This window comes from bacterium (assembly GCA_014360495.1).
Classification (GTDB): domain Bacteria; phylum Armatimonadota; class JACIXR01; order JACIXR01; family JACIXR01; genus JACIXR01.
The window spans coordinates 1-115,343 of record JACIXR010000008.1 but is presented as its reverse complement, the minus strand read 5'-3'; the positions used below and the strand labels follow the sequence as shown (position 1 = coordinate 115,343).

General features: G+C 45.7%; 111 protein-coding genes, 1 other RNA gene and 1 pseudogene (1 of these 113 running past the window's edge). 60 read left to right on the top strand and 53 right to left on the bottom strand.

Going from position 1 to position 115,343, the window contains the following annotated elements; all coding sequences use genetic code 11:
• On the top strand, nt 1-692 hold the 3' portion of the coding sequence (locus tag H5T88_08180; protein MBC7330317.1) for a SagB/ThcOx family dehydrogenase. The gene continues 4 nt to the left of window position 1, outside the view; only the last 692 of its 696 coding nucleotides appear in the window; the start codon falls outside the window, past its left edge; its stop codon occupies nt 690-692.
• A 203-nt stretch (nt 693-895) separates the two neighbouring features.
• Entirely contained in the window at nt 896-3,766 is a 2,871-nt protein-coding gene (locus H5T88_08175) for a hypothetical protein (protein MBC7330316.1), read from the top strand.
• Here the strand turns inward: H5T88_08175 and H5T88_08170 are convergent.
• From H5T88_08170 to H5T88_08160, 3 genes are read right to left on the bottom strand one after another with little or no spacing between them, the layout of a single operon-like run.
• Nucleotides 3,763-4,497 carry an ABC transporter permease gene (locus H5T88_08170; GenBank protein ID MBC7330315.1) on the bottom strand — a complete coding sequence of 245 codons (735 nt, stop codon included), beginning with the start codon at nt 4,495-4,497 and terminating at the stop codon, nt 3,763-3,765. The genes H5T88_08175 and H5T88_08170 overlap by 4 nt on opposite strands.
• Nucleotides 4,490-5,332: an ABC transporter ATP-binding protein gene (locus H5T88_08165; GenBank protein MBC7330314.1), complete on the bottom strand. Its 843-nt coding sequence runs from the start codon at nt 5,330-5,332 to the stop codon at nt 4,490-4,492. The genes H5T88_08170 and H5T88_08165 overlap by 8 nt, the downstream gene beginning before the upstream one ends.
• Entirely contained in the window at nt 5,311-5,679 is a 369-nt protein-coding gene (locus tag H5T88_08160) for a transposase (GenBank protein MBC7330313.1), read from the bottom strand. Before H5T88_08160 ends, H5T88_08165 begins: the two co-directional genes overlap by 22 nt.
• Before the next feature lie 480 nt (nt 5,680-6,159).
• Between H5T88_08160 and ssrA the strand changes: the two genes are divergently transcribed.
• Nucleotides 6,160-6,509: a transfer-messenger RNA gene (ssrA, locus tag H5T88_08155) on the top strand.
• Between the two features lie 64 nt (nt 6,510-6,573).
• Here the strand turns inward: ssrA and H5T88_08150 are convergent.
• The 4 genes from H5T88_08150 to H5T88_08135 form a co-directional block, all read right to left on the bottom strand.
• Nucleotides 6,574-6,894 (bottom strand): hypothetical protein, encoded by a 321-nt coding sequence (locus H5T88_08150; protein ID MBC7330312.1) that lies wholly within the window; start codon nt 6,892-6,894, stop codon nt 6,574-6,576.
• Between the two features lie 95 nt (nt 6,895-6,989).
• A complete protein-coding gene (locus H5T88_08145) occupies nt 6,990-7,208 on the bottom strand; it encodes a hypothetical protein (protein ID MBC7330311.1) in 219 nt (72 codons plus the stop codon).
• Between the two features lie 20 nt (nt 7,209-7,228).
• Nucleotides 7,229-9,283, bottom strand: coding sequence for a hypothetical protein (locus H5T88_08140; protein ID MBC7330310.1), 2,055 nt, complete (start codon nt 9,281-9,283; stop codon nt 7,229-7,231).
• On the bottom strand, nt 9,284-9,928 hold the full coding sequence (locus H5T88_08135; protein MBC7330309.1) for a hypothetical protein: 645 nt from the start codon (nt 9,926-9,928) through the stop codon (nt 9,284-9,286). It lies immediately after the preceding gene.
• A gap of 78 nt (nt 9,929-10,006) precedes the next feature.
• On the opposite strand from H5T88_08135, the pseudogene wecB reads away from it, so the two are divergent.
• Nucleotides 10,007-11,095: pseudogene (gene wecB / locus H5T88_08130) on the top strand (UDP-N-acetylglucosamine 2-epimerase (non-hydrolyzing)).
• A 62-nt stretch (nt 11,096-11,157) separates the two neighbouring features.
• Entirely contained in the window at nt 11,158-12,156 is a 999-nt protein-coding gene (locus H5T88_08125; GenBank protein ID MBC7330308.1) for a Gfo/Idh/MocA family oxidoreductase, read from the top strand.
• Between the two features lie 38 nt (nt 12,157-12,194).
• Here H5T88_08125 and H5T88_08120 read toward each other — a convergent pair whose 3' ends face one another.
• From H5T88_08120 to H5T88_08090, 7 genes are read right to left on the bottom strand one after another with little or no spacing between them, the layout of a single operon-like run.
• On the bottom strand, nt 12,195-14,954 hold the full coding sequence (locus H5T88_08120; protein ID MBC7330307.1) for a DUF4910 domain-containing protein: 2,760 nt from the start codon (nt 14,952-14,954) through the stop codon (nt 12,195-12,197).
• Nucleotides 14,955-14,964: 10 nt separating this feature from the next.
• Complete coding sequence (locus H5T88_08115; GenBank protein MBC7330306.1) at nt 14,965-15,780, bottom strand: MBL fold metallo-hydrolase; 816 nt, start codon at nt 15,778-15,780, stop codon at nt 14,965-14,967.
• Nucleotides 15,771-16,220 (bottom strand): NUDIX domain-containing protein, encoded by a 450-nt coding sequence (locus tag H5T88_08110; protein MBC7330305.1) that lies wholly within the window; start codon nt 16,218-16,220, stop codon nt 15,771-15,773. Before H5T88_08110 ends, H5T88_08115 begins: the two co-directional genes overlap by 10 nt.
• Nucleotides 16,217-16,738: a ferredoxin gene (locus H5T88_08105; protein MBC7330304.1), complete on the bottom strand. Its 522-nt coding sequence runs from the start codon at nt 16,736-16,738 to the stop codon at nt 16,217-16,219. The genes H5T88_08110 and H5T88_08105 overlap by 4 nt, the downstream gene beginning before the upstream one ends.
• A gap of 17 nt (nt 16,739-16,755) precedes the next feature.
• Nucleotides 16,756-17,025 (bottom strand): YtxH domain-containing protein, encoded by a 270-nt coding sequence (locus H5T88_08100; protein MBC7330303.1) that lies wholly within the window; start codon nt 17,023-17,025, stop codon nt 16,756-16,758.
• A complete protein-coding gene (locus H5T88_08095; GenBank protein MBC7330302.1) occupies nt 17,006-17,398 on the bottom strand; it encodes a hypothetical protein in 393 nt (130 codons plus the stop codon). Before H5T88_08095 ends, H5T88_08100 begins: the two co-directional genes overlap by 20 nt.
• Nucleotides 17,399-17,410: 12 nt before the next feature.
• On the bottom strand, nt 17,411-17,860 hold the full coding sequence (locus H5T88_08090) for a hypothetical protein (GenBank protein MBC7330301.1): 450 nt from the start codon (nt 17,858-17,860) through the stop codon (nt 17,411-17,413).
• Nucleotides 17,861-18,055: 195 nt separating this feature from the next.
• On the opposite strand from H5T88_08090, the gene radC reads away from it, so the two are divergent.
• Both radC and H5T88_08080 read left to right on the top strand, forming a co-directional pair.
• Nucleotides 18,056-18,913 (top strand): DNA repair protein RadC, encoded by an 858-nt coding sequence (gene radC, locus H5T88_08085; GenBank protein MBC7330300.1) that lies wholly within the window; start codon nt 18,056-18,058, stop codon nt 18,911-18,913.
• On the top strand, nt 18,910-20,805 hold the full coding sequence (locus tag H5T88_08080; GenBank protein ID MBC7330299.1) for a beta galactosidase jelly roll domain-containing protein: 1,896 nt from the start codon (nt 18,910-18,912) through the stop codon (nt 20,803-20,805). The genes radC and H5T88_08080 overlap by 4 nt, the downstream gene beginning before the upstream one ends.
• Before the next feature lie 107 nt (nt 20,806-20,912).
• Here H5T88_08080 and H5T88_08075 read toward each other — a convergent pair whose 3' ends face one another.
• Nucleotides 20,913-22,862: a hypothetical protein gene (locus tag H5T88_08075; protein MBC7330298.1), complete on the bottom strand. Its 1,950-nt coding sequence runs from the start codon at nt 22,860-22,862 to the stop codon at nt 20,913-20,915.
• A 93-nt stretch (nt 22,863-22,955) separates the two neighbouring features.
• On the opposite strand from H5T88_08075, the gene H5T88_08070 reads away from it, so the two are divergent.
• The 19 genes from H5T88_08070 (at nt 22,956) to H5T88_07980 (ending at nt 43,014) form a co-directional block, all read left to right on the top strand.
• The gene (locus H5T88_08070; protein MBC7330297.1) at nt 22,956-24,245 is read left to right on the top strand and encodes an HD domain-containing protein; all 1,290 of its coding nucleotides are present in this window, start codon (nt 22,956-22,958) and stop codon (nt 24,243-24,245) included.
• 245 nt (nt 24,246-24,490) lie between these two features.
• A complete protein-coding gene (locus tag H5T88_08065; protein MBC7330296.1) occupies nt 24,491-24,886 on the top strand; it encodes a hypothetical protein in 396 nt (131 codons plus the stop codon).
• Complete coding sequence (locus H5T88_08060) at nt 24,864-25,553, top strand: HD domain-containing protein (protein ID MBC7330295.1); 690 nt, start codon at nt 24,864-24,866, stop codon at nt 25,551-25,553. The genes H5T88_08065 and H5T88_08060 overlap by 23 nt, the downstream gene beginning before the upstream one ends.
• A gap of 201 nt (nt 25,554-25,754) precedes the next feature.
• Nucleotides 25,755-27,500 (top strand): hypothetical protein, encoded by a 1,746-nt coding sequence (locus tag H5T88_08055; GenBank protein ID MBC7330294.1) that lies wholly within the window; start codon nt 25,755-25,757, stop codon nt 27,498-27,500.
• 92 nt (nt 27,501-27,592) lie between these two features.
• Nucleotides 27,593-28,354: an imidazole glycerol phosphate synthase subunit HisF gene (hisF, locus tag H5T88_08050; protein MBC7330293.1), complete on the top strand. Its 762-nt coding sequence runs from the start codon at nt 27,593-27,595 to the stop codon at nt 28,352-28,354.
• Nucleotides 28,355-28,361: 7 nt separating this feature from the next.
• Entirely contained in the window at nt 28,362-28,754 is a 393-nt protein-coding gene (gene hisI, locus H5T88_08045; protein ID MBC7330292.1) for a phosphoribosyl-AMP cyclohydrolase, read from the top strand.
• Nucleotides 28,751-31,315 carry a tetratricopeptide repeat protein gene (locus tag H5T88_08040; protein ID MBC7330291.1) on the top strand — a complete coding sequence of 855 codons (2,565 nt, stop codon included), beginning with the start codon at nt 28,751-28,753 and terminating at the stop codon, nt 31,313-31,315. The genes hisI and H5T88_08040 overlap by 4 nt, the downstream gene beginning before the upstream one ends.
• Before the next feature lie 25 nt (nt 31,316-31,340).
• Nucleotides 31,341-32,447, top strand: a complete 1,107-nt coding sequence (locus H5T88_08035) for a PTS transporter subunit EIIC (GenBank protein MBC7330290.1) — start codon at nt 31,341-31,343, stop codon at nt 32,445-32,447.
• 167 nt (nt 32,448-32,614) lie between these two features.
• The gene (locus H5T88_08030; protein MBC7330289.1) at nt 32,615-33,211 is read left to right on the top strand and encodes an OmpH family outer membrane protein; all 597 of its coding nucleotides are present in this window, start codon (nt 32,615-32,617) and stop codon (nt 33,209-33,211) included.
• Nucleotides 33,162-33,851: a hypothetical protein gene (locus H5T88_08025; GenBank protein ID MBC7330288.1), complete on the top strand. Its 690-nt coding sequence runs from the start codon at nt 33,162-33,164 to the stop codon at nt 33,849-33,851. The genes H5T88_08030 and H5T88_08025 overlap by 50 nt, the downstream gene beginning before the upstream one ends.
• Entirely contained in the window at nt 33,836-34,867 is a 1,032-nt protein-coding gene (gene lpxD / locus H5T88_08020; GenBank protein MBC7330287.1) for a UDP-3-O-(3-hydroxymyristoyl)glucosamine N-acyltransferase, read from the top strand. Before H5T88_08025 ends, lpxD begins: the two co-directional genes overlap by 16 nt.
• Nucleotides 34,864-35,496: a hypothetical protein gene (locus H5T88_08015; GenBank protein MBC7330286.1), complete on the top strand. Its 633-nt coding sequence runs from the start codon at nt 34,864-34,866 to the stop codon at nt 35,494-35,496. The genes lpxD and H5T88_08015 overlap by 4 nt, the downstream gene beginning before the upstream one ends.
• A gap of 6 nt (nt 35,497-35,502) precedes the next feature.
• Nucleotides 35,503-36,348 (top strand): UDP-3-O-[3-hydroxymyristoyl] N-acetylglucosamine deacetylase, encoded by an 846-nt coding sequence (gene lpxC / locus H5T88_08010; GenBank protein MBC7330285.1) that lies wholly within the window; start codon nt 35,503-35,505, stop codon nt 36,346-36,348.
• Nucleotides 36,345-36,818, top strand: coding sequence for a 3-hydroxyacyl-ACP dehydratase FabZ (gene fabZ, locus H5T88_08005; protein ID MBC7330284.1), 474 nt, complete (start codon nt 36,345-36,347; stop codon nt 36,816-36,818). The genes lpxC and fabZ overlap by 4 nt, the downstream gene beginning before the upstream one ends.
• A 10-nt stretch (nt 36,819-36,828) precedes the next feature.
• On the top strand, nt 36,829-37,644 hold the full coding sequence (gene lpxA / locus H5T88_08000) for an acyl-ACP--UDP-N-acetylglucosamine O-acyltransferase (GenBank protein ID MBC7330283.1): 816 nt from the start codon (nt 36,829-36,831) through the stop codon (nt 37,642-37,644).
• Complete coding sequence (lpxB, locus tag H5T88_07995) at nt 37,616-38,803, top strand: lipid-A-disaccharide synthase (protein MBC7330282.1); 1,188 nt, start codon at nt 37,616-37,618, stop codon at nt 38,801-38,803. The genes lpxA and lpxB overlap by 29 nt, the downstream gene beginning before the upstream one ends.
• Nucleotides 38,800-39,345 carry an isoprenylcysteine carboxylmethyltransferase family protein gene (locus H5T88_07990; GenBank protein ID MBC7330281.1) on the top strand — a complete coding sequence of 182 codons (546 nt, stop codon included), beginning with the start codon at nt 38,800-38,802 and terminating at the stop codon, nt 39,343-39,345. Before lpxB ends, H5T88_07990 begins: the two co-directional genes overlap by 4 nt.
• A 10-nt stretch (nt 39,346-39,355) precedes the next feature.
• A complete protein-coding gene (locus tag H5T88_07985; protein ID MBC7330280.1) occupies nt 39,356-39,997 on the top strand; it encodes a class I SAM-dependent methyltransferase in 642 nt (213 codons plus the stop codon).
• Nucleotides 39,994-43,014 carry a hypothetical protein gene (locus H5T88_07980; protein MBC7330279.1) on the top strand — a complete coding sequence of 1,007 codons (3,021 nt, stop codon included), beginning with the start codon at nt 39,994-39,996 and terminating at the stop codon, nt 43,012-43,014. Before H5T88_07985 ends, H5T88_07980 begins: the two co-directional genes overlap by 4 nt.
• A 12-nt stretch (nt 43,015-43,026) precedes the next feature.
• On the opposite strand, the gene H5T88_07975 is transcribed toward H5T88_07980, so the two are convergent.
• The 5 genes from H5T88_07975 to H5T88_07955 all read right to left on the bottom strand — a co-directional run bounded on the left by H5T88_07975 (nt 43,027) and on the right by H5T88_07955 (nt 48,142).
• Nucleotides 43,027-44,007 (bottom strand): NDP-sugar synthase, encoded by a 981-nt coding sequence (locus H5T88_07975; protein MBC7330278.1) that lies wholly within the window; start codon nt 44,005-44,007, stop codon nt 43,027-43,029.
• Between the two features lies 1 nt (nt 44,008).
• The gene (locus tag H5T88_07970; protein MBC7330277.1) at nt 44,009-44,878 is read right to left on the bottom strand and encodes a homocysteine S-methyltransferase family protein; all 870 of its coding nucleotides are present in this window, start codon (nt 44,876-44,878) and stop codon (nt 44,009-44,011) included.
• A gap of 567 nt (nt 44,879-45,445) precedes the next feature.
• Nucleotides 45,446-46,228 (bottom strand): hypothetical protein, encoded by a 783-nt coding sequence (locus H5T88_07965; GenBank protein ID MBC7330276.1) that lies wholly within the window; start codon nt 46,226-46,228, stop codon nt 45,446-45,448.
• On the bottom strand, nt 46,194-48,011 hold the full coding sequence (locus H5T88_07960) for an N-6 DNA methylase (protein ID MBC7330275.1): 1,818 nt from the start codon (nt 48,009-48,011) through the stop codon (nt 46,194-46,196). Before H5T88_07960 ends, H5T88_07965 begins: the two co-directional genes overlap by 35 nt.
• Nucleotides 48,008-48,142, bottom strand: a complete 135-nt coding sequence (locus H5T88_07955) for a helix-turn-helix domain-containing protein (GenBank protein MBC7330274.1) — start codon at nt 48,140-48,142, stop codon at nt 48,008-48,010. The genes H5T88_07960 and H5T88_07955 overlap by 4 nt, the downstream gene beginning before the upstream one ends.
• 298 nt (nt 48,143-48,440) lie before the next feature.
• Here H5T88_07955 and H5T88_07950 point away from each other — a divergent pair, with 298 nt between their 5' ends.
• From H5T88_07950 to H5T88_07935, 4 genes are read left to right on the top strand one after another with little or no spacing between them, the layout of a single operon-like run.
• Nucleotides 48,441-49,697: a histidine--tRNA ligase gene (locus H5T88_07950; protein MBC7330273.1), complete on the top strand. Its 1,257-nt coding sequence runs from the start codon at nt 48,441-48,443 to the stop codon at nt 49,695-49,697.
• Entirely contained in the window at nt 49,684-51,465 is a 1,782-nt protein-coding gene (gene aspS, locus H5T88_07945) for an aspartate--tRNA ligase (protein ID MBC7330272.1), read from the top strand. The genes H5T88_07950 and aspS overlap by 14 nt, the downstream gene beginning before the upstream one ends.
• A 2-nt stretch (nt 51,466-51,467) precedes the next feature.
• Nucleotides 51,468-52,271: a M55 family metallopeptidase gene (locus tag H5T88_07940; GenBank protein ID MBC7330271.1), complete on the top strand. Its 804-nt coding sequence runs from the start codon at nt 51,468-51,470 to the stop codon at nt 52,269-52,271.
• 3 nt (nt 52,272-52,274) lie between these two features.
• Nucleotides 52,275-54,191, top strand: a complete 1,917-nt coding sequence (locus H5T88_07935) for a hypothetical protein (protein MBC7330270.1) — start codon at nt 52,275-52,277, stop codon at nt 54,189-54,191.
• On the opposite strand, the gene H5T88_07930 is transcribed toward H5T88_07935, so the two are convergent.
• The 12 genes from H5T88_07930 to H5T88_07875 all read right to left on the bottom strand — a co-directional run bounded on the left by H5T88_07930 (nt 54,188) and on the right by H5T88_07875 (nt 61,225).
• On the bottom strand, nt 54,188-55,465 hold the full coding sequence (locus H5T88_07930; GenBank protein ID MBC7330269.1) for a hypothetical protein: 1,278 nt from the start codon (nt 55,463-55,465) through the stop codon (nt 54,188-54,190). The two genes, H5T88_07935 and H5T88_07930, sit on opposite strands and share 4 nt — an antisense overlap.
• A 127-nt stretch (nt 55,466-55,592) precedes the next feature.
• Nucleotides 55,593-55,952: a hypothetical protein gene (locus tag H5T88_07925; GenBank protein MBC7330268.1), complete on the bottom strand. Its 360-nt coding sequence runs from the start codon at nt 55,950-55,952 to the stop codon at nt 55,593-55,595.
• Nucleotides 55,949-56,212 carry a hypothetical protein gene (locus tag H5T88_07920; GenBank protein ID MBC7330267.1) on the bottom strand — a complete coding sequence of 88 codons (264 nt, stop codon included), beginning with the start codon at nt 56,210-56,212 and terminating at the stop codon, nt 55,949-55,951. Before H5T88_07920 ends, H5T88_07925 begins: the two co-directional genes overlap by 4 nt.
• A 1-nt stretch (nt 56,213) precedes the next feature.
• Nucleotides 56,214-56,429, bottom strand: a complete 216-nt coding sequence (locus tag H5T88_07915; GenBank protein ID MBC7330266.1) for a hypothetical protein — start codon at nt 56,427-56,429, stop codon at nt 56,214-56,216.
• Nucleotides 56,430-56,443: 14 nt separating this feature from the next.
• A complete protein-coding gene (locus H5T88_07910; protein MBC7330265.1) occupies nt 56,444-56,830 on the bottom strand; it encodes a hypothetical protein in 387 nt (128 codons plus the stop codon).
• 4 nt (nt 56,831-56,834) lie between these two features.
• Nucleotides 56,835-57,386, bottom strand: coding sequence for an N-acetylmuramoyl-L-alanine amidase (locus tag H5T88_07905; protein MBC7330264.1), 552 nt, complete (start codon nt 57,384-57,386; stop codon nt 56,835-56,837).
• A gap of 7 nt (nt 57,387-57,393) precedes the next feature.
• Nucleotides 57,394-58,959, bottom strand: a complete 1,566-nt coding sequence (locus tag H5T88_07900; protein MBC7330263.1) for a fibronectin type III domain-containing protein — start codon at nt 58,957-58,959, stop codon at nt 57,394-57,396.
• Entirely contained in the window at nt 58,959-59,444 is a 486-nt protein-coding gene (locus H5T88_07895) for a hypothetical protein (GenBank protein ID MBC7330262.1), read from the bottom strand. The genes H5T88_07900 and H5T88_07895 overlap by 1 nt, the downstream gene beginning before the upstream one ends.
• 126 nt (nt 59,445-59,570) lie before the next feature.
• Nucleotides 59,571-59,954 (bottom strand): hypothetical protein, encoded by a 384-nt coding sequence (locus tag H5T88_07890; GenBank protein MBC7330261.1) that lies wholly within the window; start codon nt 59,952-59,954, stop codon nt 59,571-59,573.
• A gap of 13 nt (nt 59,955-59,967) precedes the next feature.
• Nucleotides 59,968-60,366 carry a hypothetical protein gene (locus H5T88_07885; protein ID MBC7330260.1) on the bottom strand — a complete coding sequence of 133 codons (399 nt, stop codon included), beginning with the start codon at nt 60,364-60,366 and terminating at the stop codon, nt 59,968-59,970.
• A 13-nt stretch (nt 60,367-60,379) separates the two neighbouring features.
• Entirely contained in the window at nt 60,380-60,790 is a 411-nt protein-coding gene (locus H5T88_07880; protein MBC7330259.1) for a hypothetical protein, read from the bottom strand.
• A gap of 60 nt (nt 60,791-60,850) precedes the next feature.
• Nucleotides 60,851-61,225, bottom strand: a complete 375-nt coding sequence (locus H5T88_07875) for a sigma-70 family RNA polymerase sigma factor (protein ID MBC7330258.1) — start codon at nt 61,223-61,225, stop codon at nt 60,851-60,853.
• Between the two features lie 105 nt (nt 61,226-61,330).
• On the opposite strand from H5T88_07875, the gene H5T88_07870 reads away from it, so the two are divergent.
• From H5T88_07870 to hypE, 16 genes are all read left to right on the top strand, one after another.
• Complete coding sequence (locus H5T88_07870; GenBank protein ID MBC7330257.1) at nt 61,331-61,636, top strand: nucleotidyltransferase domain-containing protein; 306 nt, start codon at nt 61,331-61,333, stop codon at nt 61,634-61,636.
• Complete coding sequence (locus tag H5T88_07865; protein MBC7330256.1) at nt 61,623-62,030, top strand: HEPN domain-containing protein; 408 nt, start codon at nt 61,623-61,625, stop codon at nt 62,028-62,030. Before H5T88_07870 ends, H5T88_07865 begins: the two co-directional genes overlap by 14 nt.
• Nucleotides 62,031-62,269: 239 nt before the next feature.
• Entirely contained in the window at nt 62,270-63,286 is a 1,017-nt protein-coding gene (locus H5T88_07860; protein ID MBC7330255.1) for an N-acetyl-gamma-glutamyl-phosphate reductase, read from the top strand.
• Nucleotides 63,287-63,306: 20 nt separating this feature from the next.
• Nucleotides 63,307-63,657 carry a hypothetical protein gene (locus H5T88_07855; protein MBC7330254.1) on the top strand — a complete coding sequence of 117 codons (351 nt, stop codon included), beginning with the start codon at nt 63,307-63,309 and terminating at the stop codon, nt 63,655-63,657.
• Nucleotides 63,654-64,667 (top strand): Gfo/Idh/MocA family oxidoreductase, encoded by a 1,014-nt coding sequence (locus H5T88_07850; protein ID MBC7330253.1) that lies wholly within the window; start codon nt 63,654-63,656, stop codon nt 64,665-64,667. The genes H5T88_07855 and H5T88_07850 overlap by 4 nt, the downstream gene beginning before the upstream one ends.
• Nucleotides 64,668-64,812: 145 nt before the next feature.
• The gene (gene pyrR, locus H5T88_07845) at nt 64,813-65,355 is read left to right on the top strand and encodes a bifunctional pyr operon transcriptional regulator/uracil phosphoribosyltransferase PyrR (protein MBC7330252.1); all 543 of its coding nucleotides are present in this window, start codon (nt 64,813-64,815) and stop codon (nt 65,353-65,355) included.
• Nucleotides 65,352-66,272, top strand: coding sequence for an aspartate carbamoyltransferase catalytic subunit (locus H5T88_07840; GenBank protein ID MBC7330251.1), 921 nt, complete (start codon nt 65,352-65,354; stop codon nt 66,270-66,272). The genes pyrR and H5T88_07840 overlap by 4 nt, the downstream gene beginning before the upstream one ends.
• On the top strand, nt 66,272-67,549 hold the full coding sequence (locus H5T88_07835; GenBank protein MBC7330250.1) for a dihydroorotase: 1,278 nt from the start codon (nt 66,272-66,274) through the stop codon (nt 67,547-67,549). The genes H5T88_07840 and H5T88_07835 overlap by 1 nt, the downstream gene beginning before the upstream one ends.
• On the top strand, nt 67,546-69,987 hold the full coding sequence (locus tag H5T88_07830; GenBank protein MBC7330249.1) for a beta-galactosidase: 2,442 nt from the start codon (nt 67,546-67,548) through the stop codon (nt 69,985-69,987). Before H5T88_07835 ends, H5T88_07830 begins: the two co-directional genes overlap by 4 nt.
• A gap of 48 nt (nt 69,988-70,035) precedes the next feature.
• Nucleotides 70,036-70,938 (top strand): hypothetical protein, encoded by a 903-nt coding sequence (locus tag H5T88_07825; GenBank protein MBC7330248.1) that lies wholly within the window; start codon nt 70,036-70,038, stop codon nt 70,936-70,938.
• Entirely contained in the window at nt 70,923-71,342 is a 420-nt protein-coding gene (locus H5T88_07820) for a PqqD family protein (protein MBC7330247.1), read from the top strand. Before H5T88_07825 ends, H5T88_07820 begins: the two co-directional genes overlap by 16 nt.
• Nucleotides 71,308-71,946, top strand: a complete 639-nt coding sequence (locus H5T88_07815; GenBank protein ID MBC7330246.1) for an FtsX-like permease family protein — start codon at nt 71,308-71,310, stop codon at nt 71,944-71,946. Before H5T88_07820 ends, H5T88_07815 begins: the two co-directional genes overlap by 35 nt.
• Before the next feature lie 57 nt (nt 71,947-72,003).
• Nucleotides 72,004-72,747, top strand: coding sequence for an ABC transporter ATP-binding protein (locus tag H5T88_07810; GenBank protein ID MBC7330245.1), 744 nt, complete (start codon nt 72,004-72,006; stop codon nt 72,745-72,747).
• A gap of 19 nt (nt 72,748-72,766) precedes the next feature.
• Nucleotides 72,767-74,587 carry a TIGR03960 family B12-binding radical SAM protein gene (locus tag H5T88_07805; GenBank protein ID MBC7330244.1) on the top strand — a complete coding sequence of 607 codons (1,821 nt, stop codon included), beginning with the start codon at nt 72,767-72,769 and terminating at the stop codon, nt 74,585-74,587.
• A complete protein-coding gene (locus tag H5T88_07800; GenBank protein ID MBC7330243.1) occupies nt 74,584-75,234 on the top strand; it encodes a DUF2344 domain-containing protein in 651 nt (216 codons plus the stop codon). Before H5T88_07805 ends, H5T88_07800 begins: the two co-directional genes overlap by 4 nt.
• A complete protein-coding gene (hypE, locus tag H5T88_07795; protein MBC7330242.1) occupies nt 75,231-76,241 on the top strand; it encodes a hydrogenase expression/formation protein HypE in 1,011 nt (336 codons plus the stop codon). The genes H5T88_07800 and hypE overlap by 4 nt, the downstream gene beginning before the upstream one ends.
• 58 nt (nt 76,242-76,299) lie before the next feature.
• On the opposite strand, the gene H5T88_07790 is transcribed toward hypE, so the two are convergent.
• The 8 genes from H5T88_07790 to H5T88_07755 form a co-directional block, all read right to left on the bottom strand.
• Nucleotides 76,300-76,980, bottom strand: a complete 681-nt coding sequence (locus tag H5T88_07790) for a thioredoxin family protein (GenBank protein ID MBC7330241.1) — start codon at nt 76,978-76,980, stop codon at nt 76,300-76,302.
• A gap of 31 nt (nt 76,981-77,011) precedes the next feature.
• Complete coding sequence (locus H5T88_07785) at nt 77,012-77,524, bottom strand: thioredoxin family protein (GenBank protein MBC7330240.1); 513 nt, start codon at nt 77,522-77,524, stop codon at nt 77,012-77,014.
• 351 nt (nt 77,525-77,875) lie between these two features.
• Complete coding sequence (locus H5T88_07780) at nt 77,876-78,439, bottom strand: hypothetical protein (protein MBC7330239.1); 564 nt, start codon at nt 78,437-78,439, stop codon at nt 77,876-77,878.
• A complete protein-coding gene (locus H5T88_07775) occupies nt 78,436-79,338 on the bottom strand; it encodes a sugar phosphate isomerase/epimerase (protein MBC7330238.1) in 903 nt (300 codons plus the stop codon). Before H5T88_07775 ends, H5T88_07780 begins: the two co-directional genes overlap by 4 nt.
• Before the next feature lie 28 nt (nt 79,339-79,366).
• Nucleotides 79,367-80,422 carry a right-handed parallel beta-helix repeat-containing protein gene (locus H5T88_07770; GenBank protein MBC7330237.1) on the bottom strand — a complete coding sequence of 352 codons (1,056 nt, stop codon included), beginning with the start codon at nt 80,420-80,422 and terminating at the stop codon, nt 79,367-79,369.
• A gap of 26 nt (nt 80,423-80,448) precedes the next feature.
• On the bottom strand, nt 80,449-82,230 hold the full coding sequence (locus H5T88_07765) for a hypothetical protein (GenBank protein MBC7330236.1): 1,782 nt from the start codon (nt 82,228-82,230) through the stop codon (nt 80,449-80,451).
• 5 nt (nt 82,231-82,235) lie between these two features.
• Complete coding sequence (locus tag H5T88_07760; GenBank protein MBC7330235.1) at nt 82,236-83,201, bottom strand: Gfo/Idh/MocA family oxidoreductase; 966 nt, start codon at nt 83,199-83,201, stop codon at nt 82,236-82,238.
• Nucleotides 83,202-83,216: 15 nt separating this feature from the next.
• On the bottom strand, nt 83,217-84,002 hold the full coding sequence (locus tag H5T88_07755; protein ID MBC7330234.1) for a sugar phosphate isomerase/epimerase: 786 nt from the start codon (nt 84,000-84,002) through the stop codon (nt 83,217-83,219).
• A gap of 291 nt (nt 84,003-84,293) precedes the next feature.
• Between H5T88_07755 and H5T88_07750 the strand changes: the two genes are divergently transcribed.
• Genes H5T88_07750 through H5T88_07730 form a run of 5 tightly spaced genes read left to right on the top strand, consistent with a single transcriptional unit; the run spans nt 84,294 to nt 88,497 of the window.
• A complete protein-coding gene (locus tag H5T88_07750; GenBank protein MBC7330233.1) occupies nt 84,294-84,833 on the top strand; it encodes a 4Fe-4S dicluster domain-containing protein in 540 nt (179 codons plus the stop codon).
• A complete protein-coding gene (locus H5T88_07745) occupies nt 84,830-85,690 on the top strand; it encodes a CoB--CoM heterodisulfide reductase iron-sulfur subunit B family protein (protein MBC7330232.1) in 861 nt (286 codons plus the stop codon). Before H5T88_07750 ends, H5T88_07745 begins: the two co-directional genes overlap by 4 nt.
• Before the next feature lie 2 nt (nt 85,691-85,692).
• A complete protein-coding gene (locus tag H5T88_07740; GenBank protein ID MBC7330231.1) occupies nt 85,693-87,681 on the top strand; it encodes a CoB--CoM heterodisulfide reductase iron-sulfur subunit A family protein in 1,989 nt (662 codons plus the stop codon).
• A complete protein-coding gene (locus H5T88_07735) occupies nt 87,668-88,147 on the top strand; it encodes a hydrogenase iron-sulfur subunit (protein MBC7330230.1) in 480 nt (159 codons plus the stop codon). Before H5T88_07740 ends, H5T88_07735 begins: the two co-directional genes overlap by 14 nt.
• Nucleotides 88,120-88,497 (top strand): sulfite exporter TauE/SafE family protein, encoded by a 378-nt coding sequence (locus H5T88_07730; GenBank protein MBC7330229.1) that lies wholly within the window; start codon nt 88,120-88,122, stop codon nt 88,495-88,497. The genes H5T88_07735 and H5T88_07730 overlap by 28 nt, the downstream gene beginning before the upstream one ends.
• Here the strand turns inward: H5T88_07730 and H5T88_07725 are convergent.
• The gene (locus H5T88_07725) at nt 88,494-89,549 is read right to left on the bottom strand and encodes a DnaJ domain-containing protein (GenBank protein ID MBC7330228.1); all 1,056 of its coding nucleotides are present in this window, start codon (nt 89,547-89,549) and stop codon (nt 88,494-88,496) included. The genes H5T88_07730 and H5T88_07725 overlap by 4 nt on opposite strands.
• Before the next feature lie 264 nt (nt 89,550-89,813).
• Here H5T88_07725 and H5T88_07720 point away from each other — a divergent pair, with 264 nt between their 5' ends.
• Complete coding sequence (locus H5T88_07720) at nt 89,814-90,617, top strand: prepilin-type N-terminal cleavage/methylation domain-containing protein (GenBank protein MBC7330227.1); 804 nt, start codon at nt 89,814-89,816, stop codon at nt 90,615-90,617.
• Nucleotides 90,618-90,665: 48 nt separating this feature from the next.
• Here H5T88_07720 and H5T88_07715 read toward each other — a convergent pair whose 3' ends face one another.
• Nucleotides 90,666-92,342, bottom strand: a complete 1,677-nt coding sequence (locus H5T88_07715) for a hypothetical protein (protein MBC7330226.1) — start codon at nt 92,340-92,342, stop codon at nt 90,666-90,668.
• A 193-nt stretch (nt 92,343-92,535) separates the two neighbouring features.
• On the opposite strand from H5T88_07715, the gene H5T88_07710 reads away from it, so the two are divergent.
• Genes H5T88_07710 through H5T88_07695 form a run of 4 tightly spaced genes read left to right on the top strand, consistent with a single transcriptional unit; the run spans nt 92,536 to nt 95,994 of the window.
• A complete protein-coding gene (locus tag H5T88_07710; protein ID MBC7330225.1) occupies nt 92,536-93,024 on the top strand; it encodes a metallophosphoesterase family protein in 489 nt (162 codons plus the stop codon).
• 12 nt (nt 93,025-93,036) lie between these two features.
• Nucleotides 93,037-94,731, top strand: a complete 1,695-nt coding sequence (locus H5T88_07705) for an ABC transporter permease subunit (GenBank protein MBC7330224.1) — start codon at nt 93,037-93,039, stop codon at nt 94,729-94,731.
• Nucleotides 94,694-95,476 carry an ABC transporter ATP-binding protein gene (locus H5T88_07700; GenBank protein MBC7330223.1) on the top strand — a complete coding sequence of 261 codons (783 nt, stop codon included), beginning with the start codon at nt 94,694-94,696 and terminating at the stop codon, nt 95,474-95,476. The genes H5T88_07705 and H5T88_07700 overlap by 38 nt, the downstream gene beginning before the upstream one ends.
• A 20-nt stretch (nt 95,477-95,496) precedes the next feature.
• Complete coding sequence (locus tag H5T88_07695; GenBank protein MBC7330222.1) at nt 95,497-95,994, top strand: AAA-associated domain-containing protein; 498 nt, start codon at nt 95,497-95,499, stop codon at nt 95,992-95,994.
• Here H5T88_07695 and H5T88_07690 read toward each other — a convergent pair.
• From H5T88_07690 to H5T88_07655, 8 genes are all read right to left on the bottom strand, one after another.
• Complete coding sequence (locus tag H5T88_07690) at nt 95,986-97,968, bottom strand: DUF4965 domain-containing protein (GenBank protein MBC7330221.1); 1,983 nt, start codon at nt 97,966-97,968, stop codon at nt 95,986-95,988. The two genes, H5T88_07695 and H5T88_07690, sit on opposite strands and share 9 nt — an antisense overlap.
• Nucleotides 97,965-100,661, bottom strand: coding sequence for a hypothetical protein (locus H5T88_07685; protein MBC7330220.1), 2,697 nt, complete (start codon nt 100,659-100,661; stop codon nt 97,965-97,967). Before H5T88_07685 ends, H5T88_07690 begins: the two co-directional genes overlap by 4 nt.
• A gap of 10 nt (nt 100,662-100,671) precedes the next feature.
• Complete coding sequence (locus tag H5T88_07680; GenBank protein MBC7330219.1) at nt 100,672-101,625, bottom strand: ABC transporter permease; 954 nt, start codon at nt 101,623-101,625, stop codon at nt 100,672-100,674.
• Nucleotides 101,626-101,634: 9 nt separating this feature from the next.
• A complete protein-coding gene (locus H5T88_07675) occupies nt 101,635-102,606 on the bottom strand; it encodes a sugar-binding protein (protein MBC7330218.1) in 972 nt (323 codons plus the stop codon).
• A 7-nt stretch (nt 102,607-102,613) separates the two neighbouring features.
• On the bottom strand, nt 102,614-103,828 hold the full coding sequence (locus H5T88_07670; protein ID MBC7330217.1) for an aminopeptidase P family protein: 1,215 nt from the start codon (nt 103,826-103,828) through the stop codon (nt 102,614-102,616).
• A gap of 162 nt (nt 103,829-103,990) precedes the next feature.
• On the bottom strand, nt 103,991-104,710 hold the full coding sequence (locus H5T88_07665) for a DUF1559 domain-containing protein (protein ID MBC7330216.1): 720 nt from the start codon (nt 104,708-104,710) through the stop codon (nt 103,991-103,993).
• The gene (locus H5T88_07660) at nt 104,685-104,825 is read right to left on the bottom strand and encodes a hypothetical protein (GenBank protein MBC7330215.1); all 141 of its coding nucleotides are present in this window, start codon (nt 104,823-104,825) and stop codon (nt 104,685-104,687) included. Before H5T88_07660 ends, H5T88_07665 begins: the two co-directional genes overlap by 26 nt.
• A gap of 443 nt (nt 104,826-105,268) precedes the next feature.
• The gene (locus H5T88_07655; protein MBC7330214.1) at nt 105,269-106,732 is read right to left on the bottom strand and encodes a hypothetical protein; all 1,464 of its coding nucleotides are present in this window, start codon (nt 106,730-106,732) and stop codon (nt 105,269-105,271) included.
• Between the two features lie 407 nt (nt 106,733-107,139).
• Here H5T88_07655 and H5T88_07650 point away from each other — a divergent pair, with 407 nt between their 5' ends.
• Together H5T88_07650 and H5T88_07645 are read left to right on the top strand one after the other, a co-directional pair.
• Nucleotides 107,140-110,412 (top strand): hypothetical protein, encoded by a 3,273-nt coding sequence (locus H5T88_07650; protein ID MBC7330213.1) that lies wholly within the window; start codon nt 107,140-107,142, stop codon nt 110,410-110,412.
• A 7-nt stretch (nt 110,413-110,419) separates the two neighbouring features.
• Entirely contained in the window at nt 110,420-112,213 is a 1,794-nt protein-coding gene (locus H5T88_07645) for a PQQ-binding-like beta-propeller repeat protein (GenBank protein ID MBC7330212.1), read from the top strand.
• A 3-nt stretch (nt 112,214-112,216) separates the two neighbouring features.
• Here H5T88_07645 and H5T88_07640 read toward each other — a convergent pair whose 3' ends face one another.
• The 3 genes from H5T88_07640 to H5T88_07630 are packed head-to-tail and all read right to left on the bottom strand — an operon-like array spanning nt 112,217 to nt 114,799.
• Nucleotides 112,217-113,200, bottom strand: coding sequence for a DUF4380 domain-containing protein (locus H5T88_07640; protein ID MBC7330211.1), 984 nt, complete (start codon nt 113,198-113,200; stop codon nt 112,217-112,219).
• 16 nt (nt 113,201-113,216) lie between these two features.
• Complete coding sequence (locus H5T88_07635; protein ID MBC7330210.1) at nt 113,217-114,209, bottom strand: zf-HC2 domain-containing protein; 993 nt, start codon at nt 114,207-114,209, stop codon at nt 113,217-113,219.
• A 2-nt stretch (nt 114,210-114,211) separates the two neighbouring features.
• Nucleotides 114,212-114,799 carry a sigma-70 family RNA polymerase sigma factor gene (locus H5T88_07630; GenBank protein ID MBC7330209.1) on the bottom strand — a complete coding sequence of 196 codons (588 nt, stop codon included), beginning with the start codon at nt 114,797-114,799 and terminating at the stop codon, nt 114,212-114,214.
• 56 nt (nt 114,800-114,855) lie between these two features.
• Here H5T88_07630 and H5T88_07625 point away from each other — a divergent pair, with 56 nt between their 5' ends.
• Together H5T88_07625 and H5T88_07620 are read left to right on the top strand one after the other, a co-directional pair.
• Nucleotides 114,856-115,026, top strand: coding sequence for a hypothetical protein (locus H5T88_07625; protein MBC7330208.1), 171 nt, complete (start codon nt 114,856-114,858; stop codon nt 115,024-115,026).
• Between the two features lie 154 nt (nt 115,027-115,180).
• Nucleotides 115,181-115,343 (top strand): transposase family protein (locus H5T88_07620; protein MBC7330207.1); only part of this gene is annotated, 163 nt, incomplete at its 3' end.

The following is a 115,343-nucleotide window of genomic DNA, read 5'->3' as shown; positions in this document are numbered from 1 at the left end:
AAAAGGAAGCTTTGCTTCTTGGATTATTGCTGGTTTTAGGTTTTGTCATCTATTGTCTCGCCCAGAATCAGGACCAAAAGACAGGGAATACTACTCTTGCATCCCTCAAGGTAGGCGAGAGCGTAAATCTCCCGCCCCCTCGTTTGAAGGGAGATATGTCTCTTGAGGAAGCTATCTCAAAGAGAAGGTCCATAAGGTCATACTCCCCTACCCCTCTAACTTTGGAGGAGATTTCCCAGCTCCTCTGGGCAGCACAAGGAATAACGGAGCCACAAAGGGGGTTGAGAAGCGCTCCGTCGGCTGGCGCTACCTATCCCTATGAGGTCTATGTAGTAACCAACGAAGGCGTTTTCCATTACATACCGAGAGGACACAAGCTGGAGAAGATAAAAGAGGGAAATATAAGAGAAGATTTAACCGCCTCAGCAATGGGACAGGCTTCTGTTAGGGATGCGGGAGCGGTCTTCATCCTTTCCGCTATCTATGAGCGCACGGCAAGATATGGGGAAAGGGCTAAGTTATTCGTTCATTTGGAAGGAGGACACATCGCCCAAAATATCCACCTTCAAGCTGTTGCCTTGGAATTGGGTTCCGTGCCGATAGGCGCATTCAACCCCGAAAGAGTAAAGGAGATAACGGGAATACCTGAAGGCGAAGTTGTATATCTAATACCAGTTGGACATCCTCGCTGAGTATAAAGCCAGCGAAGCACCAAAATTCTCGGTAGCGTTTCAGATTTTGATAAACATATGCCCAAGGATGTGCCATATTGAGTCTGCCTGAATATTTCTTCCGACGACATTCTCTGCTACCACCTAAAAAGAAAAACGCATTGCACATTGATTTTTGGTCTTTTATATTTAATCATATCCGAACAATTTAGGAGGTGAATCCTTTGAAGAAATTAATATCCTTGATTTTTCTTCTTTGCCTCTCCCTTCCTCTTTTAGCCCAAGAGAAAAAGATCGCCATTTTCTATCAGCCTGGCTTCCCCTATTATATCGTATCCTGGTCCCTTAAACCCAATACCTTAGCCCAATTTATGAGAGATGCAGGCTTAGAGGTTGAGCTCTTAAGTGTTAAAGATTTGTCCAATCCTGAGAAATTCAACGCTCAAAAGTATGCCATCCTCATCCATATTTACGGAAATACATTCCCCCTCCAAGCGGTTGAAAACATAATAAGGTTTCATCGTGATGGCGGTTCAATAATCGCGACCGGCGTTCCATTCTGTCATCCCTGCCTTGCCTTCCCCGCTCATTGGCAAGCAAATGTCCCCATAGCTCAAGGTGATAGGAGGGTCAGCCTCTTAGAGGATGCGAGGACTGGCAGATGGGCAGTAAGGATAGAGAAAAAAGGCAAAGACTGGATTGGCATATGGTCCGAGAAAATTCCAGCTAAGGAAGGGGAAAAATTCACTGTTTCCGCTTGGGTCAAATCCAATAATCTCGCGGGAGGAGAAGACAGGCTCTTCATACGATTTTTCTCAAACGGGCGTTTCATCGGTCAAGATGGACCAGCAATTCCCCAAAGCGCAATGGATTGGACGAAGATAGAGAAGACCCTGACTGCGCCTTCCGGCACAACGGAAGTGGATGTCTCCCCTCAATTGAGGGAAGAAGGAAGCATCGTGATTTTAGACGATATTGAATTGACAAGGGAAGGGCATGGCGCAAATCTCCTTTCCAATCCCTCCTTTGAGGAACCCGGCAATGTCTTCGTGGATTTAGGACACGGCTTAGAGTACCTCACCCACGACTTTGTGGGCACAGGTAGCTTCTTTGAACCTCCCAGAAGCGGAAACTTCCAGCTGAAATATCTTCCCCAGAGCGGTCTTCAACTTGATTTTCTCCCTCTGAAAGAACGCTCTGGCTGGTACCAACTGCTTGATGAAAGAAGCCTTCCAAGCGAGGATGTAGTAAGGGGAGTTATAGCCCTTTATAGAGATGGGAAAATGGAGGGATATGTTTCCGCCTTTATATATCACAACTGCCCTCAATTCAAGGGAGCTATTGATATGTGGGCGGGAACCCAGCTGTTCTCCACCTTTGATATTATGAATGTTCAGCTCGCCCAATCTATAATAACCCAAGGCTCTGCCTACATTCTCAAGGAAAAAGGGCTTTTAGGGAAGGATAAATTCTTGAAGATTGCCGAATATACTCGCAAATCCTTCAATCCACCCTCCCCTATCCAAGGTCTCAAACCCATTTATCTATCCCAAAGGGAGAAAGAGTTCGTTCCAAAACCTAAAGAAGCTCCAGACGAAGTTTATGTTGCTGACATAACGAATCAGCGCTTATCTGAACAGTTTGCGTTTCTATCCCTTCAGGGCTTGGCTAATCGGAGGAAGCCTCGTCTCTATCTCATTATGAACGATAGGGATAGCTTCTGGTTGGATTGGTATCTGAAAAGAGGGTTGATAAAAAGGGCGATTAAATTGGCTGACCCTTGGCAAGCTTTCGCCATTTTTCAGAGCGATTATAAGGGATGCGTCATCTATGACGAGAATTTATATTCGGGCGTTCACATAGCGATGATGATTGCCTCACTCAAAAATTTAATCGCCGCTGACGAAAAAACCGCTAAGCGATTGAATCTAACCATCAAAGAAGACCTGCGAGGTCGTTGGAAGACAACTTATGAATCCTACGAATGGGCGGTGGCGAATCTCCTCCCCAAAATGGATAAAAGGGTTGTCGCTTTCGTATATCCTCTCGCGGGGATTGTCTGGGATTATGTAGTTGCTTTCAAGGTCTTCACCTTCTGGATTACGGGATGGGTTGATGGCGCTCGACCCGATTGCGACCCAGTTAGGGAGAAGTTGGCGATAGAAAAAGCCTATGCCCAACTTCCCGTTAACATTCCGGTCCTTGGATTCCCCTGGGCGGGAGAAGGAGTTGGCATTCAGGAAGGTCCGGGTGTTTCCCTTGGAAGCCAATTTGCTAAGTTCACGGTGGCGAGCACCTTCACAAATTTATCCTTCCACAGCGGTATAAAGGTTAAGGAATTTCCCAAGCCAAAGCCACCTCGTTCCCTAAAGCTCGACAAAAGCAAGAATTATGCCACATTTGTCATCTCGGATGGAGACAATATAACCTGCTGGTGGGGAGGTTTTCAACCGCCCGGCTGGGATAGAGAAGAGAGAGGAACGATGCCTTTGGGCTGGACCCTCGGTCCCACGGCTACAGAATTCATTCCCGGGATAGCCTTATATTATTTGGAGAGCGCCTCCCCTCTTGATTGCTTCCTATGCGCGGTATCCGGGATAGGCTATATGTATCCAGATGAATATGCATCGCGCTACGATAACCCTTCCGCCGTGCTCTCCGATTTCCTTAGCCTAACGAAAAAATATATTCAAAGATTGGGCTTGCAGGGATGCTGGACCATGGGAATGGCGAGGAGAGAACTGATAGAAAAATATGCGAGGACTCTTAAGGTCCCCATGTTTCCCGATTACAGCAGGCGAGGTGATATGACTTATGAGAAGGCTAATTATCTCATTGACGATGTCCCCGTTTTCCACGCTTTAACCAATTGGGGTCCAACGGGTAGGGAGGAGGCTATAAATTTCATAGTGAACCAAGTTTTGCAAACAGCTGAGGGAAAGGAATCGCCCTGCTTCGTAAATGTATTCATATGGAATTGGGGCTATGATTTGGGAATGCTAAAGGAGATAAAGGAGAGATTGGAGAGCCAGAACTTCATCTTCGTTCGCCCCGATGAGCTCGCCGACCTTTATCTTCAATACAAAAAGGATTAATCAACCGCTTTCCGCCCTAATAAATAGATAAAGAAGATTGACAAGAGGAGATAAAGAAGGGGAAAAAGGACGGGATTGAAAAACGGGAGTTGACTTCTTCCTCCCAACGCCCAATTTATCCCTTCCAGACCATAGGTAAGTGGGTTTATGAGTGCGAAAAAGCGAATGGCAGATGGAAGATTAGCAAATGGGAAGAATAAATGGGAGAGGAAAATGGATAGCAGAAGAACACCTGAGGCAATATAGAGAAAATCCAAAGAGCGAAACTTAAAGGGAAGGGAAAGAAGGAGAAATAAGGAAGTATAAAGGAGGGAAAAAAGGAAAGAAGAAAAGAGAAAAAGGACGAAACTGCCAAAGCCACCGATACCTGAGAAAAGACGAATGAGAAGGAAAAGCAAGATAGCCTGCAAAATAGCAACAAGCGAGGAGAAAAATAACTGTCCCAGAAAGACATATAGGGGAGGAGTGCCGCTGAGCCTGCTCAAATTCCAATAGCTCTTCCCTCGTTGAACAAATCCAAAAGAAATCAAGAATGAAGTGATGAGGAAGGTAAGAGCTATAGCGCTGGGCAGAAAGTAGATGGGAGAAGGAATTTGTTTTATTGCTCTGGCTGATAAAGAAACGAGATAGAAGAAAACGGGGATGGCTATATAGGAAAGATAGAGCTTGCTTCTGATTGCCCAGGCAAATTCCATCCAGAAAACGAGTAAACCAACCTCCAATTTAAGCATTTCTCTCACCTATGAGGACTTTATATACCTCTCTTAAGCTTATAGATTGTGGCGGAATTTCCCCCGGTTTATAAAGCTCACGGGAAATCAATCTCTTGAGATTAAGGGGTGTATCAAAGGCTATAATCTTCCCTTTTTTCATAATCGCCACCCTATCGGCGTTCTCAAACCATTCTCCCTTAGAGCTCGCCCAGAGAACCGCTGTTTGTTTTTCCTCTCGCAGGCGAGAGATTTGTTGAAGGATGAATCGCATTCCCTGGGAATCTAGCTCGCTTTCCGGCTCATCCAAAAGGAGAAGGGATGGATTATGAAATGTCGCTCTTATGGCGTTTACTATTCCCCTCTCCCGACGAGAGAGGGAATCAATCGTTCTATTCCGCATATCCCAAATCCCAGCTGATACAAGACATTTTGTGATGAGTCCCTTCCTTTGACGGAAAGGAAGGGAGAGGCAGGCTGAAACAAGCCAAAGATTTTTCCATATTGTGAGGTGGGGAATGAGGAGTTCGTCCTCCAGCCAAACGCCGATTTCCTGAAAAGGGAATTTCGCCCTGGGTTTTCTTTCGTGACCTAAGAGGGAGATTTTCCCACTATCTGGTTTCTCAAGCGCTGCGAGAATCCGAAGAAGCGTAGATTTTCCCGCTCCCGCGGAACCGAGCAACCCCACAAACTCCCCCATTTCAATAGAGAAATTTATGCTTTCCAATACCAAAGTTTCCCCTTTTCTCTTTGAGAGGTTTTCTACCTCAATTGCTTTCAACCCATAGATTTGAGGAATCATTTTATTCATATTAAGAGAAAAAGAGAGATAAATCAAGGAAATATATGATTCCATAACATTTGGGACTCCTTAGGAGATTTCCCATATTGCTTGACTATAAAATCCAAAGGAGAATCTCTATTAAGCCCGATATGGGGTTTTGAGGCATTATACCAGATAAGGAATAACATCATTTGCTTATTAAATTCGCATATATCCGTTGAGTCCAGCGGGTATACATCTATGAAATATTCTTGGATAGTTCTCTGGAATCGCTCCACATAGCCGCTCTCTTGCGGTCTCTTTGGATGGGTGTAGAAATGGATAATACCCTTATTCCTGAGAAAATCTTCAAATTCTCCCGCGAACTCGCTCCCGTTATCCGTTTGAACACACCCCCGGAGGGAGGGGGATAACCAAATCTTGAGACAACATCTATTCTATCACTCTTATATCCCAGTTTCTTTTTCTTGGATTTTTAGGTCTTCTTGAGAGAGGTCGGAGCGCTGCGGGGTTATAACCTGCGTCTTTGTATATCTTTAACTTAACTATATCTTCTCCTTTCAAATCTCTCCTCTTATCTATATATTCCAATATCTTTTTGAAATTATTCAGGAAATATATGATTCCAAAACTTTTGAGACCCTTTGGGACACTTACCATATTGCTTGACTATAAAATCCAAAGATTGTGATTCTTGAAACGCCAAAAACTTCCATTGAAAGGTGCTTATAATGGACTGGATGTTCAAAGGAAAATTTCAAAAACTCCTTTAGATTGCTTTTTTCGCCTCTCCCCTCACCATGAGAACCCTAATTCATTTATAGAAGCCCAACATCGGAAGACGGTTCTCAGATAATTTGACAAAACGAAAATTGTTATGTATTATTTAAATTGAAAGTGGGGGCGCGTGGTCTCGACGGGAAGTGGAGGTTGCAGGCTGCGAGCCGAGGTCGCCGCAGACCTCGTAAAAAATGCGGCGAAAAATAAGTGCCAACCACTCTTACGCGCTCGCTGCTTAATTGAAGTAGCGACGTCTCCTCATCCTTGCCGAGGGGGTGAGAGAGGCGCCATATACTCGGCTGCCCCATAGGCTCCGCCCTTGGGCTTATGGGAAAGCTCAAAGGGGCTATGCTTTAACCAATCCTGCCTTTGGGAGTGGTTAAAGTGAAAAGCAAAACAAAGGCTACGCTCGTAGACGCCTGAGGCTGAAGCTTTCCGGACACGGGTTCAACTCCCGTCGCCTCCACCAATTAATAAAAAAGTAGTTCAATTTAAATAGCGGTAGCAGAAGAACTTTATGAAGCGATGTGATTCTAAAATATAAAGTTGATTGCTTTCTCTTTGAATTCAAACGCATTCATATACTCCAAAAAGTCAGTGGATTTATCGCTTGTAAAAAATCTGTTCAGTACACTTATTGATAGCTGAGGCGGAGTTTTGGGTAGTTCAAAATAGCGCTGATGCTGTGGCAAGGGAAAACCTACCCCTATAATAGCGTCCTTTTCTGGAAAGGATTCCTTGATTCTCTCATATATTATTCCAGCGTAGGTGAGGTCTCCTTTCCCTTCGGGCATAAGGAACTGCATCTCGCATAATACTTCTTCAATACGGGGATTTTTATATTTCCTTTCCACTTTTCCTCCTTTCAGCTATTATGATTTTAACCGAATAAACCATAAGTTTCAAAACCTTTGGAGGTCCATTTAAACATTGACATTAAAGAATCCACCTACCACCACTTGTTTTCATCAAATTTCCCCACATCCCATCTCGCCACTTCTTCCGCTTCGCTCGGTTGTTCGGGAAAATAGCTTATCTCCTCAAAGGTTTTCTTTCCCGTGATGAGGCTGGCGAGCTCATCACCTTTCGCCTTCTGCCAACTGGTTATCTTTACCACTCTTAAAGTGAGTTTGCCACCCGTTTGGATTGCCCTTTTTAAAAATCGCATGAATTCCGCCTGCTTGGACATCATTCACCTCCCAAATCATAGATATCGGGGCTCCAATCGTTTCTGCGGAAAATAAAAAGCTTGAAAATCCCGCTTCCATCGCCCCGCATATCAGCCATCAGGGGGAGATAAACCGCCCCAGTTTGCTTTTCAATCGCAGGTAAGAGGTATTGGATGGGATAGCGCCCCAAATCCCGCTCCGCCACAACGCCTTCCCCTTTCCGCCAGACCAACATCTTGAGCTTGCCCCAAGTTATGGGTCGTGGGTCTTTGGGAGCGAGATAAAACTCCCACGGAACATATCCATTTAAAGGGGCGCCGATGGGATAATGGTCGAGAACGGTTAAAAGGTGGTTCCAATAGGTGCTCAGGATATAGGAGAAATTGGGGTCTTCGGGTTGGAACCAGAAGAGGATTGTTTCGGGCATTTCGGGGCGTTGCAGGAAGGAGAGGAATATGCTTTCACTTATCGGCTCCCCTAATTTTGCGTTCAGGACATCGGGAGGCGGGACATTGACATCCACCGCTCCCTCGGTGACCCACAGCCCTTGATAATCTCGGGAATACCAGCGATAATTCCCCTCCTCGTCCCATCCCGTTGTGATGGTTAAAAAGTTTCCCGTTGCGGTGTGCCAGTTATAAGTCGGACCGGGGGAGGCGCGTCCGATAGGGAAAGAGGGATATGGTGGTATAGCGGAAAAGCATTGGGTATATCGGCGGTGCTTCGTTGCCGGATTGTTAAGCCAATAATAGATTAAGCTCCAAACATTTTGAAAGTTAAGATAGTTAGGATAATCCCGTTGAGGGTAGAGGATAAGATTGTTGGGGTCGGGGACATTTTGGGTGTCGGAGGGGTCATAAACGAGCTTGCGTCCAGAGGCGAGATAGATGCCGGCGTATAGGTCGCATTTGTTATACCAATTCCTTGCGAGATAATCAATCTCATAGACATAAACTCCCAGCTCGCCCGATGTCTTGAGGAGGGGATAAAGGAACCAGATAAACGATGTCTCGCTTGATTTGGGTATGGTCGTCCTTTTTTGGAAGGAGACGCCGAGAGGATTGGCGAGATACCAGTCCGCCGTGTATTCCCATATCGGGTAGTTCTCAACTTGGTAAACCCACGGCTCACGGGTTGTTGTCTTCCTTTCTATCCGCTTTTTATCCTTGAGGCTTTTAGAGAGCGTCATAATCCACATTCCCTCGGGGCGCGGGATGGGGATGGCGAAGGGAAGGAAGATATCCCAAGCGCGGTAGGCGAGATTGAGCAGGATTGACTCGCTCCTTTTGTGTCCTAAATGCTCTATGGTAGTTCCCGGAGGATAATAGATATCCCATTCCTTTGAGGACACCACTTCAATGGAGATGAGCTCGGCGAGTTTATCGGAGGAAAATTCGGGGTCTGGGTAGTCAAAAAGATGGATATGGCCCCCTTCCTTATAGGGGAGGAGCGCGGTTAGAGTGGGCAAGGAAACTGTTATGGTATGCTCGTCTCGGCAATAGGCTTGCCGAGTAAGGAGTTGCGGGAAACCCATCCCGCCGATAGCTTTAGCCTTTTCCCATAGGTCGGTTATCTCCCTTTCCCCTTGATAGGAATATTCCCCTTCCTTGGGGTATTCCACCCAGACGAGTTCCCCTTGTTTATTTTTATACCAGCCACAAGCCATTTTACCGCCCGCGTTGATTCGCCAGAGTTCCCTGCCCCCCTTCCCTATAAAATCCACTAAAACGGAAAAGGTTCCATGGTCGCCAAATAAAAATGCCAATGACCCGGGAACCATGCTCATGGGGGTTCCTTCATAGGTGGAAGGGGTGCGTGTAAGCCAGTCGGTATAAAGGAAGTCCGTCTCAATGGGATTAGATTGGGGCTCGTTCGTTTCCGAAAATTCCCCTGTTGGCGAGGGGCAAAGATATCTTGCCACATCGGTTTGAGCCACGAGCCCAGAGAGGAAATGATTTATCCCCGTAGGGGAATATTGACTGCAAAAAGTGAAGTAGACGCAACTGAGTTTTCTGGGTTTAACATTCCAGGTAAAAGAGAAGAGGAAGTGAGGAGCGTATAAGAAGTAAATCATCTAAGGGAGAAAAATCTCCTCCAAATTGCTGACCTCCTTTTCCTCCTTACCCTTAAAATCCCCAAGCCATTTTGCGTATCTAAGCAATGTCAAAAGTAGCGATTTAAGGAGGTCAGCCTCTTTTGATGGAATCTCCGCCTTTTTCTCTATCGCTTCCTTAATTCTCTCCTCCAACTTCTCCAGAAGCTCGTTTGTGAAGGAGAAATGTGAGAGAACATTCTCAACAAAATCCGCACCTTCTCGCTCTCCAATCTTTTTCAAAACATCCTGAGAAGCCCTTGATATATCGACCTGGGGATTGAAGTGTTTTTGGAAGTGGATTTTGAAATCTTTTAGTGTAAGATGATGCTCATTTAAAGCGTAGGCGACAGAGAGAACCCATTCAAGGTCTTTATTGCAGGAGATGTAATAGCGTTCGTATTGGAAGCGATTTGGGGAGGAACAAACAGGGCAATTTGGGTCAGTTTTTAGAGGGGAAAAATCCCTAAAGTCTTTAATTGTTTCCGAGAGCCCCTCCTCAGAAAACTTCCTAATTTCAAATTTTCTGAGGATAGCTTCAATGACCAAGATAAATACAGAGGAAATCTCGGGACCATTGAGTTTCTTTCTGAGAAAGAGAGAAAATCTCGGATACCTCTCAGCCAACACTTCATTAGTTAGAGAAGAGAAGAAAGAAATTATGACTACCCAATCCTTTAAATCAAAGATATCATTTATAGATGCATGAAGATTGTTTCAATAGTAGGCGCAAGACCTCAGTTCATTAAAGCTACCATTGTTTCTCAGGCAATTGAGAAACACAACTCCACCTTCTCAGAAACAATTGAGGAAATACTCCTCCATACTGGTCAACATTACGACTACTGAATGTCGGAGATATTCTTCCAAGAGCTTAAATTGAAAAAGCCCCATTATAACTTGGAAGTGGGTAGCGACACACACGCAAAGCAAACCGCGAGGATGCTTGAGCGCATTGAAGATGTTCTCTTAAAGGAGAATCCTCACCTCGTCCTCGTCTACGGCGATACGAACTCCACCCTTGCGGGGGCTCTCGCTGCTTCCAAATTAAATATCCCAGTTGCCCATATTGAAGCAGGAATACGGGAACATAAAAGGGAAATGCCTGAGGAACAAAACCGCATCCTCACAGACCATCTCTCCTCTCTACTCTTCTGCCCAACACAAACCGCTGTAGAGAATCTAAAAAGAGAAGGAATAACAGAGGGAGTTTTCTTCACGGGCGATGTTATGTTTGATGCTCTCCTCGCTTCCCTTCCCATAGCGGAAAAATACAGCAAAATCCTTGATAACTTATCCCTTACACCTGGAAATTACTATTTGGCGACAACTCATAGAGCGGAAAATACGGACCACAGGGAAAAGCTTAAAAATCTCCTATCAGCCCTCAATCAATTGGAGCTTCCCGTTGTCTTTCCCATCCATCCTCGCACAAGGAAGGCTGTGGAAAGATTTAGTTTAAAGGAATTTCTTGAGAGATTGAGGGTCATTGAGCCAGTTGGCTATCTTGATATGCTTATTTTGGAGAAAAATGCGAGAAAGATATTGACCGATTCTGGTGGAGTGCAGAAGGAAGCTTATTTTCTCGGAGTTCCCTGCGTCACTTTAAGAGATGAAACAGGTTGGGTGGAAACGCTTGAGGGAGGCTGGAATGTCCTTGCGGGAACGGATATTGACAAAATTTTGGAGAACGTCAAAAAAGAGCCACTCTCCTTTCCCCGCCACGATTTCTTCGGGGATGGGAGGGCAGGAGAGAGAATAGTGGAAATTATATCTACACATACTCTTAAATAAAAAATTTTAGGGAACATTTGCCCTTCAAATTCGTCTAAAATATTAAAAAAGGAGGTCGTTTGATGGTTAAAGTTGCCCTTTTAGGTTATGGTTATTGGGGACCGAACCTCGCCAGGTGTTTAAACGAGAGCAAGTCCGCCGAGCTTTCTTATATAATAGACTTGAACGAGACAAATCGCGATAAAGCGAAGTCTCGTTTCCCCAATGCCATCGTGGGCGACGATTTGAGTCTCCCCTTAAACGACCCCGATTTGCAAGGAATTGTAATCGCAACCCCAGCGAAAACCCACTATGATTTAGCCAAAATGGCTCTCTCAGCTGGCAAGGATGTCTTGGTGGAAAAGCCTCTCGCTCTTTCCCTTGAGGAAGGGGAAGAATTGGTGGAACTTGCACAAAGGAACGGGAGAATCCTGATGGTAGGACATCTTATGCTCTACCATCCCGCAGTTGAGAGGATAAGGGAGATGGTCAAGTGTAGGGAAATAGGAGATTCGCATTATTTCTTCTCACAACGATTGAATTTGGGGAAAGTGCGTAGCGATGAAAATGTCCTCTGGTCCTTAGCACCACATGATGTATCAATGCTTCTCTATATTTTCGATGAGATGCCCTCCTCCGTTTGCGCCCACGGCGGCTGTTTCCTTCAGAAGGCAATAGAAGATATAGTCTTTATCCATTTAGATTTTCCCTCTGGCATAATGGCGGATATACAGGTTAGCTGGTTGTCTCCCCTCAAGATAAGGAGAGTTTTGATAGTGGGTGAGCAGAAGATGCTGATTTTTGATGATGTTGAGCCTCTTGAGAAATTGAAAGTTTACGAGCATTCTATAGATATTAAAGGTAATGCATTTATGAACACATTCACTCCCCGCTATGGGGATATTTACTCCCCCGTCCTTCCATCAACTGAACCACTAAGGGCTGAATGTGAGGAATTTATCCGCTGTATCCAAACGAGGGAAAAGCCCAAAACGGATGGAGAAGAAGGATTGAAGGTTCTAAAAGTGCTTGAGTCAGCTCAGAGGTCTTTGGACACAGGGGAAAGGGTCTTTATTAACTAATCGCTATGCCCCAGGATAAACCTCCTCAAAAAGGGAGACTATCGGGATTTGGATATTCTCTCCCTTATATGTCTACAGAAGGCGCATTCACAGCCTTCCACCGTGACCATCATAGGATTTGCCTTAATATTCTCAAGGGATATATCCACGACATCCCTCGCCCTCATCAAATAGACCTCCTTTTCCCCTAACTTCGTTGACTTAATAAGCCCTTTTTGGAAGAGGATTCTGTAATGGGGCTCAAAATTGACATGCCAAGGCGCCTTCCTTATTCTCACTACTTTCCTTTCCCCATTTTCAATGATATGTCCAAGGAAATCGGGCATGGGAACTCCTCCCCATTCCTCCGCCATATGCATAAGTGTGTTCGTATTTAAGGGAGCGAGCATCAATATGAAAGCATCAAGCTCGTAGAGCTTGCCGAAAGTTCCTTCCTTAGAGAAAACTGGCTTATCGGGAGAATGCTGGGAAACTATTAATTCAGCCTTTGGTCCAAAGGCACAAATTGAGTGAGTGGGATGGGAACTCCGCAAAACTCCCTTCCTTTTTCTAAACGCCTCGGTTATAGCGCCCACACGGGATGGAGTTCTCTCCTTTTCAAAAGGAGGATTGCCCACCCAGGAAAAGCTAAATGCGGGCATAACGAGAGTCCCCTCCTCCCCGATGCTCTCAAGAAGGGCATCAATCACTGTATCAGCTCCACCCTCAACATAGCCAAACCGACTAAGCGAAGAATGAACCATCACGATAGCCCCTTTCGGCAATCCCAGCTCAGCAAAAGCCCTCTTGAAATCCTCTTTCGTTAAATATGGTCTAAATCTCATTAACCCCTTCTCGCTTAATAACTTCATCAAATTAACGAGGACTTCAAACTTCACACATGCGCCTTCCTTTAACAAAATTTCATAGATTTCCCCAAGATTCCTCCTGCCATTTGAGAGGAAGAGGGCAATTTGAACCCACTCCGGGGCTCCCCAACCCGCTTTAAACCCACAAAGCTCCTCCAATCTGTCCTTTTCCTCTTCATCAAGAAACTCAAAGCTTACCGCTCCCTTAAACATCCTCAAAGGAACGATTCTCCTACCTTTCTCATCCTGCTCCCCTCTATTTTCTATTTCGCGTTTCCCCTCAGCCTCTTTTCTCCCCTTCACCCCTGATATATAAGCTAAATCCCTTTCGATTCCCCTTTTCTTTTCTTCTGCGAATTCACACAGCCTCTCGCTGAGCTCGGGGATATATCTTTTCAATTCCTCGTCTTTAAATAGATACGAGCCTGGCGCGAAGAAATCCTTGTTTCTCTTCAATTCCTCTGCAGTTGGGACGAAACCCCTACCCCTCACCAATCTCCTCAAAGATTGCAACCTCTGAACATTTCTCTCCACCGTCAAATCTATTTGCTTAACCGTTTCCTCTACTTTCCCATCAAAGATAGCTACCTGCGATATCCTGCTGATTTCCTCTTCCGCCTTCTCCTTTACAAACCTCGCAAGAAAAATAGCTTCCTCAAAACCACTATTAGCGAGGAAATAACAATATGAGCCAGCGATTTTACCAAATGCGGAGAGGTAAACTGGGGAAATTATATTGGGAGTATCAAGGGAATTGTGATAATATGCATCGGGCCAACTTCCCAGTAAGCAGAAGGGAGCGCCCACAAAAGGCTCCCCAAGAATATTGTCATCAATGACGAATTTTTGGATTTTATAGTTGAAAAGAGGATGTTCTTGGCGAAGCCTTTCCAATAGATGAAGGGCGAGGAAATCAGTATAGGAGGGGGTGAAATTGAAAGCTAAATTGCAAACCGACCTCGCATCGCTTGGGTCCGCCCCAACCATATCAAGATTTATCCCCGCAACAAAGCGACGCAGGTTGGGATAGGTATTCAGGAAGGCTTGAAGGCTTCTCACCTCAAATCCGAATAGCAGCCTTATCCCCCTTTGAAGAGGTTCAAGCTTTCCCTTCTCAATGCAGGATTTTATAGCCCTCACCACCTCCAATCCAACAGCACAACCAGAGGCATTGTCATTTGCCCCCGGCTCGCAGAGGTGAGCGGTAATCATTATCTCCTCATCGCTTTCCCCCTCTAAAAGTCCGCTCACTAAAGGAATGCTCCCATTATAATTGTTTGTCTTTACAACTGCTCTTACCTTAACCTTCCCCTTTTCCATTAATTGCCTTAACTTTCTACCCTCTGAGGGAGATAGGGAAAAGCCGAAGCCCTTTCTTTCCATCTTCCAGGGAGGGATTGTATAGTTATGAAGCTGAACTGCTTTTTCGTAATATTTGTCCTCTTTACCATAAGGCTTACCCAAAACGGCGATATAATCCGATATTATTCCCACCGCTCCCCTTTTGAACAATTCCAACGCTTTATCCACTCCGATGGAATTCGTCAGCACGATTTTTCCTTCCACATCCCAGTCCTCAAAGACGACCTGGCACTCAATCCCTTCCTCGGGGGTAGGTGAAGAATACATCATCAGGGAATAGGGGCATTTCTTATAAGAAGCAATAAGCGGCTTATCTACTTGGGGCTCAATTATCTCAAGAAAGGCATCCTCAACATCCCAAGCCTCGGGCATTATCCAACCACCATAATGGGTTATCCCATCGGCGGGATATTCAATAATCTCCCGAATCAATCCGTTTTCCCCCATAATTTCCCATATCTCCCACGCCGTTTTCCTTATCTCATCAAAGGAATTGAAACGAGAATTCTTCCAGATGCGATTTATATAAGCCTTGGCGTTCTCCCCTGAAAACTCCTCCCCAATCGCTTTCCATATCTTCTCAATCATAGAGTTCTCTTCAGATTTCTATTTGAAAGCCATCATAAGCGGGCATTATGCCGAAGGGCTCAAGCGTTCTCTCCAACTCCTCGTGCAGCAATCCACCGTTATGGGAAAAATGGGTTGAAATAAATATAGTTTTATCATCAGCGATTCCTTCTTTTAACATCCTTTCCTTTGTCTTGACGACCTCCGGTATCCCCATGTGATAGCTTGGCGTAGAATGGGGTCCGCTCGTCGTATCCAAAATCGCTACACCCAACCTCTCGCTCAAGAGGGCGTCCCATGTATCCTCGGGGAAGAAACCGCTATCCGTTCCCCAGAGAATCGTTTTCCCCTCGCTTTTTATCAGATATATCAAGCATTCTTCTCCTAATTGATGGTCTGCCCTCAAAGCCTTAACCCTATAGCCCTCTATCTCAACCTCATCAAAGGGATGGAGGATTTTGGTTTCAATCATCGTTTCCTTCCCCTCAAGCCTATATCTCTTGATTCTCTCCACGACCGTCTCATTGGCGAATATCCTCAACATCTTCTCACTCTCCAAGTGGGCGAAGGGAGGCTTCCGCATTGCCAAGTCCTCGGGATAGAAATGGTCCTGATGGGAATGGGTGATGAGGAGATATTTTACTTTGGAAAGGAAAAGCCCATTATTAAGCGCATGGGAAAATGTGTCGGGAGGGAAATCTATAAGAAGCTCATCGTTGATGAGGGCGGAGGTGCGAGTGCGGATGTTTCGCCCTCCCCTTTCCCTTGCCCTTTGGCAAGCTGAACACTCGCAAAAAACCGCTGGCCACCCCTCAGCTGCCGCCGTCCCCAAAAAAGTTATCCGCATATCCTCCCGATCAGCTCCTTCGCTTTCTCCAAAATCTCCCTCTCGCTTGGATACTCCATCACCTTTATCGCTTCATCTATGGGGAACCAGCAAGCCTCCTTTATCTCCCAATCGTGGTCCTCTGGCGAGCCATCAGTGTATTTAAATAAATAAAAATGAACCACCTTGTGATACCTAACTCCCTCTTCTTTATCCACATACCAATAGGAAACATCCCCCAGCTTATCTACGAGAGTTCCGTTGACACCGCTCTCCTCCCTCACTTCCCGCTGAGCCGTTTCATCCGGCTTCTCCCCTTTCTCAACTAATCCCTTGGGGAGAGCCCAAACGAGCTTCCCCTTCCTCTCAACTCCCACCAAAACAACATAAGTCTTATCCCCCTCTTTCTTGAAAACCACTCCTCCCGATGAGACCGCCCTTTTTACGGGAAGCCCTTTCATCTTCTATCAAAGAAGATGTTCTTTCCGGTGCAGGATAGAGGAATCCCAAAGGCAACCTTCACATCGGGAGGGAGAAGACCGAGCTTGAGAGCTGCGTAGCCGGCGGAGAACATTATGCGATTATCTATGTGATGCAAGCTAGCTATGCCTACGGCAGAGCCAACCGCTATCCCCAAGTCGTTTATGGAAAAGGCGCAGGCTCCTCCTTTCTCCTGCATCTCTTCGCAATTGGAGAAGCCGCAGTAGCCACAGGGAGAAAGGTTATGGGGGGTTATGCGGGTGCCGATGAGGACGACGAGAACGCTTTTCCTCACATTATCCGCATCCCTGATGAAGAAGGGAACATTAAACCCCCTCCCTATTTCCTCCATTTTATCCGCCAGCCTCTCCTTCTCCTCCCTTATTATCCTCGTCTCAATATCGTCCATTCCCCTCGCCTTGGGAGCGGTGCGTGCTGCCGCACACATCAAATTAGCTACTATTAGAACAGCCGATTCCTCTGCTTCCCTACTATTCATATATCCGCTTTAGATTTTTAACCTTGTGCCTCCTCGGGGGAAGGTCCTTCCTCCCCTTCCTCAGCGGCTTTCTTCGCCTTCTCGACCAGCTCCTCCACTTTCTTTTTTAGAGAGATGCCTACTTCCTTCAGCTTGCCCGTTAGGTCCTCAAGGCTTTCCTTCAATTCTCTCCTCATTTCCTCTCCCGATTTTGGGGTGAGAAGGACCGCTATTGTCGCCCCCACTACCGCTCCCGCCAGGGCGGCCGCTATGATAGCGAGGACATCGCTACCCTTGTTCTCTGCCACATTTATCAACCTCCTTTTTAGACTTCTTTTTAGTTTTTAAAAAAAGCCTCAAGCTCGTCCTCAAGCCAGCGAGGAAAGCTCCCGCTAGATAGGCGAACTTCTTGCTTGATAATAGAATAGCTTGAAGAAGTTGGGTTAAGTCGGAAATCTTACTTATATTCGCTAATAAAGAACGGGCTTCTTCGGCGGCTTCAGTTACTTTATCTGCGGTTTGAGGAATTTTCCCTTTCAAGGTATCAACAAAAGAGCGAAGTTCGTCGGTGAGGAGGGCAATTCGCCTCGCCAAAAGGATTATCGCCCCCATAGCGAAAATGATGAAGAAGAGAGCTATAGCGCTCAATATTTCTATTATTAAGCCTGTAGTTGTGCTCATCTATTATCTATTTTACTCCTCCTTTTCCTCCATGTCAAGACCTTCTTCTTTTTCTTCCAATTCCCCAATTTGAAAACCCCCCTTCTTCTCAATTTCCTCATAAACTCGCAGGGTTATTCCATAGATATGCTTCTCCAAGTATTGCTGGTCACCCCAATCCCCTTCAGAAAGGACTTGCTCAGCGAAGCTGGAGAAATCAGTTTCTCCGCTCTGACGAAAAGCTTCAAAGACGATGAAGAGGATGCGGAGGATGTGGTCTCCCAAAGAGCCAACCCACCAGGCAGGGGGCAGAAATGAGCCGTAGCTATGGAGATTATAGAGGAGTGAATCAACCGCTTGAGGAATGAAATCAAACCTCTCTTCCTCCATAAGCCCACAATTTGGACAGGGGACATCCTCATAAGGGATGTAATAAGCCCCACATTTCGGACATTGATGGTCATAAACAATGTGCAAAGTCATCCTGTTTCCTCCTTTTCTCGCCAAAAAGGCGTATTTTCTAATGATATCCTTTTTTGAAGATGTTGTCAAAAAATATTTGACAGCGAAAAGCGAAATTTTATCATATTAGAAAAGGAGGTTTCTTGTTACATGCCTTCAGAGAAATCGTTCTCTCAATCTGCTTTTGAATTCCTTGTGGAAAATGCAATTTATCCAATGTGGAGCAAAAACGGTGAGATTTACTTCCGGGCGAAAAAGGGGATTCTAACGCCCGAGAAAAAGAGAGAACTTCTTGAGGAGCTGAATTTGAAAACTAAAGAGGACTGTGATAGGTTGCGGGAGGAAGTGAAGAAGGAACTCGCTAAGCGCAGGGAAAATGTCCCCATCAAGGATTGGATTCCCGAGGAAAGACCAAGGGAGATGCTTATGAAATATGGAGCGGATAAGCTCCCTCTCTCAAAGCTATTGGCGATAATCTTGCGGACAGGGAGAGAGGGTGTGAGCGCCGAGGAATTGGCGAAGAGATTGCTCAATCATTTCAAGAGCCTCAGGGAATTGGATTCAGTGCCCATCCCCGAGCTCTGCAAGATTGAGGGGATTGGAATGGTGAAGGCAGTGCAAATAAAAGCGGCATTTGAGCTCGGGAAAAGGCTGTTTAGAGAATCCGCGGAGGAAAGAAAGAGGATAGGAAGCCCCGATGACGCAATTGAATATGTTTCCGAATACTACGGACCCTATCTCAAAGACGCGAAGAAGGAGTTCTTTCAGGTCATCCTTTTGGATATCAAGAATAAACCAATAGACAAGATTGAACTGAGCAAGGGAAGCATTGACGCGACGGTCGTTGACCCGAAGGAGATTGTAAAAGAGGCAACCTTGCGTTCAGCGAGCGCCGTTATCCTCGTCCACAACCATCCCTCAGGCGATACAACTCCCTCCTCAGATGACATCAGCTTGACAAGGAGAATCGTTGAAGCCTGCAATTTAGTGGGAGTGAAGGTCCTGGACCATATAATAATTGGAAAAACTAAGGAAAAATACTTCAGCTTCGCCAAAGAGGGATTGCTTAAATGAGGCGATTTAAAATGCTTATCTTGACAATCGCCTTCGTTTCCCTGCTTTGCTTCTCCTCTGACCTCGCCTCTCTCCCTCCCACATTTGTACTCAAAAATATAAATGGGGCAATCGTTCCATTTCAAAACAATATCCCCTACCCTTCCTTTGAGCCCCAGCCCTCCCATCCGCGCCTCTATCTAAAAGGCGTATGGCGCAAAGCCCGCCTCCCTAACGCAGACCACAATCTATCACTCTCAAAAAGAACCCCAGAAATCCTTGAAGAACTGCGCAAAGAACTCACGAATCTATCCCATTGGCAGGAAATCACTCCTCCCCTCATTGATAACAAGTATCCCGATAGATACGAGGGCGTCGTCTGGTATAGGAAGAGATTCAACCTCTCTTCATTTCCTCACAACAATGCCCTCCTCGTCTTCCTCAGCGCAAATTATATAACCGATGTATGGCTGAACGGTGATTACCTCGGCTATCACGAAGGAGGCTATACTCCCTTCGCTTTTGATGTGAGCAAGCACCTTAAAATCGGAGAGAATGTTCTTGAAGTGAGGGTTGATAATATTCCCTGGGGCACGAGAAACGATATCCTCCCCAAAGGCGTCTGCGATTGGTGGAATTACGGCGGAATCATAAACGATGTCTTTATTGAGTTTATCCCGCCCATCAGCATCATCAGATTAGATTTGAAGCCGATAGACGAGAAAGGGAAGTTCTTGGCAACGGCTCTACTATGGAATGGAGGAGAAAGGGAGAAATCAATATCGCTGAAAATCTCCTGCTTTGAGGCGAGAAAATCCTCCTTAGATAAGGACCCAAGCCCCAAAAGCATAGCGGATATGGATAAAGAGGTTAGAATAGAAGGGAAGGGTGAAAGGAAATTGAGGCTCAAGGCAGGGGAAATTAAGCCTATTTTCTTTGAATTGAGGATTCCCAATCCCAAGCTCTGGAGCCCGAAAGAGCCAAATCTCTATGTTGTTGAAGCAAAGATTCAAAAAGGAGACGAGTTTTGGAATCAGTTCGGCTTTCGTTTCATCTCCGTTGCTAATGGAAACCTCCTTTTAAATGGAAAAAGAGTCTTCCTTCCCGGCGTCAGCCGGCACGAGGATTCCCTTCAAGGAAGAACTATGGATTGGGAAACGATTCATCGGGATTTGGATATCATAAAGGATTTGGGGGCGAGCTTCGTGAGAGGCACTCATTATCCAAATCATCCCTATACCCTCATCTATGCGGATAGAATAGGGCTGACCTTCTGGGAGGAGATTCCCATCTATTGGATGGGCGATAGGGAGATTGAGAATGTGCTTGATAGAGGGATAGCTCAGCAGATGTTTTTGGAGATGCTTTATAAGGATTTCTCCCGTCCCTCTCTTTGCCTTCTCGGCGCCTGCAATGAATGCGGAGGGAATAGGAGGGCTGATTTATTGCGGGAATTGAAGAGGCTTTCTCAGAGGGTGGATGGAACGAGGTTGATGGGACAAGCCTCCGTTGGACGATACTTCCGAGACGAGACGCAGAGAGAAGCGGATGTTTTGGGATTCAATTTCTATTGGGAGGTCTTCTACGGAGGGGATGCTTATTCCTCAACTATTGAGGCGTTGGAGAAAATACATTCCGTATTTCCCGATAAGCCGATAATAGCGACTGAATGGGGATATTGGTCAACGCCAAATTGGGACACGATAGCCAAGCAATTGGAGATAGCAGACAAGACATTCAGGGCATTCACGAGCAAGCCATATATCGTTTCCGCTATCGCTTGGTTTTTAGCATTTGATTATCGCACATTCATCACAAACGAGGGCACCTTCGGCCTGCTGACGATAGATAGGAAGAGATATAAGCCGGTTTTCTATCTATTGAGGAAATATTATAGAAGTTATGAGGAGTGAAAAGTGGGGTTTGGGCACTGCGAGCCCGCCGAAGGCGGGCGTGGCAATCTCCTTCTCTGTCATTGTAGGAGCTCCCGAAGAGAAACCTCGCAATAACAAATGAGCCTCTATAACCTCGTCCCGAAATACCACGCCTTCAATTTAACTTTCCCATCCCATTCCACCTCTACCCTATCCACCCTAATTTTCCCCTCTATGCCCTCTATCTCCACCAAATCCCCTGGCTTGACCACTGGAGGGGCGGGCGCTTCCCATTCATAGGTCTTTTTTGTATGCATCTTTTTCTCCAAAACGGAAAGGCGCTGTTGGATTGCCGATTCGGTATTCAAGCTTGCGTCCACTTCCACATATTGCTTCCTAAACCCGAGATAATCGTCGCTATCAGGATTGTTTATGCTGTCCGCATTGATTAAAAAGCCACAGATTGGGTATCCCATATAATCCTGCCCGCAGACCCAAGCCTCGTTTATCTCAGGAGGTTCCGTTATCTCCTTGAACTGGAACATCTTGAGGTAAACAACGCCCTCGGGCGGGGTTTGGTTTGCTCCTTCCGTTGTTTTCCAAAACTTCGCCACGATACCGGTATTCGCTGGGTCGGGCTCGGGGCGGTAAATAAGTTTTGCGATAGGATAGCCGTTCTCGTCTGTTGAGAACGAAGCGATTAGTTGCCAGCCCGTGAATTCCAATATCCGCTCCAAGAGGTCAAGGGCGTTTGTCCCCTGTTCCACCTGCCAGAGGAAGCCTTGCTCTGGTGCCCCCTGCGGGAGTTTGAGGTTATTGGGGTCGGTTGCCGTCTCAACATCTATCCCTGCATAACCGCAGATATCCACATCCACTACTGCGTCGGTATGGAGAACGCCATCATAGGCGGTGCCAGCGGGAAGGATTGCATTGCGGAGTTTAAAGGCTATCCCCTGTGCGGTCAATTCCCATTCCCTTCCCCAGCGGACTTCCTTCGCCTGTGGCTCAAGCAGATAGCCCGAGAAGATGGCGGTATCGTCCCATTTTGCCCCAAATCGCAGGTGGCGTTGCGGGGAGAGAGAAAGGTCGGGGTCTTTAACTCTTATCCTTGCCTCCTCCTCTGAGAGATTAAGGGAGTAAGTGAGGGAGAGATAAAGGGTTTTATTGGATATATCCACTGGCGTGGGGGCTGTTTCCCCAGTCGTTGCGGGAAAGGAGACCTTGAACTTCCTTGCCCAGCCCCCTGTTCCCAGAAGGACTTTGACACGCATCTCCTCGCCAGCGGAAGGCGTCCATTCAGCCAAGTTGTATTTATCCATTAAAATGACGGTGGCGTTATAGCCATCAACGAAATACTGCTGGGTTTGGGTAGGAAGGTAGGGAGCGGTAAAAACAGGGGAAAGCGCATAGGAGACGCCATCGGGTTCCGTGAGCGAGGCGTATTTGAACAGCTGACGGGTGGGCGTCCAGAATGTCATCTTGGGATTCCAGTTTTGAGTGAGCCCTTCCTTAGGGACAATTAAGGATGGGCTTTCCTCAGAGAAAAATAGGAAAATATAACGGTCGTCAAGCTCAATTGTCCTGCACCAAAATGTGAACCAGCCCTGAATAGGCGTCTCTTCCCGCCTCAAAGTTAGCACCTTGATGTTTTGATATGAGCCATCGGAGAGAAGCTTTTGGACGAGGAGTTTGCCCTGATTGGATAAATTGAAGCGTAGCCCTATGGAATATTCCCAACTAATCCACCACGAGTGGATGGCATTGGGTTCGTTATAAGCCCAAGCGGAAAAAATGAAGGAGAGGGGAAGCCCGTAAACTGTTTGCTGTTCGTATTGAACTATATCATTTGAGCTCCACCAGAAGTCGTTTGAGTCCCTGATGGCAACCCTGTCCCAGAGGGGGTTAGTGGAAAAATCCCCACAAAGATTGCCATAACTTTCCCCTGTGACCTCCTTCGGCAGGCGGACGAGGAAGCCGGAGGGGTGGAGGGCGCATTTCTCCAAGCGCCAGCCGGGAAAATAGAAATCCTCGGAGATGGAAAAGCCCGGCTCCTCAAGGTGTTTATTGGGAAGCTGAATGATTAAATTGAGAGACATCTTTTATGTAAAGGGCAACATTAAGCGATTATTGACTACCTCCACTTTTTAAATTAAAATCATCCTTGATATGTTTTAAGGAGGGATTGGAGATTGCGAGAAGGCTTGAATGTGTCCGCTAAGGAAATCATCTTGAGGCTTCTTTCAACTGTTTTAGACCTTACCCGCTATCATAACCTACACCATAAGCAGACTGCCTACATCAGTCTTAGAGTTGCCGAACTTATGGGATTATCGCCCGAGCGAAGAAACAATCTGCTCATTGCTTCCCTCATTCACGATGCAGGACTATTATGGGGTGAAGAGGAAGAGCTCTCGGCCTTGCTCGAGCCTTCCAACCCTACCCCTTGGCGCCACTGCCTACTAGCTTATCTATTGCTAAAAGATTTTCCCTTTATAATTCGTTTAGTTCCTGATGTTCCAAGGATGATTCTCTACCATCATATTAAATTTGAGGAGCTAACCAAACCGGAAAAGTGTCGTTTGCTGCTTCCCATAATTGAATTCACGAGAGAAGAGGTTCCTTATGAAAGCTTGATAATAAATCTTGCAAGCGCTATTTCAATGATGATAGATAACCGGATACCAATCCTTCATCAAGCCGAAGGGATAAGGGAAAGGGTAAAGGAACTAAAGGATTATTTCTTCCCAACCGACATCGTAGATGCTTTTCTTGAAGCTTCCAACAAGGAGGCGTTCTGGCTTACTCTCACTTCCCCATTTATAGAGGAAAACATTGAAGCCCTTTATCCTTTACCCGAGTATGCAATGAGCGAAGAAGAAACAGTCTCTTTTTTTCAATTGGTTTGTAGATTCGTTGATTACAAATGCGAGTTCTTCGCAGCTCACTCAAGGGGCGTATCCGCTATAGCAGAAGCTCTCGGTAAGCTCGCACAGTTACCCGAGGAAACAGTAAAGAAACTAAAGATAGCTGGTTATATTCACGATTTAGGAAAACTCAGCCTGCCCCTATCTATTCTTATCAAGAACGATAAATTAACCGAGGAAGAATTCGCTTTAGTAAAAGTTCATCCATTCAGCATTTACAGCATATTATCCCGCACTAAAGGGTTGGAAGGACTGAGTGAATTGGCGGGATTTCACCATGAGAGATTGGATGGCTCTGGGTATCCCTTTCGTCTGAAAGGAGAAGAGCTACCATATGAAGCTCGCTTGCTTGAAGTCGCGGATGTTTTCTCAGCCCTCCGGGAGAAGCGACTATACCGTCCCGCGTTAGAGTTGGATGAAGCAGTTAAAATTTTAGAGGATGAAACAAAGGAGGGGAAATTAGATGGGGAAATTGTATCTCTATTGACCAAAAATTTAAGCGAGATAGATGAAATATTTTTGAACACGCATTTTTCTTATATGAAGGAGTATTAGGAGAGATGTTCTATTATTGCTTCGTTCTTTGATGGTAAAATTGCATTTGAATATTCCCGAGCCGAGGAAATTTAGTGAATCTCCTCTCATACAATTTTTCGGTTAGCGAGCATCTAAGAATGAAATATTTCTCCCAAATTTTAATTCTTTGACTAGGGATTATCCTGTGGAGAAAATGAGACATAAGCGCACTCTTAAACCCATCAGCTACCACTCCCTGGCGCCATTGTCTTGTTGCCTATTACTTGCTTAAGGATTTTCCTCTCATAAACCAATATGTCCCAAATGTCCCAAGGATAATCCTTTACCATCATACGAAGTGGAGAGATGTTCAGGAACCAGAGAAAGCACCCGCTCTCCGTGCGGTGATGGAATTCTCTAAACAGGAAGTCCCACTTGAGAGCTTCATCCTCCATCTCTTGGAAATTGTCTCAAATTTAACGGATACCCAAAAACCGATTCTCCTTCAAGTTGAAGAAATAAAGGAAAAGATAAAGGAGCTCTCAGGATATTTCCTCCCCCAAGAGGTCGTGGAAGCCTTTATGGAGGTATCCAGCAGAGAGGCGACTTGGCTTGACCTTGCTTCGGTCTATTTTTTTAGAAGAAGTCCTCCCTCAAATGTGCTCCCTGCCAGAATATAAACTGGGTAGAGATGAGCTAATCTCCCTCTCAGAGCTCTTCTGCTGTTTCGTTGATTTCAAAAGCCATTATACCGCTTTTCACTCAAGAGGTGTTGCCAAAATCGCTGAGGAGATAGGAAAGCTCCTTTCCTTGCCGCAAATTGAGGTTGATATGCTGAAAATAGGTGGTCATCTCCACGATTTGGGGAAGCTAGGCATCGCTCCATCTATCATAGAGAAACCAGGAAAGCTGAGCGAGGAGGAATTCGCATTGGTTAGAGCACATCCCTATCTGACTTACATAACCCTTAATCGTCTCAGGAATTTTGAGAAGATAAGGGATGCGGCTGCCTTCCATCACGAGCGATTGGACGGCTCAGGCTACCCATTTAAGTTAAAGGGAGAGGAGATTCCCCTTCACGCTCGCATAATGGCTGTTTCTGATGTCTTTTCCGCCCTGCGGGAGAAGCGTCCATATCGTGCAGCGATGAATATAGGGGAAGTAATCAACATTGTGGAAAGGGAAGCTAAGGAAGGTAAATTAGACCTCCAGATTGTCTCCCTCCTAATCTCTCATCGCCGAGAGATAGATGCCTATTTCATTGACATACAGTATTCATCTATGCAGAGATATCAAGAGATTTTCCTCACCCTTTCTTCTTTGCTGGATAGGGGCATAGTTTCCTGAAAAAGGCAGAGGAGAATTTCATTGCGAGCCCGCCAAAGGCGGGCGTGGCAATCTCTCATTTATGCTCTCAAGAAAGAGATTGCTTCCTTAGCGCCTCGCAATCTAATCTTTCAAAACGGAATTATAATTATGGCTCTTGGATGTTTTACAAACATACATTCACTTGCAAATCTGTTTACCTTTTAATACAATATTGACGATATGCGTTCTGTTTCCTCCCTCAACCCCAAAAGCAATAAACTGGCGAATTTCAAAAAAGCGATTTCCCTCTTCCTCCTCTTCCTCGCCATGCCCTCGCTCCCCTCCTTGAGGATTGATTGCTCCTTCTATCATCCCGACCCTACCTTCCCCTATGAAAAATTTAATGAAGGCTTCAAGCCAGCTGGCTTTCTTGAGATTTATGTAGAGAACAGGGGAAATGAACCCCTGCGAATTGAAGATTTACAATTAAACGAAGAAATAGTCTGGTGGAGATTGCGTCCCGACCCTTTGCCTCCCAAATCTTTCGGAGAAATCCTCATCCGCCTGAGAAATCATCCCCAAAAAGATTTGAGGGCAAAGATTAAACTCACAGATTCATCAGCAATTGAAATCTCCCAACCTCCCAATCCCCCTACCCTTTCCCTTGAAACTCTCGCCTTTGATGAGAACATTTCAAAGATTTATCTCTTTTTAAAGGGAAAGCCAAGCAAAATCAAGGAAATCCTTTTAGATGGATATTCCCTCCTGAAAAGAAGCAAAATCTTGGGCTTTTGGAAGGATTTCTGCCTCATTATCGTTTCTCTTACCCAACCCCTTCGCTATGGTAGCTTCCACTATCTCCGTTTAGATACCGATAAAGGGGAGAGAATCGCTTTCCTTTTCCGAGCAAGGGACGACTTCTTTCCCCTCGGAAGCTACGGCTATGTCACTCCCGAGGCTTATGCACAAGCCAATTGCAATATCTACGCCTCCTTCAGCGCTCTATCAAAGGAACAATTGGACAAACTGGGTAAGTTCAATATCAAAGGAATTTCCTCCCTGGGAGGAGAATCTCCACCTAAGGAGATAATTTCCCATCCCTTCCTCTGGGCTTACTACCTCTGGGACGAGCCCGATGTAGCTGATTATTTCGTTGAATCGCTTCCCCATCCCCTAAGGGTTGGGAGCAAGGCTGTGGAGATGGTTAAGAGGGAAAGGAATTGCTACAACGCCGACAAGAACAAGCTCACTTTCCTTACCATTGATATGACCTACAAGCCAGCGAATTGGTTTGTATACGGGCGAATAGCAGATGTCACCAACACCGACCCCTATGCCCTCGCCTTCGGAGCGGAAATGCGCTTAGTTTACGATGTCTCCGAAATCCTTCGCTTAGCCTCGTCTCCTTCTATGCCGTTGATAACCTATCAGGCTTATTTTCGTAAACCGAAAGACAAACCCTCCGACTGGAAATATCCAAGGATGCCATCCCCTGAAGAGGAGAAGATTATGATGCATTATGCTCTTGCGGGAGGGGCAAAGGGGTTGCTCAGCTATATCCACTGCACGGAGCATATCGGGAAGAATATCATCTCTTATGGAGCGGAGGATTATCCCGAGGTCTGGAAGGCAATAGGAGATGTTTATAAAAATTTGAGTGCTGTCTCTCATATAATATCAAGGACTCAACCCATGGATATCGTTCAAGGGCAGGAAGGTGTTTTCGCACGCGCTCTGGTTGCGGACGATGCGATGTTAATCGTGTGTATAAATGAGAAAGGAAAATCCGAGAAGGAAGGATATATTTCTCATCCAATTGAGAATTTGCGGATAAGCGTTGAGCTTCCTCCCTGGTTCAAGCCAAAGAAAGTAGAGGAAATAAGGGATGGAGAATTTCATCCCCTTCCCTTTAAGATTGGCAAAGAGGGAGTTCTTCATTTCCTCCTTCCCACCCTTCATTCCGCCACTCTTGTTTTGCTGGAATGATTTTTTAAGAGAATCTCCTTTCCCCATGATTTCCCTTGCGAAATTAAATAAAATACTTTTCATTATTTCATTCCATCGCTAAAATTTGTTATATGTTAGCGAAGAGAATCATTCCCTGTCTTGATGTGAAAAACGGAAGGGTCGTTAAGGGAACTCACTTCATAAATCTTAAGGATGCAGGTGACCCAGTTGAGCTTGCCTCCTTCTATGACAAGGAAGGTGCGGATGAAATTGTCTTCCTTGACATCACAGCCTCAATTGAAGAGAGGAAAACCGTGATAGATTTGGCTAAGAGATGTGCCGAGGAGGTGTTCATTCCCTTCACCATCGGCGGTGGAATCCGAACGATTGAGGAGATAAGAAAGCTTTTGGAAGCAGGGGCAGACAAGGTTTCCATAAATACCGCAGCGGTTGCAAATCCCGATTTCATAAGGGAAGCCTCAGAAAACTTCGGGGCGCAATGTATAGTTGTAGCGATAGACGCTAAACGCATTTCCCCTGGCAAATGGGAGGTTTTCGTTAAGGGAGGGACAACGCCGACCGGATTAGATGCAATTGAATGGGCGCAAAGAGTGGAGGAACTTGGTGCGGGGGAGATTCTCCTCACAAGCATTGATAGAGACGGAACCCAAGAGGGATACGATATAGAACTGACGAGAAAGATAGCGGAAGCGGTATCCATTCCCGTAATCGCATCAGGCGGAGCGGGCAACCTCCAACACATTGAGGAAGCTTTAACAATTGGCAAGGCTGACGCTGCGCTCATAGCTTCAATGGTTCATTTTCGTTTATACACTATAAGGGAAATAAAGGAATATCTTTTCTCAAAAGGTATTCCCGTCCGCATTTCATAAGGAGAGGATGAAGATGGACTGGTTAAAGGATGTAAAATTTGACGCTAATGGATTAGTTCCCGCAATCGTTCAGGATGAAAAGACCGGCGAAGTCCTTATGGTGGCTTATATGAATGAGGAATCCCTGAAAAAGACGGTCGAGGAGAAAATAGCCTGCTTTTATAGCAGGTCAAGACAGAAGCTATGGGTGAAAGGGGAAACCTCCGGCAATTTCCTGAAGGTAAAAGAGATTTGGCTTGACTGCGATGGTGACGCAATCCTCTTGAAGGTTGAGGCACCGCCCGCCGTCTGCCACACAGGATATAGGAGCTGCTTCCACAGGATTTTAAGAGGAGATAAATTTGAGGTAGAAGGGATAAAAGTGTTTTCTCCCGAGGAGGTTTATGGAAAGGAAAAATGAGGAAAATCATCCCGCTCTTCCTTCTCCTCCCCCTTCTCACCCTTGCCCAAAAAGACCCGAAGGCTCTATTTCAGGAAGCCCTTACCCTTGCACAACAGGGCAAGATAGATTCAGCGATAAGCAAATATAAGGAATTGATAAAAATAGCCCCTAATCTTCCAGCAGCCTATCTAAATCTCGGCTTGCTTTACTTGAGCAAGGGAAAAACGAAGGAAGCGGAAGCTAACTTTAAGAAAGCCATCTCCCTTGACCCCAAAAACAGCTTTGCTTATGCCAAGCTCGGCGCGCTCTACCTACAAATCAAGGACCTGAAGAGGGCGAAAGAAAACCTTGAGAAAGCGATAGCATTGGATAAGAAGAACGCAGAGGCTCATCTTAATTTGGGCGTTATTTATGCCCAAGAGAAGAAATGGAGTGAAGCGGAAAAGAGCTTCAAGGAAGCGGAGAAACTTATGCCCAATAGCGCCATCCCTTCCTTCAATCTTGGCTTGATCTCCCTTCAACAAGGGAAAACTCAAGAGGCTTTAAGCTATTTCAAAAAAGCAATATCCCTTCAACCCAATTATATTCCTCCCTATCTCGCTATCAGCGAGCTTTCCCTCTCCCAGGGAAAGGCAAAGGAAGCCATTCCCTATCTTCAAAAGGCGCTTCAATATCAACCAAACGATAAATCCGTCCTCTTCTATTTAGCTGTAGCTAAACAGGAAAGCGGTGATTTGAAGGGAGCGGAGGCTATTTGGAGACAGCTCACCAAACTTGAACCCAAAAATCCCACATTCCAATATAATTTGGGGTTGTCCCTTTTCCAGCAGGGGAATTTTCAAGAGGCTGGCAAAATATTTGAGCAAACTTTGAAATTGGACCCCAAAAATCCACAAGCAATGGAGAATCTCGCCTTCTGCCTCGTTCAGCAGGGGAAATTGAAAGAAGCGGAGGAAATGTATCAGAAAGGGATAGAGCTTTTCCCCGAAGAAGTCAGGTTCTATTATGATAAAGCCTATCTCTTGGAGTTGCAGAATAAATATGAAGAATCGATTAACTGCTATCGCCAGCTTCTCTCCAAACAGCCGAAGGAGATAACTGCTCATCTTAGAATTGCTTCCATCTTTGAAAGGCAGGGGAAATACGACGAAGCAATTTTAGAATACAGGAAGGCGCAGGAGATAGCACCTGATAATTTTGAACTATGCAAAGCAATAGCTGAAGCCCTGAAAAAGAAGGGGGATAAGGAGGGCGCTATAAAGGAGTATGAAAACTATGCGAAGAGCCATCCGAACGACATCTCCCCATTTCTGGAAATGGGTAAATTATTGGAAGAGCAAGGGGAAAAGGATTTAGCGATAGAGAAATATCAGAAAGCAAAGGAGGTAGATAGGAAGTCCATTCAGCCTTATCTCCTTATAGCGGGAATTTATGAGAAGGAAGGCAAAACCCAGGAAGCTCTATCCGAATACGACTCCGCTCTCAAAATAGCGCCCGATAACACCGAACTCCTTTATCGCAAGGCGCTTCTTTTAGAGAAGAACAACGATGACGAAGGGGCACTGAAATGTTATAAAGAGATGGAGAAGCTTTCCGTAAGCTCCTTCTATCTACTCAATATCCCTCGTCTACTTGAAAAGATGGGGAAAGAGAAGGAAGCTTTAGAGGAGACAAAGAAGCTTGCAGAACGCTATCCCAATGATGTTCCCGTGTTGACGAGATTGGCTCAATCCTTGGAGAAGGATAAGCAATACGATGAAGCGATTAAAGTCTACGAAAAGATAATGGAATTGGAACCTAAAAATCTTTGGGTATTGAATAAGTTTGCCTCCTTGCTTGAAAAACAGGGGAAGGTATCGCAAGCTCTTTTACATTACCGGCGCTTCATTTCGGAAAATCCTCAAAACGATGAGGCATATTCTAATTTGGTGTCCTTCGCCTTAAGAACCAAACAAATCCCCTCAACATCTTATTTCCTCAAGGGGATAATAGATCAGCAACCGAATAACATATCAGCTTTGAGGGCTTTTATAAACCTTTCCCTTGGAGCTAATTCCCTTGAGGATTGCCTTTCTTTTCTCGTAGAGAAAGTGAAGAAAGAACGGAACGAAGCGATGGAGGAGGAAATAGGAAGGCTTCTTTCAAGGGATAAATTTCAGCAGGGGGCTAATGTAGATAAAGCGATACAAATTTTCCAGGAATTAATAGAAAAGAAAAAGGACGACGCTATTGCTTGGAAGTATCTCGCTCTCGCTTTTGAGGTCAAAGGTGACGCTGTGAAGGAAGCGGAGGCATACAAAAATCTCGTTAACCTTTATCCACAAGAGAGCAGTTATAAATTGAAGCTTGCTTTAGCCACAAAGAAGGCAGGAAATCTCCAGGAGGCGATAAACCTGCTCGAGAATCTCTCTCAAGAAAAGCCACAAGACATAGAAATCCTGTTCGCCCTTGCTTCTACCTATGAAGAGAAGGGAGAAAAGGATAAGGCTAAATCCGTTTACGAGAAAATTTTGACTATCTCACCGGAAAATAATAAGGCTAAGGAAGCTCTAAATAGATTGGGGAGCTCCACTCCCTAGAAAACCTGAAAGCGAGGCGAAGGATATGCTCTCTCGTTTGCTCGCTCTCCTTCAAAGAATCGGGACATCCCTCCTCGTCCCCATAGCTGTCCTTCCCGCCGCCGCCATCCTTTTACGCCTTGGAGCAGAGGATATATTTAATATTCCCATAATGAGCCAAGCTGGTAAGGCTCTTTTTGATTCCCTCCCCCTGCTCTTCGCAGTGGGGGTGGCAATAGGGTTCACATCTCAAGCTGGCGTTGCTGGGCTCTCCTCGCTCGTGGGCTATCTCGTCTTTTCCGCCACCCTAAAACAGATAAACGAGAAGATAGATATGGGGGTATTGGGAGGGATTCTCATAGGGCTCCTTTCCGCTTATCTCTACGAGAGATTTCACCAAGTTAAATTGCCTCCTTTCCTTGCTTTCTTCGGGGGAAGACGTTTTCCGCCCCTCATATCCGCTTTCGCCGCTCTATTCCTTGCTTTAATCTGCGGTTTTATATGGCTCCCAATTCAAGAGCTAATTGGTAGATTTGGTGAATGGATGGTGAAGTCGGGCGGGATAGGGCTATTCATATATGGAACGATGAACAGGCTCCTCATCCCCTTCGGGCTCCATCACATCATAAATAGCCTTGTCTGGTTCACATTTGGAAGCTACGAGGTAGGAGGGAAGGTTTACCACGGCGATATGGGGCGCTTCTTTGCTGGAGACCCCTCAGCGGGAAGCTTTATGGCTGGATTTTACCCGATAATGCTTTTCGCCCTTCCCGCGGTATGCCTCGCTATGTATCAGGAAGCCAAACCGGAAAGAAAGCAGTTAGCAGGAGGGATATTGCTATCCGCAGCCCTGACCTCAATAGTAACCGGGGTAACGGAACCTATAGAGTTTTCCTTTATGTTTCTCGCTCCTCAGCTCTATGTTCTCCACGCAATCCTCACCGGTTCCTCGCTCGTTATAGCCAATCTATTAGGTGCTAAAAGCGGCTTCAGCTTCTCGGCTGGCTTGATAGATTTCTTCCTTAATCTGGGGCTTTCTCACAAAGCCTGGCTCTTATTGCTCCTCGGAGTTCTCTATTTCTTAATCTACTACATCAGCTTCAGATTCCTTATTAGACGCTTGAATCTACCAACCCCGGGCAGAGAGGAGTAACATATATTGCTTACTTGCTATCTAAATAAATGTATGGTAAAATTAAATGACAAATAAAAAGAAAGGAACGGTGAAGCAAAATGAAAAAACTAATGGTCCTTGTGCCGCTGTTATGCTTGACGCTCTTAACTATTAAAGCTCAAGCTCAAGGAGTCGGCTATGTGGATATGCAAAGAGTTCTAAACGCGTTCACAAACGCCGAGGAAGCACAGAAACAGCTTCAGGATTATGCCAACAGCCTGCAGGAGATAATAAATATTCACATGAGCAACTACATGCTCACCACGCAGGAAAGGGAGGAACTGAAGCAGCTCATAGCTAAACAAAATCTAACAGATAGCGAAAAGAAAAGGCTTCAGGAGCTGGAAACCCTGGCAAGCGACAGACAGAAGGAGCTTCAGAACCTGGAAAACCTTCAAAACCCCAATGATACCCAGAAACAAAGATTGAGCGAGCTCCAAACACTCCGCCAAACAGCCTCCAAGGATATAGACGCTATTGTTCAGGAGTATAACAATCAGCTCAACCAAAAGAGGCAAGAAATCATAAACAAGTTGGACCAGGATATTAGGACCCGCCTGCAAAAGCTTGGCATAAGCGTTAAAGAAGGCGAAGATTTAGGCACCTATATAGACCAAGCCATTAGAAAAGCAGTTGAACAGGTAGCGAAAGCGAATAACATCTCTTTGGTGCTCTCAAATCAAGTAGTTTTATATGGTGGAGTTGATCTCACTGATAAGGTTATTAAGGCGCTTACCAAATAAAAGCATCCTTCTTGCTCTCCTCCTCCCGGTGGGAATAGGCGTTTCCCTTGCGGAGGGAATCTCTCTATATGATGGTCTATTGAAGGAAATAGCCCAAAGGAGAGCAGACCTATATAATTCCCTCATAAAGGAATTAATGAATATTGAGGCAAAAATGAAGGTTGAACCAGAGAAGACAAAAGAAGCGAAAACAAGGCAGTTTGAAGCCCTTCCTCAGAAGGTGGAACAGTGGAGAAAGGAGAATCCAAGTTCTCTTCTTTCCCTTCGCCTTCAAATCCTGACAGCGCAAGTTGGAAGAAAGAATAAGGAAGCGCAGGAATTGGAATCCCAGCTCAATACCGATTTCCAATCGCTTCTCTCCCAGTGGTCAAGTCCCCCCAAAATTGAAGAAACTACTCCCCAACCAGAGAAGAGAATTAGCCTTGCTCCTCCTTCTCCACCCTCTCCACTATCTCCCTGGTGGAAATCTCCCTCTCTCATACACCTCCCTTCTCCCGCCTCAGAGTTTGAAAAGGAGATAACAAACGAGATAGTAAACTTCTCCCAGTTGGTTGATAAAGAAAAGCAGAAAATGCAGGAAAAGATGGTAGCATACGAGAGAGTTTTAAAAGAGGTGAAGAGAAGATGCCCTTTACCTTGAGGGAAGTGGCAAGGCATCTTGAAGGGAGGATAAAAGGCAACCCCCACATCGTTCTCCACAGGATTTCCCCATTAGATAAAGCAAGGGAAGGCGACCTAGCCTTCGTTGAAGATGAGAAGCTCCTCTCTCTTGCGGAGAAGAGCGGCGCCTCCGCCCTGATATTGAAAGAGGGATGGGAGACGGAGAAGAACGCGATCTATGTTGACAATCCACGCCTCGCATTGATAAAGGCTTTGGAGCTCTTTTCTCATAGGGAGAAGCCATCGCCTGGCATACATCCAACCGCTATCATTGAGGAAGGAGTTAAGTTAGGGGCGAATGTCTCCATAGGGGCTTACTGTTATATAGGGAAAAACACAACAATCGCAGATGGCACGATAATTTATCCACTATGTTATGTGGGAGAGAACTGTCTGGTGGGAAGAAATGTGCTCATTTACCCTCAGGTAACGATTTATGACCATATTGAAATAGGAGACAATTGCATAATCCACGCGGGAGCGGTTATTGGGGCGGATGGTTTCGGTTATGTGAAGGTTGAGGATAGACATTTAAAAATCCCCCATATAGGCAAGGTGGTTATAGAGGATGATGTGGAAATAGGAGCAAACACCACGATAGATAGGGCAACTATGGGCGAGACAAGGGTGGGAAGAGGAACAAAGATAGACAATTTAGTACAAATCGCTCATAATGTAGAGATAGGAGAGAACAGCATCATAGTTGCGCAGGTAGGAATATCGGGAAGCGTGAAGATAGGTAAGAATGTAACCCTCGCCGGGCAAGCGGGGATAGCCGACCATATACAAATAGGGGACAATTCCACGATTGCTGCCCAAGCAGGAGTGATTGGAGATGTCCCTCCGAACAGCGTTTATTCTGGCTATCCCGCACGCCCCCATACTCAGCAGATGAGGGTGCTCGCCCTTCTTCAAAGGCTTCCCGATTTTGTAGAGAAATTGAAAGAAATAGAGAAGAAAATAGAAGAAATTGAGAAAGGAGGAGCTGAAAAATGAAAAAGCTTTTGCTGGTTAATCTTTTGGTTCTTTTTATAGGTGTCGCTTTCTCTGCCCAGCCGACGATTTTAGGGTACTCGGGTTTGATCACCGCGCCCACGGCTGAAACTGTTAAGATGTCCGGGGTTGCTCTCATCGCGAGCAGTTCAAAGGATATGAATACCGTTGGTGGATGCGCTGGGCTGATAGCGAACTGGGAGATTTCCGCAGCAAGAGTAAGCAACAAAGAAGCGCATACCCTACTCAATGGAAAGATAGGTCTTCTTCAAGAGGGGCTTGCGCTTCCCTCCATTGCTGTGGGAGTTGTTGATTTGAGCGATGAGATAGGGAACTCCATTTACGCTGTTGCAACGAAAACGATTTCCATTACGAAGGTCGCCACCCAAACTGCTGGGCTCCCCTTCGGTTCTCCCCAAATCAGCGTTGGCATAGCCTCGGGAAAGGTGTTGGATGGAGTTTTCGCAGGTATTGTCTTACCCCTCTCCCAAAAGAGCCGTTTGATGGCCGAATACGCAAATAAGAAGGTCAACTTCGGATTCGGAACGCAGATATTCCCTCTCGCGGATTTAGAGGTATTCTCACTTGAGGGTGACTTAGGCGCAGCTGTTTATGTTAAACTTGGCTTTTAAAAAGGAATGTGGCAAAGGACAATTGCTAAACCAATAGAAATAAAAGGAAAAGGCTTACATACGGGTAAGTTCTCAAGGGTCGTCATACACCCTGCGGAGCCGGACCACGGGATATTGTTCCATCGTTTGGATGTTGAACCTTCCCTTTTAATTGAGGCTTCTTTTGAGAATATCTTCTCCTCCCAGCGTCGCACATCCCTTGGGAAAAACGGCATCGTAATATACACTGTTGAACATCTCCTTGCAGCCCTTTATGGGATGAGGATAAGCAATGCCCTTATAGAGGTAGAAGGTGAGGAGATACCCGCACTTGACGGAAGCTCCGCTCATTTCGTCTCCCTTATTAAGGGAGTTGGAGTTATTGAACAAGATAAGAGGGCGAACATCATAAATTTAAAAGAAAATGTTTGGGCGAAAAACGGAGAAGCTCATGTCTTGGCTATCCCATATCCCAAGCTGAAGATAACATATCTAATAGACTTCAATCATTCCTATGCCTGTGAGCAAATCGCCTCTTTCGTTATTGATGATGCTGTTTTCGAAAAAGAGGTAGCCCCAGCGAGAACTTTCGGCTTTGAACACGAGGTAGAAGAACTGCTGAGAAACGGCTGCGCCTTGGGTGGGTCATTGGAGAATGCGATTTTGATAACCAACAATGGACCAGCCATCCCCTTGCGATTTGAAGACGAGTTAGTGAGACATAAAATCCTTGATTTAATAGGTGACCTTTCCCTTTTGGGAAGCTATATAAATTGCCACATCATAGCCATTAAGGCGAGTCATAACCTTCACCTTGAATTAGTAAAGAGGATTGCACAACAAACAAATAGTAGGAGGTGTAAAACCCGGTGATAAATATCAACGAAATCTTGAAAATCCTCCCTCATAGATATCCCTTCCTCCTCGTTGACCGGATTATAGAGATAGAGCCTGGGAGAAAAGCTATTGGGCTTAAAAATGTAACGATAAATGAGCCTTTCTTCCAGGGACATTTCCCAGGACAACCGATTATGCCTGGCGTGCTTATTCTTGAAGCAATGGCGCAGGTGGGAGGGGTTTTGCTTCTCTCCATGACAGGGAATCAAGGCAAGCTCGCTTACTTCGGCGGTATGGATAAGGTTCGCTTCAGGAACCCCGTTCACCCCGGTGATACCCTCATTATGGAAGTGGAGATATTGAAAACAAAGGGAAATGCGGGCAAAGTGAAAGCGACGGCAAGAGTTGATAAAAAACTCGTTGCGGAAGGAGAATTCCTGTTTATGTTAGTTGAGAGAGAAGAACCCTATGAGGCAGTAGAAGGCGCTCAAAGGGAAAGCAGGTAGGTGACTTAAAATGGAACTTAATACCCTCGTTCATCCCACGGCTGTTGTTCATCCCTCGGCTATATTGGAGCCGGGCGTTATTGTTGAAGCCTATGCCTTTATTGGGCCGAATGTAAGAATAGGGGAAGGAACTATAATCCACACCCACGCGATTATTATGGAAAATGTTATCATTGGGAAAAACTGCGAGATATTCCCCGGAGCTGTCATTGGTGCACCACCTCAGGACTTACGCTATAGAGGAGAGAAGACATCGGTAATCATAGGTGATAACAACAAAATTAGGGAGTTCGTAACAATCCATCGCGCCCTTGAGGAAGGCTGCACGGAGATAGGCTCCAACAATCTTTTGATGGCTTATAGCCATATAGGGCACAATTGCAAGGTGGGAAACAATGTCGTAATGGCGAATTATGTGGGTATAAGCGGTCATGTCGTAATAGAGGATGGAGCAGTCTTCGGTGGGATAGTGGGCGTCCATCAATGGGTGCGTGTGGGACGCTTAGCCATGATAGGCGGATACTCTAAAGTCGTGCAGGATGTCCCTCCATATATGATAGTTGATGGAAGACCAGCGAAAGTGGCGGGACCAAATAAGGTTGGTATGCGAAGGGCGGGAATTCCTCTATCCGTGAGAAATCAAATTAAAAAAGCCTGCCTCATCCTCTTCCATTCCAAATTACCTCTCAGCAAAGGCATTAAGAAAGTGGAGGAGGAAATACCCGACAAAAGCGAGGAATTGATCCGACTATTGGAATTCGTTGAGGCTATGAGAAAAAGCAGAGCTGGCAGGCAACTTGAACACCTTGCGAGAAGAAGAGGTTAAAATCTTCCTATCAACAGGGGAAACCTCGGGCGACCTCTACGCTTCATACTTGGCAAGGACGATAAAAGAAGAAATCCCAAGTGCGAGATTTTGGGGGATGGGGGGAGACAATATGAGGAGGGCGGGTATCCACCTCCTTATTCACTCCACACAAAAGGGTGCGATTGGCGTTGTGGAATCCCTTAAGGTCGTCCCCTTCTTCCTCTCGGCTTTAGAGAGAATCAAAAGATTTCTCTCTAAAAATCCACCAGAGCTCCTTATCCTTATAGACTTCGGAGCCTTCAATCTTCGCCTGGGAAGATGGGCAAAAAGGGAAGGTATTCCTGTCCTTTATTTCATCCCGCCGGGGTCATGGAAAAGGGAAGTGGGGAAGAATGTTGAACTGCTAAAGCAATCAGCTGATAAAGTAATCTGCATTTTCCCCTGGAATAAATTAGCTTTGGAAGAAAAAGGCGTTGATGCTTACTTCTTCGGACACCCTCTTTTGGATATCTTGGTGAAGGAGAAAAAAGAGGAAGCGAGGGCTGCTCTCGGTTTGCGGGACGCACCCACTATTGGCTTACTTCCTGGTAGCAGGATTCAAGAAATCCGCTATGTCCTCCCTACCCTTCTTGAAACCATTCCCTTTATAAAAAGATTAATCCCAAACGCTCAGTTCGTCATCAGCCCACCGGAAAGTCTCATCGCTTTCATAAATAAAATCCTGCCCCCAAAGTGGGAAATCAAAGAATCCGCTTTAATAAAAAACAGCGATATAGTTGATATAAGAGAGGGACAATCTCAAAGGGTCATTAGCGCCTCGGATGCCTTAATCGTGACATCGGGAACCGCAACCCTTGAAGCCGCTATCTTGGAAACTCCCCTAATAGTTGTTTATAAAGGCTCGCTCCTGACTAAAATAGAATATAAGATTAGAAGGATGAGACTCCCCTATATCTCTCTCCCAAACATAGTGCTGGGCAGAAAGGAGATTCCCGAGCTCATTCAGGAGCGGGCAAATCCTACCCTTCTGTCAACCCTCGTCTGCGAGCTGATATTAAATGAGAAAGAAAGAAATAGGCAATTGATGCTTTTTCAAGAAATAAAAGCCCAGCTGGGAGAGAAGGGAATGTTTAAGAAGACTGTTAAATTAATTAAGGAAATGTTGGTGAAACGATGAGAATTCTGAATAAACTCGCGGAAAAAAGGACAATTTTCCACCTCCTCTTTCCCCTCGCTTGTCTCATCTTCGCCAAACCGCATGATATCTATTTGTTCATCGGAACGGGACTCATCATTCTCGGCGAAATCGTAAGAATCATTTCAGCCGGTCATATAATGAAAAACGAACAATTAACTGTCAGCGGTCCCTATGCTTATACACGCAACCCCCTTTATCTCGGCAGCTTTCTGATGGGATTGGGTATCAGCTTCATGACCGGTTATCCTCTAATCGTTATCCCCGTTTATCTCTTCCTCTTCGCTTTGATTTATATCCCTACCATTAAAGGTGAGGAAGTTTTCTTGGAAAGAAAATTCGGGGATGCTTATATTCACTACAAACTCTCCGTTCCCGCCTTCTTCCCTTCCCTTACGAAAAGAATCACGGGCTCTAAAGGAAAATTCCAATGGTCAAGGGTAAGGGAAAATAACGAGCACCGCTCCTTAATTTTCTCCCTGCTTTTGATTTTTCTTTTCTTCTTGAAGAAATTGCTGGTATAATAAACTCAATATGGAGCGAAGCGTCTTTGAGCTTTTCCCTGAGGAATACGATGAATGGTTTGAGGAACACAAATTCGCCTACCTCAGCGAACTGGAAGCCCTGAAAAGGGCGATTCCTGAGGGAAGGAAGGGATTGGAGATTGGAGTTGGAACGGGAAGATTTGCAAAGCCATTGGGGATAAAAATCGGAATAGACCCTTCGGAGAAAATGCTGGAAATAGCGCGGAAAAGGGGAATTGAGGGAATACAAGGAAGAGGAGAGAACCTTCCCTTCAAAGAAGGCGAATTTGATTTCGCACTCCTCGCTTTCACTCTCTGCTTCGTTGACGACCCCTTGAAGGTCTTAGGGGAAGCGAAAAGGGTTTTGAAGCCCGGCGGGAGGGTAATAGTGGGAATTATTGATAAGGACAGCAAGTTGGGGAAGATTTATCAATCTAAAAAAGAAAAGAGCAAATTTTATAAGTTTGCGAAATTTTATTCAAGCGAGGAAATCATTGATATGTTGCGTAAGCTTGATTTCACCAACATCCAAGCTTTGCAAACCCTCTCTGGCGAGCTTGAAAGCCTCAATGAAGTAGAAGCACCAAAGGAAGGATATGGCCAGGGAGGATTTGTTGTTATATATGGCGAGAAAAGGAGGGAGGAAAAATGAATTTCAGTTTGTTCGTCCTTCTTCTTATCTTTCCCATATTGAGCTTATTTTCAGCCGAACTTCCCCCGAATGGGGATTTTGAGGAAAGAGCAGGTGATTTCTTAGCCTATTGGTCGAGGGGAGCGATAAGAGGCGAGCTTGGGAAGGACGTCTTCGTTGAATTATCTACTCAAACGTTGCAGGGTAATTACTGCGTAGAGCTGAGGACAACGAGTCAAGCAAAAGCGGTTCTCAATTCGGATTCCCTTTCCATACTCAAGGGGAGATTGGTATTCAACTATAAAGCCATTTCATCAGCTGGAAGCGATAATTTAGCTGTTTTCGTCATTCCCCTTGATAAAAATGGAAGGGAAACCTCGCCTGGCAGGGCTAAATACATAATCCCGAAATCCCATATAGGAGATGGGAAATGGCATAAAGCGACGATAGATTTTGATTACTTGGATTTTCTTAATGTTGAAAAGGTCCTCATCGGAGCGAGAATCAATGAGAGCGGGGTAGATGGCGCAGGACATTTCCTAATTGATTGCGTATCGTTGATTCCCGCATCCTATCAAATCGCCCCTAAGATATCGCTTTATATCGCCCCTGCCCGTCCTATATATTTGGTTGGAGAGAAACCAAAGTTTAGTATAAGGGTCAGGAACGAAGGAAGAAGAGACTCCAAAGAAGGTATCCTCTTCCTCACAATCGGTAAGGCAACCCAGCAAATCTCCCTGCCCGGATTGAAAGTCGGCGAAGAGAAAAACATCGCTGTAGAGCTTCCCCTTCTGAAAGAAACAGGATTGCTTAAAGGAAGTGCGATTTTACGAGCGGGCGAAATTCAAAGCTCGAAGCAATTCTCCCTCATAGCTCTAAAGGATTTACCAAAAACCGGTCTATCCTTGGAGTTATTTAACTCCCGCATCCTTTTCCCCAAAACTCCCTTCGGCTACGGAATGGCAATTATCCAACACAAAAATGGAAAAAATTGGGAGGATGTAGCCATCATCCCTTCTCTCTTCACCCTCAAAACGGAATCATCCTCAGTGGAAGCTTTTACGAATAATTTCAGTAGATATAAAAGCGCCATCGTTTTTCGGGGAAAGCTATCAGCAGGCGCGGAGTGGAACTACGAAGTGAGATACAGAGCTGAGTTATCCGCTCAGCAATTCGTCCTATCCATCAAATGCACACCCTCTAAAGATGCCCCAATATCAGCTCTCTTCTTCCCCAGAATATACGCGGGAGAGAGAAGCCTCGGAAAAGGGAAGCGATATGCTCTATTCCCCGGTCTTGAATTCTTGCAGGGCGATGAAAGGTCTTCTTCAACGAGAGATGTCAACCCTCCTGATTCCGACCGCTGGGCTCCACACCCTTACAAAATCACCATCCCCCTCCAATCAATCTCCTTCCCCACATGTACTATCTCCCTCCTCTGGGATGCAAATCAGAAATGGAATGGCTCAGATGTCTTCCCCTCCGCCCTCTTTGCGTCCCCCAATTTCCTGGAGGGAGGAGATAACCACCTTCTAAGCCTTTTCCTCCCTTCAATACCGAAATATGTCAGGGAAAATTCTCTCGGAGCCAAGCCCGCTTATGTGGCAAAAGCAGGAATCCCCCTCACTCTGACCTGCAGGATATCCATCACCGATGGAGACGATGTCATTTCCTCAATAAATGAATGGAAGAAAGCCTTCGGCTTCCCAAAGCCAAAGCTTCCTCGCTCAATAGAGGAAGAGATGGAGCTCTGCGCCACCTGCTATACAGATGTTATCTGGGATGAGAAAGCCTTCGGCTGGCTTCCCTGGACGGGCGTTCCCCATCAGTTAGATGTGAATGTCTCCTTTGCCCTCTTAAAGATGGCTAACCATATCAAAAATCGGGTGGTCAAGGAAAAAGCGTTATCCTTGGCAGAAAGGACCCTTAAAGTAGCCACTCCTAAAAATTCCCTTGAGGTTGCCTTCAGGCTCGGGGAATTAGAGGAGGCGCTGAAAAGGACGGAAAGCTCGGCAAAGGAAACTATGAAAAGCCAAAGGGAAGACGGCTCTTGGGTTTTCCAACCGGATGAAAAGAGGAAAAGCTTGGGGAAGGAAGGGGAAACGGAAATAGGAATATGCGCTCCTCCCGCTGGTTCCATCCTCCGCTGGGCTCTTATATCGGGAGATGAAGAGGCAAAGGAGAAGGGCTTAAAGGCGCTGAAATTTATGGATAGGTTCTACATTCCCGCTGGCGCCCAAACCTGGGAATGCCCACTCCACGCTCCCGATATATACGCCTCCGCGGTAGCTATCCCTCCCTACATTTATGGATATGAGCTGACGAAGGATAAACACTATCTGGAAAGGGCGAAGGAAATGGCGTTGGCGGGAATTCCCTTTATCTATTTATGGAAATCGGCGGAAAGAAGCAGGGTGATGTTGGGAGCCTCAATACCGATTTTCGGCGCGACATTCCATGTCCTTCCCTGGTTCGCAAGACCAGTCCAATGGAATGGTCTCGCCTACGCTCACTCCCTTCGCCTACTCGCCAAATACGACGATTCCTTCCCCTGGAAAGATATAGCCGACCTCATACTTCAATCAGCAATGGAACAACAAGCAACGGAGGGCGAATATAAAGGCTTGTATCCCGATTCCTTTGGACTGATTCCCAACGAGCCCTACGGCCCCTGGCTCGCCCCGATTCTCATCCTCCGCAATCTTTTCTATTTAACAGGTCATCCCCTTGATATCAGCTTTAAAGTGCTTCATACAAAGAAGGGAAACTTCCATATCTCAAGCGGAGTGTATTTCACTGCCAAATTCTCGGAGGGAAAGCTTACCATAGAGACGGAGCCGGGCGACCTTCCAAACGCTTTCCTAACGATAGCAGGGATAAATAAACCCATTGAAGTGAGGGTCAATGGTGAGAAAATCTCGCAGGCGACCACAATAGATGAAGCGGAGCAAGGGTGGAACTACATAGAAAGATGGCGAATGCTTGTCTTGAAGATAAGATGTGGAGGCAAAAACTTGATTGGAATTAAAACAGAATAGAACCTCTGTCCCTCAACCGATAATCATATCGCAAATTGTGCTCCCCTGAGGGATAAAACATCCTTCGCCGACGATTGAGCGATGAATTCTGCTACCCTCCCCTACCCTTACCTTATCAAATAAAACGCTTTCACCGACCTCCGACCCATTCTCAATAACCACATCATTTCCCATAACTGAGTAGGAGAGAACCCTCGCTCCCTTTCCTATTCTACAATTCATTCCAAAGACGGCGGGCTCTCCAACCTCCGCTCCCTCCTCAATATCTGGAGAAAAAGCGGATATATCCATCGGATAACGGGAATCAAGGATATCCTTGTGCAATTGAATGTATCGCTCCCTTTCCCCTATATCCATCCAATAACCAAAATGCAGGTAAGAGAATATCTTTATATTATCCAAAGAGAGAAGACGAGGGAAAATCTCCCTTTCCAGAGAACATTTCCTATCGGGGAAAAATTGAAGGGTTCTTTGATTGATTATGTAAATCGCCCCATTTACGAATCCCGCCCTCCTCTCTTTCGTCTTCTCCGAGAAACCCTTCACGCGGAAATCGCCATCAAAGAAAATGCTTCCAAAGGGAGAGATATCATTTACTTTAACTGTTAAAATTGTTATATCAGCCTTTTTGGCTTTATGAAATGAAAGCATGGATTGATAGTCAACATCACAGATTATGTCACCGTTTATCACGAAAAACTCGTTACCTGCGGGAGCGGAGAATTTTATCGCTCCACCCGTATCCAAGGGTTCCTCCTCAACTCTTACCCTTATAGGAATGGGGGCTTCGTAATTTGAGAGAAAGGAGATGACTTTTTGGGAGAGATTTCCTAAGCTCAACACCACTTCTTCAAAAATCCCGCTCTCCTTCAAGCATTCAAGGAGATGGCAGAGGGTTGGCTTATTGCAAATGGGGAGAAGGATTTTGGGGATGGAATTGGTTATCGGCTTTAGCCTTTTCCCCTCTCCACCCGCGAGGACTAAAGCCCTCATCCTACTTCTTAACTCTCTCCCTTATCGCCTTTATATGGGCTGGGGTGCTTCCGCAACAGGCGCCAACGATGTTCACTCCCAACTTAACATACCTCTCCGCGTATTCAGCCATCTTCTCGGGAGTGGCATCAAATACAGTCTTCCCATCAACCAATTTCGGCACGCCAGCATTGGGCTGCGCCATGAGATAAACTCCTTCCGGACGATTCCTCGCCATCTTCTCAACAACATTGAGCATATCCTCCGGTCCCGTCCCGCAATTCGTCCCCATTATCTTAACCCCTAATTTCATTAGCTCCTCAATAGCTTGCTCGGGCGAAATACCCATTATCGTCCTACCAGATGCCTCAAATGTCATAGTGCAGATGGGAAGGATTCCCACCTCTTGAGCGGCGAGAACAGCTGACCTCATCTCCTGAAGGTCTGAGAAGGTCTCCAAGATAGCGAAATCCGGTCCCTCCTTTAAGGCGCTAGCCATCTGCTCCCTATAAGCCTTCAAAGCTTCCTCAAAAGGAAGGTCACCCCACGGCTCCAACAACCTTCCCGTAGGTCCAACTGATAACGCGACATAAGCCCTATCCCCTACCGCTTCCCTCGCTATCCTCACGGCTTCCCTATTTATTTCCTCAACCTTATCGGCGAGGTTATAGAGGGAAAGCTTGAGGCGATTTCCTCCAAATGTGTTCGTCTCCACAATCTCCGCTCCAGCCTCAAGATATTCCCTATGGATTTGGGCGACGACCTCTGGATGGGAAAGATTCCACTCCTCAGGAGCTACGCCGAGGGGCAAACCCCGCGATTGGAGGAGGGTTCCCATCGCTCCATCACAAATAACAATCTCTCCGCTCCGAAGTCTTTCCAAGATGTTCATACGAGAAATTTTAGGGGGAAAGGGGGAAAGAAGCAAGTATTTGCCATTACTCAAAAATAATTAATTCGAAAACAGGCTTGTTTCTTCAAAGAATTTGCTCGTAGAAAAAGGAGCAAGGGACCATAGACGTAGACCTTTTATATCAAAGTGGCGTGTCAGCGATATGTATCTTCAACCAACTTTTTCCACTTTCTTTCCATTCACCTGAACCAAAACAGTCTTTAGCCCCGTGCTATCCACTATTAATCAAAAGATATTTCCTCTACGATTTACTTTTTGGAATTACGATTTTCCGTGACCTTCTACAAAGAATAGTGTAATGCAGGAAAGGGATTACCTCGTTTGCCAAGCTATAGAGCTTTAACAAACCTTTTTCCCGCCGAAAATTCCATAAATATCATCCATTATGAAGATAGCGACATAGTTTAAGATTGCCAAGAAATGAGGTTTGGCAACAAAACCGAGATAATCACTTTTGCACTTAACTTTTCTTTCTTTATAACAAAAAGCCGAGCGTTGAAGGTTGGGAGAATTCGATATTTAAGAAGATGCGGGCTTTTCCGCTGCTTATTTATTAACTATATTGTTTATATTTCTAAAAAATTGAAATAAATTAAAATTATCCAGAATAAATCTTGTTACTTCATTACTAAGCTTTGTATTCCAAATTCCATTTTGGATTGTAATCCTTCCTGTTCTGATAACTTCGCTTATTTCTTCCTTAGTGAATTTGGGTTTTTTGTTATAAGCTTCCTCAACTATGGGATTGATATTAATTATTTCAATCCCAATAAGATTTGGCGCATGGAAAAATTTTTCTCTCGCTTGGAATAATTTGATATACTTGTTTATATCATCATCATTTAGAATCTCCCAGTTCCTTATTTTTCCCCCTCTCTCAAAATAAGGTATTTTATCCCTAAATACCACAAAATGACCAAATTTTATTCCCCTCGCCCTTAAATTCGCACATTCTCCTAAAAGGTTCTCAAAATAATTATTAGCGTTCTGCTTAAAATTAGAAGTTATAAATTTAATTGAAACCGCCATTTCTATTTCTGGTATATAAAACACACTTTTAAAGCCTACTCTTCTTTTAATAACCTTAACCTCTTTTCTAACAATAGCTACATCAATAATTTTCGTATAGTATTCACCTTCTGTTTGAACTTCTTTACCATTTAAGAAGTATACATCATATAGATCAGGAATAACCATTTTTATGGTATTACCAACCCATGCATGTAATGGTTTTAGTTTTTCTTCGCTTCTGTCTCCAAATAGAAGATACTTAAAATAACTTTCTTTTATTGCATTATAAAAGCCTATGTAAAGATTTTGTCTGTTCATAATAGATCGTCTTTAAGAAGCTATTTATAGTTTTTTGATCTTCCTCTTTTCTTAAAATCTCTACCTGTTTATCTGAAAGTTTAGGTAAGCCGAAGTTTTTAATAAAAGTCTTTGTATAAGACTTCCACCCCCCTTGATAACTTTTGGCTGTCGCTTCAATATATGTTTTCATTATTTCCGAGTTCAATATTTTTTTTAGTAAATACAAATCTGTAAAGGGTTTTATTTTGGGGAAAATAGCATATCCGCTATAAAAAGTAGCATCTTCCTTTTCGCATACAACAAAAGTGGGATTTAAAGCCATTGGGGGGGTTAATATTTTCTTCCCAAAACTCGTATTTATGCCCTGTGTTCTTCCATATGCATACCAAGTTTCATATTCTTTTTTCCCTTTATCTCTTTTGGTAAGTATGTCTTTGCAATATAATAAGTATTTATAGGTTTCCGGGAATTTCTCCTTTAACTCTTCTTCACTTATTATAACATATCTATCATTGATTTTTTTGTATGGAAATATAATTCTTCTTTTATTTTTCAAAATATCTTCCTCTGATTTCACTATGCTAACTTTTATTATCTCTTTTGTTATTTCTTTTTCTATTAAAAACTTGTTTCTGTTGAAATATTTAACAAAATATTTTCCTTCTTCCTCTGGATTTTCTAATATGTATACTTCATCAGCTAATGTAGCAAGTCCAACTCTTATGTCTGCAATATCTTTTAATCTATAATACGAGTTTTCAATTATAGTAATGATTTCCTTTTCTTTGTTAGAAACCAATACCCATTTTTCAGGATTAAGTTCATTAAAATAGATTTTTTCACCTTCAATCTTATTTAAATTTTTAACACCTCCATTATCTCTAATTTTTTTCAAAACGAAATAGCTTTTTGTTTTTTTGGAAATTATGGTGATGGCTGTATATGTGGTAATACCTTCAAACACTTGATAATGATCAAAATCTACTATTTCTTCAATGTATTTATTGACTTGAAGGAATTTCCTTAAATTTTTACCTGCATGTGTGGTAAAATAACTGTTGGGTGTTATATATCCCATTTTACCTTTTTCGTTCATCAATTCAATTCCGAGTTCAATAAAGGGTATAAATATATCCGTATCGCCCTGGACAAATTTCCAATATTTTCTTATTATTTTTTTCGTTTCTTCATCTAAATTTTGTATTCTCACATAAGGCGGATTACCCACAATAGCCTGAAATTTGAACCCATTTAAGGTTTTTCTCAAAAAATCTTTATCTAGACTATTTCCATTATAAATATTAAACTTCTCAGGTATTTTCTTTTCATGTTCAAAAACTATTAATGACAACAAAATTTTCGTTCTTTTAACTGCTCTTGGATCAATATCTATCCCAAAAATGTGTTCTTCAACCAACTCCTTATAACTCTTTTGTAATTTTTGTTTTAATTTAAATAAAGCATCAACTAAAAATACACCACTACCACACGCTGGATCTATTACTTTTATGTCTTCGTTTGAATTTTCCAAAATAACACGAGTATTTATATAATCCACGATAAAGTAAGGGGTATAGAAGGCTCCGTTTAGTTTCTTAAAATTTTCGTCAATGGTTGTTTCAAATTTTTCAATTATCTTCCAGATAGTTAAATTTTCATCAGGTGATTCAAACAGCAGTGGCGGATCATAAATTTGAGAATAAAATTTACTTAAAAAGCATTTATAATCTAATTTTTTCGAAATTAGGTACTTTTTCAAAATTTCCTGCTCAAATTGGGTTAAGCCATTTACTGCTTTCATGATCCATCCCCCTTTATTTCCACAGCAGGAATTTTGCCTTCCCGTGCCTTTTTATAAAGGGTAGATTCCCCTATTTCTAAATATTTTGCGGTTTCCTCAAAGGTCATTATTTCAAAAAATCCTTCCATCATAGTTTTAGCTCCTTTCGTGCTTGCCAGACTCTATCATCGTTTAACATCTAATAATTATATACAGCAAAAGAAAACAAAAAGTCAAGCCCCTGTATAATTCCATAACATTTGAGACTCCTTAAGAGATTTCCCATATGTTGTTTGAATATAAACTTTAAAAGGTAATTTTCGGCTTAGAAAATCTTCATATTGAGACAACTTCTTCTTATTCAGTGTAAAGACCGCTTTGGATATTTTTATTCAATAAATCCATAAAAGTTTTGACGATTCTATATGGGAAATCTAAAATAATTTCAATATGAGCAAGCAACGCTATAATGCCCCGCGCGGAACCAAGGACATTCTGCCCGATGAATCCGCTAAATGGCAATATATAGAGAACCTTTTCCGCAAGGTTGCGGAATCCTTCGGCTATAGGGAAATCCGCACCCCCACCTTTGAGGAAGCCGGGCTGTTCACCCGCAGCATAGGGGAGGATACCGATATCGTCAGCAAGGAGATGTACACCTTCCAAGATAAGGGAGGTAGAACTTTAGCACTTCGCCCCGAGGGAACCGCTTCCGTTGTCCGAGCATATATTGAACACGGTCTTTACATCAACCAACCCTTCGCTAAATTCTATTACATAACTCCGCTTTTCCGCTACGAGAGACCCCAAGCAGGTCGCTATAGGGAACATCACCAGCTCGGAGTCGAGGCTATCGGCTCCAACAGCCCCTACTTAGATGCGGAAGTTATTTACCTCGCCTACCGCTTCCTTGACCTTTTAGGATTAAAGGAGAAGGAATTGCATCTCAACTCTGTTGGTTGCCCTGTATGCCGACCGAGATATGTTGAGAAATTGAGGGAATTCCTCCTCCCCCATAAGCAGGAGCTCTGTGAAGATTGTCAGAGAAGGCTTGATTACAATCCCCTGCGTGTCCTTGACTGCAAAAGGGAAACTTGCCAGAAAATCACATCAAATGTGCCCCCGATATACGACTTTCTCTGCCCCGATTGCTCCTCCCATTTCAGCAAATTGCAGGAGCTTCTCTCCTCGTTGGACATCAATTTCCGCCTCAATCCACGCCTGGTGAGGGGATTGGATTATTACACGAAAACCGCCTTTGAGATAGTGTCCACCAAGCTGGGAGCGCAAAACAGCGTCTGCGGAGGAGGAAGATATGATGGTTTGGTGGAGGAATTGGGCGGTCCGCCTATTCCCGCCGTTGGTATGGGAATGGGTGTAGAAAGGGTCCTTCTCGCATTGGAAAACGATTTGCCCGGCGTGAAGGATGAAATGGATGTCTTCGTCGCTGTTGAAGAAGAGGGGGAAAGGGATAAGGCTTTTCAGCTCCTTATGGAATTGAGGGGAAAAGGTCTTAAAGCTGATATGGATTATCTTGAGAGAAGTCTCAAGTCCCAGCTTCGCCAGGCTAACCGCATTGGCGCCAAATATGCCTTGATTTTGAGGCGAGATGGTGCTATCGTTTTGAAGGATATGGAGAAAGGAACGCAAAAGGAAGTTAAATTAGAAGAAGCGATAGGAGAGCTAATAGGAGATGAAAAAGCTTAAAAAGACCTGCGGCTGCGGAGAATTAACATCAAAGGATATCGGACAAGAAGTCGTTTTAATGGGCTGGGCACAGAGGGTCAGGGACCATGGTGGTTTGATATTCGTGGATGTGAGGGATAGGACAGGGATAGTTCAGGTGGTATGCGACCCGAAGGAATCGCCTTCCGCTTACGAGGTTATGAAGGGTTGGAGGAGCGAGTTCGTAGTTGCGGTTAAGGGAAAAGTGAGAAGGCGTCCACCGGGAACCGAGAATCCCAATATTCCCACTGGTGAGATTGAGGTCAGCGTGGAGTTCGCGGAAACCCTTAATACCTCCCTTCCACCACCCTTCCTCGTCCGTGACCAGGTAGATGTGGAGGAGGCAACTCGCTTGAAATATCGCTACATAGACCTCCGTCGTCCGAAGATGACGAAAAATATCTACTACCGCTACCGCTTCACCAAAGCAGTAAGGGATTTTATGGATAAGGAGGGGTTCTGGGAGATTGAAACGCCAATCCTTATCAAGAGCACACCGGAGGGAGCAAGGGATTTCCTCGTTCCAAGCAGGCTCAATCCCGGCACCTTCTATGCCCTCCCACAATCTCCCCAGCTGTTGAAGCAGATTTTGATGCTCAGCGGAATTGAGAAATATTTCCAGATAGCCCGCTGTTTTAGGGACGAGGATTTGCGGGCGGATAGGCAACCGGAGTTCACTCAGATTGATATAGAGATGTCCTTCGTTGATAAGGACGATGTTATTGACTTGACCGAGAGAATGCTTCAATATGCTTTCAAAGAGGCGTTTGATGTTGATATTCCCATTCCTTTCCCTCGCTTCAGTTATTTTGAGGCGATGGAGCGTTTCGGAAGTGATAAGCCGGATATAAGCTTCGGGATGGAACTCAAGGACGCCACCGATATACTTTCCTCTTCATCTTTCAGGGTTTTCGCTGAAGCGGTGAGAAATGGAAAATTTATAAAGGGAATATGCGTGCCCCAATTCGCCTCCCTCACCCGCCAGATGATTGATAAGCTAACCGATGTGGCTAAAGAGGAGGGAGCGAAGGGATTAGCTGTGATTCCCCTTGGCGAAGAGGGGAAATCAAATGTTGCGAAATTTCTCACTCAGGGGGAGCTTGAGGGATTGGCTGAAAGATTCTCAGCGCAAAGGGGTGATTGCCTTCTGCTCGTTGCTGATGATTGGGAAGTCGCCTGCTTATCATTGGGCAAAATCAGGCAACTTCTCGGTCAGCGATTATCTTTAAGGAGCGAAGGCTTCCATTTCCTTTGGGTAACTGACTTCCCGCTCTTTCGATACAATGAAGAAGAGAAGCGGATTGAACCATCCCATCATCCTTTCTCCTCTCCTCTTGATGAGGATATTCCCCTACTTGACACGGAGCCTTTGAAGGTAAGGGGAAAAATCTATGATGTTATCTTAAACGGAAACGAAATCGGGGGCGGCTCAATAAGAATCCACAATAGCGGGCTTCAGAGAAAAGTTTTCCAAATCATCGGCTTGGATGAGGCTGTTGCGGAGGAGAGGTTCGGCTTCCTCCTTAGAGCTTTCCAATATGGCGCCCCTCCCCACGGCGGCATCGCCCTCGGCTTGGATAGGATTGTCGCTCTGGCTCTCGGTGAGGAATCCATAAGAGAAGTTATAGCTTTCCCCAAGACACAAACTGGCTCCTGCCCGCTAACGGAAGCCCCCTCCCCCGTGGATGAAAACCAGCTCAAGGAACTGCACATAAAAGTTATTGAGGAGGACGAAATAGAGGAGGGCTGAATATGAAAGTTTATATTATGACGGACCTTGAAGGTGTAGGAGGAGTAGTTCTGCCCCGGCAGGTTCTCCAGCCCGGCGACCCAATGTATGAGCAGGCAAGACATTATCTCACGCAGGAGGTAAACTCAGCGATTGAGGGCGCTTTTGAGGCGGGAGCGAAAAGGGTGCTCGTAATTGACGGACACGGAGCAAACAACGCCTATAATCTCATCCTTGACGAGCTGAACGAGGAAGCGGAGGTCGTCATGGGCTCTCCCTGGGGACGCTATCTCCCCTATATAGATGAGGGCTGGGACGCGGTCTTCTGCATAGGATTTCACTCTATGGCGGGCTCGCCCGGCGTCTTGGAGCATACCATGTCCTCCGCAAGTTGGGTAAATTGCTATATAAATGGGAAGAAGGCAGGGGAATTGGCTTGGGTTGCTGGCTATGCCGGTCATTACGGTATCCCCGTAGCATTGGTGACAGGCGACGATATTCTATGCAAAGAGGCAAGCGAACTCCTGGGTGATGATGTTGAATTGGTCGCCGTGAAAGAAGCCCTTTCCCGCACAAGTGCCAAATGTTTAAATCCCAAGAAAGTTCGCAAATTGATAAAGGATTCCGCTAAACGCTCTTTGACGAAACTGGAAAAACTCAAACCATTGAAATTTGAAGAACCTGTCCTTCTGAGAGTTGAGTTCCTTAGAACGGATATGGTGCAAGGATTCAAGGGCAGGAGCGGAATAAAGATCGAAGAGAGAACGGTGGAGGTAGAGGGAGCTAATATCGTGGAAGCCATTGACCATTTCCTAGGGAATCTCTAAGCTATGACCTTCCGCTCAGTCTTTATCGGCCTTTTCTTCGTTGCCCTTACCTCCTTCATCGTCTCCTGGGCGGAGCTCGTAACAAAGGAAATAATGATAGGCTTCCTCCAGCTACCTGCGGTGGTAGTGGCTTTGCTGTTCGCCCTCATCCTAATTAACAAACTACTCAAACGCATCACCAAACCCCTTACACCCCAAGAGCTCGCCGTCATCTTTATGATGATGCTCGTGAGCTCTATGATTACCTCCAGAGGATTGATGGAGGACCTTATGCCCACTATGGTGGGCGTCAATTACTTTGCAGACCCCGTGAATAAATGGGAGGAGTTGTTCTTCCCTCATATAAAGAAATGGCTTGTCCCCTGGGACCCAGCTGGACCCCCTAAACAGGAGATTGTGAGAGCATATTATGAAGGATACTTCTACGGAGAACCTATCCCCTGGGGAAAATGGCTCGGTCCAACCTTGATTTGGTCTATTCTAATTTTGCTCGTCTTCTTCTCCTTCTTCTGCCTCGCAGTGATTATGAGAAAACAATGGGTGGAAGGAGAAAAACTCCCCTTCCCACTCGTCCAACTCCCACTTGAGATGATTAACGAGGGAGACGCCTTCCTCACCAATAGGCTTATGTGGTTCGGATTCGCCATCCCAGCTATCGTCTTCGGTCTCAACGGTCTTCAGAAGGTCTTCCCTTCCCTGCCGGAAATAAAAGTTGATATAAATCTAAACCAATACATGACAACCCACCCCTGGACGGGCGTGACCTTCTTCCACGCCTATGTCTCTTTCGCCGGCATAGGCTTCTTCTACCTCCTTCCATCTCAATTGCTCTTCAGCTTCTGGTTCTTCTATCTCCTTTTCAAGATTGAGGAAGTTATCGCGACGAGCTTCGGAATAGAGATAGTCAATGCACCTCACGCTGCCGCTCAGCAATTCGTCGCCTACCAAACGACTGGCGCCTTCTTCGTCGTAGCAGGATACTTCTTCTATACCGCCCTCCCTCACCTGAAAAGGGTCTTCAGAGCAGCTATTGGGAAGGAGAAAGATGAGCCAGATGAAGTTATGCCCTATAGAGTCGCCTTCTGGGGACTCCTCATCTCCATCATCTTGATAGGACTCTGGAGCAATATGGCGGGAATGGCGCTTTGGCTGGCTTTCTTTGAGTTCATAATCTACATATTCGTTGAGGCGATAGTTATGGCTCGCTCTACCGCCGAGGGCGGTCTAATAATGACCGAGGGTTGCTTCACACCCTTGGATGTCTACTCCCTCTTCAGCCCAGCAAGCACGCTTGGCGCAAAGAACCTCACCGTCCTTGCCTTCTTTGACGCCCTATTCACACGAGATTTAAGAGGAATACTCCTTACGGGTTTCCTTGATGGCTTCAAGATAGCCGACGGGGTAAGGCTCCGAAGACGAAGCCTGCCCTGGGTATTCCTAATCGCTATCCTTTCCTCAATGGTTATCGCTGGCGTCCTCCACCTGATGATCGCTTACAGAAAAGGAGCTATTACCCTCTACACCTTCCCCTTCCAGGGCAACAATATCCAATTCTTCCGGGAGAATAAACCCTTCGCCGAGGGAACGGCTCCCCTCAATCTCCACTTCCTCACCTTCTTCATAATCGGAGCGGTTTTCACCATTTTCCTTACCATAATGAGAATGAGATTTTGGTGGTGGCCCTTCCATCCCCTTGGATACGCTATGTCAACCTCCTGGGGAATAATCGTCTTCTGGTTCCCCATCCTCGTAGCTTGGATTCTGAAAACGGTTATCTTAGGGGCAGGAGGTATGCGTCTCTATCGCAGGGCAAGGATGTTCTTTTTGGGAATGATTTTCGGTGAATTTACTATGGCTGTCACTTTTGCACTCTATTCTTGTTTCACAAACAATCCTGTTCCCTTCTTCCCTTGGACTTAGAGGAATATACTCCTTCCACCAGCCACCTCCCATTTACCGCCCATCCTCAAGCCCGCGCAAGCCAAAGCCAACGCCCAAGCGGCGTCGTCATGCCCCTTCGCCGAATAGCTTTCCCTCTCTATTGAGTGGAGCTGTAAAATCAATTCCTGATGCCTTGGTATCTTGAGTTCCCCTTTCTCAAATAAGCTTTTCAAGTTGGTCATCAAGCTTTCCTTAACCGCCCTCGTGAAGTTCACGCCCTCAATTAAATTTCCCCAGCGATTTTTTAGCTCCTCCGCCAAAGGCATCCCCATCCCAGTGGCGTCCACATAGACCTTTATCGGCTTGTAAACCTTGATGTAATCCTCAACCCGCTTAAATGTCTCGTTGAATGGTATTTTGAATAGGATATCCAATTTATGGAGATAGGAATAGCCCTGAAAAGGCTGGAAGACTATCGCTATCGCTGTTGCGTCTCTCGTCCGCCCTATATCCACGCCGATATGGAAATAGCCCTCTTTAGTTCCCGCAACAACGGGTGGCAACTCGTCCGAGATAACATTGATGAGGTCGTCGTAAGTAAAGAATGCCCCCACATCGGAAAGGAAGGAACACTCATATTCCTGCTGGAAGCCCTCAATCGTTGGAAAGGAAGCAAATATTTCCTTTAAGGCTGGCGTGCCGAACTTCTCCACTCGCTCCTCCGTGGTCATGTTTTCCGCCTCTTTCATTGCCCTCACGAGGTCGGTGGTGAAAACGGGGCAATGCCACCAAGGAATTCTAAATCGCTTGTATTGGGGATATTTTTCCTTATTGTTATAAATCTCATAGAATAATCCCCTTGCCCCCAGAGGCGTTGAGGCTATATGGACTTCGTATCCCCTTGATGCGAGGGGGAGGGCGGCTACGAAAATCTCCTCATCATCACGGAAATGAGCAAACTCATCAAGGAAAAGGTGTCCGGACTTTCCCCTTAACCCAGAGGAGCAGGGAAGGGAAAGCAGGCGTGAGCCATTGGAGAAGGCGATTTCCTGAAGGCTATCCCGCACCAGCTTGATTTTCCTCTTTATCTCCTTTGGTTGGGCTTGATAAATCAGGCGGGCATAACGGATTTTCTCCTCCGCATCCCGCTGGTTAAGGGAAAGATATAAGGCGGAATAGCCGGGCTCGGACAAAGCCCGCTTGAGCCCGCGCAGGGCAAAGGCGTAAGAGAACCCAACCTGCCGAGCCTTCACAGTGATGGTGAATCTGCTTTTCTCTGAAAGAAAAACGAACTGATAGGGATAGATTGCCAATTAAAAACGGAAAGTATTGGAGTCAAATACCGACAATTACCAATATACCCTCTTCTTAGAAAATCAAAATTCACACTTGCCTGACTTTCTGTAAAAGAAAGATTTCTCAAACTCGGCACAAGCCTCGCTAAACCTTGTGCAATTTATCTTTCATTCTGTCAAAGACCTCTTGGAGTTTGGCTTTTAGAGCTTTTTCATCAAGGTCTATGACTATCTCTATTCCCATTGATTTGAGGCGAGAGACAGAGTCCTTGACCTCTTTGATCGCCTTCTGCATTTTCTCTGAGCCTGCCACTTTCTTTTTGAGCGCCTTTTTCATTCTCTCGCCCCAGACTTCGGCGGCGTGGATTGCCTTCTCGTAAAGGATTTGCTCAAGCGTGAACTCAAAAATCTCTCGCATTTCCATGTTTTTCACCACCTTTCTCATAAGGTAAGCTAAGCCAGCGAGGGCGAAACCAGCGATGCCGGTGGCAATTGCTTCTATCATTCCCTATCACCTCCTTTCTCGTTTTCCTTTTCCTCAGCGAACTCTTGGAGATATTCCTCTAAAAGCCTTTGCTTTGCGCCTCTGGGCAGGGGCTCCACCAGCGCCTTCAGGATAAGTTTCATCGTCTTATTGAGGGTCTTGAGCTCATGGAAGAGCTGGGGTATCGTGGCGTTGAGCGTTCTTATGCCGTAGTAGAGGAAGACCGCAACGATAGCCCCTAAGGCGCCATAGTCAAATAAGGTCTTCAAGCCCTCGTCCATTTCAGCCCTCCTCCGGCAGTTTGATGGGTTCGCCTTCCTTTACTTGGGCGATTATCTCCCCGTCTTTTTCCCAAGTGAAGCTCGCCTTGTTTTGGATGGCGAGACACCAAGCGTGGTAGAACTTCGTCGCCTCGGTCGGATTTCCGTTCTCGTCCAATCCCTCAGCTATGCAAGGTTGCTCAGGGTTAATCTCTTTCCCGCAAATTTCACAAATCATTTTTTCACCTCCTTTTAGGAAACTGGGTGGATAGCCGCCAAAATTACGAAATTATGGTCTCCATTGGTGCCATCGGCGATCACATAGAAGCGAATAAAACGAGCAGGAGAAACGATATCGCCTGCTCCAGTTCCACCGGGTGCTACATTGGAACTGCTTGCCCTGACAAACGAAACATGGAAATCCTGTGCGTAGGAGACATGAAGCCCCATAGATGTCATGTTTCCAACTGATGTGGATCGATTTACCCACAGATAAGCAACCCGCGCCTTCCCCTGTATATCCAACACTGGGGAGTAAAATGTTTGACCCGCCAGTAGCGTTCCCTCCCAGTAGTAATACTCCGATGCCTGCGCCACATCCACAACAAACCTACCGCTATCTTTTATTAAGTCTAGCATTTTATCAACCTCCTTTCATAAACTTATCAATGGCTAAGGCGAGGGATTGCATTAGCCTCAGCCGTTCGTTATCCCTCATAAGGGCTTTGTTCTCCTCATAATTGGTGATAAAACCAACCTCCACCAATATCGCTGGTATGCCCCAAGCAGAGCATAGCCGGAGGACGCAGAAGCCTCTTTTATATCTTGATGTATCCCTTTTCACGCCCCTTGAGGTCGTCACTTTACGCATAACCCCCTCCACTGTTTCAGCGAATTTCTTTCCTTTCCTATCGTTATCGTGATACCAGACCTCCAATCCCCTTGCCTGCTCGCTCCCAGCGTTGAAATGGATTGATACGAAGGCATCCTTTCCTCTCGCTATCTGGGGACGGATGCCGAGCGGAACATAAACATCGCTCCAGCGCGTAAGGATAACATCATAACCCAGCTTCTGGAGAAACCATTTGAGCGAGAGAGAATACTTCCAAGCAAGGTCTTTTTCCCTCACGCCGAACCCAACCGCGCCGGGGTCGGTTCCTCCATGACCCGGGTCAATAACTATGCATTTAGACATCTTCGTCTCACACTCCCCAGATGAGATAGTGGAATTTTGTCGTGTAATTTATCGCTGAGGAAAGGTGAAGCTTGAAATAGGAAGAGGTGACCTCTTCAATTGAAACCGCAACGGGAACAGGGCTCTCTAATATCCCAATCACTTTTATGCTCGCTGGTAGCCCCGAAGGAAGGTTGACTTTGACATCCTTGACATTGGTGGGTATATCCACGGAGCCGATATATATCTTGCCCGTGAAGTTCTCAATCGTCTGCTCATCTTGGTTCCAAGTGGAGGCAGAGATGATTTGACCTGAAACAGCCCTCGTGAGTGAAATCTTCTGGGATGTGGCAGTGCCCGATACTTCCGTATAAGTGGTCGCTTGAGGCGTCGCTTGAATCTCTTCCGATTGAGCGAGAACGGAGTTTGAGCTGTCCTCGGCGTATATCCTCGCATAATAGGTCGTTCCGTTAACCAATCCCGTCAAAATATGGGAGGTCTTATTGACATCTGAAAATGTAAGGTTCGCCACATCGCTTCCGCCTGATGAGGTGCCCACTCTCAAACGGTAGTGGTCAAAGTTTGCCCCCTCATATTTAGACCATTCGTAAAGGATTTGACCCGAGCCCGGGGTGGCAGAGAGGGTAAGGGAGCCCGCTCCTGTAGCCGTGATTTCCACAGTTGAGGATGTGGCGGGGGCGAGGTGCCCTATCTCGCCATTGAATTTTGCCTGATAGGAGTAAGTGCCGGGTTGGAGCGTCTGATAGAAATAGGCGACGCCATTTGTGTCCGTTTGAGCGGTCGCAACTTTTGAGCCGTCTCGCCAGAGCTCAATTGTCTTGTCTTGATATTCATTTGAATAGGTCTGCGGTTCTAATTTGACCAAGATTTGGAATTGGACGCCAGCCGAAACGGACGAGGGGGCGGTAAGCGTGAGCGTTGTATCAGCCCTATACCATTTGACCTCTATCCAATCGCTATAGGAAGGTCCGTAGTTGGGATACTCGCCACCAAATTCCGCCCCAACCTCAACATCAAGGACATCGGGATAGGAAGCCCACCACAGGGATGGCGAGATTTGGACGCTCGCGGTTCCATCCGTGCCCGTTTCTGAGGTAGTGGTATAGAGGTCAGGGGTTCGTATCCCCACCTGAGTGACACGGAAAGTTATCGTCTTACCCGAGAGGGGAGTCCCGTCGGCTGTGAGGGTTGCTGTGAGAGTGGCAACACCCTCGCCCGCAGGGTCGTGGACAACGGGATTAGGGTCAACGGATAAAGTAAGGGTCGTTGGGGAAGCCCCGCCAACGTTTACATCTATCGTCCCAGATTGGTCGGCTATGGAGTTATCAATGTAATAGTCTATCGCTTGATAGGTATATGTGCCAGCTGTGGATTTGGAAGTGGAATAATTGAGAGGGGTAGATGAGCCGAGCGTTTGCCATGTTTGGAGAGCAGTCCAAGTATTGCCTCCATCAGTGCTTTCATAGAGGGTCACATGATGATGGAAAGCCCCGCCTTGGGGAGGGGAAATCGTGATAGTATAAGTCTCGTTTAATGCCGGGTTTGATTTATCAACGGAAATTCCCAAAGCCATTAGAACCCCAACTGCTTTCTTAAAGATTTCAGCAATGAGGAAAAGACATCCTCTTCAATATACTGGGAGCTAAAGAGGGAAGGAACCGTGATAGAGAACTCCTTTTGGGGCTTGATTGATGAAATGGAAATTTCCCTCATTTGAGGAACAAGGTTTCTTATTATATTGGGATTTCCTAATACAAAACGGAACAAAGGTTTCCTCAAATTACTCATAGCCCCAATCCATTCCCCTTTCTCCCTTTGCGGAAAGGAGAAAAGATAGGAGAATGAGAAATTATAAATTTTATCAACTGCGGAAAACTTGGAGGGAGCAATCCTTAATGATTGAAATTCTTTAAACGAAAACCTACTCATTGTTTTCTTTACCGTGCCAATCTCTCTCCATCCACCATCCTCCATCTTCCGCAATCTCTTTCCCCCCAAAACATTAAACGCCGATTTCCCATCAGCTTTCCTCAATACCAATTTACTTATCAGGCTCATTTTGATTATCTTATTTAAGAAATTCCCCATATATCATCGCCCTTGCTATTGAAAGGATTTCCCAAAGGCTCGTTAAAGATATATCCAGTTCTTCGGGATGTCTGCCCGTCATAAGAAGACAACTCGTCACAATCTCTCGCCAAAACTTTCCCCACTCGGAAGAAAAAAATCCTCCTCACCCTCCAACATACCGCAGAGCTCAAGAGTCTTCTCCAAAAGGACGAAAATGAGAGCGCCAGTTTGCAGGGACATTTCCACGAGCTCTTGAAAGGATAATTTCGGCTCAACAAGGGAAGCCTCAACCCAGAGACAGGCTATGGCGAGGTCTGAAGGAAGCTCAATTACATCACCATTAGAGAGCTTGTAGTTCCTCAAACCCGCAGAATACAGACGAGTTTTCTGAAACAATCTCGCTATATCAACCGCGCTCCTTATTTCCCTTAACCTGAACCTTTCCCCCTCATAAATTACCTCTGTTTCCTTCGTCTCTCTTCTCTCAAACTTTCTCATCTTTTTCACCTCCTTATGAAATCGTGGGAGTTCCCAATCCCTGAAGAACCAACTCCTCCCTCAATATCTTCTGCATATCAAGGGAGGCACCAGCCGGGATGGCGTTTCCTGAGAAGCTCCAGCTTCCTGGAACCTCGCCCGGTATTGTTATTTGGCATTGCACCTCAAGGGGGTTAACCTCATTTGCCCCGCTTAGAAGGGTCGGGAAAATGGGAGCAGAATCAAGGAGCTTAAGGAGCCTTATTCTCCATCCCTTTCTATTGACAGCGAAGAGCGACCATTCGTCCTTTACAGCGGAAACATTTATGAGCTCGCTTTCCAGCTCAATGACAGCCTTCTCATAGAGCGCCACGATGTTGTTCGTTCCCGCCTGGAGAATTGTCACATCCTTTCCCAATAGTCTTAAGGGCATATAAAAACACCTCCTAATCTATATAGAAGACCTCATATTCAATGTTCACGCCTTTCAGAGAAGGGTGCTTAAGGGAAAGATGGGAGATTTTCTCGCATTTCCCCCAAAAAACTCTTCCTGGCTTATTTTCCTCAAGGAAATCGCAAATCGCCTGGATATAATCTCCCATTAACGAGCTCTCCATTTGCTTTTGTTCCCGTAGAAAGAAGAAGAGATTGAAAACGCTTTTCAAGACATTCCTTTTGGGAGAAGAGAATTCCTTTGCCACTCCAAGCTCTCTGAAGATTAGGGCAAGGGACGGGAGGATATCGTTTGGAACAGGCACAAGCGAGAATCTTCTAATCGGCTCAAGCCCTCTCGCTTCAAGGAAGGAATTGAGCTTTTGCCTCAACAAATCATATACATCGTCAAATACAGAACTCATCTCTTTCTATAAAATAGAGAAGAATTTCCCCTCTTTTGCTTACCCATCTTCCCAACCAAATCAATAATCATATTCCGTGAAAAAATCTATGTCTTCTTCGTCGGGGTCTATGTTGTGTTTCTTTATCGCCTCTTTCATCCTCTTCAATGCCCCTCTGAAAGCTTTCTGAACAGCTCGGAAATGCACCCCCCTTTTTCTCGCTATCTCTCTCAATGATAACCCCTCTAAAAAGTAATCTATCACTTCCCTCTGCACCTCGCTCAATTCTGTAAGAGATAATATCTTTTGCACTAATCTCCTCGCCTTCTCCCTCTCCCGCTCCGCCGCCTCCTTCTCCCTCACGCTCTCTAAATATACCACCGCATACCTCCTCGCTACACCTAACTCCCTCTTCTCCTTCTTCCTTAGCCAGCTCTCACTAACATATCGCTTCATTCTCATGCCTCCTTTGTTGCTTTTTTATTATATTAGCAAATAAACAACAAAAAGGCAAATAAAATTTTTGACTTTTAGGGAGATTTCCCTTATACTTTTCCCCAAATGGATAGGCTAAAGAAGGCGATTGAGTGTCTGAAAAGATATGACCCTGAGAAGATAATCCTATTCGGCTCCTATGCAAGAAACGATTTTGATAGCGAGAGCGATATTGATTTCGTTGTTATTAAAAACACGGAGAAGAGGTTCATAGAAAGGCTCTTGGAGGTCGCTGGGTTATTGGGAAATGAGCTCGGCAAAATTGATGTCTTCGTTTATACTCCTGAGGAGTTTAATAGAATGATTGAATCGGGCAATCCCTTTATTGAAAGAGTTTTGAAGGAGGGAAAGATAGTTTATGAGAAGAAGTAAAGAGGAGGCAAGGCGCTGGCTTCGGCAAGCTAAGAAGGATTTGGAGATTGGGAAGAACTTGGGGAAGATGGGTGAATACGCTTATGCCTGCTTTCACTTGGAACAAGCGGGACAGAAGGCTTTGAAATCTTTTCTTTACTTTATGGGTAAAAGATATATCTGGGAACATTCCATTTTCAATCTCACACAGCAATGCGCTGAATACGATTCCGAGTTCAGGGAGCTTTTGGATGCGGGTAAATATCTTGACAGATTTTATCTCACAACAAGGTATCCTGATGCCGTCGCTCCACCCGCTCTCCCATACGAGCTTTTCACTGAGGAAGATTTCAAAAAGGCGTTAGAATTAGCCGAGAGGATTTTGAGGTTCGTGGAGAGAAAAATTGCTTCTTAAAAATACTTTGCAATTTTCCAAAGATTTTGAATTTGTTGGGAATCCCTTCCAAAGAAGATGAGATTGCCACGCCCTCCTTTTGCGGGCTCGCATCTATGGGTGTAAGTTTTAGGAGTTAATTGCCCCTAATCTTTATGAATTCCTGAAAAAGCGTTAAACCTTTGGCATATATCCCTAAAATCTTGACCGCTCAAAATTATATGGTAAAATTTAATAAACCCTCCCAGGAGATAGAAAATATGACAAGAATTGGAATAGTTGGCGTTACCGGTTTAGTAGGAGAGACGCTACTATCTCTCCTCTGGAATCATCCCGAGGCTGAAATTTCCTATCTCGCCTCGGACCATTCAGCTGGCAAAAAGCTATGCGAGGTGCTTCCCCGCTTCAGGGACATTGATTTGTCCCTACACCCCACCGATTTGGATTTGATAAAGAAAAACTGCGAGGTCGTATTCATCTGTAAACCTCACGGAGCCTCTATGGATTTGGTCAAGGAAATCATCCCCCTAGGTATAAAAGTCATAGATTCAGGGGCGGATTTTCGCCTTAAAAATGCGGAGCTTTTCTCTCACTGGTACGGTAAACCCCATACAGCCCCTCATATCCTCCCCCATAGCGTCTACGGTCTTCCCGAGCTCCATAGGGAAGAGATAAGAAAGGCAAAACTCGTAGCCGTCCCCGGCTGCTATCCAACCGGTGTCACCCTCGCAGTTGCTCCCCTGGCGAAAGCTGGCTTGATAGAGGGTGAAGTAATCGCTAATTGTTATTCGGGGATATCGGGAGCGGGAAGAAATTACAATCCCTCCGTGGGAAATCTCTTCATAGATTGCTATGATGACCTCCGCCCCTACAATGTCTTGAAACATCGCCACACCCCCGAGATGGAACAAGAGCTTTCCCTCCTCTCAGGAAGAGAAATCTCCGTCCTCTTCGTCCCGCATCTCGCCCCAATTGAAAGGGGTATACTCTCCACTGTGTATGTGAAGCTAAGAGAAACCTTGAAGGAAGATTCACTATACCAGCTTTACAATGACTTTTATAAAGAAGCTCCTTTCGTGAGGATTTCCAGTTCCCTCCCATCAACAAAGCTCGTTAAAAACACCAACTACTGCGATATTTCCCTTAGATCGGATGGCAACTGGGTTGTTTGCATCTCTGCGATTGACAATCTCATGAAGGGAGCAGCTGGGCAGGCGGTTGAATGTTTCAATTTGATAAATGACTACCCTTGGGAAAGAGGGTTAAGACGAGGTTAATTGAAATGGAGGTGCGTCACTTGAAGAAAGCGATATTTCTCTCCCTTTTCCTATCAATCCTCGCCATCCTTCCTACAGGATGTGGCGGGGACCATAAAAACGACCTTGGAGAGGTCGTAGCGCAATATGGTCAGCCAGAGGAATCACAAATCATCTATACGAGTTCCGATGAAACATATCTTTATGTTTGGTATTGGACGAAGGGAAAACAGTTTACATTTAAGGAGGAGTCCTATGTCTCAATGAGTGGACTTAGTTGTGAGGCAAGACATTACTGGAGAAAAATAAGCGAAGCCACATTTACCCCCAGTCCTCCTAAAGAAGAAAGAGAGAGACTCAAGAGAAAATTAATGGCAGGTGATAAAGAATGAAGGGAAAAGTTGGAACAGCTGTAATAGGCTGTGGCATCTTCGGCTCCATTCATGCTGAGGCTTACAGCCAACATCCTGTTAGCGAGTTGCTTTGGGTCTGCGATATAGATGAAAAGAAGGCTAAGGCTTTAGGAGAAAAGTTTTCCTGTAAATGGACAACGAAGCCGGAGGATATCGCGGACGATGTGAATGTTAAGGTAGTCAGCGTTGCCACCCCGGATTTTGCCCACTACGAGCCTGCTATGTTGATGCTCTCTAAAGGGAAAAATGTTTTGGTGGAGAAACCTATGGCTACCTCCACGAGGGAAGCGGAGGAAATGGCTAAGGAAGCGGAAAGAAAAGGCATCTTCTTGATGGTTGATTTCCATAATCGTTTCAACCCTCCCTTCAACGAAGCCAAGAAGGCTATTGAGGATGGAAGAATCGGTAAACCTCTGATGGCTTACGCCCGCCTCTCCAATTCCCTATATGTCCCATTAAAGATGCTCTCCTGGAGCGGAAAGAGCGGTCCACATTGGTTCCTTATGCCCCATATAGTTGACTTGACCCTCTGGTATTTCAATCGGAAGCCGAAGAGCGTATATGCCAGGGGACATAAAGGAATTCTCTCCTCCCAGGGCATTGATACCTATGATTGCATTCAGGCGATAATCTCCTTTGATGAGGGATTTGCCACTCTGGAATCATCCTGGATACTTCCCGATTCCGCTCCCTCAATAGTTGATTTCAAGTTTCAAGTTATAGGGAAAAATGGGAAAATGGAAATGGAAGGGACAAGGCAGGGGATTGAGATAGCGAGCGAGAAGTTCGCTTATCCATTCGTCAATGATAAGAGAGAGCTCTATGGTGAGATATGGGGGTTCGTTTATATTCCCATCTGGTATTTCCTTAATTGCGTAGCTAAAGGGGAGAAGCCAAAGATAACGCCTGAGGAAGGCGTAATGGTTACCAAAGTGATTGAAGCGATTGAGAATTCCCTGAATATGGGAAAGGAGGTGGATATCACATAAAAAACAAACCCGCGGGCCAGGACTGGGACTTTTTTTATTTTACCCGCGGGCGCCTCGCCTGGGTTGAGTAAGCTGGTAAACCCCCATCAGGCGAAGCTCATAGAGCTGCTCGTCGTCATTACATTAGACAAATGATAAAGCGAAAATGTTCCAAAAAAGAAAACTTATAATGGATGAGGAAGATATAAGAAGATGTATAATTCGCCTCGCCCACCAAATAGTGGAGCAGAATAAGGGCGTGGAGGGTATCGTCATTATCGGGATAAAAAGAAGGGGAATCCCCCTCGCTCACAGATTAGCCAATTTCCTAAAGGAAATAGAGGGGAAAGATGTCCCCGTGGGAAACCTTGACATCACCCCTTATAGGGACGATATAAAGGAAAGAGAGCAAATTCCCATCGGCTCTGAAATTCCCTTCTCCCTTGAGGGCAAGAAGGTGCTTTTGGTTGACGAGGTCCTCTTCACGGGAAGAACGGTGCGAGCAGCTATGGATGCGATAATAGACTTCGGCAGACCATCCGCCATTCAGCTTGCCGTCTTGATTGATAGAGGACATAGAGAGCTCCCTATTAGGGCGGATTTCGTGGGCAAGAACATCCCCACATCGCGAAAAGAAACGGTTAAAGTCCTGTGGAAAGAACTTGACGGCGTTGACGCCGTCTACATAATAGAAGAAGCGGAGAAATGAAACACCTCATAGGTTTGGAACACTTATCCAAAGAAGATATCGTCGCCCTCGTTGACCTAGGGATGAGGTATAGAGATTGGTTGGAGGGAGAATACAGGGAGAGCAAACAACCCCTATCCCTTTTAAAGGGCAAGAGAATCTGCCTTCTATTTTACGAGCCATCCACCCGCACTCGTCATTCCTTTGAATTGGCGAGTCGTCTCCTTGGAGGAGATGTTGCGAGCTTCTCCTTAGCTGTCTCAAGCGTTCAGAAGGGCGAATCCTTCAAGGATACACTCTTAACGCTTGAGAGTATGGGCTTTGACCTATTCGTCATCCGCCATAGCATATCAGGTGCCTGCGTTTATGCTACGAAGGTTCTTCAAAGGGCAAGGGTTGTTAACGCGGGAGACGGTATGCACGAACATCCAAGCCAAACCTTGCTTGACCTCTTAACTATAAAGCAAGCGAAAGGAACGATAGAGAACTTGAAGATAGCGATAATAGGAGATATCCTCCACAGCAGGGTCGCTCGCTCCACCATCTTCGCCATTAAAAAACTCAACGGGGAAATTCGCCTCTGCGCTCCTCCCACTCTTCTCCCAAAAGATATAGAGAAATTCGGCGTGCGTATTTTCTACAAAATAGAGGAAGCGATAAGCGATGTTGATGTGATATATATGCTGAGGATACAGAGGGAAAGGCAAAAGGAGCAGTTCTTTCCCTCTATTGAGGAGTACTCTCGCCTATTTTCCCTTACCAATTCCCTCCTTTCACTTGCCCCAAGGGCAATAGTTATGCATCCCGGACCTGTCAATAGGGGAGTGGAAATTGAGGGAACCGTAGTTGATGGAGAAAAATCCCTTATCTTGGAACAGGTCAGGAACGGCGTGGCTGTGAGGATGGCGATTCTACATTCTCTTTTAGGTGAGAAGTAATGGACATCTTGATAAAGGGCGGAAAAGTTATAGACCCTTCTAATGAATTCCTGGAAACCGCTGATATCCTGATTAAAGAGGGAAAAATCCAAGCAATTGAAAAGGGAATTGAAGCGAATGTTCCCTCTTATGACGCATCAGGGAAGCTTGTCCTTCCCGCTTTCATAGACCTTCATTCCCATCTACGAGAGCCGGGGCAGGAATATAAGGAAGACCTCACAACAGGAGCTCTCGCCGGCGTAGCGGGAGGCTTCTGCGCCCTCTTCACTATGCCTAATACCTCCCCTCCCCTTCACAGCAAGTCCCAAATAGCCTATATCCTTAGGAAAGCAGAAAACCTCCCCCTCCATGTATTCCCAATAGGAGCGCTCACGGTTGATATGAAAGGCGAAGCACTCACCCCAATCGGAGAATTAGCCGAGGCGGGAGTTAAAGCCCTCTCCGATGACGGAATGCCCATTCAAGATAGCGGTCTTCTACGGAATGCCCTGCTTTATGCAAAGATGTTCAGTCTAACAGTGATGCTTCATTGCGAGGATAAATCCCTCTCGGAGGGAGGAGTTGCCAACGAGGGCTTCACCGCAACAAGACTTGGACTGAGGGGAATACCGAAATCAGCTGAGGAAATCGGAGTTGCGAGGGCGATTATCCTTTCTCTGGAAACCGGCTGTAGAGTCCATATCTGCCATATCTCCACAAAGAATTCCCTTGCATTGATTAGATGGGGAAAGAAAATGGGAGCGCCCATAACCTGTGAGGTAACCCCTCATCACCTCGTCCTCACCGAGGAAGCGGTTGAGGGCTATGATACAAGAGCTAAATGTAATCCTCCCCTCAGAACGGAGGAAGACAGAAAAGCGTTGATTGAGGGGCTTCTGGACGGAACGATAGATTGCATAGCTACGGACCACGCTCCTCATTCACAAGAGGAGTGGGATGTCGAATTCGACCTCGCTCCCTTCGGAATTTCCGGCTTGGAAACAGCCTTTCCTCTTCTTTATACTAAATTAGTAGAGGAAGGAGGTTTTCCTTTGGAGTTACTCGTAGAGAAGCTGACATCCGCTCCCGCAAGGATTATGGAATTGAACCTCGGCTCTCTGAAAATAGGAGAGGAAGCCAACCTCACAATTATCGGGACAGAACCTTTGAAAGTTGATGTAAAAAGCTTCTACTCAAAAGGAAAGAACAACCCCTTTGATGGATGGACATTGAAAGGATTTCCTTTACTAACTATCTGTAAAGGTAAAATAACTTACGAAAGGAGGAATGTATTATGAAGTTTCTCTATGCTCTTATTGCCTCATTGCCTCTTGCTTTTTCCGCTCTCTCACCCACATCGCCCTTCGGTATGGGAATCTATTTCGGCAACCGCTACTCGGGCGATGAGATGCAAAAGGCTGCTAAGATGGCAAAGGATATAGGCGTGAAATGGTCAAGGGAGGAATTCTCCTGGGGTGTTATCCAGCCAGAGGAAGGGAAATGGGATTATAGCCGATATGATTCAGCGGTGGCAACCGCTTATGCTAACGGCATCTCCCTGTTTGGGCTTCTTGACTATTGTGCCCCTTGGGCAAGCACCGCTCCGGAGGGAGCGGAAAAAGCCTGGTTTTGGCTTCCCCGCCTTGAAGCTTGGAAGAACTATGTCCACACAACTGTTAATCGCTATAAGGACAAGATAAAACATTGGGAAATATGGAACGAGCCCAATATCCATGTTTTCTGGCAACCCCAACCCAACCCCCGTGATTATTTCTCCCTCCTACAAGCTTCTTATACTACAATCAAGAAGGTGGACCCGTCAGCTAAGGTCATAGGAATCTGCACCGCTGGCACTGATTTGGATTTCATAGAGAAGGTTTTGGCAGAGGGTGGAGGAAAATACATGGATATCATCTCCGTCCACCCTTATAGATGGCCTCGCTCCCCAGAGGAAACCGGCTTCCTCTCCGAGCTCAGGAACCTCAAATCGCTACTCCAAAGATACGGTCTTGATATTCCGATTTGGATAACGGAGATTGGCTGGCCAACTCACGATAAAGGTGTATCGGAGGAAGAGCAGGCGAAGATGCTTGTTCGCTCATATATCATCGCTATAGGTAGCAAGTTGGTGGAGAAAGTCTTCTGGTACGATTTTCGGGATGATGGAACGGATACATCCGACCCTGAGGCGAATTTCGGAATCATCAAGCGAGACTTTACCCCGAAGAAGGCTTATCAAGCCTATAAAACGATGACGAACCTCATTGAAGGAAAAACTCCCCAGGGTAAGGTTGACCTATGGGATGACAATCTCTGGGGCTTCTCTTTCTTAAAGGGTAAGGCTTACACCCTCGTACTATGGGCGGAAAAGGAAGAGGGAACCGTCAATCTACAGACAAAGGCGAAGAAGGTGAAGGTTTACGATATGTATGGGAAGATGAAGGAAATAACGCCAAGGGAGGGTAAACTCCTCTTAAATCTCTCCACTCAGCCAATTTATGTAGTGGACTTGGACAAGATAGATGTGGGAAGCCCACCAGTTCAATTCCTCACCTCCCGATTTAGAGCAACAGCGGGAACGGAGAATGAAATCTCACTCCTCGTGGAAAACCTCTTCAATAAGCCAGCGCAGGGAAAGGTTTCCCTTGTGATACCGGAGGGCTGGAAGGTTGACCCCAAAGTGAAGGAATATAAGCTTCCCGCCGGCGACTATCAATATCTGAGCTTCAAGATAACACCGCCTATGAATGCACGGGGAGAATACCCCCTGAAAGCCTCGCTTCAAACACAGGATGGAATAAAGGCATATGCCACTGCCAAAATACAAATTACCCAGCCTATATCCTTAGCCTTCAAGCCCGTCCTCTCTCCTACCCTTTCCCCAAGTTTAGAGCTTATTATAAGAAACAGAACCTCCCAAAACCTTCAGGGCAAGCTCTCCATTTCTTCCTCTCAGCTCGCTATCGGCGAGGAGAGAGATATATCCCTCAAGCCTGGTGATAACAGCGTATCGGTTCCCATCCAAAGCAAGATAGAATATGATGAGCCCTATAGCATAAAAGCCGCTCTCCAAGTGGAGGGAATCTCCTTCTCTCTTGAGCGGATGTTGACTTTCTATCCTTGCTTGAAGACGACCAAGGCGCCTGTGATAGACGGGCAATTCTCCCCCGGTGAGTGGAGCGATGCCATCCCCATTAGATTGGATATGTTCGCCAAGAAGGAAGGTGATTGGAAAGGTCCTGATGACCTATCCGCAACTGCCTATTTCCTCTGGGATGATGAACAAGCTTACTTCGCTATGAGGGTCGTTGACGATGTCTTCCATCAGCCATACTTGGGAGGAGAAATCTGGAAGGGTGATAGCATCCAGATTGGTCTCGGCTTATCACCTCTTGAGGACATTGCGGGGGTATATTATGCGGAAGGCGGTGTAGCACTGACCCAAAGAGGGAAGCTCTTATGGGTTTACCATGCGCCGGGAATTCCATATGAAGGAGAGATTCAGGAAGTCAACTTCGCCGTCGGTAGACAAGGAAACGAAATAATTTATGAAGCGGCTATCCCCTATCGCTCCCTCAACTTCCCAATCTCCTCCGGCGCCTGGATAGGCTTGGACATCATCGTGAACGATAGCGACGGACAAGGAAGAAAAAGCTGGATGGAATGGGGAGGTGGACTTGGGAGGGAAAAGAATCCTCGCCTCTTCTGGGATATGATTTTTATAGAGAAGAAATAGAAACGATGAATTGCATTAGAGGGAGGGAAAATCTATAATTAATTTAAGATGGCACAACTGAAGAAGTTAACGAAAATAGGTTGGCGTGGGATAGTAGTGGAAGTGCCCGAGGATTGGTCTGTTGCAAGCGTTGGAGGCGAGGACCATCCCGAATATATTCGCATAGACGACCCCTATGGCTCCTCCTATGTGGAGATAAAATGGTGGGTTCGTCCAAAGCCAACCCTCATCTTAGAGGACGCTTTGGAGAACTTCCTCGCTCGCATAGAGAAGGAAGCAAGGAAAAAGAAAATCAACCTCAACTTGCGAAAGAAGAAAGCTCCGCCCTATTTGGAAAGGAGCGATAGGGAAACATTGGTTTTCTCCTGGCGCAGTGATAAAAGGGGAATTGGCAGGGTGTGGCATTGCAAAACCTGTGGTAAAATTGTAATGGCACAGGTAGCTGGAACGAATATCCCTCCCGGAGCGAGTCATATACTCTCAACGATTGAGGACCATTCCCAAATGGGGAGAAACCTTTGGGCTCTCTACGGCTTGCAAGTGGAGCTCCCCGAGGAATTCAAACTCAGCGACCAGAAACTCCTTGCCGGCTTCATTCAATTATCCTTTAACGGACCCCATAAGACGAAGATGAAAGTGGAGAGATATAGCATAGCGGAGAGATTTCTCGCTGGCTACGAGTTCAGCGATTGGGCTAAAAGAGAATTCCTAAAGAGGAGCAAGGGTTTCTCTCTTTCCCTCTACGAAGAGTCCTTTAGAGGACATTCGGCTTTAGGTGCGAAAGGGAAGAGAAGATTGTTTGGAGAACTTCCCCTCGTTGGAGAGATAATAAAGCTTTTTTCTTGGTACTGCGAGCAGGAAGATAAAATTTTCCTCTTGGAAATGAAGGCGAAAAAAGATATAATGATATTTGAGGAGGTCAAAGAGAGCATAAGATGCCATTCTTCCTGAAGAAGAAAAGGCCGGCGTTAAGCAAAAAGGAGGCACTTTGGACGCTTCCCATTCGCAATCCGTATTTGGAGTGGAGCAAAAACGAGGAAGGTGAAGTTGTGATTCAGATACCGAGGAGGAAGGATTGGGTAGGGAGGGTGCTCTCCTTTGTTTTTAATCCTCCTGAGAAGAAACAACTTGTGCTTGACAAGATAGGGACGATGGTTTGGGATTTAGCGGATGGCAAACATACTTTTGAGGAAATAGTGAGGATGATAAAGAAGGAGTTCAAGTTAACGAGACGAGAAGCTGAGGTAGGTGTAGCAGCGTTCCTTAGAGAATTAGGAAAAAGGAAACTAATAGTTTTAGCAGTTAGAAAGGAGGAGAAAAATGAGGAAAAAAAGGAGAATACCCGAAGCCGTTAAGGAAGGCAAAATCGGAAGGATAAGCCAGCTACCTCTACGAGTAGCGCTGAAGTTCACCCTTCAGAACATTCGCATTCGCTTTGGGAGGGAGATACTGGCAGCGGGAGGAACCTTCCTTGGAACCGCCTTTCTGATGTCCACCTTTATGCAGAATCGCGTCCTACACGCCGTTGAAAAGAACCTCCCTCCTGATATCCAAGCGAGAGCGGTTTGGATAGCTGCGGTTGCTTTGGTTGTATGTACGATTGGAATTACAAATTCAATGCTCATCGCTGTTTCAGAAAGGTTCAGGGAGATAGGGACGATGAAATGCCTCGGCGCTCTGGATTCCCTTATCGTCAGGCTTTTCCTCCTTGAAGCATTGCTTTTGGGTGTTGCTGCCTCCGTGGGAGGCGCAATACTTGGCTTCATTTTCTCCTTCCTCGCCTATTGGGGTAAATACGGATGGAGGAAGTTCATCCACGCCCTACCTATTGGTGGAACTCTTCACGATTTCCTCTTGGTTCTCGCAATCGGTGTAGTCCTCACCGTTATCGCCACCATCTGGCCAGCTTACAGAGCCTCACGGCTCCCCGCCGCCGCTGCTCTACGAGTTGAGGTTTAAAAAGATTTGACGAAAATTACAAATTGTAAATAATATCTATTAAGGAGGCGAAGATTTATGGCTGTTGCCGAATATATTGTGCGAACGAAAGACCTAGTCAAGGAGTATGTTATGGGAGATACCGTCCTCAGGGCTTTGGATGGTGTTTCCCTTGATATCCGCCGAGGAGAATATATCTCCATTATGGGACCCTCAGGCTCCGGTAAGACCACCCTCTTCAATATGATAGGTGGCTTGGATAGACCTACCTCGGGTTCCGTCTTCATAGATGAGGTGGATATCGCCCAGCTGGATGCCTATGAGCTTGCCTGGCTGAGATGCAGACGTATCGGCTATATTTTCCAAACCTTCAACCTAATCCCCGTTATGACCGCCCTTGAGAATGTGACCCTCCCCATGATTTTCGCTGGTTTGACCACTGACGAGGCGATTGAAAAGGGTGTAGAACTACTGAAGCTCGTCGGTTTGGGAGATAGGCTCCATCATAAGCCAAACGAACTCTCCGGCGGTCAGCAACAGAGAGTGGCAATCGCAAGAGCTCTCGCCAATGACCCGGGAATCGTCCTAGCCGACGAGCCCACGGGAAACCTTGACCTCCGCACAGGAAAGGAAATAATCAACCTCCTTAAGAAACTAAATCAGGAAAAGGGTGTTACCATCATCTCCGCTACCCACGACCTGAAAATGATAGATGTTTCCGATAGAGTAGTCTGGATTAGAGACGGAAAAATAGAAAGAATAGAAGAAAGAGAGAAATTAGAGCTGAAAGTAGGAGAGATAGAGGGAGAAGAAGGCGGTTAAATCTAAAAAATTCTCCAAAATGTCCTTCCCTCCCATTGAGGAGGAGTTCCTCCTCTCTGTCCAGAAACCTGCTCGCTATATCAATGGCGAATGGGGCTCTGTAGAGAAAGGATGGGAGGAAAACCCTATCCGCTTCTGTCTGATTTATCCCGATATCTACGAAATCGGGATGTCCAATTCCGCTATCCACATCCTTTACTATCTTCTCAACGAAATGGAAGGAGTTCTCTGCGACAGAGCCTTTTCCCCCTGGGAAGACATGGAGAGCATTTTAAATTCAAAAAATATACCCCTCTTCGCCCTTCAAACTGGAAGACCTCTCTCCCAGTTTACAATCCTTGGCTTTTCTTTACAGCACGAGCTAAATTACACCAATTTCCTTCAAGTCCTCCATCTCTCAAAAATTCCCTTCCTCTCCTCTCAAAGAGACGATAGCCACCCACTTATAATAGCTGGCGGTCCCGCCTGCTTTAATCCCGAGCCTCTCGCTCCCTTCGTTGACGCCTTCGTCATCGGCGAAGGCGAGGAAGTGATAAGAGAGATAATAGATGAGGTTCGGAAAAGTAAAAGACGCGAGGATTTACTGGAGAGGCTCGCCCTGATAGAGGGAGTTTATGTTCCAAAATTCTATGAACCTATATTTGATGGAGAGGGAAAGTTTCTTTCCTTCAAGGTCTATCCACCCGCCCAGAAGAGAGTGAGGAAGAGAGTCGTTCAGTCATTGGAGGAAGCATTCTATCCTGAATGTTGGATTATACCCTATATACAGATTGTCCACGACCGCCCCTCGGTGGAAATTATGCGAGGGTGCACTAGGGGATGTAGGTTCTGCCAAGCGGGAATGGTGAATCGCCCTGTGAGGGAGCGCTCGGCGGAAAGGGTTATCTCCCTTGCTTCTTCCCTATCCTCCTTCAGCGGTGGAGAGGAAGTGGGTTTGATTGCCCTAAATCCAGCCGACCATTCCCAAATAGAGGAGATAACCGCTCGCTTATCCCGCTTGCTTTTCCCCTTACGAGTGGGAATAAGCCTTTCCTCCCTCCGTTTGGATACCTTCTCCCTGAAATTAGCCGAGGAAATCCAGAGGGTTAGAAAGACAACCCTGACCTTCGCCCCTGAAACAAATCAACGCCTGAGGAAGGTAATAAACAAAAACATATCCGATGAGGAGATATTCAATACAATTGAAACCGCTTTCTCCCTCGGCTGGAGAACATTGAAGCTCTATCTTATGATTGGGCTTCCAGAGGAAACTGAAGAAGATATAGAAGAGCTGGGTAATCTGCTCAAACAAATCCTTAAATTGGGCAAGGGACAACTCAATCGCCTCCACTTGAGCGTTTCCCCCTTTATGCCCAAGCCCCATACACCTTTTCAATGGCGTCCACAGCTTCCAATAGAACTACTCCAGAAAAGGATGCAAATGTTGAGGAAGTCAGTAAGCGATAAAAGGGTGGATATGGATTTCCATTCACCCTATATGAGCTTCGTTGAAACAGCGCTTGCCAGAGGAGATAGAAGGGTTAGCCAGGTGATTCTCAAAGCCTGGGAGAAAGGATGTAGGATGGATAGCTGGGAAGGGAAATTTGACTTCTCCCGTTGGCTTGAAGCCTTCGCCGAAGCGAATATTGACCCTCATCGCTATGTTGAAAGGGAAATCCCCTATGACGAACCTCTCCCCTGGGATGTAATAGATGTGGGAATATCCAAGGAATTCTTAATAGAGGAAAACGAACGAGCTAAAAGGGGAGAAACCACCCCTGATTGCCGATTCTCTTCCTGCTCCAATTGCGGCATCTGCCTAAACTTTAAAATCAAAAACGAAATAGCCTCTCCCAAATGAGAGATTACTGCTTAACTATATCCAAAAAAGGGAAAGCTAAATTCATATCCCATCTTGACCTCTATAGAGCGCTTGAAAGGGCATTGAGACGCTCATTTCTACCCATATCCTTCACCGAGGGCTACAATCCCCATCCCAAAATATCCTTCCTCACCGCTTTAGAGCTCGGCGCAACGAGCGATTGCGAGAAGGCTATTATCACCCTTAAAGAACCCCTTCCCTCTCACCAAATCAAGGAGCGTCTCAATCGCTTCCTCCCTAATGGAATAAGAATAGAAGATGTCTCCCAGTTGAACAAAAAGGGAATAATAGCCGATAGCACCCTTTTCATCTTGACCATAATTCTCCCCACCGAGGTTAAAAGGGAAGCTTTGGAAGAAGCGATTAAAAAATTCCTTGAAGCACCCAGTTTCCCAATGAAAAGAGAACAGAAAGGAAAAACTAAGGAGATAAATCTAAAGGATTTCGTTAGAGATTTGAAATTGAGGGATTTTCAACCTTCAAAAGCTAGCCTGGAACTGCTCGTCTCCCTCACCCCTTATGGCTCGGCTAAACCGAGAGAGGTAGTTGAAGCTTTGCAATCCTTTCTACCCCAAATGAAGCTCGTTCAGGTCCATAGGGCGAATCTATTCGTAAAAGAGAAATGAAGAGAGAGGATAGGATACTTCTTGCTCACGGAGGAGGTGGAAAGCTAACAAGAGAGCTGATAGAGAGGCTCTTTCTCCCCTTTTTCAAGAATTCTATCCTCTCCGAGCTGGGGGATAGCGCCGTTTTAGAATTTGAAAATCTCAAGCTCGCCTTCACTACTGATTCCTATACCGTTGACCCAATCTTCTTTCCCGGGGGCGATATAGGAAGTTTGTCAATTTACGGAACTGTAAACGACCTGGCAATGATGGGAGCAACTCCCCTCTACATCTCCGCTTCCCTGATAATCGAGGAAGGATTTCCTATGGAACAATTGGAAAGGATTACTCGCTCAATGAAAGAAGCTTGTTCAAGGGCGGGAGTTTATATAGTCACAGGCGACACGAAAGTGGTTGGAAAGGGAATGGCGGATAAAATATACATAACCACGGCGGGAATAGGGATAATTCCGGTCAATATATCGTTCTCTTTCAAAAACATTAGAGAAGGCGATTTTGTGATCATAAATGGTCCCATCGGGGAGCACGGAATAGCAATACTTATGACGAGAGAGGGAATAACTTTGGAGGGGGATATAAAAAGCGATTCCCAACCACTGAATCACATAGTTGAAGAGATGGTAAAAATAGAAGGGATTAAAGCGATGCGAGATTTGACGAGGGGAGGATTGGGGGCGGTTCTCTGCGAAATCGCCTCGGCGACGGGCTTGGCTATTCACATTGAAGAGGAAGCGGTTCCAATCAAACCCGAGGTCCTATCCGCCTGTGAAATTCTCGGATTAGACCCTTTGTATGTCGCTAATGAGGGAAAGTTCATAGCGATTGTCTCCCAAGATGCGGGAGAGGAGGTCTTAAAAGTTATGAGGGAAAGGGAGGAAGGGAAAGATTCAAAAATAATAGGGAGGATTGAAAGGCAACCCAAGGGGAAGGTCGTCCTTCGGACGAAGATAGGAGGTTCACGCATAGTAGAAATGCCAATCGGCGAGGAGCTACCTCGCATCTGCTAGAGCTATAAAGTATTTTTATGGCGAGGCTTCCCTTGCGGGAAGCCTCGCCATAAAATTGTTATTTCTTAACAGCCGATAAAACCCTCTCCACAAACATCTGCTCAGGAAGAGCCCCCTCTATCTCCACAATATCATTGGCTATCGTCTTCGGCACTCCTCTCACCCTATAGCGGTTCGCCAAATGGGGAAATTCTATTGCCTCTATCATGTCCGCCTTTATATGCTTTGACTCCATTGCCATCTGATGCGCCGTCCTTACAGCGGATGGGCAATAGGGACAGGTCGGCGTCACAAAGACCTGGATATGGATATCGCTCGTTAGAGATGCAAGCTTCTGTTTGCTTTCCGGGGAAAGCGAGGTCTCGCCCCTTGACATATCTATTATATCCTCTATAAGGGAGCCGAACTCGTATCCACTCGGTATGCCGTAGAATCTCACCCTCGCCGTTTCCTCTCCCTCGGGAATGAGCAATGTGGCGGGTATTTTATCAACCCCGTGCTTCGCGGCAAGTTCCTTTTCCCCATAGAAGTCATGAACCTCCAATTTCAGCTTGGGCGAGAGCTCGCATAGCTCCTCCAAAATCTGCCTCGTCTCCTTGCAGTATGTGCATTCCTCAACACCTGGCACCACCAATGGACTCTCCTTCTGTGTGAACATCAAAATCCTTACTTCCTTGTCCAACTTCTCGGAAAACAATTTCTTGATATACTCCTTGTCCTTATCCGAGATAATCGCCATATCCTATAACCTCCTTTTTATTTTTATTAAATCACTTTCTAAGGAAATCTTTCAAGGCGTCCATAAGAGAATCCTTCTCTCTATACCCGATTATTCGCCCGATTTCCTTCCCTTTCTTGAAAACTATCATAGTGGGCGTGGCTTCAATGTGATATTTATAGGCGAATTTCTCATTGCCATTATAATCTATTTGACACATTGCGAATTTCATCTTCCCTTTCATCTCTCCTGCCACTTCCTTGAAAATCGGCTCAAGCATCATACACGCTCCACAGCCCGTCTGCCAGAAATCAACGATAACTGGCAAATCAGAATTTATGAACTCGTTAAAATTGCCCTCATCCAAACTGATAACATCCCCCTCCTGCGTCTTTGCTTCTTCCTTTTTCGCTCCCCCTCCCGCAGTGGGAACATTCACGGCGGGAGTATTTGAAATCACAGGCGGAACAGTAGTAGAACTTTTCTCCTTTCTTCCACTCATTAGGACAACGAGCCCTATAACTACAACCAAAAACAGAACTAATAAAACAAGCTTAGACCTCATAGTATAAAACCTCCTTTCAAAATACCCCTAGGGGGTATTTATAATAATAACAACATTTTTCAAATAGTCAAATTTACATTGCATTTGCTCTTTTCATCCACACCGCTACGGAGGGAATTGTCGCTAAAACCTATACCCATAGATGCGCGGGCTCCCTACGGGGAGCCCGTGGCAATCTCTTCTTAAAGAATGTATTTGCATTTAAATACAAGATTGCCAAGCCTGACTGCGTACGCAGTCAGGCTCGCAATGACAGAGAGGTTCTGAGCTTGCTATGGCGAGGAATTGTCATTTAAAACCTATACCTATAGATGCGAGTCCGACGAAGGAAGGTCTGGCAATCCCTCCTTTTCAATCCCGCAATAAGCCTATCTCTTTGACTAAAGACTTATAAAAGGAAAGCATGAAACCCGCAGACAAAATCCCTAATTCACTCATCTTTTCCTTTATCCCCTCTTCCTTTTCCCTAACTTCCTCAATCCGTTTCAAATTCCTATATATAAAAACTTCCTCCTCAATCAATAGACATAGAGGCTTGACTATCTTCCTCCCTCTCTCATAGTAAGATGGGAGAGCATCCTCTCTCAACTCCCAATTCAAAATCTTCCAGATGGCATTCGCCACCTCATCCTCCAAAACATCCCCCATCGCTATTATCTTCCCTTCCGCCACCTCCTCCTCAGAGCTCGCAAACTCAACCCTATAACCCATCTCAGAAAGCAAATTAGCCAAAACATCGCTATTTTTTCCTCCTGCCACTACGAAGATTTCCTCCCCTTTATCAAACAACCGATACCTTTTAATCGTCTCCTCCACCCTTTTATGAAGCCTATTCAAGAAACAATCCGAACAAATCGCGAGGTTATAGCTTTTTATCTTAAATTCCGCCTCTTTCCCGCAAATCCTGCACTTCATTCCGCCTCAACTCCCAATCTCTCAAAGATATTTAGAAGATATTCCTTTGAAGCCTTTACCTCTTCATCTAAATTGGGTATCCTCCCTATATCCAACCCTATAACGCCCTTGAAATTATGCTTCAACAAGCCCTTGATTATCTCCTCAAAATCTATATTTCCCTTTCCCAACCCAAGATGTTCGTTCACCTTCCCATCGTTATCGGATAGATGGACATAAAATATCCTCTTCCCCAATTTCTCAACCGAAAGGGCGAGTATCTCCTTCTGAGCATTCAAATGTCCGGTATCAAGGACAGCTCCAAAATTATCATCATCCACCCAATCCATAAGACGCAGAATACCATCGGTAGTGCATATCATCTCCCCTACCCTCGGCTCCAAGCAGAAGCGCAGATTCGCTTTCCTCGCCTCCTGGGCGCAGAACTTAAATGTTTCAACCAAAACCTTCCATTGTTCATCCCAGCTGAAGGAAGGGTCTATCTCCACCTTAAATTGAAGACCGAAATCAACCATTTCCTTATATGGTCTATCGCCGATGAACTTCAAAGGAGGTGTGAAGCTATCCGTTTGGATTGTTTCGCAGCCGAAGAATTTAGCCAATTCAATCCCCAATTTGAACGAATCCCTCGCGCGCTCTCTTTTCCCCTTCTCCAAGCTCACGATATCGGGAAGGACAGGGCAGAAGTTATGCACAACGAGCCCCAAATCGTCGCAAAGGCTCTTCAAATCCCTTCTATTCTCATAAATCTCCCGCAAATTCTCCTCCCCTACCCCTTCCAGCTCAATATATTTAAATCCCAAACCCGCCATCTCTCTGATGACCTTGAAAGTATCAGCGAGTGAGGGAGGATACCCATACTTGCTTATCGCATATAACCAGCAGATTCCAATTCTCATCGTTTATTCAACCTCTTTTTCATTATTTTTATCCGTTATTTCCCATCAAGTCAATGTTGTTCAGGATTTTATTTTTCTCACTGTTCGCCTCAATTCCTCCTTTATCGTTCTCCAACGCTAAATTATTTGAAATGGTTACACCCTCGCTTCCCAATAATGAGATGCCCCAACCATTGTTATTTAAGCTCAGGTTATTGCTTATAACTCCTTCCTTAACTTTGAATCCCCAGATGCCGTTTCCCTTGTTTTCCTTGCAAAGGTTCCCGCTCACCAAAAAACGCTTCGTATCCGAATATGTCCCATTGAGGAAAATACCTCCCTGCGAACCATTACCAACACAAATGTTATTCGCTATGAGACAATCCTTTGAGGGATATTTTATCCCCCTCGCCTCATCCGCTCCTCCCATCCAAACTATCCCCGCCCAGGCATTATCCTGACAGATATTCCCGATTATGCTTATATTCTCCACCCCTTCAACGAATATCCCTATCCCTCCATACTGCGGCTTATGAACGCCGTTCCTTTTACAGATATTGTTTCTTAATAGAACCGCCCCCTTAATATGATGGATGTTTATCCCGTGATTGTTCTCCTCCACGATGCAATTCTCCACAATTGTATTCCCTTTCCCATAAGCCACGAGAATTCCCTCCCCACTGCATCTTCTCACTACAACATTCCTTATTATGCAATTATCGCAATTGTTTAGGCTTATCCCATAAATTCCCGTCTTATGATATTCGCCCAAAAGCTCCCCATCAACGACTAAGTCCTCAATGATAATCCCTTTGTTGCCGCCCTCAACATCAGCATTTGAAATCACCCTATTATCAGGATATTGCCTTTCCCCAATAGCTATCGTGGGCTTCAAAATCGTTCCCGCTCCCGCCCCTCTCAATATGACATTGGAGGGAATCTTCAGCGTTTTCTCAATCCTATATGTTCCCGCAGGGAGAAAAAGAATCCCTCCACCCTCCCTTCCCAATCTATCCAATTCTTCTTGTATTTTCTTAGCTTCCTTCACAACAACAATTCCCACTGGACTACTTTGACAGAATTCAAATGAGGCAAATAAAAGCATTAAAATAACACATAATAAACTCTTCCTCATTTTATTCTAAACAAATACACTTCCCTCTCCGCAAAGAGTAGCTCTATATTAGGAGAAGATAAGGGATTAGAAAGAAATTTATCAATTGCTTTTTCGCTCTCGGGATTTCCTGGAGCGAAAAGTCTGTTTATTATTATGTGGGTGATTCCGAGCTTTTTATAACCCTCAATCAGCTCCTGAACGCTTCGGAATTTTTCATAGGGAATCAACGTATGATGACCAGGGTCAGCCCAGATGTATTCCCTATCCAAATAAAATCCCCTAGGCTCACCCAAAAGGGCTATTTTGCTGTCTCTCGGCAAATTCTCGTTCACATATTCGTAAACGGGATAAGGTTGAAAGACCCTCCTTATAAAATCCTCCCTGCTTTCCAAACCCAGCGCAACTGCCCAGCACGGATAGGACATCCAGGAAAAGAAGAAGAGATGAAACAGATAGGAGATGCCTAAAAGGGAAGCGAAAATCATCTTGAAAGGTCTTTTCCAAAATCTAAGTAAATTCTTAGCCAAAGGAATGGGAAGAATGGCAAGGATGGGAAGGAAATAACGGATGTTTTGGCTTAGAATAAACCATTGGATTGTGGAGAGGAAAAGGAAAGCGAGAAAGAAAGGCTCATATAATATGAGGGGAAGAAAAGCGAGATAAAGAGGACCTATTAGGACAAAATAAGGATTGGCTCCTGGGTCAAAAAATTTCCCCGGATGAAACGTCAGATTCCAGGGAAGAAGGACGAAATGCGTTACTCCCCTTCCCATCCCCATAGATAGCTGGGCTTTCCTATATGCCTCAGCCGCTTCTGCGTTCCAAAGCTTGCCATCAAATATGCTGTAGAAGAAGGGATAAACGGGATTTCCCGTATAGATGTAGCTCTTCAAATACCAGGGGAGAGCGAGGAGAAGGGCGGGAAGAAGGAGAATAACCAATTTCCTTGGAAACTCGCTCCATCTTGGTTTGATGATAAGCTTTCCTTCTTTATAAAATGGCAAAAGGATAGATAAAGCAAGGAGATAGGATAATGCAAGATGCTTCGTTGCCAAGGAAAAACCCATCGCTATTCCCGCTAAAAGAAACTCTTCCTTAAGAAAGGAGGAAAGGGCGAGGAGGACATAGAAGGCGAAGGTCAAATCGTTGTAGGCTATGGTGCTTTCCCAGGAGAAAATGACGGTTTGAAGCGGAAGGAGAGCCCCAATTAACCCCGCTATCTTTCCATATTTTCTCAGCTCAAAATATAGGAGGAAAATTATGAGGAGAGCAAAAGTGAGGTGGAAAAGCTTGCAAGCATCTGTCAAACCGAAGGAAAGGGGAATGGTGTAGAGCATCTCCATAAGAAATGGGAAATTGGAGTGATGGATGAATTTAACCCAGTAGATTTTATGCGCTTGGAGGTAAAGCTTGGGAACGGCGAGGTGATAGGCGAGGCCATCCCAATCAACGGGAGGTGATAAAGCTCCAAGGATAACTAAGATAAACCATGGAAGAAAAACCAATAATTCATAGGGAAAAGCCCCCAGCTTTGGCTTGCCTCTAATTTTTACTCCCCAAAGAGCGAAGAGAGTTAGAAAGAAGAGAAGGATTATAAAAGTCCAATTGTAGAAAAGCCCTAATATTCCGATAAAGAAGACGAGGAGAGAGATTATTCCAAGCCCAAAACCGATAGCAAAGACGATATTCTCGCCATCTTTCAAATTGAGGGGGCGGATTCTTTGAAGAATCCGCCCCCCAACTCCAAAAGCCAGCGCTACGATATAGGAAACAAATAGTAAATCAACGATATGCATCCAGATTAAATTTCTACCTTAACCGCCTTCCCCTCCTTCCAAGATTTATTAGCCGCCACGCTTATCGCCAAGCTCTTCAAGCCATCCTCATAGGGGGATTTAATCTTGCTGGCATCTCCCGTCTTTATCGCGTCTATGAATATCCTATCTTCCTCCCAATATGCATCAACCGTGCAGTTCCTCTCTATCGTTCTGTTAGGCTCTATTATCTTCAAACGCCAGCCGACTTCCAAAACTAGGTCTCTTAAGAACAGCTCAACTCCCACTCTGTAGCCCTGAGATATCATACAGGAGTTGGAAATCGTTCCAACCGTGCCATCTTTAAATTTCATTGTTACCGTTCCCACATCGGGAACATCTGACTCAGGGATATCCGAGAGAATCTTCCTTCCATAGGCGGCGTAGACTTCTTCAACATCACCGCAGAAGTAGCGAGCTAAATCAAAGATGTGGGTCGTCTGCTCAACTATCTGTCCTCCGGACATATCCATCCTTCTCCACCAATAAACGCCAGGAAATCCACCTATCCAATAGCCCAAAATCATCCCAATCGTCTTTCCCTCCACCAGCTTCTTCGCCTCCTCAACTGTGTCCATGTAGCGGAAATGGTAGCCAACGGAGGATATCACTCCCGCCTTCTTTATCGCTTCATTTATCTCCTTGGCTTTCTCAAGCGTCAGGGCAATCGGTTTCTCAACGAAGATGTGGATTCCCTTCTCAGCTGCAATTATCTCGCCATCAGTATGGGCAACGGGAGGGAGGGCGACAAAGAGCGCATCCATTTTCTCCTTCTCCAACATCTCGTGATGGTCTGTATAAGCTCTTCCTCCGTATTTCTGAGCAGAACCCTCCGCTCTCTCTTTCACCACATCGCAGAAGGCGACCATCTCCACATCTTCCATCCTCGCCAAACGCTCCATATGAGCGTGGGCGATTCCTCCACAGCCTAAAAATCCTACCCTAACTTTCATCTTCTCGTCCTCCTTTTAAATAAATTGTCTGAGATAGTTGACGCTCTTGGGCAAGCTCTCCTCGGGATTCCCCGGCACGCCGCATTCCATAGCCATAAAGTTCTCATATCCTATCTCCTTCAAGGCGGCAAAGGGAGCCTTGAAATCCGTATGTCCCCAGCCCGGAAGGAGGCGATTGGAATCCGCGAGATGCACATGTTTGATGTAAGGTCCGGCGGCTTTTATCGCCTGAGCTATATCGCTTTCCTCAATGGACATATGGAAAAAGTCAGCCATTATCTTGACGCCCTCTCTCCCAACCTTCTCGCAGAACCATACAGCTTGCTCCAACCTGTTGATGAAGTGTGTCTCGTAGCGATTTAAAGGCTCTAAGAGGAGGTAGGTTCCTACCTTCTCAGCATGGGCGCCCAGGTCATCCAATAGCTTCAACAATAACTCTCTCTCTAGCTCATAGGGATTGTAAAGGGGGCTTAGGTCAGGCACACGGGGACCACCAAAAATGGGGACGAAAATCATTCCCACGGCTCCCAAATCGGCGGCTACGGAAAGGATTTCCTTGGAATCCGAAATCGCCAGCTCCCGCTGGGAGCGGTCGGCATCCAGAGGCGTTCCCCTGAAGCCAGCGCAAATAGTGGATACAGGAATCCCCACCTTATCCATAACCTTTTTGATCTCACATACCCTCTCCTTCAAACCGCTTCCCCAGAGCTCAATTCCCTCAAACCCAAACTTCTTAGCATTTTCTGCCCTCTCCAGAAGGTCTCTTCCGGGAAGAAGGCTCTCCTGACAGGCTATTTTCACTTGAATCACCTCCAGTTTATTTTTTAGTCAATAGAATAAAACATTTTGAAGAGTAGTCAATAGAAAAAAGCAAAAACCGAGGAATAGTTATGGTGTTAAAGGAAAGAGTTTGCCAAAGCTTAATCTTTCTATCATTGCAAGGACTCCCCATAGAGAGACCGTGACAATACTGGAATTTTATTTCCTATGGGCTTTTCTACATAAAGAATAATAATTATAGTTGCTCTTAATTCTTAAATTTCTTTGACTTATGGGGTTCCAACTGTATAATAATTTAAAGGTGATTTTTTTATGATTGACCTCGTAGCGGATGATTCTTTATCAAATCAAATAAAGGAAATCTGCGGAGAAAATGTCAAGAAATGTTACCAATGCGGGAAGTGCACAGCCAGTTGTCCTCTCTCCTTCGCTATGGATGTAAAGCCAAATCAGGTTATGCGAATGGCTCAGCTGGGCTTAAAAGAGGTTCTTCAATCTTCAACAATCTGGATATGCGCCTCCTGCGCCTCCTGCACTGCCCGCTGCCCCCTTGAAATCCGAATCTCCTTCGTTATGGATGCCCTGAGGGAAATCGCTCTAAAGGAAAACATCCCTCCGAAGGAGCCAAATATCCCCCTATTCCACAGGGTTTTCTTCCGATGGATAGGCTGGCTTGGCAAGCTTTACGAATTAGGCTTCATAATGGAATATAAGCTGAGAAGCAGGCAGTGGTTCAACGATATATTAATGGGAATAAAGATGTTCATTAATGGGAAGCTAAACCCCATTCCCACTTCCTCCCCCAACAGCGAGGAAGTGAGAAAGCTCATTGAAAAGGCAAGCCAAAGATGAAGGTCGCTTATTTCCCTGGTTGTTCGCTCCATTCAACGGGCATAGAGTTTGACATTTCCGTGCGGGAAGTTTGTAAGGCATTGGGAATTGAACTCCAGGAGATAGAGGGATGGGTTTGCTGTGGAGCAACCTCTGCCCACGCAACCAATCATCTCCTCTCCCTTGCCCTCCCAGCTTATTCCCTCGCCCTTGCGGAAAGGATGGATGTTGAGGATGTAGTCGCTCCTTGCGCCGCCTGTTTCAATCGCCTAAAACATTCCGCCGTTGTTTGCCAGAACGCGGAGACATTCAAAAAAGTAAGGGAACTCCTTCCAATCCCTTGGGAGAATAGATTGAGAGTGCGTAATCTCCTTGACCTCTTCAGCGAGATGATTGAGGAGATTAAATCAAAAGTCAAAAATCCCCTTTCCGACCTAAAGCTCGCCTCCTATTATGGCTGTCTCCTCCTTCGTCCTCCTCATATCTGCCAATTTGATAACCCAGAAAATCCCCAAACTATGGACGAATTGCTGAGAGTCTGTGGAGCGCAGGTCGTGGATTGGGCTTTTAAGACTGAATGCTGTGGCGCCAACTTGACGATTCCTCGCTCGGACCTCGTCGTTGAACTTACCTACAGGATATTGAAATCGGCAAAATCAGCGGGAGCAGATGCGATAGTCACAGCTTGCCCCTTCTGCCATCTTAACCTTGACGCGCGCCAAGCGGATATACATAGAGTAAAAGGAGAAATCTTCAATATCCCCATCCTTTATTTCACACAGGCTGTCGGATTGGCTTTAGGGATTCCAGCGAAGAAGTTGGGGTTGAGCCGCCATCTCGTCAGCCCATTCCTCATACCCGCCCTTAGAAGGAGGTAGAGATGCAGAGGGTAGGAGTATTCATCTGCTGGTGTGGAGTTAATATCGCGAGAACGGTAGATGTTGAGAAAGTAGCGCAACAAGCCTCAACCCTTCCCGGCGTGGTCTACTCCACTTCCTATCGCTATATGTGTTCAGACCCGGGACAGGAGCTAATCAAGGATGCGATAAAGAAGTATGACCTCAATAGGGTCGTTGTCGCCGCCTGCTCTCCTGCTATGCACGAGAGAACTTTCCAGAGAGCGGTTGAGGAAGCAGGACTCAATCCTTACTTTATGGAAATGGCGAACATCCGAGAACAGGACTCCTGGGTGCACGATGACAGGGAGAGCGCAACGGAAAAGGCTTTTGAGCTCGTGGCAGCCGCCGTGGAGAGGGTTAAAAGAGCCCAACCGCTTGAACCTTTGCAGTTCGGAGTTGAGAAGAAGGCGCTCGTGATTGGCGGTGGGATAGCGGGAATACAGGCGGCGCTAGACATTGCGGACGCCGGTTTCAAGGTCTATCTGGTTGAGAAGTCGCCGAGCATAGGTGGAAGGATGGCGCAGTTTGATAAAACCTTCCCTACCCTTGACTGCGCTATGTGCATCCTCTCCCCCAAAATGGTTGACTGCTATCGCCATCCCAACATAACCCTCTTATCTTATAGCGAAGTTGAGGAGGTAAAGGGATTTGTTGGGAACTTTGAAGTAACCATAAAGAAAAAAGCTCGCTCAGTTGACGAGAATATCTGCACAGGCTGTGGATTATGCATAGAGAGATGCCCGGGTAAGGCAACAAGCGAGTTTGATGAAGGGTTGGGAGAGAGAAAAGCTATTTACATCCCCTTCCCTCAAGCCGTCCCCCTCGTCCCCGTTATAGACAGAGAAGCCTGCCTCTATTTCACGAAGGGGAGATGCGGGCTCTGTCAAAAGGTTTGTCCTGCGAAGGCAATAGATTATTCTCAGCAGGATACATACATAAAGGAAAAATTTGGCGCTATTATAGTCGCTACTGGGGCAAATGTCTTTGACCCCTCAGTATATGGCGAATATGGATATGGACAATATCCCGATGTCATCACTTCAGCCCAGCTGGAACGAATGATAAACTCCGCTGGACCAACAAAAGGGGAAATAGTGAGGCCATCGGATGGCAAGCATCCAAAGAGTGTCGTTTTCATCCAATGCGTTGGCTCAAGGGATGAGCAAAAAGGCTATCCCTATTGCTCAAGGGTTTGCTGTATGTATACAGCGAAGCACGCCCTTTTATTAAAGGAGCATCTGCCAGATGTTAGGACATATATCTTCTACATAGACATTCGCGCCTTCGGAAAAGGTTATGAGGAATTTGTGAGGAGGGTGCAGGATGAATTCGGCGCCATATATATAAGGGGAAGAGTTGGAAGGATATACCCTGAGAATGGGAAACTAATTGTGCAGGGGACAGATACCCTCCTCGGTCAACAGGTTAAGATTGAGGCGGATTTGGTTGTCCTTGCCGCAGCGCTTGAACCACAAAAGGATGTCAAGGAGCTCGCACGCAAGCTGAATATCTCAGTTGATGAATATGGCTGGCTAATGGAGGCTCACCCGAAGCTTCTTCGCCCTGTTGAAACCCTTACGAAGGGGATATTCCTCGCTGGAACCTGTCAATTCCCCAAGGATATACCCGACAGCGTAGCGCAGGCATCTGCTGCAGCCGCTAAAGCCATAGAGGTGCTTCAGCAGGAGAACTTGCTCTCCGAACCGATTGTGGCAAGGGTTGATAAGAATAAATGCGTCGGTTGCTTCTACTGCAAGGAGGTATGTCCCTACTCCGCCATTGAGGAGGAAGTGCTCATAGAGCAGACATCGGGATTGGAAAGAAGGGTGGCAAAGGTGAATGAGGGGCTTTGCCAAGGATGTGGGAATTGTGCCTCAGCCTGCAGGTCTCAAGCGATTGACCTCCTCGGCTTCACCTCTGAACAATTAATTGCCCAACTGGAGGGATTATCAAGAGTTGAAAGAGAATAAGGAATGGACACCTAAAATCCTTGCCCTTCTCTGTCGCTGGTGCGCCTATGCGGGCGCGGATTTAGCCGGGATATCCCGCATACCCTACCCTCCCAGCATACGGGTCATCCGCTTTCCCTGCTCCGCTCGTATGGACCCTTATTTCATAATTAAGGGCTTTAGAGAGGGATTTGATGGGGTTCTCGTTGCATTTTGTCATCCCGGTGATTGCCATTACTCAAAAGGAAACTACTACGCTCGCCGTCGCTTCGTGCTTCTCAAGGAGCTTATGCAGTTCGCAGGAATTGAACCTGAACGCCTGCAGATAAGATATGTTTCCGCAGCGGAGGGAAAGAAGTTTGCCCAAGTGGTGACCGAGATGACCGAGGAGGTTAGAAAGGTCGGTCCCTTAAAAATCAGTGAACCTATGATGAAGGCTTTGTTGGAAAGGGAGGAAATATGGCAACTTTTACCTGGCTCGGAGTAGTGAGTTTAGTTTTATTTGGTATATTCATTGGAACTTTCAGCGGATTCTTCGGGCTCGGCGGAGGCGTGATAGTCATACCAATCCTGACGGAGATATTCAAAATGCCAACACATACAGCATTGGGAACAAGCCTCGCGGTTATGGTTCCAACCGCTTTAATGGGAGCGATTCGCCATGCTCATTACGGACATACTGATTTGCAAACAGCCGCCATCATCTGGATAGGCTCACTTTTGGGCGCCTTTCTGGGAGCAACCCTCGTTTCCTATCTTCCCGCTGGGCTCATCAAAAAACTTCTTGCAATTGTGATTATTCTCCTCGCACTAAGAATGCTCATTTCTAAATCCTAACTTCCCACTGGGCGGAAGATATCTCCGATTAGCCAGCCGAGAAGGAAAAAGGGAAAAACGAAATTCCCACCCCATAAGAGTGGGCTTTTCCAGGATATGGGAAAAGAAAGGGAGATGACGATTGTAGCCAGAAAGGAAAGAGCGTAGGCTTTCCAAGCTGATGGGGAAGTGTGTTCCTGAATAAGGGATAAAATGGCGTATAAAACGAGGGAACCCCAGAAAGAGCCAAGTGAAAAGAGACAGAGAATCAATCCCAATGGCATATAGCCTTTGCCAATCCAGCTCAAAGCGAAAATCAACTCCTCATCGTGGGGACGAAGGAAGCGGGAACAGCCAGAGAAAAAGCCGAGAACAAATCCCGCTGAAGCGAGGATTAAAATCAGGTTTAATGTGAAATTGGAAAACGGGAAATTCTTTAGAATTACCCCGGGGTGAAGCCTAAGCCACCATACCAAAGGGATGAGGGATAGAAAGCCGAGGGAGAAAAGAGGCAAGGAAAATCTTCTTGGTTTAACCTCTCCCTTCTCAACTTCCATCCCCTCCCCTTTCAGCAAGCGATTCAGCTTCTCAACATAGATTGGCTTATACGGGTCGAACTGCACGGCGTAGGAATACATTTCTATCGCTTCCTTTCTTCTTCCCTGAGCTCGGAAGATATCGCCCAGTAGATTGTAAGCGAAGGCGTTTTTCGGGTCCTTTTTAAGAACCTCGTTGCACATGTCAATAGCGTCCCTGAAATTGCCCCTGATTAAAGCTATCTCCGCTCTCAAAAGGAGACCCTCTATATCAACGGGAGGGCGAGGAGGGATTTTAACCTCAACGGGTGCGTAGCTTACCTTTCCCTTTCTTGCTGAATCATATAATTTTCTTTTCTCAGGGTCGCTTAAAACTTTGTATGCTTCAAGGATTTGGCGGAATATCTCGTGGCTAAAGAGCTTATCTGGGTGGACATCGGGATGGTAGCGACGGACAAGCTCCCTAAACCTCTTCTTTATCTCCTCCTCCGAAGCCGTGGGAGCAACTCCTAAAATCTCATAATAATCTCTCGCCATCAATTTTTATTTTAAAGAAAACTAACCCCTTCTTCAACTCAATGGATTGAATTGACATAGTATTGACAAAGATATACACCTTAGATATAAAAAAGTTCCCTTTATGGTGCTGGACATTCTAAACGGGAGGTCAATGGCGTTGCTCTTGAAAAAGGAGAAAGCTTCTCTTTCTGCGTCTTTTATTTTGGGATTTAGCGAGCCGAGATATTGATGTTTTACAACTCACTTGATGAGAAATCCTAAAAAGAAAGGAGGTGAAAAAGAATGAGAAAGAAAGGCTTTACGCTCATAGAGCTCCTCGTCGTCATAGCTATCATAGCGACTCTCGCCGCTATTCTCTTCCCTGTTTTCTCCAGGGCCAGGGAACAAGCTCGGCAGACTGCCTGTCTGTCAAACGCAAAGCAGATTGGTACAGCTTTGATGATGTATGCTCAAGATTGGGATGAGTCATTCCCCTTCTGGATTGCTTGGTGCGCCGATGGCAACTGCGCTGAAGGCTTGTCCGCTTCCTGGAACTCACTTTTCTGGACGGAGCAGCTACTACCTTACGTCAAGAACAAAGATGTTTTCAAGTGCCCAAGCGACAATCATACAAGTGGCTGGAGAGAAACCTGCTGGGCCTGCTGCCACGGGAGATATGATAATAGCCTCCCAAGGTCAAGCTATGGCTACAATGAAACGATGCTTAACGGTGGATATATGTATTGGGGTTGCTCTTATGGTTGTCATAGGCTTGCCCGCTTAATCGCTCCTGCCGAAACTGTTATCCTAGCAGACTCCACTGACAGCTGCTTTTATCCTTATGCTACGGAAAGAACGAAGGGCGTAGGGATAAGGATTGCCTTCCCCAACTGGAATGGGGAATCAGCTATCCAATGTGGCTGCCCTCTCACAGTCGTTGACTGGAATTACGCCATCGCTAACCTCGCTCGCCACAATGGAGGTAATATCCTCATCTTTGGCGACGGACACGCTAAGTGGTATAAGGCGGACCAAATCAGAGATAAAAGATTCGGTGGCAGCTTGCGCTTCTGCGACCCATCCCTCACAAGCGACGGAGGATACTGAGGAGCTCAATAGGACGAGGAGGGAGGAATCCTCCCTCCTCGCCTTACATCACTTTTTCCCCACGAAAACAAGTTTAATCGCATCAGCTACAACATTCCCATTCGCTTCGTTCGTGAGAACTATCTGCGCTGGTCCACCAGGCTTAAAATAAAACCTTCCCAAAAGATTCCATTTAGAGAAATTCTTGGTGAAATCTACCATCTTCTTGCTTTTTCCCTTCGCCGAAAATATCTCAACTACAGCTTGAGAAGCGTGGTCCTTATTTGGGTCCTCACCGTACCATATATAAACATCGTAATAGCCCGCCTTTTCAATCTTGGGCGACCAAATAGCCTTCGCCTCACCATTCCCCTTCTCAGTCCAATGACTGCTCCCACCATAATCTCCTCCCGCCCTCGCTAAATGCCATCGCCCTTCAAGTTTGAAATAGGGAGCGGGAAAGCTATCGTCTATCACGATGCTTCCTGCCTCCTCTTTTATCTCAAAAGAGGCATTTAAGCCTATCTGGACGTTCCCCTTCGCCTTATTGATTATGCGGGAAAATCCAATGAACCGATTGCTCGTTATCACCGCGTAGCGCACATTTTCCCCAAGATAAACCTGGGGAGCATCACGATTGAAAAGGCATCCATTAACTATCACATCTCCGCTTAGCACCTCTATAGCGGGCAATCTTTTCTTATCTTTATCCCAGAAATCAAAGTTGCAATTCTGAAAGGAAACCGTTCCCTTCCCCTCAATTCTTGCAATCTGATTTGACGGTCCCCAGAAGGCGCAGTTTTGAAGAAGCACCATACCCGTATTTGTGGGAGCTACAACAACCTCTATCGGATTCTCACCGGCGAAGCTAACGAACTCGCCATTCGTTATCAGCAATCCATAAGTGGCGCAGTCCTCAACTAAGAGGGCTATCTCCGTCGCATCGGCTCCTATGCCGAGAAAATTCCCATTCGCTACACCGTGTTTCGTCCTTATAAATCTATAGCCAATCTTATAACCAAAGGAGAAAGTATTGAAGACATATTCCCAATCCGTTCTTCCGATTATGAAAGCCTCCCCATTTTTCCAGAGATAATCCCGAATTCCGCTCTTCTCATCCCAAGTCCAAAACGGCCAGAAATGGACATTCTCAACCCTCCCTATATCATAACACTGGTCAATGAAAAGCCCCTTCCTTAAAGGCTGAGCGTACAGACCCCTTATGTAATGCCTACCACAAGGGTAAGTGCCGAAATCAACCGCTTGATAGGGATTCACTATCAAGACATCTATAATTGAGCAGTTGTCTCCCCTCCCCCTAATCGTCCAGGGATAGGGCTTTATGTTATCCGCCTTTTGGTTGGGATAGAAAATCGTTATTCCTTTTATCGTTGAGGAGGTATGAAGAGTGATGAAAGGTGTGCCATTTTCATTTCCTTCGCCTTCAACTGCGAGGAGAGTAGTTCCCTTATATTGGGACCAAGTGCTCGGCGCAGTCCAGACTCCCTCAAGGGTCACATAAGAGGGGATTTCAAGGTGTCCCTTTATAAGATAATTGCCCGTAGGGACAAAGACGATTCCTCCTCCTGCTTTTCCACAAGCATCAAGGGCTGATTGGAAAGCGGCGGTATCGTCCGTCACTCCGTCTCCTTTGGCGCCGAAATCCTTTACATTGTAAACCCCTTGACCCTGAGGAAAAACGCTCAGGGCGAAAAGAATGGAGAAGATAAAAATTAATTCTTTCATAGATAATCCCTCCTTTCGGGTAGAAATTATAACAAAAGTCTAAAAAACAATTAAGAAAAAATTGTGGCTTTGTGAAAAAGTGTCTGTTGTTTTTCTCCGAAGTAATCTCTTTGTGATTTCGGGCGGTTAGCGAAAATAAAATTACTTTACATTTAACTTGCCAAAATATTTCCTTAAAAACATAATTTCTTTTGTGAAGATAGGAGTCCTTTCCGATACCCATATCCCAACGAGGGCTGACCGCCTTCCCGAGGACGTATTTCAGCTTTTCAAAGGAGTGGATTTAATCCTCCACGCTGGCGATATTGAGGATATCGGCGTGATTTTCGAGCTTGAGGAAATCGCCCCCGTGAAGGCTGTCATCGGAAATATGGACCCTTATGAGCTCCAAGAAAACTTCCCCACTAAGAGAATAGTGAAAGCAGGCGGAGTGAACATAGGGCTCATCCATGGATGGGGTGACCCAAAAGGATTGCCCAAGAGGGTGTTTGAGGCCTTCTCGGGAGAGAATGTGCAATGCATTGTCTTTGGGCACTCCCATCAGCCTTTCAATGAAGAGGTTCAGGGCATACTTCTTTTCAACCCAGGAAGCCCAACCGACAGGATTTTCGCCCCCTACAATTCCGTGGGGATATTACATATAACCCAAAACCAGATAAAGGGCGAAATCTTAAGGATATAAGAATTTTCCAGGATGAGAAGAAACCTCTGGGAAACAGCTACGAGAATAATCGTTTTCTTTTTGGTTATGGCGCTCGCCTATTTTCTCTACAAAGAGCGCCTCCATTTCCCACCAGTAGCTCCCCATATACCTACTGAATATAAAAAAATCCCCCTCTACACCCTATGGTCCCTAATGCGAATGACCGCCGCTTACATCCTTTCCCTGCTCTTCTCCTATACTTATGCCTATCTCGCAGCCACCCATCCCCGCAGAGAGGGAATAATGCTCGCCATTTTGGACATCCTCCAATCCGTTCCCGTCCTAGGCTTCTTTCCTGCCGTTGTCCTTCTCTTCGTCAATCTATTCAAAGGAGCACGAATTGGAGTAGAAATAGCCTCAATAATCCTGATATTCACTTCCCAGGCATGGAATATCACCTTCGCCGTTTATGAATCCATAAAGACCATCCCCGAGGAAATCAGAGAAGCGATTGATTTGGTGGGATTATCTGGTTTGAGGAAATTCTTCAGTTTGATAGTCCCTTCTTCTATTCCCAGAGTGGTTTACAACTCAATGCTTTCCTGGGCGGGAGGATGGTATTTCCTCATTGCTTGCGAGATAATCGCCATAGGTCCTATGAATTTCCACTTGCCGGGTTTGGGAAGCTTGATGCAAGAGGCAGTTGATAAAGGAAGAATAGACCTCGCCCTCGCCTCCATAGTCGCCCTTATATCGGTTATTTTTATCATGTATTTCCTCATCTGGCAGCCTCTCTCCTACTGGGCGGAGAAGTTCCGCTACGAAATGGTCTCGTCTACCTCGGAACCACCCCTAACTTACTATCTATGGCTAAGAATCGCCAGAACAAAATTCTTCTCCCTTATCTCCTCTTTCTTCCATCGCCTCATTCAACCCTTACTCACCATCCGCATAAAGCCCAAAGTTTCCCTTTCACCCCCTACCCTCTCCCTCATTCAATTATCCCTCGTTACAATACTCCTCTTCCTCGCTGCCTTCGGCACGGTAATCGGCTTCCTTTCACTTTACTCTTCCCTCCTTCAGATACATTTTTCCTTCGTTTTGAAAATCCCTCTCGCCGTTTTAGCATCTGCGGGAAGAATAGCCGCCGCTTACTTAATCTCTCTCCTCTGGACACTGCCCACAGCGGTCTTCATAGCATCAAGCGAGAAAAGGGAAAGCTTCTTTCTCCCAATAATTCAAGCTTGCGCTTCCATTCCCGCCATCGCCTTCTTCCCTTTTATGGTTCGCTACATCGTAGGAGTTACGGGCAATGTTAACTTAGCAGCGATTCTGCTCATTTTGACTGGTTCGCAATGGTATTTACTCTTCAATCTAATTGGAGGCGTAAAGGCAATCCCAGCCGATATAAAACAAGCCTCCGCTGTTTTGGGAATTAGGGGTTGGAGGTATTGGCGAAAGATTCTTCTGCCAGCTGTCTTCCCTTCGCTCATAACGGGAAGCATAACCGCATGGGGTGGGGCTTGGAACGCCCTTATAGTCGCCGAATGGATCACTTACAAGAAAAAACTTTACACCGCTTACGGCATCGGTTATCTTTTGGATTATGCTACCTATGAATTGGGAAATGTTGCCCTTATACTGCTTTGTTTAGCCTCTATGAGCCTAACCATTATACTTATAAATAAATACTTCTGGAGAAGGATGTATGAGCTCGCAGCAAGAAAATACAATTTTGAAGCCTAAAGTATTGGAAGTTAAGAATGTTTTTCGCACATATCACCACGAGGACACAAATATCGTGGTGCTGGAGAATGTTTCGTTTGACATTTATGAAGACGAGTTCGTCTCCTTAGTTGGTCCCTCAGGATGTGGAAAGAGCACGCTATTGAGGATTATCGTTGGCTTGGATAGACCGACGAGAGGAGAAGTTCTTTATAGAGGGAAAAAAGTAGAGGGGGTCAATCCTAAAACTGCCTTAGTGTTTCAGAACTTCGCTCTCATTCCCTGGCTAACCGTTTGGCAGAATGTGGAACTGGGGTTAGAGGCGAGAGGGATAGATAAAAAGGAAAGGGAGAAAAGGATAAGATATTGGCTGGAGAAGGTCGGTTTGGACGGACACGAGAACGCGTATCCAAGGGAATTATCGGGTGGAATGAAGCAGAGGGTTGGCTTCGCAAGAGCCCTCGCCCTTGAGCCGGAACTCTTATGTATGGATGAACCTTTCTCCAGCTTAGACCCGCTTACAAGCCAAAACCTACGCGAAGAACTATTGAGATTATGGGGCGATAAGGAACTGCCTACGGTGTCAATCCTTATGGTTACCCACAGCATTGAAGAGGCGATATTTATGAGCGATAGGGTGTTGATTATGTCCACTCACCCTGGTAAGATAATTAGAGATTTAAGAGTGGAACTTCCTCGTCCCCGAAATATGCGTGATGAGGAATTCCAGAAAATCGTTGACGAGGTCTACACATTGATTGTATAATGAGAAAGGAGGAATCTGTTATGGACGGTGAACCTCTGCCGAGTGCGGAGGTAGAACAAATAATAGGTTTGCTTGAGATACTTGATGATTTAGGAGGGAAGGAGGACATTCCTAAGCTGGCGAGAAGTTTGCAGTTTGAGCTGGATGACCTCCTCCCCGTTATTAGAGCGGCGGAGCTCTTAGGCTTCGTCGTAGCGGAGGGTGGTGATATAGAGATTACAGACTGGGGCTATCAGTTCCTGCGGGGAAATGTGCAGGAAAGGAAGGAGATTTTCGCCCGGGCGGCAATGGAGGTGCCCTGGATGAAAAAGATTTTGGATATGCTCAAGGAAAACGAGGGAGAACCCATATCAAAAGAGGATGTTTTGGAGGCTTTCCAGGAGGATTTATCGGAGGAAGAGGCGGAAAGGCTTTTGCATACCGCCATAGGCTGGGGACGCTATGCGGAGTTGATAGGTTATGACCAAGATGAGGAAGAGATTTTCCTCCCCGAGGATGAAAAGTCGCCCTCACAATAAAAGAAGAGCGTAGAGAGCCCCTAAAACAGGGCGGGCGCGAAAACCAACCACTTTCCCCGTTTGCGTATCATACCAGTCAGTAAGGGGGACTTTATCCGGCGTTTCCCTAACGAAAGCCATAAGGGTCTGGAGAATCTTTTCCCTCTTGCCTCCATCCTCGCTCATAAACGCAACCCATGAAAGCCAATCCGCCTTTGTATAGGTAAATCGCTCATCAAGTGGAACTCCATATTTGTTCAGCTTTGAGATATAGAATTCCACCTCGCGCTCAATAACATCCTGAGGGAAGATGTTCAATCCAACGAGCTTAGCGTAAAGAATATTATATTTCAAAGACCAAGTTTCGTTTTTCCCGTAAATCCTACTTAAATGGGTTCCCGCATCAGCCTTCTTCAGCCAATAATCCAACATCTCCTTCGCCTTAGCCATATACCCCTCGCTTAAATCCTTCTTCCCTAAAATCTCGCAGAGCTTGGAAAAAGCTGAAACTCCCGCTATTGCTTTAGCGGCAAGGTTCACATTTAAGGCAGATGGTCCAGTGAAATCGTCCGTGCATAACTGCTCCTCTGGCTCCAAACCCTTCTCAACGAGATAATCAGCCCAACGCTGAAGGATTTCAAAATTAGCCTTAGCTAAACTATCGTCTTTGCTATATTTTGTGTAGGCTGAAACCATTAAGAGCATATTCCCACTTTCCTCAACAGGCATGGGCGCTCCATAGGATTGCCCTCCCGCTACGGGATAGCGCCCCAAATCGTGGGGGGCGAATGGCTCCTTCCAACTTTCGCTATTGCTTACCAAGAGAATCGGCTCCAATTGCATCTTCAGTAGCTCGGGATTGGTTGCAAGGAAAAGAGGAGAGGCGGGAAATATAACATCAACAGTTTGGATGAAACTCCCACTGCTTATTTCTTTCATGAACATAAATTTGTCCTTACCGGAAAAGCCTAAATCGCAAGCGCCCAGTACTTGACGATGAGTCAGAGATAGAAGATAAGCGTAATCATCTCCACCGACTTTCCTCGCCCTATCTACCAGCCTCTTATCAAAGGAATCGCAAGCGGACGCTATCGCCCTGTAATTATCCCAAGCAAAACTCAGCATCTCCTCCCAATTTTCGAAATAGCTTTTCCAAAGAGGGAGAATAATGCGACCGGCACAAGAGGCTACTATCTCCCTTATGTGCCCAATGATTATCTTCTTGGTGGAAGGATTTGCCCCTACCTTGCCCAAATCAAATTGAAAAGCGAAAACCGGCCACCTATCGTTTATCTTTCGTGGCTGATTCCAATCAATATCTTTAGAGAGAACCTCCCCCTTTATGAACTTCGGACGAACGACTGAATCCGCACCCGCCTCCCAACTCGTCGCCTCAGCGGTTACCCAAATGGGAAATCCCCAATCGGCATAATCGTTTACCTCCTTCAATATGTTGGAGGAAACCTGTTCAACTTTGAAACAAAGCAATGACCCATTATACAATCTCTCAAAATTCCAAACTATTTCTTTATCCGAAGCCCCGCTCGCCCATTCCCCAGAGATATCAAAGTAAAGCTGAACCTCGTGCATTTTCCCATCAAGCGATTTCACGCTCGCGGATATATAAGTGATTGGAAGAGACAAGAGCTTCAAATCATCGGGCAAAGATGGGGTGAGAAACGTGAGCTCCAAGTTGATTTCGTCGTTTCCTAAGACGAACTCGGTTTTCGTGGAAAAGATAGCCACGGATTTCAAGGGAAGAACCTCAACATCGGGATACTGCCCAGCTAACCCCATAAATTTATAGGGCTTCCCATCAACCCTAATCATCCCCGCTATTGCTTTTATCCCTCCCGTCCAATGTCTCGTCCAATCCTCACACAAGTTATCGGACATCTGCCAGACATTCAAATAGGGGTCCTTAACGATTAAGGGGATAGCTGGCGAGGCGCTCAGAAGAGCAGCAGAGAGGATTAGAGGAAGTATGATTTTCATTTCATCATACCTCCTTTCAAGGCTACCACTATACTCCAAATGGACATATTACTGTAATAATCAGAGCCCCAGCATTCCTCCCCCGTTGAGGAAAGATAGTTGAAATAGATGTTCCAGGGGCTCTTGCGAAGATGGGCTATGTTATGATATATCTTCTCTCCAGCCCTAAGACCGAGTTCCTTTTCCCCAGCGAATATCGCCGTTGCTGCGAAGGCGAAGCCCTCGCCAGGCGATATGCCATCGGATTGATGGTTCTTCCCAGATTCATCTGGTCTTCCATCCGGCAAAACCCCGTTGACCACTCCATAGGGACTAGCTTGGCAATTGAGCCTTCCAATCCATCTAATCGCCGAGATTATCCTCTCCTTAGGCAATATCTCACCCAGACCAGTTAAGTAAGCATACCACTGCCCAACCAGCTGGTTCGCAAGACAGGTTTCCGATATCTTCTCTCCCGCATAGAGATTGAACCATCTGCCGTTCCAAAGCCTCTTCTGAAACTCTTCCTGCGCCCTATCAAACCATTCATCAGCGAACTCCTTCGTCTCGTCATCCCCCATAATCTCCGCCATTCTGCTCGTAGCCCTCAAACTTGCCAATAGGATGGTGTTCACATATGAGGAAACTCCCTGCCATTCCCAGACATCGTAATACTGGTTGGCAAGCCCACCAGGTTGAGGGTCCTCTTCTATCAAATAATCACCATTTTTATCCAGTGTGCGAACGAACTTAATCGCTTTCTTTATGTAGGGGAACATCTCCTTGAGGAATTCTTCGTCCTTTGTGAAGAAATAATCCCGCCAAACCATCAACACGAACTCAGTTGAGACAATTGGATGCTGAAGATGATAAACTGGTGAGTCGTAATTGTCCTGCATACCGAAACAGAAAGGTATTTCTCCATCCTCCTTCTGAAACCTTGCGAATTCCCTCATAACCTTCTTCTCCAATTCTGGAAAGAAAAACAGAAGGGGAAGCGAACCATTGAAACGACAGACAAGTGTTTCGTTAATCGGACAACCAGTGAAGGATTCGCTCAAGGAGAATCTCCCATCCTTAATGAACAAAGAATTCTTGACAATAGGATAGAGCCCGTTTATCAAGGCATCCTTAAGCCAGTCGGGAAAATCCGAGGAATAAATCTCGCTTTGCCATTTTTCTATCTCCCGGAGCCATCTTTCCCCATTCTCCAAAGCGAAACTCGCCACCTCCTCCGCAGAGGAGAACCTATTGGCGTAATAATGCCCCAAATTTTGCCCCTTCGTGCTAATGTAGTCGGGGAAAAACCATGAGAGAGCCATCCATATATCCTTTCCTCTTGATGTATCCCACTCGCACCAAGCCATTCCCCTTCCCTTTTCCACCTTCTTGCCAACTTTACCCTGTCCAGAATGAAATAAAATGGCATATTCTCCCTCTGCTGAACGAAAGACCAATCCATTCTCCCGCTTTTCAATTCTCCATTGGGTCATCTGCCCAACCGGAATGAGCCGATTTTCTCTCGCTCTTCTATGAGCATCCTGCCAATGCCCCAAGAAATAACAGGAATTCCCAATTCCATAGATAAATCCTTTGAGCCTCCGCTCCCTATCCGAGATGACAATAATAGAGCCTTCTTCTTTAACCCATCCTATGTTGTTCTCAGCGCCAGCCAATTCGCCGATATCAAGGTTGACGAAAAGCGAAAGGGAAACATTGTTCAGGACATTGTTTGATATATTTTTCAACCTCGTTTCTCTCCAAAGGATACCCTCTTTCAACATATCGGTCATCACAATTTCCACCATAGCATCCTGGCTCCTCATTTTCCTTCTAACGCCCTTGCCATCCTCCGATATCCTGTCCTCATCCACTATTTCCAGGTTCTCTTTGAGAATTCCCCCGGGAGAAAAGTAAGTCCCGCAGGAGCCACCATCCCAGCGGATGTTATAGAAGATTGCGGATAGATTACCCACTCCAGAAATCGGCAGGGTGAATTGCCTCCTTTTCTCCCAATTGAAGGCGCCGTATTCACCAATCTCGAACTCGGTCTCCTCATCCCTTATCCTTTCCCCTTTGCGGTTCCAATTCGCCTCAAATATGGGAGGCGAGCCCGGCTTTCCCTCCTTTTCACCCACCCAAATGGCTGAAACACATACCAATTCCTCGCCCGGAGGGAGAGCATCCTTTTTCCAAGATAAAACGCCCGCCAAATTGCCCGCTTTCTCCTCTCCCTCCTCCACCGCCCAAGATAGTCCGATTTTCAGTTTTTTAGTTTTCGGTCTTTTTTCTCTTGAAAAGCGAAAGAGGATAACGGGAAGGGAGGAATCGTCTGCGTTTCCCTTTATGAATGGAGAAAAGGCTTTGAGGGAAAGAGGGAAGAGAAGTTTTGGGTCGGAATAGGAGAGGTCGGCAATGGGAAAATGTCCGTGAAGGGTTATCTCTTTAATCTCACCTGTTCGGAGGGGAATGTGGAGTCCATCTATATCCAGGAAGAGATAGGAATTGGAAGGCAAGGGAGAAGGGGAAAGAAAATTATTCTGAACTGTGGATTTTCCAAAACTACCGGAGGAGAATAGCTCAATATAGCCCGTGCCCAACCCTCCGAGAGGGATACCGCTCCTTTCCTCCCCGTTCTTATATGATACGGCGCCAGCATTTACCAAAAATTGAGAAACCAAATAAAAACTAATCATTAATAAAAAGAGCTTCATTCTTATATCTTCATCTTTGCATTCTACTGGTGCGCAGGAAGTCTATAGCAATTGCGCCCATTATAACGGCGCCGATGACGACCTGCTGCCAATAAGCGGATACATTGAGGAGAACCAACCCATTTCGCAAAATCCCCATAAACGCTGCTCCAATGAATGTCCCAATTATCGTTCCCTCACCCCCTGCGAAGCTCGCCCCTCCTATTATCACAGCCGCTATCACATCCAACTCTATTCCCAATCCCGAGTTAGGCTGAGCGGAAGAAAGGCGAGAGGTCATAACCACCCCAGCTAAACCGGAAAGTAAACCCGCAAGAGTGTAAACTATTATCTTTACCCTGTTCACATTTATTCCCGAGAGAAAAGCAGCTTGTTCATTCCCACCGATAGCATAGATTGCCCTCCCCAGAACAGTGTTGCTCATTATGATATGCCCGATAATAAGACAAAAGAACATAATAACAACTGGCATAGGAACCGCCCCTATCATTCCCTGACCGAGGAAGAAGAACTTCTCGGGAAGCCCTGTTATCGGCCACCCACCTGTTATGACATATGTCAACCCCCGCGCTATGCTCATCATTCCAAGCGTGGCTATAAAAGGAGGCATTCTCACTCCGACGATAGCTATTCCGTTTATGAAACCGCAAAAAGCTCCACAAAGAAGCCCAAATAAAACAGCAAGGGGAATGTTTATCCCTTTCGTCATTGAAAGTGCTGTCACGCATCCCGAGAGAGCTAAGACGCTTCCCACGGAGAGGTCTATTCCCGCGAGGACGATAGCCATCGTCATACCCACCCCCATAGTCGCTATCATAGAGAACTGGCGGGCAACTATGCCGAGATTCTCCGCAGTGGGAAAAGATTTGGGGCGGACGGCTGAGAGGACAACGAATAAAAGAACAAGAGCTAAGAAGGCAGCTGTTTCCCGCCTTCTTAAAAGAAAACCGATAACCCCTTTCATACAATCAACTCACTGGGGAGTTTCAAATTCGCTCACATTTTCCTTGGTTACGACCGTTATGCCAGTATCAATATCCGGGAGCTTTTCCAGCTTACCCGACTTCGCCAACTGATACAAGGTCTTGACCGCAAGATATCCCATCTGCTTTGGCTTCTGGGCGATTGTAGCTTGGATAACACCTTCCTTTATGAATTGAACGGTCATGGGAACTGTATCAAAGCAAACTATTTTTACTTTCCCTACTTTGCCCGCTGCTTTAACAGCTCTTGCTGAGCCGGGACCTCCCGTTCCGCTAACTCCGAAGAAACCAGCGAGGTTGGGATGAGCCTGCAAAACATTCTCCGCCTGAGAGAAACATAGCTCCTCATCGTCATTGTTAGCTTGAAGAGTTACTTCCTTTATCCCTGGCGCCTTCTTTATCGCATCCCTGAAACCCCTAATCCTCTCATTCAAATTGTAGGCACCAAGGCTCCCCGTCATTATAGCTATCTCCCCTTTCCCGCCCAAAACTTTTATCATCTCCTCCCCAGCAGCATAACCAGCCTTGTAGTTATCGGTTCCAATGTAGCAAAGTCGTTTGCTCTTCGGCGCGTCGGAATCAAAGGTTATCACGGGAATCCCCTGGGATAGAATCTTATCTATGACGGGAGTGATGGCGGTGGGGTCGTTAGGTGAGATGGCTATTCCATCCACCTTCTTGGAAACGAAATCCTCTATTATCCTTATCTGCTTCTCCACATCCGTCGTCTCAGGTCCAACGAAATACCCTTCAACGCCCAACTCCTTGCAAGCTTCCTTCATCCCTTCCTCGCAAGCGGACCAGTAAGGGCTGCCAACCGATTTGGGGACAAGGGCAAAGACATAAGTCTTCTCGCCCTTTACCCTAGTGGGAGCGGTTGTCTCCTCCTTTTTCTTTTTTCCGCACCCCGTCAGCGTTAAAGCGATGACAAAAGCAGTGAAGAGCAGAAGAAACCTCCTCATGTCTTCATCACCTCACCAATATATCCGGTCTCAGATATTTCCTGCCGTTAACCGTAACTTCAATCATTGGCCAGTTGGGAGTGGGAGTTATGATTTCCGGTCCATTCTCCGTTATCAATATGGTATCCTCAACCTTCACTCCCCTTATCGTGGGATTCCAAGCACAGGCGCTGCCAACCATCAATTTCACGGGAGAATGAGGAAAGGCAAATTGGTCTCTTCCATCATAGCCAATCGTTCCGCCCTGGTGATGATTCCTCCATTCTCCGGGGAATCCCATCTCAGCATAAGCCTGCATCCCTTTCTGGAAAATTTCGCCCAGTGTTGCGCCGGGACGGCTCGCATCTATCAAAGTCGCATCAACATAGGCACAGGCTCTTATCTTCTTTTTCAACTCATCGGTTAGTGGACCGAAGTGAACCAAGCGGGAGACGGCGATTATCAATCCCCACTTCTCCGCACAGATGTTAATAAGGGCGTACTTATTCAGCTTCTTCTCCGTTGGAGGAAGATGTCTATATTGCCACATCCTCTCATCAGTGCCAATGAGAAGCACCGTAACCTTAATCCCTTCCCTCCTGAAATACCAGTCGGCAAGGGCAGCGATGTCCATCTCCGTCATACCGGGCTTGATATCACGGCAGATATCACCGATTATTCTTCCGCATTGCTTGCCGAGCCAGCGGTATTTCTTTATCTCCGCTTGCGTGAGAGGAACTCTTATCTTCTTCAGCTCCTCCGCCACATTTACCGTTCCCTCAAGAGGGAGGTCGGAGCCAACGGTTCCGCCCAAGGACATCCTCTTAACAATCTTGCTCAATGTAGAGGGGTCAATCCTTTCCTTAGGCCACTCAAACCTAACCCACTTATAGCCCAAATCCGCAAGTCCCTGCTCGAACATGAACCTCTGCCCCTCTATGTTGTTGGCGATGAGATATTTCTGCCCATCCTTTCTAATCAAAAGGGCTGCGCATCCACCGCTATCGGTTATAACTATCTCGCTATCGCAACCACCCGTTATCCAAGCGAAGTTGTTTTTCGCTTGAATTAAGAGGGCAGAAAGGTTGTGCTCAGCGAGGAACTTCTGCACTCTCGCTTCCTTCTCAGCCACCTCAGCCTTGCGTTCCTCCGGCGTGATAGCCACGAGAACGCTCTTCCAGTTATCCGCCAGCAAAAAGGCACAGGCAACCATCATAAGAAACATCACAGGTATATTCCTCATCTTGCTCCCTCCTTTTTCTGATTTTGCTTATTATACTAGTTACTCTTAACATTTGCAATTATTTTCGATTTCTCATCCTCACTATTGACTTTCATCAAAGAATTTATAGCTATAAACTTATCGGGGGTGGAGCTCCATGAGGAGCTCCACCCCCTTACACTTTTATTGATTATTCCAGAGGTTCTTTGGCGTCAGGGTAGCGTTCGGCATCAGCCACTTCACATGCCCATCAGCAAAGACATAATTAGCTCCTCCTTGATGCCTCTCAACATCGCACATCCCAGTTATGTCTTGAATCACATCCACCAAATTTGGGTCGCCTCCGTTCCAGGGCTGGTCCACCCTATGCCAACCTTTCGTTTCCCCGATAATTATCACATCAGCGGGATTGCGAATAGCTGCTAAAGTCGTTCCTCCATGGCATTTCGCTCCAGGTGGACAAACTACATGCTCGTTGAGACCATAGCTCGTGTCCTGCTGGCTATTGAACCTGCAATTTGTACAAGCAGTTTGTCCGCTGGCCATAAGCACATCACTTGGGCAAACGAAAAGCTTCTTGTTCTTTATATAGGGTTCAATCTTGCGGTCCCAACCCCAGATACAGGAAACTCCTGTGGGGCTGTCAGGGTCGTAGTTCGCACAAGCCTTGGCGTTGCCTCGTCTCGTATCAAAGCAACCACATAACCACTCCGAGATAAATCGCTCATCCCAATCCTGAAGATACATCATATAGCCCATAGATATCTGCCTCATATTGGACATACATTGCGCCTTCCTTGCATTTTCCCTAGCTCTGGAAAATACAGGAAAGAGAATGGCGGCGAGAATGGCGATGATAGCTATGACCACCAACAATTCAATCAATGTAAACCCTTTCCTTATTCTCCACATCCTTCTCAACACCTCCTTTTAGTTGTTGTTTTACCCCCATTGCTTCCTCCGGTCTTTCCGGCGAGGGAGAAGCGGGGGCAAAAGCCCCTCCCTCCTTTCTAAACACTTGCTTGGCACCACCTCTTCTCATCCACTCTCATAAAAGAAGGAGCTCCAAGCATTTTTGACTCTTGGAGCTCCCTTAAAACCTTTGAAGAAAGAGCAAAGATATCAGAGAGAGTTCTATCCCCTTTTAAAAGGATTGCTCCTCTCCAATTATTAAAAATATCCACAAACATTTTATGGCATTTACTAATTTATAGATACCTTTTTATCGTGGATATATCTTCCTTATTTTATAACAAAGAAACACCCCAGTCAACTTCATTGTATAATCCCAGACCATTTGAGACTCTTTTGGTTATTAAATTCATCAATATCCGTTGAGCCCAGCGGGTATACATCTATGAAATATTCTTGGATAGTTCTCTGGAATATTTCCATATAGCCGTTCTCTTGCGGTCTCTTCGGATGAGTGTAGAAATTGAAGAAATTCTACATGCTTTTTAATCATTTTTCGAATTTGATGGAAGCCTTTTCCCGAGAGACCTTTATACCCAAACTGTTGAACCAATCAAACAAATCCTCGCCCGCAGCTATGCTCAAAACAGCCACGCAATCATCTGCCGTATAGCTTTTCAGCTTTCCCTCCTTTATCAATTTCCTCTTCGTCTGGAAGTAGCGGGCAATGATTTCATCTCCATACTTCTCCCTCAATCTATCCCAAATCCACATGGGTTTAGCCATATAAACTTCGTGAAAACCAGGCTGTTCGGGCTGGGAGATGTCTATCTTATCGTAATTTGGGTCTATTTTCTCGCAAGCGGACGCCCAACCCCTCCTGCTCTCCTCCGCCTCCTTTACATATCCCAACCTTTTGCCCACCTCAATACCCATGTATGTGGCTATCCCTTCATTCCACATAGGCTCTGGAAAGGGAAGAACCCAGGAATGCGTCGCCTCATGACCAATCAGTTCAATCATATAGTAGGGATTCTCCGGGAAGCCTCCCCACCAAACCCCTATCCCCAGTGCAACCCCACTGGAAAAACCTCCACCACCCGTGGGAAGCAAAATTAGGGTCGTGTTCATCCCTTCCGCAAGGGGAACACCCATTATCTCCCTCAATTGCTCAGCTACCTGAAAATAAAGCTTCACTATTTCATCCGCGTAGGATTCCAGATAGGCGGAATATTGAACCTTTAAGCCACCTTCCACTATCTTTTCCTTCTCGGGAGAGGTTCCTTTTGGAGGCTTCGCGGGGTCAATTGTTTTATTAGCCGACAACCATTGAATGAGAGGACACAGCCATTTTGAATTCATCGCCTCCCCGTCCTTGGGCTTATCGCCCATCAAACCGCTTCCGTGTATGGCACAAACCCTTCCCTTGCCAAACTCCCTTACCGCCACCACTGCCCTTCCCTCCTCATCTACCACCAACTTCCTCCAAGGCAAGCCCTCCCTCCAGTGCAAGACACCGCTCGCCTGCCCCTGCACCTCGCTTACCTCCTTTTTTATTATCTCGTTCGCCAAAATCCTGAGCTTTCCCTTGGGCTTATCCCTAACGAACTCTATGCCAAATCTCTTAGCCAATTGGTTCAATTTGAACTCATTCTCCCCTTTAAAGATTCCGTAATTTCCAATCATCAAAAGTCCCCCGCCCTCTTCCCTAACGAATCTGAGGACAGCTTTGAGGTCATCCGCAGTGTAAGGGCAGGGGGTATTCCCCTGGGGAATGACGAGAAGATTGATGTTGCTTAGGTCAGCGGCGCTTAGAACCGACCAGCATCGGGCATCTATCCCGCCAATCGGTTTAAGATAGGCATTTCCAAATCTGCCATCGAAATAGAAGGTGAATTCGTGTGCGATGTCAACCAAGGCGTGGATTTTAGGCGCTTTCTCTCCACCGTTTACATTCATAATAGCAAAGGAAGAGATAAGGAAAAAAAGGAAAGTGAAAAACGTCTTGTTCATTTGCTTCCTCTCCTTCCCTTTTATTCTCACGACTCACTGAAATAATTCTACAAAGCCAAATCCCCTTTAATCAAGTAAATATTAGCAGATTTAAATCCTCTGATTCTGAAAACGAGATTGTGATGCTTTTCCTACGGAAAGCATCACAATAACTCCAGCTCCTTGTCGTTGCGAGCGATAGCTCTGCAATCTCTTTTTTATTTTAAGCAAGATTGCGCTGGTTCCTTACGAGAGCTCTCTCGTCTATTGGTATATTTTTAAGCGTTAACTGCTCCTAATTCTTCTAATTAATTTCATCTCCTTGTCTTCCGTATTACTCTGAAAACCTTTAAACCCTACAAGGTGTGACCAATTTTATTTGAAATTTTCTTGCTTTAACATATCTTTGCCTCTATCATCATATTGATATGAATTGGGCTCGCTTTCTCATTGCTCTCCTTGCCTTTGCCAGCGCTTTCCCTTCTGTCGTTTTCCAAATCGGGAAGCCTAATTCCTCTTATGATGAATTCGCCATAGCAGGGAATTATTCCCTCTACCCAACCTTATTCCCGAACGACCCAGTCTTCAAAATAGGTTCCAGTGTAGAAAATAAGGATTTCCCCTACATTCATCCTGGTCCAGCCGATTTTTGGGCTGGAGCCAAGCCACATACATTCCGAATTATTTTCACCCTTGACCACATACCCCAACCCATCATCCGTCTGAATCTCTATCTAGTCAATACCCATTACTCCGGTCCACCGCTCATCGCAGTTTATCTTAACGATAAGAAAATCTCTCAAAGCCAGCTTCCACCCGGTGGAGGAGATACCTCCCTTACAGACCCCCAAAAAGGAGAAAATTGGGTCGCTTCTTTCCCCCTAAATCCGCAGGATTTTCGTATTGGGGAAAACGAGATACGAATAGAAAATGCAAGAGGGAGCTGGCTTCTTTACGATGCCATCCTTTTAGAGGAGGGGTTGAAATTGGATAAACCGGAAATAAAGGCTATGAAAGCGAAAGCCACTCCCTTTTTCGTAAAGGAAAAAGAGGAAATGAGACAAATCTTAGAAGTTTGGCTATCTAATGTGGGTAAAGAAGGAGATATTATCCTCTCAATTGAAAAAGGGGAAAGAAGGGAAGAGATCCCCCTCAGAATAGCTGAGGGAGATAATCGTTTTGAAGTGCCTCTGCCGGAGGGGCTAGCAGGCGATGTGAAGATAAAAGCGGAGGACAAATTGCTTACCCTCGACATAAGACCCAAGAGAAAATGGCTACTTTTCCTTGCCCCAAGCGTTCATACAGATATAGGCTATACGGATGTCCAGACAAATGTAATCCTACGCCACGACGAGAATTTGAAGATAGCGATAGAGGAAGCGAAGAGAAATCCCAACTTCAAATGGAATCTTGAAGTCGCTTGGCAATTGGAAAATTTCCTCCAAGACGAGCCGGAACTCGGCAAAGAGTTGTTAAATCTTTTGAGGAAAGGACAGCTTTCCCTTCAAGCCCTCTATGCCAACATGCTCACAGGTATATGTAGCCCGGAATCCCTTGTTCGCGTTTGCCTTTTCAGCAAACAAATTTCTCGGCTACAAAATTTACCACTTGACTCCGCCGTTCTCTCAGATGTCCCTTCCGCGATCTTCCCCATACCCAGCATTCTCAACGCATATGGAATCAAATATTTTGCTGAGGCAATAAACACTTATAGGGCACGTTTTCCCTATCCATCCCATCCCTTTTACTGGGAAGGTCCTGATGGAGGAAAGGTCCTCTTCTTCGCTTCTCCAGGCTACGGTTTGGCAAGAGGAATAGGGCTTTTGGAATCCCTTGATGTGCTCAGAAATAGGATTGTCTCTCTCGTTGAGGGATTGGAACAAAGCAATTATCCCTACGACGCCTACCTTCTCTATGGTGCCTTTTATGATAATGAGCTAATAGAACCGCGCTTTATGAAGCTTGTAGATGAATGGAACGCAAAATATGCCTATCCCAAAATCATCGTTTCAACTTATAGCGATTTCTTCAAGTACATTGAGGCAAAATATAAAGCCCAAATCCCCACATACAAACTTGATGCGGGAGCTTATTGGGAGGATGGTGCTGTCTCAACGGCTAAGGAATTAGCTATGAACAGAAAAGCGAAGGATTGGGCGGTGGAAGCGGAGACGATTTATTCTCTCGCCTCTCTCCTCAACCCTTCCATTGAGTATCCAAAGCAGAAATTCAAGGAACTCTGGCGAAATATCCTCCTCTTTGATGAGCATACCTGGGGAGCCTGGTGTAGCGTTTCCGACCCCAATGCCGAGACAACGCTCCGACAATGGGAAATAAAAGCTTCCTTCGCCCATAAAGCTTTAGAGGAGGCGAAGGAATTAAGGGACGAAGCGATTAGGAACTTCTCAACGCTCGTAGATAGCGATGAGGAATCAATCCTCGTATTCAATCCCCTCTCCTTCTCTCGTTCCGATATAGCCAGAGTGGAGATTCCTTATAAGGAGTTCGCTCTTTACGATGGCGAGAAGGAAATCCCCTGGCAAAGAGAAGGAAAGGATGTCCTTTTCTTCGTTAAGGATGTCCCACCTCTGGGATATAAGAAAATCAAGATTGTTAAAACAAAACCCTCTTCCACTCCCATTACCTTCAAAAGCTCGGAGGGAATTTTGGAAACCCCCTTCTTTTTGATTAAATTTGATGAAAAAGGGATATATTCAATAAAAGACAAGGCGTTGAATTTTGAATTGTTGGAGAAAGGGAAAAGGCTCGCCGATTATCTTTACTTATCGGGTCCAGAGGGGAAGCAAACGTTCCATTCTCTGGAACACGGAAAAATATGGGTGGAGAATATGGGACCGATTTTCGCCGATATCCGCTTCTCCTCTTCAGCCTATAAAACCCCCCTCTTCTCCCTTCGTCTCAGGCTTTACAAGGATATAAAGAGAATGGATTTATTTGTGGAGATAAACAAGGAGGAAACGCTTGATAAAGAATCGGTTCTCTTGTCCTTCCCATTTTCCCTTGAAAACCCGAAGATTAAACTTGAATATCCCACCTGCGTGATTGAGCCAGAGAAGGAGCAATTTCCTCAAGCGTGTAAAAATTGGTTCACTATACACAAATGGGTTGGATTCTATAGCAAAACTTGGGCAATCATCTGGTGCAGTGAGGATGCACCTCTCATCTCTTTAGGGAAACCGATACATGAATTCTGGTTAAATGAACTTAAGCTCAATAAAGCCACTCTTTTTTCCTACCTAATGCACAATCATTGGGATACGAATTATAAGGCATCGCAAGGAGGCGATTTCCTCTTTCGCTACGCAATCTTTCCCGTGAGGGGTGAAATATCAAATCTTGAGGCGAGCAAGTTGGCTTGGAGCTTCTCCCATCCCTTTCTCTGCCTTTCCCTTCAAAAGCAAGAGGGAGTTCTCAAACAGAATAATCATTCCTTCGTTGAGATAAAGGGAGCGCTACTAACAACTTTGAAGAAGAGAGATTATGGCGATGGTTGGATTATTCGTTTCTGGCTGCCTGAAAGGGAAAATGGAGAAGGGGAAATAAAATTGAACCTCCCCGTCAGAAAAATCTATATCTCCAATTTAGACGAAAGCAGAGGCGAGGAATTGTTGCCTATGGGAGAAAGCTTGAAGCTTCCCATTCCACCCTCCGCCATAAAATCGCTTCTAATTGCGAGGTGAACCTTTGATGAAGCAACTCCTGCTTCTTTTATTTCTCATTTGCAGAGCCTTTGCCCTCCAGTTCATCCACATAACTGATACCCACATAGGGACGGCTAATGGGCTTAAAAATCTGAATTCCTTCATCCAATTGGTGCAAAACTTTCCCGAGAAACCTGACTTCGTCATCCATACGGGAGATGTAACCGAGTTCGGCAGTGAGGAAGAATTCAAAGCTTATTCCCAAGCTATTAAATCGCTAAATGTCCCTTTCTATCACACATTGGGTAACCACGATGTCAGATGGAATGGAGCAGGTTGGCTTATTGGAGAGAAATACCTTCCAAACTACAAGCGCAATTATACTTTCACAAACGAAGGAATCACCTTCATTGCCCTTGATTCCTCCTTTCCCTTCAGTCAATACGGCTTAATGGACCCATCTCAACTCGCCTGGTTGAAGAACACCCTCGCGAAAATCCCTTCTGAACAGCCGATTATAATCTTCTTTCACCATCCAATTATGCCGTCAAGGAACTTCCTCATCGGAAAGGACGCCTTATTGGAGGTTTTGCGACCATATAATGTAGTCCTCATTTTAACCGGACACGGGCATTCAAATCAGACCTGGCAGGTGGATGGAATTAACTTCATTATGACTAAGGGCTTGATGGACGCTAATGCCTGCTTCAGGCTCATAAAAATTAAAAACGATACAATAGGAATTTCCACTTTTGATTTAAGCGGCAATGAAATACAAAATCAAAAATTCACTTTCCCCCTAAAGAGAACTCAGCCTACCCCCTTTCCCACAAAATCTAACGATAATTTTCTCCTCAAAAGGCTCTCGGGAGCGATCCAAGCGGATTTGCTCTCCTATAATGACCTCGTCATTGCCTGCAATTGGGCTGGAGAAGTCGTTGCCATCAAATCAAAGGTTAGGGAAGAGGCTTGGCGAAAGAGATTTGATTCACCAATTTTAACCTCTCCGATATTAAATGGTGGGAAACTTTTCGTTCCCTTTCTCAACGGTTTCGTTCGCTGCGTTGATGCTAATAACGGGAAAATGCTTTGGGAAACAAAATTGCCTCAACCGATATCAGGTCACTTAACTTTTGCTGATGGCAAGCTCTTCGTCCCTGCGAGCCAGTATTTATTCGCCCTGAACGAGAAGGGGGAGATAATCTGGCAAAGGAAATTAGGCGGAAACCTTGAATCCCGCCCCTTAATAATGGGAAAGAATCTTTTAATAGGAGCTTGGGATAAGAATTTATATTTTCTAAATGTTGAAAATGGCGAGATTATTTGGCAGAAGGAACAAGCTCGCTCTCGCTATTATTCACCCGCTACCAGTTCACCCCTTCTCTGGAACAATAAACTCCTGCTTACCCAACCCTATGATAATTCAACCAGGAAAGGAGGACTCCTTGCCCTAGACGATAAGGGGGAATTGATTTGGCAAATAGATGGGAATTTCGGCTATTCAACTCCAGTTATTGATGGGGATAGGCTTTTTATCGCCTCAATGGAAGGGAATCTTTATTGCGTCTCTCCCGAGGGAAAGGTTCTTTGGAAAACCAATTTAGCAAATCCTTGCTTTAACTCCCGTCCAGTTATAAAGGGAGAAATTATCTATATAGTCTCTTTTAACAATGTTCTCTTCTGCGTTGATAAGAATAGCGGGAAAATCCTCAACAAAAAAGCTCTGGCAAAAGATAGCTGCTGTATTTCTACACCCATAATAGTGGAAGAGAGCATGCTCATCGGAGATATGATGGGAAATCTCTATTTTATCCCTTTGGGAGGGCTCGTTCCAGCTTAATTTTTAGGGGACGAATTTCAAGGCATCCCAGGGAAGCATTCCTGCAAGGACGAGCTCTCTTATCGCTGAAGGGATATCAGCTTCCGTCCTCACTGGATTGGATAAAATCTTGATATACCATTCTTCCCAGGTGGAATATTCCTCGCCCGGCTTTAAAGTAACGAGGGGGCTCAAAACCTCCATTTCCAGGTAAGGCAAATCCTTTGAATTAGTATAAACCTCCACGCTACATCCTTCATCAGGATACTCCTGCCCCTCAACCACAGGAAAGCGCTTCACATAAGCGAGATTATCCTTTAAATAGAGCATCCAACCCGCTTTGGAATCCAACCCGATTTTCCCAACCTCGCCCAAATAGTTCACAATCACCAATCCACCTTTTATCTTCCATTGCTTGCTTTTCCTTGATTGCTCGTCAAAGAAATAAAGCCCTTCAGGAAATTTTGAATTCTTCTCAGCGGGGAAGACAACTAAACAAGGGGTTTCAACCTGTGTAACCTCCCAGATTCCCCATCTTACCTCTCTTCCCGAGATGTTTCTCATCCTCTCAACTATCCTTGCCCTTCCCCTCTCAACAATCGTTATCTCCTTAATAAACATAATTCCTGCCATTAAGGAAGGCGCCCCATAAACCCTCACCCCACCATCTATCAACTCAACGCTCGCCATTCCGTAATCCAAGAAGGGGTCGGGTGGCCATCCCCAAACAGATTGGGGAGCATTCCATATCTTATAGCCACCATAATTGTGCCAAACATTGGTTAAGGGATAAACTTTGCCAAATTCATCGGGATTCTGCCAGATGGGGTTCTTACCTTCCAGGGAGAATTCCATTATCCTTCCGCCGATGCTCGGCACTATAACCAATCTTGTGTCTCCTCTCTCCAATAAGATGGAATCCGCCCATCCTTTATAGTTTATCTGTTTTATGGAAATTTGAGCGAAAAGCAACCCGCTCAAAAGGATTAAAAGAAAAGCTTTCCTCATTTTTCTGCCTCCCTTCTCAAGGCGATTCCAAGATATAACCGCTATTATATTTTAACGAAGTTAGCCCGAGAAGGGAAGCGTAATAATGGATGGCTCCCTCAGCATCTCCCTGATAGGAGAAATTCAGCCTAGCGGAAATCGCAACTGGTAATGCAACTGGTCTCTTACATCTTTCCACAAGATTGGCGAGGAGCTGAAGGGCATCCACATCGTTTTGGGAGATTGCGAGATAATGAACGGGAGGACCAGGGGGTGGAAGGAAAAGAAATCCCTCAGCCCATTTAATGTGATCGCTAACACAGGAAACACGCACCCATTGCACTCCACCCGATATCACCTTCACATCCGTCACAAACACCACCGGATTATCTATCGTGCCCAGATAGATTTCCCTCTCACCGGGCAGGAAAGGATTCCCGTTCGCTAAGGAGAGCCCAGGCGATAGGAGAAGGTTAAGCCAAACTCTCTCCTTCCGATAGGGAGGATAAATCATAATCTCCAATCGCAAAATCCCCTGTTGATTCGGGTAGGGTGTTTGAGGCAATATGAGGACTTTACCAACTCCTTTTGCTGAGATGATGGACGGAGCTCTTTTAAGGGTGGGAGAGGGAGGGAAAGATAGGGCTTGTTTTGCCTTAGGCCAATGTGGCAGAAGAACGAGGAGGGAAAGAGAAAAAACGAGGAGAAGGGAAATGATAGCATAAGCTAAAGCTCTTCTCGGCTGTAATTCGCCTAGTAAGAAGCGCCGTAAAGGAGATACCTCCCTTTCCCTTCTCGCCCTATAGCTCGCTAATACCTTTTGAGTGAAGCCATAGGGTGGCTCCACTGGCTGGAAAGAACGCAGTATTAAACGCATTCTCTCCAGCTTGGCGAGCTCAGCACGACAAGAGGCACAGCTCTCCAAGTGGATTTCAACAAGCGACCTTACCGCTTGGGTAAGGTCGCCGTTGATGTAATCCGATAACAGCTCTCTAATTCTCTCGCATTTCATTTCCATTTCTTTAGACATATTTATCCCTCAAAAAGTTCCCGATATTTTTCCAATCTTTGCTTCAAAAGTTGGCGTGCTCTGTTAAGACGAGACTTAACAGTGCCCAAGGGTTTCTGCAACATAGCGCATATTTCGTCATAGGAAAATCCCTCTATATCGTAAAGGACAATGACAGTTCTATAATATGTTGGCAATTTAGCGATTTCCGCCTGCACTATTTCCTGGATATTCCTCTTCTCCATCTCTCCCTCAACCGTCTCCTCTGAGGGGAAATCTACCCCGCCTTCATCTTCCTCATCCCCATACCTCATTTGGTCATAAGAGAACTCTTTCTTTTTCCTCGTATAATCATAAAAGAGATTAACCGTTATGCGATAGAGCCAAGTGAAAAGAGAGGATTCGCCTTTGAAAAGCTTTAAATTTTCCAGGGCGCGGACGAGCGACTCTTGGGCGATATCCTCAGCGTCATCCCTGTTCCCGCATAAGCGGTATGCGAGATTGAAAAGCGGTTTTTGGAAATGTCTCACGAATTCCTCCAACGCTTCCTCATCTCCTGAGAGACAACGCTGGATGAGCCTTATCTCTTCTTCTTTATCCAACTTCTTCATCCTTTACAATTAATCATAACATAAGGATTATTTTTTGCAATTAAGAACTAATATGGATGAATAATTTCAAAAAGATATTGGAATATATAGATAAGAGGAGAGATTTGAAAGGAGAAGATAAAGTTAAGTTTAGGTTAGAAGTAATGGAGTTTTCCGATAAGTATGGAGTAGAAGCAGCAAAGGAAGCTTTTGGCGTTTCAATAAGCACAATTTTCAAGAAGTCCTAAAAACCCAAGAAAAACTAAGAAGAGGCAATTTTTACCCCAAATGTCCCGGAGATTTAGTCCAGATTGACTCAATCTTGATTTTGCTCAATGGCGTAAAGATGTTTCTCATTAGCGGTATAGATGTTGTCTCAAGATTTGGTTATCCCCTTTCCCTGTGAAGTGTGTTCAAACGGATAACGGGAGCGAGTTCGTGGGAGAATTTGAAGATTTTCTCAGGAATAAGGGTATTATCCATTTCTACACCCATCCAAAGAGACCGCAAGAGAACGGCTATGTGGAGCGATTCCAGAGAACTATCCAAGAATATTTCATAGATG

What these genes read in the sequence shown, in the direction of transcription:
- H5T88_08170 (MBC7330315.1), bottom strand. Translation starts at nt 4,497, where the DNA reads ATGCTTAAATTGGAGGTTGGTTTACTCGTTTTCTGGATGGAATTTGCC.
- H5T88_08165 (MBC7330314.1), bottom strand. Translation starts at nt 5,332, where the DNA reads ATGGAATCATATATTTCCTTGATTTATCTCTCTTTTTCTCTTAATATG.
- H5T88_08145 (MBC7330311.1), bottom strand. Translation starts at nt 7,208, where the DNA reads ATGCGATTTTTAAAAAGGGCAATCCAAACGGGTGGCAAACTCACTTTA.
- H5T88_08140 (MBC7330310.1), bottom strand. Translation starts at nt 9,283, where the DNA reads ATGATTTACTTCTTATACGCTCCTCACTTCCTCTTCTCTTTTACCTGG.
- H5T88_08125 (MBC7330308.1), top strand. Translation starts at nt 11,158, where the DNA reads ATGGTTAAAGTTGCCCTTTTAGGTTATGGTTATTGGGGACCGAACCTC.
- H5T88_08120 (MBC7330307.1), bottom strand. Translation starts at nt 14,954, where the DNA reads ATGATTGAGAAGATATGGAAAGCGATTGGGGAGGAGTTTTCAGGGGAG.
- H5T88_08115 (MBC7330306.1), bottom strand. Translation starts at nt 15,780, where the DNA reads ATGCGGATAACTTTTTTGGGGACGGCGGCAGCTGAGGGGTGGCCAGCG.
- H5T88_08110 (MBC7330305.1), bottom strand. Translation starts at nt 16,220, where the DNA reads ATGAAAGGGCTTCCCGTAAAAAGGGCGGTCTCATCGGGAGGAGTGGTT.
- H5T88_08105 (MBC7330304.1), bottom strand. Translation starts at nt 16,738, where the DNA reads ATGAATAGTAGGGAAGCAGAGGAATCGGCTGTTCTAATAGTAGCTAAT.
- H5T88_08095 (MBC7330302.1), bottom strand. Translation starts at nt 17,398, where the DNA reads ATGAGCACAACTACAGGCTTAATAATAGAAATATTGAGCGCTATAGCT.
- H5T88_08090 (MBC7330301.1), bottom strand. Translation starts at nt 17,860, where the DNA reads ATGACTTTGCACATTGTTTATGACCATCAATGTCCGAAATGTGGGGCT.
- radC (MBC7330300.1), top strand. Translation starts at nt 18,056, where the DNA reads ATGTGGAGCAAAAACGGTGAGATTTACTTCCGGGCGAAAAAGGGGATT.
- H5T88_08080 (MBC7330299.1), top strand. Translation starts at nt 18,910, where the DNA reads ATGAGGCGATTTAAAATGCTTATCTTGACAATCGCCTTCGTTTCCCTG.
- H5T88_08075 (MBC7330298.1), bottom strand. Translation starts at nt 22,862, where the DNA reads ATGTCTCTCAATTTAATCATTCAGCTTCCCAATAAACACCTTGAGGAG.
- H5T88_08060 (MBC7330295.1), top strand. Translation starts at nt 24,864, where the DNA reads ATGTGCTCCCTGCCAGAATATAAACTGGGTAGAGATGAGCTAATCTCC.
- H5T88_08055 (MBC7330294.1), top strand. Translation starts at nt 25,755, where the DNA reads ATGCGTTCTGTTTCCTCCCTCAACCCCAAAAGCAATAAACTGGCGAAT.
- hisF (MBC7330293.1), top strand. Translation starts at nt 27,593, where the DNA reads ATGTTAGCGAAGAGAATCATTCCCTGTCTTGATGTGAAAAACGGAAGG.
- hisI (MBC7330292.1), top strand. Translation starts at nt 28,362, where the DNA reads ATGAAGATGGACTGGTTAAAGGATGTAAAATTTGACGCTAATGGATTA.
- H5T88_08040 (MBC7330291.1), top strand. Translation starts at nt 28,751, where the DNA reads ATGAGGAAAATCATCCCGCTCTTCCTTCTCCTCCCCCTTCTCACCCTT.
- H5T88_08035 (MBC7330290.1), top strand. Translation starts at nt 31,341, where the DNA reads ATGCTCTCTCGTTTGCTCGCTCTCCTTCAAAGAATCGGGACATCCCTC.
- H5T88_08030 (MBC7330289.1), top strand. Translation starts at nt 32,615, where the DNA reads ATGCAAAGAGTTCTAAACGCGTTCACAAACGCCGAGGAAGCACAGAAA.
- H5T88_08025 (MBC7330288.1), top strand. Translation starts at nt 33,162, where the DNA reads ATGGTGGAGTTGATCTCACTGATAAGGTTATTAAGGCGCTTACCAAAT.
- lpxD (MBC7330287.1), top strand. Translation starts at nt 33,836, where the DNA reads ATGCCCTTTACCTTGAGGGAAGTGGCAAGGCATCTTGAAGGGAGGATA.
- H5T88_08015 (MBC7330286.1), top strand. Translation starts at nt 34,864, where the DNA reads ATGAAAAAGCTTTTGCTGGTTAATCTTTTGGTTCTTTTTATAGGTGTC.
- lpxC (MBC7330285.1), top strand. Translation starts at nt 35,503, where the DNA reads ATGTGGCAAAGGACAATTGCTAAACCAATAGAAATAAAAGGAAAAGGC.
- lpxA (MBC7330283.1), top strand. Translation starts at nt 36,829, where the DNA reads ATGGAACTTAATACCCTCGTTCATCCCACGGCTGTTGTTCATCCCTCG.
- H5T88_07990 (MBC7330281.1), top strand. Translation starts at nt 38,800, where the DNA reads ATGAGAATTCTGAATAAACTCGCGGAAAAAAGGACAATTTTCCACCTC.
- H5T88_07985 (MBC7330280.1), top strand. Translation starts at nt 39,356, where the DNA reads ATGGAGCGAAGCGTCTTTGAGCTTTTCCCTGAGGAATACGATGAATGG.
- H5T88_07980 (MBC7330279.1), top strand. Translation starts at nt 39,994, where the DNA reads ATGAATTTCAGTTTGTTCGTCCTTCTTCTTATCTTTCCCATATTGAGC.
- H5T88_07975 (MBC7330278.1), bottom strand. Translation starts at nt 44,007, where the DNA reads ATGAGGGCTTTAGTCCTCGCGGGTGGAGAGGGGAAAAGGCTAAAGCCG.
- H5T88_07970 (MBC7330277.1), bottom strand. Translation starts at nt 44,878, where the DNA reads ATGAACATCTTGGAAAGACTTCGGAGCGGAGAGATTGTTATTTGTGAT.
- H5T88_07965 (MBC7330276.1), bottom strand. Translation starts at nt 46,228, where the DNA reads ATGAACAGACAAAATCTTTACATAGGCTTTTATAATGCAATAAAAGAA.
- H5T88_07960 (MBC7330275.1), bottom strand. Translation starts at nt 48,011, where the DNA reads ATGAAAGCAGTAAATGGCTTAACCCAATTTGAGCAGGAAATTTTGAAA.
- H5T88_07955 (MBC7330274.1), bottom strand. Translation starts at nt 48,142, where the DNA reads ATGATGGAAGGATTTTTTGAAATAATGACCTTTGAGGAAACCGCAAAA.
- H5T88_07950 (MBC7330273.1), top strand. Translation starts at nt 48,441, where the DNA reads ATGAGCAAGCAACGCTATAATGCCCCGCGCGGAACCAAGGACATTCTG.
- aspS (MBC7330272.1), top strand. Translation starts at nt 49,684, where the DNA reads ATGAAAAAGCTTAAAAAGACCTGCGGCTGCGGAGAATTAACATCAAAG.
- H5T88_07940 (MBC7330271.1), top strand. Translation starts at nt 51,468, where the DNA reads ATGAAAGTTTATATTATGACGGACCTTGAAGGTGTAGGAGGAGTAGTT.
- H5T88_07935 (MBC7330270.1), top strand. Translation starts at nt 52,275, where the DNA reads ATGACCTTCCGCTCAGTCTTTATCGGCCTTTTCTTCGTTGCCCTTACC.
- H5T88_07925 (MBC7330268.1), bottom strand. Translation starts at nt 55,952, where the DNA reads ATGATAGAAGCAATTGCCACCGGCATCGCTGGTTTCGCCCTCGCTGGC.
- H5T88_07920 (MBC7330267.1), bottom strand. Translation starts at nt 56,212, where the DNA reads ATGGACGAGGGCTTGAAGACCTTATTTGACTATGGCGCCTTAGGGGCT.
- H5T88_07915 (MBC7330266.1), bottom strand. Translation starts at nt 56,429, where the DNA reads ATGATTTGTGAAATTTGCGGGAAAGAGATTAACCCTGAGCAACCTTGC.
- H5T88_07910 (MBC7330265.1), bottom strand. Translation starts at nt 56,830, where the DNA reads ATGCTAGACTTAATAAAAGATAGCGGTAGGTTTGTTGTGGATGTGGCG.
- H5T88_07905 (MBC7330264.1), bottom strand. Translation starts at nt 57,386, where the DNA reads ATGTCTAAATGCATAGTTATTGACCCGGGTCATGGAGGAACCGACCCC.
- H5T88_07900 (MBC7330263.1), bottom strand. Translation starts at nt 58,959, where the DNA reads ATGGCTTTGGGAATTTCCGTTGATAAATCAAACCCGGCATTAAACGAG.
- H5T88_07895 (MBC7330262.1), bottom strand. Translation starts at nt 59,444, where the DNA reads ATGAGCCTGATAAGTAAATTGGTATTGAGGAAAGCTGATGGGAAATCG.
- H5T88_07890 (MBC7330261.1), bottom strand. Translation starts at nt 59,954, where the DNA reads ATGAGAAAGTTTGAGAGAAGAGAGACGAAGGAAACAGAGGTAATTTAT.
- H5T88_07885 (MBC7330260.1), bottom strand. Translation starts at nt 60,366, where the DNA reads ATGCCCTTAAGACTATTGGGAAAGGATGTGACAATTCTCCAGGCGGGA.
- H5T88_07880 (MBC7330259.1), bottom strand. Translation starts at nt 60,790, where the DNA reads ATGAGTTCTGTATTTGACGATGTATATGATTTGTTGAGGCAAAAGCTC.
- H5T88_07875 (MBC7330258.1), bottom strand. Translation starts at nt 61,225, where the DNA reads ATGAAGCGATATGTTAGTGAGAGCTGGCTAAGGAAGAAGGAGAAGAGG.
- H5T88_07870 (MBC7330257.1), top strand. Translation starts at nt 61,331, where the DNA reads ATGGATAGGCTAAAGAAGGCGATTGAGTGTCTGAAAAGATATGACCCT.
- H5T88_07865 (MBC7330256.1), top strand. Translation starts at nt 61,623, where the DNA reads ATGAGAAGAAGTAAAGAGGAGGCAAGGCGCTGGCTTCGGCAAGCTAAG.
- H5T88_07860 (MBC7330255.1), top strand. Translation starts at nt 62,270, where the DNA reads ATGACAAGAATTGGAATAGTTGGCGTTACCGGTTTAGTAGGAGAGACG.
- H5T88_07850 (MBC7330253.1), top strand. Translation starts at nt 63,654, where the DNA reads ATGAAGGGAAAAGTTGGAACAGCTGTAATAGGCTGTGGCATCTTCGGC.
- pyrR (MBC7330252.1), top strand. Translation starts at nt 64,813, where the DNA reads ATGTTCCAAAAAAGAAAACTTATAATGGATGAGGAAGATATAAGAAGA.
- H5T88_07840 (MBC7330251.1), top strand. Translation starts at nt 65,352, where the DNA reads ATGAAACACCTCATAGGTTTGGAACACTTATCCAAAGAAGATATCGTC.
- H5T88_07835 (MBC7330250.1), top strand. Translation starts at nt 66,272, where the DNA reads ATGGACATCTTGATAAAGGGCGGAAAAGTTATAGACCCTTCTAATGAA.
- H5T88_07830 (MBC7330249.1), top strand. Translation starts at nt 67,546, where the DNA reads ATGAAGTTTCTCTATGCTCTTATTGCCTCATTGCCTCTTGCTTTTTCC.
- H5T88_07825 (MBC7330248.1), top strand. Translation starts at nt 70,036, where the DNA reads ATGGCACAACTGAAGAAGTTAACGAAAATAGGTTGGCGTGGGATAGTA.
- H5T88_07820 (MBC7330247.1), top strand. Translation starts at nt 70,923, where the DNA reads ATGCCATTCTTCCTGAAGAAGAAAAGGCCGGCGTTAAGCAAAAAGGAG.
- H5T88_07815 (MBC7330246.1), top strand. Translation starts at nt 71,308, where the DNA reads ATGAGGAAAAAAAGGAGAATACCCGAAGCCGTTAAGGAAGGCAAAATC.
- H5T88_07810 (MBC7330245.1), top strand. Translation starts at nt 72,004, where the DNA reads ATGGCTGTTGCCGAATATATTGTGCGAACGAAAGACCTAGTCAAGGAG.
- H5T88_07805 (MBC7330244.1), top strand. Translation starts at nt 72,767, where the DNA reads ATGTCCTTCCCTCCCATTGAGGAGGAGTTCCTCCTCTCTGTCCAGAAA.
- H5T88_07800 (MBC7330243.1), top strand. Translation starts at nt 74,584, where the DNA reads ATGAGAGATTACTGCTTAACTATATCCAAAAAAGGGAAAGCTAAATTC.
- hypE (MBC7330242.1), top strand. Translation starts at nt 75,231, where the DNA reads ATGAAGAGAGAGGATAGGATACTTCTTGCTCACGGAGGAGGTGGAAAG.
- H5T88_07790 (MBC7330241.1), bottom strand. Translation starts at nt 76,980, where the DNA reads ATGGCGATTATCTCGGATAAGGACAAGGAGTATATCAAGAAATTGTTT.
- H5T88_07785 (MBC7330240.1), bottom strand. Translation starts at nt 77,524, where the DNA reads ATGAGGTCTAAGCTTGTTTTATTAGTTCTGTTTTTGGTTGTAGTTATA.
- H5T88_07780 (MBC7330239.1), bottom strand. Translation starts at nt 78,439, where the DNA reads ATGAAGTGCAGGATTTGCGGGAAAGAGGCGGAATTTAAGATAAAAAGC.
- H5T88_07775 (MBC7330238.1), bottom strand. Translation starts at nt 79,338, where the DNA reads ATGAGAATTGGAATCTGCTGGTTATATGCGATAAGCAAGTATGGGTAT.
- H5T88_07770 (MBC7330237.1), bottom strand. Translation starts at nt 80,422, where the DNA reads ATGCTTTTATTTGCCTCATTTGAATTCTGTCAAAGTAGTCCAGTGGGA.
- H5T88_07765 (MBC7330236.1), bottom strand. Translation starts at nt 82,230, where the DNA reads ATGCATATCGTTGATTTACTATTTGTTTCCTATATCGTAGCGCTGGCT.
- H5T88_07760 (MBC7330235.1), bottom strand. Translation starts at nt 83,201, where the DNA reads ATGAAAGTTAGGGTAGGATTTTTAGGCTGTGGAGGAATCGCCCACGCT.
- H5T88_07750 (MBC7330233.1), top strand. Translation starts at nt 84,294, where the DNA reads ATGATTGACCTCGTAGCGGATGATTCTTTATCAAATCAAATAAAGGAA.
- H5T88_07745 (MBC7330232.1), top strand. Translation starts at nt 84,830, where the DNA reads ATGAAGGTCGCTTATTTCCCTGGTTGTTCGCTCCATTCAACGGGCATA.
- H5T88_07740 (MBC7330231.1), top strand. Translation starts at nt 85,693, where the DNA reads ATGCAGAGGGTAGGAGTATTCATCTGCTGGTGTGGAGTTAATATCGCG.
- H5T88_07730 (MBC7330229.1), top strand. Translation starts at nt 88,120, where the DNA reads ATGGCAACTTTTACCTGGCTCGGAGTAGTGAGTTTAGTTTTATTTGGT.
- H5T88_07725 (MBC7330228.1), bottom strand. Translation starts at nt 89,549, where the DNA reads ATGGCGAGAGATTATTATGAGATTTTAGGAGTTGCTCCCACGGCTTCG.
- H5T88_07720 (MBC7330227.1), top strand. Translation starts at nt 89,814, where the DNA reads ATGAGAAAGAAAGGCTTTACGCTCATAGAGCTCCTCGTCGTCATAGCT.
- H5T88_07715 (MBC7330226.1), bottom strand. Translation starts at nt 92,342, where the DNA reads ATGAAAGAATTAATTTTTATCTTCTCCATTCTTTTCGCCCTGAGCGTT.
- H5T88_07705 (MBC7330224.1), top strand. Translation starts at nt 93,037, where the DNA reads ATGAGAAGAAACCTCTGGGAAACAGCTACGAGAATAATCGTTTTCTTT.
- H5T88_07700 (MBC7330223.1), top strand. Translation starts at nt 94,694, where the DNA reads ATGAGCTCGCAGCAAGAAAATACAATTTTGAAGCCTAAAGTATTGGAA.
- H5T88_07695 (MBC7330222.1), top strand. Translation starts at nt 95,497, where the DNA reads ATGGACGGTGAACCTCTGCCGAGTGCGGAGGTAGAACAAATAATAGGT.
- H5T88_07690 (MBC7330221.1), bottom strand. Translation starts at nt 97,968, where the DNA reads ATGAAAATCATACTTCCTCTAATCCTCTCTGCTGCTCTTCTGAGCGCC.
- H5T88_07685 (MBC7330220.1), bottom strand. Translation starts at nt 100,661, where the DNA reads ATGAAGCTCTTTTTATTAATGATTAGTTTTTATTTGGTTTCTCAATTT.
- H5T88_07680 (MBC7330219.1), bottom strand. Translation starts at nt 101,625, where the DNA reads ATGAAAGGGGTTATCGGTTTTCTTTTAAGAAGGCGGGAAACAGCTGCC.
- H5T88_07675 (MBC7330218.1), bottom strand. Translation starts at nt 102,606, where the DNA reads ATGAGGAGGTTTCTTCTGCTCTTCACTGCTTTTGTCATCGCTTTAACG.
- H5T88_07670 (MBC7330217.1), bottom strand. Translation starts at nt 103,828, where the DNA reads ATGAGGAATATACCTGTGATGTTTCTTATGATGGTTGCCTGTGCCTTT.
- H5T88_07655 (MBC7330214.1), bottom strand. Translation starts at nt 106,732, where the DNA reads ATGAACAAGACGTTTTTCACTTTCCTTTTTTTCCTTATCTCTTCCTTT.
- H5T88_07650 (MBC7330213.1), top strand. Translation starts at nt 107,140, where the DNA reads ATGAATTGGGCTCGCTTTCTCATTGCTCTCCTTGCCTTTGCCAGCGCT.
- H5T88_07645 (MBC7330212.1), top strand. Translation starts at nt 110,420, where the DNA reads ATGAAGCAACTCCTGCTTCTTTTATTTCTCATTTGCAGAGCCTTTGCC.
- H5T88_07640 (MBC7330211.1), bottom strand. Translation starts at nt 113,200, where the DNA reads ATGAGGAAAGCTTTTCTTTTAATCCTTTTGAGCGGGTTGCTTTTCGCT.
- H5T88_07635 (MBC7330210.1), bottom strand. Translation starts at nt 114,209, where the DNA reads ATGTCTAAAGAAATGGAAATGAAATGCGAGAGAATTAGAGAGCTGTTA.
- H5T88_07630 (MBC7330209.1), bottom strand. Translation starts at nt 114,799, where the DNA reads ATGAAGAAGTTGGATAAAGAAGAAGAGATAAGGCTCATCCAGCGTTGT.
- H5T88_07625 (MBC7330208.1), top strand. Translation starts at nt 114,856, where the DNA reads ATGAATAATTTCAAAAAGATATTGGAATATATAGATAAGAGGAGAGAT.